83 protein-coding genes, 6 tRNA genes and 1 pseudogene are annotated in these 88,643 nt (G+C 35.6%); 37 read left to right on the forward strand and 53 right to left on the reverse strand.

Annotated elements, in window-relative coordinates:
• Positions 1 to 1,639 (reverse strand): tetratricopeptide repeat-containing sensor histidine kinase (locus BBH99_RS17180; protein ID WP_228390831.1); only part of this gene is annotated, 1,639 nt, incomplete at its 3' end.
• Between the two features lie 197 nt (positions 1,640 to 1,836).
• Here BBH99_RS17180 and BBH99_RS17185 point away from each other — a divergent pair.
• The 3 genes from BBH99_RS17185 (at position 1,837) to BBH99_RS17195 (ending at position 5,785) form a co-directional block, all read left to right on the forward strand.
• Positions 1,837 to 3,591, forward strand: a complete 1,755-nt coding sequence (locus BBH99_RS17185) for an amidohydrolase family protein (protein ID WP_066698539.1) — start codon at positions 1,837 to 1,839, stop codon at positions 3,589 to 3,591.
• A gap of 176 nt (positions 3,592 to 3,767) precedes the next feature.
• Positions 3,768 to 4,442 carry an SIMPL domain-containing protein gene (locus BBH99_RS17190; protein ID WP_066698548.1) on the forward strand — a complete coding sequence of 225 codons (675 nt, stop codon included), beginning with the start codon at positions 3,768 to 3,770 and terminating at the stop codon, positions 4,440 to 4,442.
• A gap of 155 nt (positions 4,443 to 4,597) precedes the next feature.
• On the forward strand, positions 4,598 to 5,785 hold the full coding sequence (locus BBH99_RS17195) for a VWA domain-containing protein (RefSeq protein ID WP_066698550.1): 1,188 nt from the start codon (positions 4,598 to 4,600) through the stop codon (positions 5,783 to 5,785).
• A gap of 146 nt (positions 5,786 to 5,931) precedes the next feature.
• On the opposite strand, the gene BBH99_RS17200 is transcribed toward BBH99_RS17195, so the two are convergent.
• Positions 5,932 to 7,137, reverse strand: coding sequence for an NAD(P)/FAD-dependent oxidoreductase (locus BBH99_RS17200; RefSeq protein ID WP_066698552.1), 1,206 nt, complete (start codon positions 7,135 to 7,137; stop codon positions 5,932 to 5,934).
• 114 nt (positions 7,138 to 7,251) lie between these two features.
• On the opposite strand from BBH99_RS17200, the gene BBH99_RS17205 reads away from it, so the two are divergent.
• Positions 7,252 to 7,632 carry a SpoIIAA family protein gene (locus BBH99_RS17205; protein ID WP_066698554.1) on the forward strand — a complete coding sequence of 127 codons (381 nt, stop codon included), beginning with the start codon at positions 7,252 to 7,254 and terminating at the stop codon, positions 7,630 to 7,632.
• Positions 7,633 to 7,808: 176 nt separating this feature from the next.
• Entirely contained in the window at positions 7,809 to 8,153 is a 345-nt protein-coding gene (locus tag BBH99_RS17210; protein ID WP_066698556.1) for a mannan-binding lectin, read from the forward strand.
• A 118-nt stretch (positions 8,154 to 8,271) separates the two neighbouring features.
• Here the strand turns inward: BBH99_RS17210 and BBH99_RS17215 are convergent, their stop codons facing one another.
• On the reverse strand, positions 8,272 to 9,474 hold the full coding sequence (locus BBH99_RS17215; protein ID WP_066698559.1) for an MFS transporter: 1,203 nt from the start codon (positions 9,472 to 9,474) through the stop codon (positions 8,272 to 8,274).
• Between the two features lie 175 nt (positions 9,475 to 9,649).
• Between BBH99_RS17215 and BBH99_RS17220 the strand changes: the two genes are divergently transcribed.
• Positions 9,650 to 10,555, forward strand: a complete 906-nt coding sequence (locus BBH99_RS17220; RefSeq protein WP_066698562.1) for an AraC family transcriptional regulator — start codon at positions 9,650 to 9,652, stop codon at positions 10,553 to 10,555.
• 306 nt (positions 10,556 to 10,861) lie between these two features.
• On the opposite strand, the gene lipA is transcribed toward BBH99_RS17220, so the two are convergent.
• Positions 10,862 to 11,728 (reverse strand): lipoyl synthase, encoded by an 867-nt coding sequence (gene lipA / locus BBH99_RS17225; protein WP_066698565.1) that lies wholly within the window; start codon positions 11,726 to 11,728, stop codon positions 10,862 to 10,864.
• A gap of 107 nt (positions 11,729 to 11,835) precedes the next feature.
• On the opposite strand from lipA, the gene BBH99_RS17230 reads away from it, so the two are divergent.
• A complete protein-coding gene (locus BBH99_RS17230; protein ID WP_066698568.1) occupies positions 11,836 to 12,465 on the forward strand; it encodes a hypothetical protein in 630 nt (209 codons plus the stop codon).
• Positions 12,466 to 12,589: 124 nt separating this feature from the next.
• On the opposite strand, the gene BBH99_RS17235 is transcribed toward BBH99_RS17230, so the two are convergent.
• Positions 12,590 to 13,150: an RNA polymerase sigma factor gene (locus BBH99_RS17235; RefSeq protein WP_066698570.1), complete on the reverse strand. Its 561-nt coding sequence runs from the start codon at positions 13,148 to 13,150 to the stop codon at positions 12,590 to 12,592.
• 209 nt (positions 13,151 to 13,359) lie between these two features.
• Between BBH99_RS17235 and tyrS the strand changes: the two genes are divergently transcribed.
• Positions 13,360 to 14,655 carry a tyrosine--tRNA ligase gene (gene tyrS, locus BBH99_RS17240; RefSeq protein ID WP_066698572.1) on the forward strand — a complete coding sequence of 432 codons (1,296 nt, stop codon included), beginning with the start codon at positions 13,360 to 13,362 and terminating at the stop codon, positions 14,653 to 14,655.
• A gap of 72 nt (positions 14,656 to 14,727) precedes the next feature.
• Here the strand turns inward: tyrS and BBH99_RS17245 are convergent, their stop codons facing one another.
• On the reverse strand, positions 14,728 to 15,777 hold the full coding sequence (locus BBH99_RS17245; protein WP_083188867.1) for a fatty acid desaturase: 1,050 nt from the start codon (positions 15,775 to 15,777) through the stop codon (positions 14,728 to 14,730).
• 170 nt (positions 15,778 to 15,947) lie between these two features.
• Positions 15,948 to 16,370: a hypothetical protein gene (locus tag BBH99_RS17250; protein ID WP_066698577.1), complete on the reverse strand. Its 423-nt coding sequence runs from the start codon at positions 16,368 to 16,370 to the stop codon at positions 15,948 to 15,950.
• A 203-nt stretch (positions 16,371 to 16,573) separates the two neighbouring features.
• Here BBH99_RS17250 and BBH99_RS17255 point away from each other — a divergent pair, with 203 nt between their 5' ends.
• Both BBH99_RS17255 and BBH99_RS17260 read left to right on the forward strand, forming a co-directional pair.
• Positions 16,574 to 18,547 carry a tetratricopeptide repeat-containing sensor histidine kinase gene (locus BBH99_RS17255; protein ID WP_066698579.1) on the forward strand — a complete coding sequence of 658 codons (1,974 nt, stop codon included), beginning with the start codon at positions 16,574 to 16,576 and terminating at the stop codon, positions 18,545 to 18,547.
• A complete protein-coding gene (locus BBH99_RS17260; RefSeq protein ID WP_066698581.1) occupies positions 18,537 to 19,175 on the forward strand; it encodes a response regulator transcription factor in 639 nt (212 codons plus the stop codon). The genes BBH99_RS17255 and BBH99_RS17260 overlap by 11 nt, the downstream gene beginning before the upstream one ends.
• Positions 19,176 to 19,229: 54 nt before the next feature.
• On the opposite strand, the gene BBH99_RS17265 is transcribed toward BBH99_RS17260, so the two are convergent.
• Positions 19,230 to 19,664, reverse strand: coding sequence for a hypothetical protein (locus tag BBH99_RS17265; protein WP_066698583.1), 435 nt, complete (start codon positions 19,662 to 19,664; stop codon positions 19,230 to 19,232).
• 352 nt (positions 19,665 to 20,016) lie between these two features.
• Here BBH99_RS17265 and BBH99_RS17270 point away from each other — a divergent pair, with 352 nt between their 5' ends.
• From BBH99_RS17270 to BBH99_RS17280, 3 genes are all read left to right on the forward strand, one after another.
• Positions 20,017 to 20,655 carry an alpha/beta hydrolase gene (locus tag BBH99_RS17270; protein ID WP_066698585.1) on the forward strand — a complete coding sequence of 213 codons (639 nt, stop codon included), beginning with the start codon at positions 20,017 to 20,019 and terminating at the stop codon, positions 20,653 to 20,655.
• Between the two features lie 121 nt (positions 20,656 to 20,776).
• Positions 20,777 to 22,102, forward strand: coding sequence for a PDZ domain-containing protein (locus BBH99_RS17275; RefSeq protein WP_066698588.1), 1,326 nt, complete (start codon positions 20,777 to 20,779; stop codon positions 22,100 to 22,102).
• Between the two features lie 4 nt (positions 22,103 to 22,106).
• Entirely contained in the window at positions 22,107 to 22,634 is a 528-nt protein-coding gene (locus BBH99_RS17280; RefSeq protein ID WP_066698591.1) for a hypothetical protein, read from the forward strand.
• Here BBH99_RS17280 and BBH99_RS17285 read toward each other — a convergent pair.
• From BBH99_RS17285 to BBH99_RS17295, 3 genes are all read right to left on the reverse strand, one after another.
• Positions 22,627 to 23,670 carry a L,D-transpeptidase gene (locus tag BBH99_RS17285; RefSeq protein ID WP_066698594.1) on the reverse strand — a complete coding sequence of 348 codons (1,044 nt, stop codon included), beginning with the start codon at positions 23,668 to 23,670 and terminating at the stop codon, positions 22,627 to 22,629. The two genes, BBH99_RS17280 and BBH99_RS17285, sit on opposite strands and share 8 nt — an antisense overlap.
• Before the next feature lie 111 nt (positions 23,671 to 23,781).
• The gene (locus BBH99_RS17290) at positions 23,782 to 24,540 is read right to left on the reverse strand and encodes a response regulator transcription factor (protein ID WP_066698597.1); all 759 of its coding nucleotides are present in this window, start codon (positions 24,538 to 24,540) and stop codon (positions 23,782 to 23,784) included.
• A 488-nt stretch (positions 24,541 to 25,028) separates the two neighbouring features.
• Complete coding sequence (locus tag BBH99_RS17295; protein WP_123873206.1) at positions 25,029 to 25,454, reverse strand: hypothetical protein; 426 nt, start codon at positions 25,452 to 25,454, stop codon at positions 25,029 to 25,031.
• Positions 25,455 to 25,597: 143 nt separating this feature from the next.
• On the opposite strand from BBH99_RS17295, the gene BBH99_RS17300 reads away from it, so the two are divergent.
• The 3 genes from BBH99_RS17300 to BBH99_RS17310 all read left to right on the forward strand — a co-directional run bounded on the left by BBH99_RS17300 (position 25,598) and on the right by BBH99_RS17310 (position 30,831).
• A complete protein-coding gene (locus tag BBH99_RS17300) occupies positions 25,598 to 26,647 on the forward strand; it encodes a helix-turn-helix transcriptional regulator (protein ID WP_066698601.1) in 1,050 nt (349 codons plus the stop codon).
• Positions 26,648 to 26,783: 136 nt separating this feature from the next.
• Entirely contained in the window at positions 26,784 to 29,630 is a 2,847-nt protein-coding gene (locus tag BBH99_RS17305) for a TonB-dependent receptor (RefSeq protein ID WP_066698603.1), read from the forward strand.
• 19 nt (positions 29,631 to 29,649) lie between these two features.
• Entirely contained in the window at positions 29,650 to 30,831 is a 1,182-nt protein-coding gene (locus BBH99_RS17310) for a phosphatidylinositol-specific phospholipase C domain-containing protein (protein ID WP_066698605.1), read from the forward strand.
• A gap of 54 nt (positions 30,832 to 30,885) precedes the next feature.
• On the opposite strand, the pseudogene BBH99_RS17315 reads toward BBH99_RS17310, so the two are convergent.
• The 5 genes and pseudogenes from BBH99_RS17315 to BBH99_RS17335 all read right to left on the reverse strand — a co-directional run.
• A pseudogene (locus BBH99_RS17315) lies at positions 30,886 to 31,617 on the reverse strand (amidohydrolase family protein); the annotation flags it as partial.
• A 327-nt stretch (positions 31,618 to 31,944) separates the two neighbouring features.
• Positions 31,945 to 32,277, reverse strand: coding sequence for a transposase (locus BBH99_RS17320; RefSeq protein WP_066698616.1), 333 nt, complete (start codon positions 32,275 to 32,277; stop codon positions 31,945 to 31,947).
• Positions 32,247 to 32,669, reverse strand: coding sequence for a transposase (locus BBH99_RS17325; protein ID WP_066698748.1), 423 nt, complete (start codon positions 32,667 to 32,669; stop codon positions 32,247 to 32,249). The genes BBH99_RS17320 and BBH99_RS17325 overlap by 31 nt, the downstream gene beginning before the upstream one ends.
• Positions 32,670 to 32,814: 145 nt before the next feature.
• Positions 32,815 to 34,257, reverse strand: a complete 1,443-nt coding sequence (locus tag BBH99_RS17330) for an autotransporter outer membrane beta-barrel domain-containing protein (RefSeq protein WP_066698618.1) — start codon at positions 34,255 to 34,257, stop codon at positions 32,815 to 32,817.
• A 79-nt stretch (positions 34,258 to 34,336) separates the two neighbouring features.
• On the reverse strand, positions 34,337 to 35,785 hold the full coding sequence (locus BBH99_RS17335) for a tetratricopeptide repeat protein (RefSeq protein WP_066698623.1): 1,449 nt from the start codon (positions 35,783 to 35,785) through the stop codon (positions 34,337 to 34,339).
• A 241-nt stretch (positions 35,786 to 36,026) separates the two neighbouring features.
• Here BBH99_RS17335 and BBH99_RS17340 point away from each other — a divergent pair, with 241 nt between their 5' ends.
• From BBH99_RS17340 to BBH99_RS17350, 3 genes are all read left to right on the forward strand, one after another.
• The gene (locus BBH99_RS17340) at positions 36,027 to 37,571 is read left to right on the forward strand and encodes an AraC family transcriptional regulator (RefSeq protein ID WP_066698626.1); all 1,545 of its coding nucleotides are present in this window, start codon (positions 36,027 to 36,029) and stop codon (positions 37,569 to 37,571) included.
• Positions 37,572 to 37,833: 262 nt separating this feature from the next.
• The gene (locus BBH99_RS17345) at positions 37,834 to 39,378 is read left to right on the forward strand and encodes a M20/M25/M40 family metallo-hydrolase (protein ID WP_066698750.1); all 1,545 of its coding nucleotides are present in this window, start codon (positions 37,834 to 37,836) and stop codon (positions 39,376 to 39,378) included.
• A 58-nt stretch (positions 39,379 to 39,436) separates the two neighbouring features.
• Positions 39,437 to 40,186 carry a carbonic anhydrase family protein gene (locus tag BBH99_RS17350; RefSeq protein ID WP_123873207.1) on the forward strand — a complete coding sequence of 250 codons (750 nt, stop codon included), beginning with the start codon at positions 39,437 to 39,439 and terminating at the stop codon, positions 40,184 to 40,186.
• Between the two features lie 200 nt (positions 40,187 to 40,386).
• Here BBH99_RS17350 and BBH99_RS17355 read toward each other — a convergent pair.
• The 21 genes from BBH99_RS17355 to BBH99_RS17460 form a co-directional block, all read right to left on the reverse strand.
• Positions 40,387 to 40,460 (reverse strand) — tRNA-Asp (locus BBH99_RS17355).
• Between the two features lie 33 nt (positions 40,461 to 40,493).
• Positions 40,494 to 40,567, reverse strand: a tRNA-Asp gene (locus tag BBH99_RS17360).
• Between the two features lie 30 nt (positions 40,568 to 40,597).
• Positions 40,598 to 40,671: transfer RNA gene (locus BBH99_RS17365), tRNA-Asp, on the reverse strand.
• 131 nt (positions 40,672 to 40,802) lie between these two features.
• Complete coding sequence (gene trxA, locus BBH99_RS17370; RefSeq protein WP_027374941.1) at positions 40,803 to 41,120, reverse strand: thioredoxin; 318 nt, start codon at positions 41,118 to 41,120, stop codon at positions 40,803 to 40,805.
• 84 nt (positions 41,121 to 41,204) lie between these two features.
• Complete coding sequence (locus BBH99_RS17375) at positions 41,205 to 42,380, reverse strand: cysteine desulfurase family protein (protein ID WP_066698629.1); 1,176 nt, start codon at positions 42,378 to 42,380, stop codon at positions 41,205 to 41,207.
• A gap of 2 nt (positions 42,381 to 42,382) precedes the next feature.
• Positions 42,383 to 42,856, reverse strand: a complete 474-nt coding sequence (locus tag BBH99_RS17380; RefSeq protein ID WP_066698632.1) for a hypothetical protein — start codon at positions 42,854 to 42,856, stop codon at positions 42,383 to 42,385.
• A gap of 24 nt (positions 42,857 to 42,880) precedes the next feature.
• Positions 42,881 to 43,468: an HAD-IB family hydrolase gene (locus tag BBH99_RS17385; protein WP_066698635.1), complete on the reverse strand. Its 588-nt coding sequence runs from the start codon at positions 43,466 to 43,468 to the stop codon at positions 42,881 to 42,883.
• Positions 43,469 to 43,471: 3 nt separating this feature from the next.
• Entirely contained in the window at positions 43,472 to 44,197 is a 726-nt protein-coding gene (locus BBH99_RS17390) for an SDR family NAD(P)-dependent oxidoreductase (RefSeq protein WP_066698637.1), read from the reverse strand.
• Positions 44,197 to 45,516: an FAD-binding oxidoreductase gene (locus tag BBH99_RS17395; RefSeq protein WP_066698639.1), complete on the reverse strand. Its 1,320-nt coding sequence runs from the start codon at positions 45,514 to 45,516 to the stop codon at positions 44,197 to 44,199. Before BBH99_RS17395 ends, BBH99_RS17390 begins: the two co-directional genes overlap by 1 nt.
• Positions 45,513 to 46,400 (reverse strand): decaprenyl-phosphate phosphoribosyltransferase, encoded by an 888-nt coding sequence (locus BBH99_RS17400; protein WP_066698642.1) that lies wholly within the window; start codon positions 46,398 to 46,400, stop codon positions 45,513 to 45,515. The genes BBH99_RS17395 and BBH99_RS17400 overlap by 4 nt, the downstream gene beginning before the upstream one ends.
• 108 nt (positions 46,401 to 46,508) lie before the next feature.
• The gene (locus tag BBH99_RS17405) at positions 46,509 to 47,198 is read right to left on the reverse strand and encodes an OmpA family protein (protein WP_066698645.1); all 690 of its coding nucleotides are present in this window, start codon (positions 47,196 to 47,198) and stop codon (positions 46,509 to 46,511) included.
• A gap of 25 nt (positions 47,199 to 47,223) precedes the next feature.
• The gene (locus BBH99_RS17410) at positions 47,224 to 47,715 is read right to left on the reverse strand and encodes a lipocalin family protein (protein ID WP_045494128.1); all 492 of its coding nucleotides are present in this window, start codon (positions 47,713 to 47,715) and stop codon (positions 47,224 to 47,226) included.
• Positions 47,716 to 47,940: 225 nt separating this feature from the next.
• The gene (locus BBH99_RS17415) at positions 47,941 to 49,626 is read right to left on the reverse strand and encodes a S8 family serine peptidase (RefSeq protein WP_066698648.1); all 1,686 of its coding nucleotides are present in this window, start codon (positions 49,624 to 49,626) and stop codon (positions 47,941 to 47,943) included.
• 76 nt (positions 49,627 to 49,702) lie between these two features.
• Entirely contained in the window at positions 49,703 to 50,323 is a 621-nt protein-coding gene (locus BBH99_RS17420; RefSeq protein WP_394333783.1) for a WbqC family protein, read from the reverse strand.
• Positions 50,324 to 50,380: 57 nt separating this feature from the next.
• Positions 50,381 to 52,030, reverse strand: coding sequence for a signal peptidase I (lepB, locus tag BBH99_RS17425; protein WP_066698650.1), 1,650 nt, complete (start codon positions 52,028 to 52,030; stop codon positions 50,381 to 50,383).
• Between the two features lie 131 nt (positions 52,031 to 52,161).
• Positions 52,162 to 52,863, reverse strand: coding sequence for a 4-hydroxy-tetrahydrodipicolinate reductase (gene dapB, locus BBH99_RS17430; RefSeq protein WP_066698651.1), 702 nt, complete (start codon positions 52,861 to 52,863; stop codon positions 52,162 to 52,164).
• 58 nt (positions 52,864 to 52,921) lie between these two features.
• Positions 52,922 to 53,560 (reverse strand): DUF5683 domain-containing protein, encoded by a 639-nt coding sequence (locus tag BBH99_RS17435; RefSeq protein ID WP_066698652.1) that lies wholly within the window; start codon positions 53,558 to 53,560, stop codon positions 52,922 to 52,924.
• Positions 53,561 to 54,451, reverse strand: a complete 891-nt coding sequence (locus BBH99_RS17440) for a ParB/RepB/Spo0J family partition protein (RefSeq protein WP_066698653.1) — start codon at positions 54,449 to 54,451, stop codon at positions 53,561 to 53,563.
• Between the two features lie 69 nt (positions 54,452 to 54,520).
• Complete coding sequence (locus BBH99_RS17445) at positions 54,521 to 55,294, reverse strand: ParA family protein (RefSeq protein WP_066698655.1); 774 nt, start codon at positions 55,292 to 55,294, stop codon at positions 54,521 to 54,523.
• 163 nt (positions 55,295 to 55,457) lie between these two features.
• Positions 55,458 to 56,306 carry a hypothetical protein gene (locus BBH99_RS17450; protein WP_083188868.1) on the reverse strand — a complete coding sequence of 283 codons (849 nt, stop codon included), beginning with the start codon at positions 56,304 to 56,306 and terminating at the stop codon, positions 55,458 to 55,460.
• A 622-nt stretch (positions 56,307 to 56,928) separates the two neighbouring features.
• On the reverse strand, positions 56,929 to 58,215 hold the full coding sequence (locus BBH99_RS17460; protein ID WP_066698662.1) for an adenylosuccinate synthase: 1,287 nt from the start codon (positions 58,213 to 58,215) through the stop codon (positions 56,929 to 56,931).
• 249 nt (positions 58,216 to 58,464) lie between these two features.
• Here BBH99_RS17460 and BBH99_RS17465 point away from each other — a divergent pair, with 249 nt between their 5' ends.
• The 5 genes from BBH99_RS17465 (at position 58,465) to BBH99_RS17485 (ending at position 61,840) form a co-directional block, all read left to right on the forward strand.
• On the forward strand, positions 58,465 to 58,983 hold the full coding sequence (locus BBH99_RS17465) for a hypothetical protein (protein WP_123873208.1): 519 nt from the start codon (positions 58,465 to 58,467) through the stop codon (positions 58,981 to 58,983).
• A 20-nt stretch (positions 58,984 to 59,003) separates the two neighbouring features.
• On the forward strand, positions 59,004 to 59,936 hold the full coding sequence (locus BBH99_RS17470) for an alpha/beta fold hydrolase (protein ID WP_066698667.1): 933 nt from the start codon (positions 59,004 to 59,006) through the stop codon (positions 59,934 to 59,936).
• Positions 59,937 to 60,169: 233 nt separating this feature from the next.
• Positions 60,170 to 60,850, forward strand: a complete 681-nt coding sequence (locus BBH99_RS17475) for a helix-turn-helix transcriptional regulator (protein ID WP_066698669.1) — start codon at positions 60,170 to 60,172, stop codon at positions 60,848 to 60,850.
• Between the two features lie 197 nt (positions 60,851 to 61,047).
• A complete protein-coding gene (locus BBH99_RS17480; RefSeq protein WP_066698671.1) occupies positions 61,048 to 61,311 on the forward strand; it encodes a zinc ribbon domain-containing protein in 264 nt (87 codons plus the stop codon).
• Between the two features lie 10 nt (positions 61,312 to 61,321).
• On the forward strand, positions 61,322 to 61,840 hold the full coding sequence (locus BBH99_RS17485) for a HEAT repeat domain-containing protein (RefSeq protein WP_066698673.1): 519 nt from the start codon (positions 61,322 to 61,324) through the stop codon (positions 61,838 to 61,840).
• A gap of 231 nt (positions 61,841 to 62,071) precedes the next feature.
• Here the strand turns inward: BBH99_RS17485 and BBH99_RS17490 are convergent, their stop codons facing one another.
• Positions 62,072 to 63,661, reverse strand: a complete 1,590-nt coding sequence (locus tag BBH99_RS17490) for an ABC-F family ATP-binding cassette domain-containing protein (RefSeq protein WP_066698675.1) — start codon at positions 63,659 to 63,661, stop codon at positions 62,072 to 62,074.
• 196 nt (positions 63,662 to 63,857) lie between these two features.
• Here BBH99_RS17490 and BBH99_RS17495 point away from each other — a divergent pair, with 196 nt between their 5' ends.
• The 5 genes from BBH99_RS17495 to BBH99_RS17515 all read left to right on the forward strand — a co-directional run bounded on the left by BBH99_RS17495 (position 63,858) and on the right by BBH99_RS17515 (position 68,608).
• The gene (locus BBH99_RS17495; RefSeq protein ID WP_066698683.1) at positions 63,858 to 64,412 is read left to right on the forward strand and encodes a phosphoribosyltransferase; all 555 of its coding nucleotides are present in this window, start codon (positions 63,858 to 63,860) and stop codon (positions 64,410 to 64,412) included.
• Between the two features lie 124 nt (positions 64,413 to 64,536).
• On the forward strand, positions 64,537 to 65,115 hold the full coding sequence (locus tag BBH99_RS17500) for an adenylate kinase (RefSeq protein WP_066698685.1): 579 nt from the start codon (positions 64,537 to 64,539) through the stop codon (positions 65,113 to 65,115).
• Between the two features lie 64 nt (positions 65,116 to 65,179).
• Positions 65,180 to 66,163, forward strand: coding sequence for a GTPase ObgE (gene obgE, locus BBH99_RS17505; protein ID WP_066698687.1), 984 nt, complete (start codon positions 65,180 to 65,182; stop codon positions 66,161 to 66,163).
• On the forward strand, positions 66,156 to 67,187 hold the full coding sequence (locus BBH99_RS17510) for a DUF6438 domain-containing protein (protein WP_066698689.1): 1,032 nt from the start codon (positions 66,156 to 66,158) through the stop codon (positions 67,185 to 67,187). The genes obgE and BBH99_RS17510 overlap by 8 nt, the downstream gene beginning before the upstream one ends.
• Positions 67,188 to 67,294: 107 nt before the next feature.
• Positions 67,295 to 68,608: a DEAD/DEAH box helicase gene (locus tag BBH99_RS17515; RefSeq protein ID WP_066698758.1), complete on the forward strand. Its 1,314-nt coding sequence runs from the start codon at positions 67,295 to 67,297 to the stop codon at positions 68,606 to 68,608.
• 31 nt (positions 68,609 to 68,639) lie between these two features.
• Here BBH99_RS17515 and BBH99_RS17520 read toward each other — a convergent pair whose 3' ends face one another.
• The 8 genes from BBH99_RS17520 to BBH99_RS17555 form a co-directional block, all read right to left on the reverse strand.
• Entirely contained in the window at positions 68,640 to 69,776 is a 1,137-nt protein-coding gene (locus BBH99_RS17520) for a hypothetical protein (protein ID WP_066698691.1), read from the reverse strand.
• 5 nt (positions 69,777 to 69,781) lie between these two features.
• Positions 69,782 to 70,549, reverse strand: coding sequence for a TatD family hydrolase (locus BBH99_RS17525; RefSeq protein ID WP_066698694.1), 768 nt, complete (start codon positions 70,547 to 70,549; stop codon positions 69,782 to 69,784).
• Positions 70,550 to 70,554: 5 nt separating this feature from the next.
• Complete coding sequence (locus tag BBH99_RS17530; RefSeq protein ID WP_066698697.1) at positions 70,555 to 71,076, reverse strand: DUF4269 domain-containing protein; 522 nt, start codon at positions 71,074 to 71,076, stop codon at positions 70,555 to 70,557.
• Entirely contained in the window at positions 71,073 to 72,026 is a 954-nt protein-coding gene (locus tag BBH99_RS17535) for a GSCFA domain-containing protein (protein ID WP_066698706.1), read from the reverse strand. Before BBH99_RS17535 ends, BBH99_RS17530 begins: the two co-directional genes overlap by 4 nt.
• A gap of 74 nt (positions 72,027 to 72,100) precedes the next feature.
• A complete protein-coding gene (locus BBH99_RS17540; protein ID WP_066698708.1) occupies positions 72,101 to 73,072 on the reverse strand; it encodes a polyprenyl synthetase family protein in 972 nt (323 codons plus the stop codon).
• 103 nt (positions 73,073 to 73,175) lie between these two features.
• The gene (locus tag BBH99_RS17545) at positions 73,176 to 74,318 is read right to left on the reverse strand and encodes an inorganic phosphate transporter (protein WP_066698710.1); all 1,143 of its coding nucleotides are present in this window, start codon (positions 74,316 to 74,318) and stop codon (positions 73,176 to 73,178) included.
• A gap of 23 nt (positions 74,319 to 74,341) precedes the next feature.
• Positions 74,342 to 74,980 (reverse strand): DUF47 domain-containing protein, encoded by a 639-nt coding sequence (locus BBH99_RS17550; protein ID WP_066698712.1) that lies wholly within the window; start codon positions 74,978 to 74,980, stop codon positions 74,342 to 74,344.
• Between the two features lie 151 nt (positions 74,981 to 75,131).
• Positions 75,132 to 76,820 (reverse strand): DEAD/DEAH box helicase, encoded by a 1,689-nt coding sequence (locus BBH99_RS17555; protein ID WP_066698713.1) that lies wholly within the window; start codon positions 76,818 to 76,820, stop codon positions 75,132 to 75,134.
• A gap of 355 nt (positions 76,821 to 77,175) precedes the next feature.
• Here BBH99_RS17555 and BBH99_RS17560 point away from each other — a divergent pair, with 355 nt between their 5' ends.
• The 3 genes from BBH99_RS17560 to BBH99_RS17570 all read left to right on the forward strand — a co-directional run bounded on the left by BBH99_RS17560 (position 77,176) and on the right by BBH99_RS17570 (position 80,446).
• Entirely contained in the window at positions 77,176 to 77,844 is a 669-nt protein-coding gene (locus tag BBH99_RS17560) for a DUF2461 domain-containing protein (RefSeq protein ID WP_066698715.1), read from the forward strand.
• Positions 77,845 to 78,163: 319 nt separating this feature from the next.
• On the forward strand, positions 78,164 to 78,958 hold the full coding sequence (locus tag BBH99_RS17565) for an FkbM family methyltransferase (RefSeq protein WP_066698717.1): 795 nt from the start codon (positions 78,164 to 78,166) through the stop codon (positions 78,956 to 78,958).
• 9 nt (positions 78,959 to 78,967) lie between these two features.
• Entirely contained in the window at positions 78,968 to 80,446 is a 1,479-nt protein-coding gene (locus BBH99_RS17570) for a lipopolysaccharide biosynthesis protein (RefSeq protein ID WP_066698720.1), read from the forward strand.
• A 25-nt stretch (positions 80,447 to 80,471) separates the two neighbouring features.
• On the opposite strand, the gene BBH99_RS17575 is transcribed toward BBH99_RS17570, so the two are convergent.
• From BBH99_RS17575 to BBH99_RS17590, 4 genes are all read right to left on the reverse strand, one after another.
• Positions 80,472 to 81,518, reverse strand: a complete 1,047-nt coding sequence (locus BBH99_RS17575) for a hypothetical protein (protein ID WP_066698723.1) — start codon at positions 81,516 to 81,518, stop codon at positions 80,472 to 80,474.
• A gap of 132 nt (positions 81,519 to 81,650) precedes the next feature.
• Complete coding sequence (locus BBH99_RS17580) at positions 81,651 to 82,505, reverse strand: glycosyltransferase (RefSeq protein ID WP_066698725.1); 855 nt, start codon at positions 82,503 to 82,505, stop codon at positions 81,651 to 81,653.
• A 71-nt stretch (positions 82,506 to 82,576) separates the two neighbouring features.
• Complete coding sequence (gene aspA, locus BBH99_RS17585) at positions 82,577 to 83,977, reverse strand: aspartate ammonia-lyase (RefSeq protein WP_066698727.1); 1,401 nt, start codon at positions 83,975 to 83,977, stop codon at positions 82,577 to 82,579.
• Between the two features lie 72 nt (positions 83,978 to 84,049).
• Positions 84,050 to 85,075 (reverse strand): N-acetylmuramoyl-L-alanine amidase, encoded by a 1,026-nt coding sequence (locus BBH99_RS17590; RefSeq protein ID WP_066698736.1) that lies wholly within the window; start codon positions 85,073 to 85,075, stop codon positions 84,050 to 84,052.
• Positions 85,076 to 85,210: 135 nt separating this feature from the next.
• Here BBH99_RS17590 and BBH99_RS17595 point away from each other — a divergent pair.
• The 5 genes from BBH99_RS17595 (at position 85,211) to BBH99_RS17615 (ending at position 86,201) form a co-directional block, all read left to right on the forward strand.
• Positions 85,211 to 85,295 (forward strand) — tRNA-Ser (locus BBH99_RS17595).
• 14 nt (positions 85,296 to 85,309) lie between these two features.
• A tRNA-Pro gene (locus BBH99_RS17600) sits at positions 85,310 to 85,384 on the forward strand.
• 42 nt (positions 85,385 to 85,426) lie between these two features.
• Positions 85,427 to 85,500 (forward strand) — tRNA-Arg (locus tag BBH99_RS17605).
• 50 nt (positions 85,501 to 85,550) lie between these two features.
• The gene (locus tag BBH99_RS17610) at positions 85,551 to 85,823 is read left to right on the forward strand and encodes a GIY-YIG nuclease family protein (protein WP_066698737.1); all 273 of its coding nucleotides are present in this window, start codon (positions 85,551 to 85,553) and stop codon (positions 85,821 to 85,823) included.
• 183 nt (positions 85,824 to 86,006) lie between these two features.
• Positions 86,007 to 86,201: a hypothetical protein gene (locus tag BBH99_RS17615; RefSeq protein ID WP_066698738.1), complete on the forward strand. Its 195-nt coding sequence runs from the start codon at positions 86,007 to 86,009 to the stop codon at positions 86,199 to 86,201.
• 119 nt (positions 86,202 to 86,320) lie between these two features.
• On the opposite strand, the gene BBH99_RS17620 is transcribed toward BBH99_RS17615, so the two are convergent.
• From BBH99_RS17620 to BBH99_RS22535, 3 genes are all read right to left on the reverse strand, one after another.
• On the reverse strand, positions 86,321 to 87,616 hold the full coding sequence (locus BBH99_RS17620) for a hypothetical protein (RefSeq protein WP_066698761.1): 1,296 nt from the start codon (positions 87,614 to 87,616) through the stop codon (positions 86,321 to 86,323).
• A 136-nt stretch (positions 87,617 to 87,752) separates the two neighbouring features.
• Entirely contained in the window at positions 87,753 to 88,259 is a 507-nt protein-coding gene (locus BBH99_RS17625) for a thermonuclease family protein (protein ID WP_228390832.1), read from the reverse strand.
• 154 nt (positions 88,260 to 88,413) lie between these two features.
• Positions 88,414 to 88,643, reverse strand: a 230-nt coding sequence (locus BBH99_RS22535) for a hypothetical protein (protein WP_165601957.1), incomplete at its 5' end; no start/stop codon positions are given.

The following is an 88,643-nucleotide window of genomic DNA, read 5'->3' on the forward strand; positions in this document are numbered from 1 at the left end:
TTTTCTGATGCTGGGTTTTCTGTTTTTTACTTTCTTCAATACCTATTCCGTTATCTTCAATAATGATATTCAGGTGCTGTTCACTTTTCTCAAAACTTAATTTTAAAAATCCTTTTTCTGTTCTATAGCGCAGTCCGTGCCAGATGGCATTTTCCAGGAAAGGCTGTACAAGCATGCCAGGAACCTGAAGACTTTGGAGATTCAGGCTTTCATCTACATCAATTTCGTAATCGAATTTATCTGCAAAACGTGTTTTTTCTAATGCCAGATAATTTTGAAGAAGATCTAATTCCTGTTGAAAAGGAATAAAATCATCGGTAGAGTTTTCCATCACACCTCGCATCAACTTGGAGAACTTGGTGAGATACTGGTTGGCTTCCAGTTCATTATTAGTCGCTATAAAATGATTGACACTATTTAAGCTATTGAAAATAAAATGTGGATTCATTTCTCTTCTGAGAGACTGAAGGACAATCTTTTTATTTTTGATCTGAACTTTCTTCAGCGTTCTGAAAATAAAAATAACCAAACCGATCAACACAATCAGAGCTCCGATCAATCCATAATTAAATACATTTTTTTTACGGATAAGCTCATCCTTTAATTCTTTTTCCTTTTCCAACTGAGAAATCCTCTGCTCGGTATCTTCCAGAATCTTATTGTCTACCAAACTTCTGTCTTTGGAAACCAGATTCGGAAGTTTCCCCAGAAAGTCTCTGTACAGCTGAACGGAAGCATCAACATTTCCTGAAATAGCATACAAACTATCCAGTTTTTTCACGCTTTTCTGAGCTTCCAGCGTGTGGCCTTTATCCAAAGCAATTCCGTAGGCATTTTTCAAAAGATCTACCGCTTCTTTAGGATCATTCTTTTTAATATAAATATCGGCCAGCTCCTGAATCTGATTAACTTTCTCCTGTGAATTTTCCTTTACAAAATCTTCCTTTAAAACCTTTTTCTTGGCTTCAATGGCTTTATCAAAGTTTTTATTTTCAACATACAGATTGGCCAGCTTCTGATTAATTTCCAGAGCCTGCTGAGGAGCTTCTTTTTTAGATATTCTATAGGCTGCATTGAGGTTTTCTTCAGCTTTGGCAACATCTTTCTGCTGAATATTGATATCTGCCAATTGACTGTAGCCCGCGGCAACATCAGCCTGCTCATTTTCCTTTTTGCTTAAATTGATATTATTCTGAATGGCTTCTGCCCTCACTTCAGGCGCAGGAGAAGAAAGCCTTGCCGCATCATTTGAATTAACGGCCCTGCTTTTTGTACTATAAGAAATCTCTGCGGCCATATTGTAATTGCTGATAGCCGGGGTAATTTTATTTTGTCTCTCCTGAGATTGAGCTAATCTTCGGGTAACTATTTCCAGATTTTTCTTATCATTAAGATTCTGATAAAGATTTTTAGCTTTGATAAGATACTCTTCGCTTTTAGCATAATTCCCCTGACTGTAATAATCATTAGCCATCCCAACATAAGCATCAGCAACCCCTTTATTATCATTTTTATCTACTGCTTTTTTCAGTTTAGCCACAGACTTAAGTGCCTGCGAGACCTTCGTAGTATCCTGTGCTGAGAAGTAATTTCCCACCATCAATATTGTAATAAACAGTATTTTAAAAACTAATTTCACGGATTTCAAATCTTTACTGCAAAGTAAGCAAAACTTTATTGATCAGCTTCTATCCTTCACCAAGTCAAAATACAATTTCACCAAGTTTGCCTTTCTCTATATTTACCTGGTAACCAACTGTATTTTAAAATCGTTTACAGTTTTTGGTTCGATCGAATAAGGCTTTATGTATATTTGTACTTCACTTAAAAGAGACCATGAAAAAATTTCACTTCCTATTGGCTTTGGTTTGTTGCTTTGGTGGGATCAAAGCACAGACTTATATTCAAAATGTTAACATAGCTGATGTTATCCATAAAAAAATGATTCCTAACCAAACTGTGATCATTACTAATGGTGTTATTACTGCTATTAAATCCAATAAACAGGTAAAAATCCCTCAAAACTCCCAAATTATCAATGGTGAAGGAAAATATCTCATTCCTGGAATGACTGATTCGCATATCCATTTTTTTCAGAGTGGTGGATTGTACACAAGACCCGATGCACTTAATCTGACAAAACATGTTCCCTATGAGCAGGAAATCAGCTGGGCACATCATCATATGGAGAATTTCCTTCAATATTATCTGCGGTCAGGAATTACTTCTGTAATTGATCCCGGAGCTACCTATAATTTTCTTACACTCCGGGATTCCTTAAAAAAGAAAGATGACCTTCCTTCTGTATATATGTCAGGCCCTCTTATCACGACATATGAACCGGAAGTCTTTAAAAATCTTGATAAAGACGAACCTTTTAAACTGGCACTAACTGTTGAAGATGCAAAAAAGTATGTTCAGGAACAGCTTCCATATAAGCCCGACTTTATCAAAATATGGTACATTATACTGGAAAAAGATCCTCAAAAAGCAAAAGAGCAGACTAAAAAGCTCGAGCCTGTGATTAAAACCATTATTGAGGAATCCCATAAGAACAATTTAAAAGTTGCCGTTCATGCCACACAACGTTTTACAGCCGAAACAGCAGTTCTGAACGGAGCGGATTATCTGGTTCATAATATCGAAGATGAAATAGTTTCTGATGATTTTATAAAACTTTTAAAATCCAGAAAAATAGTCCTTTGTCCTACCCTGACTGTATTTGACAACTATTATGATACCTATGGCCAAAAGAAGCATTACAACACCTATGAACTGGAAAACTCCAATCCGAAAAGTATTGGTTCAATCTACGATCTGAAGCATCTGGAAGAGACTGCTGATTCAACATGGATTAAAAAATATAAGGTAAGATTTAATTCACAACAGATCAAAACTTATGTTTCCAAAGTGGATTCTATCCGGGGGGTCAATTTAAAAAGGCTTGCAGATGGAGGGGTAACAATTGCAGCTGGTACAGATGCAGGAAATATAGGAACCCAGCATGCCTCTTCTTTTATGGATGAACTCAATGCGATGAAAAAAAGTGGACTGAGCAACTGGCAGATTCTGCAGTCAGCCACAATTAACCCGGCAAAAATCCTTAATAAAGAGGCGCAATATGGCAGTATTGAAGCTGGAAAAACCGCGGATCTTGTTCTTCTTAATGCCAATCCCATTGAAGATCTGAACCATTTAACCAAAATTGAAACTGTCATCAAGAACGGCAAGACGTTCGATCCTCATAAAATACTGAAGATTACCCCTGAGATACTTGTACAGCAGCAGGTAAATGGCTATAATGCACGAAATATAGATGCTTTTCTTGAACCCTATGCGGAAGATGTTGAAATCTATTCATTTCCCAATACTTTGATAAGTAAAGGTAAAGAAAGTATGAGAAAAACATATGAAGCACTATTTAAAAAGGTGCCGGACCTGCATTGTGAGATAAAGCAGAGAATCATTAATCATAATACGGTTATTGACAAGGAAAGTGTTTCCGGATTAAAATCTGGTCAGAAGATAGAAGCTACTGCGATTTATGAAATCAAAGACCATAAAATTTCAAAGGTATATTTCCTTTATTAACTATTATCTTTCCCGTTCACGAATATAAAATCTACTTTATAAAAGACAGTTTCTATACGAACTGTCTTTTTTTTACGTATCCACCAAGTGAAAGTCTTCTTTCACCAAGTCTCCCGGTTTTCAGTTTCAGATCAAACTAATTTTACATCAGAATTTAAAAGTAAAAACAAGAAATTATGAAATTGAAACATTTTTTATTAATCGGAATTGTAACGCTGGGAGGTTTTGTAAACGCTCAGGAAGTAAAGAAAAATGGAATTGAAGTAACAGGTGTTGCTGAAATGGAAGTAGAACCGGATGAAGTGACCTTCAGCATCGGAATAAAAGGAGATAACAAAAATGATCTGGCAGATAATGAAAAGAAGATGCTCGATATCCTTAAGAATGCAGGAGTAAAGAATGAAGATATCAAGTTTAAGTCTTCATACCAGAACATTTACGCCAAAAACGGAAAGTTTTCTAAGAATTATGTTTTTAAAGCGAATGCCAAATCAAACCTCAGCAAAATTTTTGAAGACCTGAACCAGAAATGGGTAAGCAGCCTGAGCATATCAGAGGTAAAGAACACCAAGATTGCAGATTTCAGAAAAGCAGTAAAGATCAATGCTTTAAAAGCGGCAAGAGAAAAGGCAGATTATCTGTTGGAGAGCATGGGTAAAAAAGTGGGTAATGTTCTTGAAATCGTAGAAATTGAAGATTATACCAGTGACATGGTGATGCCTGTTGCCTACAAAAGCAGAATGAGCAATGTACAGCTTGAAATGGCAGATGCTGCGGTAGATTTTTCTTTTGACAACATCGAAAATATCAAACTGAAATACAGTATCAAAACAAGATACGAGATCCTTTAAAAGACCAAAAGTGATTTATCAGCCTCCTTAGAGAAAGCCCTGATCAAAAACAGGACGCATTCTTTGAACAAAACATCAATTTCGGAGGCTGTGAAAAATATTAGAAAGATATGCAGATCCAATATCACAACAGATAACCTATAAAAAATAATAATATGACAACTTTAAAAATCTTAGCCGTTGCAGCAGCTTTTTTAAACTCAGGAACCAACCCGGCCATCAGCTGCTCAAAAAATGATCTTAAAAGTACAGAGTTAACGGTACAAAATGCTTCCATATCCCCTTTAAATAATATATCAAAGGATAATAAAATCCAGGTTGCTCTTTTACTTGATACTTCTAACAGTATGGATGGGTTAATTGAACAGGCAAAATCGAGACTCTGGAACATTGTCAATACACTAACCTCATTGAAGTATAACGGACAGACTCCGCAAGTTGAAATTGCTCTATATGAATATGGAAATGATGGCATCCGTGATGAAAACTACATCCGCCAGGTTACTCCGCTCACCCAGGATCTTGATCTCGTTTCTGAAAAACTATTTGCCTTAAGAACTAATGGAGGCAGTGAATATTGCGGGGCTGTTATCCGGGATGCTTCTGCCAATCTGAATTGGGATGGTAATGAAAAAAGTATGAAACTAATTTATATTGCAGGTAATGAACCGTTCAATCAGGGAAAAATTGACTATAAAGACGTTATCTCAAAAGCAAAGAATAAAAATATTTATACCAATACCATTTACTGCGGAAGCCGGGAAGAAGGAATTCAGGGATTATGGCAAAATGGGGCAACAACAGGAGGTGGGAAATATTTCAACATTGACAGTGATAAAAAAGTGATCTATATTGAAACGCCCTATGATATCAGGATTTCTGAGTGTAATTCCAAACTTAATGACACTTACATTTATTATGGAAACCATGGCTCTGAATATAAAATGAAGCAAATTACCCAGGATAAAAATGCAGAAGTACAATCGGTTTCCAATCTGGTAGAAAGAACGGTTTCCAAATCTAAGAAGAATGCTTACAAAAACGAGCATTGGGATCTGGTAGACAAAGCTGAAAAGGATGACAGTTTCATTACCAATATGAAACCAAGCGAACTTCCTGATGAACTGAAGGGAAAAAGCAAAGAGGAAATAAAAAAAGCGGTGTCTATGAAATCAGCAGAGCGGGAAAAGATCCAGAGAGAAATTGAAGAACTCTCTAAAAAGCGTCAGTCCTACATTGATGCTGAAATGAAAAAAAGAGGAAGTGATGATTCTGATGATCTTGGAAAAGCCATTGAAAGCTCTATACAGGAATTAGCTAAGAAAAATGGTTATAGCCTATAAAAGAGGTTAATAGTTAAATATTTTAAGCTGAAAATCTTGTGGTAATAAAGTACACTTAAGTTTGGGAATTATTTATTTTCCGGGCTTAAGTGTACTTATTTATATATTATCTTTTAAAACACTTACTTTTGTTAAAGGTCCCTCTCTTATCTTCCAAATTTAAAATACTGAGACAACAGATGCTTCTTCCCCTTCATAAACAAAGAAGACATTTCCATTCCGGTTACTGAAAAAGTAATCCCGTTTCCACCAAAACCTAATACAAAGTAAGAATTTCTGAATTTTGGATGCTCCCCAATATAGGGCAATCCATCTTTTGTTTCTCCAAAAGTTCCTGCCCAGACAAAATCAGGATAAAAATGATAATCAGATTTTATTTTCTTTAAGTTTTTTAAAATTTCCTTTTCTTTTTTGTTGAGAATCGCATCCCGTTTTTCGGCATCATAAAAATCTTCATCTCCACCGCCTATCAATAATCTGCCGTCATCAGTAGTCCTCATGTAGAGATAAGGATCATCTGTATTCCAGACTAAAGTGCTGGTGATATTTTTAAACTTATCTTTATCTACCTCAGAAACTACAGCATAAGTACTCTTCAGATTAACAAAATTTTCTTTCAGTAAAGTTTTACTTTCATAGCCAATGCAGTAGATTATTTTCTTTGCCCTGATCTGAAAACCGCTGTCAACTGTAACCCTATTAAAACCTTTATGATATTCTACTTCCGTCATTTCAGTTTTATCAAAAATTCTTAGCCCTTTTCTTATATTATGCTTAAACAGTTCATGAGCAAACTGAAAGGCGTCAATACTGGCTCCCTGCTTGGATAAAATGCCTCCATAGGTATTTTCTAATCCAAATTTCTCCAGAATCTGATCTGCACTGAGCCATTTAACTTCAAATCCGGCTTTTTTTCTGGCTTCATATTCTTTCTTTAGCCATTCTGCATCTTTCTTTTTTGAGGCAAAATACAATGATTTTTTACGTTTAAACCCCGCTTCGGAACGTATTTTTCCGGCAAGCTTTTCAATGGTATCAATGGCATCTGAACATGCCTTATAACTTGCTACAGCACCTTTTTCCCCTATTATTTCTATTAATTCATACAGAGGAACATCTATTTCGTACTGCAGCATTGAAGTGGTAGCAGAAGTACTTCCATTACAAAGCTCACGCTTATCAATGAGTATTGTTTCATAACCATCTTTTATCATTTGATGGGCAATAAGACTTCCTGTAATCCCACCTCCTATGATTAGGACATCGCAGTTTTCGTCTGATTTTAAAGAAGGATAAGTAGCAATAAGCCCGTTTTTTAAAAGCCAAAAAGGTTCATTTGATTTGAGATCCATATTAATATTTTACAATAAAAATAACAACATTTATACCTATTTTAACAATTTCAGATGAATTTATGGTTCAATTATTGTTACTTTATTAATTCCAATCACCATAAAATATTTACTATGATAACAATTATTCCAGAAGCTCCGGAGAATGTTGCGGCATTTAATGCCACCGGAGAAGTAACGAAAGAAGATTTTGAAAAACTGGTAATTCCGCGCGTAAAAGAGAAAGTAGACCAATTTGGTGAGCTGAATTACTTACTGTATTTGGATACTGATCTGGATGAATTTACCATGGGAGCATGGCTTGAAGACCTCTTGCTGGGATTAAAAAACCTTACAAAATGGAATCGGACAGCCATTGTTACAGATAAAAAGGGTGTGCAGAACTTTACAGATATTTTCAGTGTTCTGATGCCCGGGGAATTTAAATCTTTTCCAAAAGAAAATTTATATAATGCCCTTTACTGGTGTAAAAACGGTAATGAGGTAGAAGCTTAACCGAATTTACCAAATAATGAAAGACTGTCGTAAAGGCAGTCTTTTTTTGTTATATATCAATCAATATCAACTACATAAGTAAAAATACCTAATGGTAAATTTGGTATATTATACGGTAATTATATCCCAAAATGGTGAGTACATTTGTAATGTTAACCAACTAAATAATTTACACCATGTCAACATTCAAAACAAACATTATTGCAGGACCACTTTGGAGCAACGACGAAGCACAAAAACTAGGACCACGTATTGCTGCGGCACATCTAGGAAAATTTACCGGACAATGGAATACCATTGTACAAGGACAAATGAGCGTTATAGAAGTTGAATTAAATGCTGAACCAACCGGCAGTACGGAATATACTTTAAACGTTTTAGCAGGTCCGATCTGGAGCGATGAAGATGCTAAAGCAATATGCCCTTCGATCTGTGCTTCTTATGGAGGCACATGGAACGGACAATGGACAACAGTTGTAGAAGGCAAAATGAGCGTTTGCAGCTGTGTCTTTAAATTCTAGTCTGAATAAATTCGATGTATTAATTTAAAAAGCTGTCTCAAAAGTTAATTTTTGACTTGAGACAGCTTATTTTTTATTCTCACAGAGCTGAGAGATTGCGTAGATGTTCTATTTGCTCCTATTTATCACAAGAAACACATTCTGCCACTGTATTTTCTTCATTTGCTGTTTGTGAACCATACAGGTACATATATCTTACACTGATTGCGAATCCAATAAAGGTCATCCCCACTCCTACTAACGATGGATAGTTGAATGGTAATCCATATTCCAAAGGAATTCCTCCAAGGAAAGCCCCCATCGCATTGGCTATGTTAAATCCTGCCTGCATAAAAGCTGCTGCCATCATTTCACTTTTTGGGGCTGCTTTCATCATCATAATATTGATAGGTGCAGCAATTGACATTGATAAAGCTCCACACATAAAGGTTAATATGAAAGCAATATTCTGGTGTTCGGAAAGTAAAAATACTCCAACAAGAGAAATCATCATTAAGAAAATCAGGAGCGCACAGGTTTTTTCAGGTCCTAATTTATCTGAAACAATACCTCCAGCAAGGTTACCTACCACCATTCCGGCTCCTGCAAGAACCATTACATAAGCCATCTGACTGCTTTCAACTCCGGAAATTACAGTCATTAAAGGAGTGATGTAGCTCAACCAGGTAAAAAGGCCACCAAATCCTATGGCCGTAATAGCCAATACCAGCCACGATTGTTTCTTTTGCAGGAACTTCAGCTCCTCCAGGAAATGGGTATTTTGATTAGCCTCCATTGAGGGCAGCCATAGTTTTAAAAATAACAGGGCAAAAACTCCAATCAAAGCAACAATAGCAAAATATAATCTCCAATGAAAGGTATGTCCTATATAGGTTACTAAAGGAACCATCACCAGATTGGCTATGGTGAGTCCTGTAAACATCATTGATATATAAAAGGCTTCCTTCCCTTTTCCTGCCATTTTAGCTGCTACTACAGTTCCTACTCCAAAGAAAGCTCCGTGAGGAAGCCCGGACATAAATCTGATGATTAACATTGTTCCGTAATTGGGCGCAATGGCAGAAAGCCCGTTAAATAAAGTAAACAGGATCATAAAAGCAATCAGTACTTTTTTAGGTGGATATTTTACCGAGTATCCGATCAGGATGGGTGCTCCTATTACCACTCCCATTGCATAGGCAGAAATCAGATGTCCTGCTTGGGGAATACTGATTTCCAATGTTTTTGCGATGTCCGGCAATAGCCCCATTACGGTAAACTCTGTAGTTCCAATTCCCAAACCGCCAATCGCCAGCGGTATTATTCTTTTATCAATCTTCATTGTATTTTCTTTTCTGAATTAACCTATTGAATTAAAAATGGTTACCCATGTTTATTTTGAAAGTGCAAAATTCGAAAGAAAGATTGGATTTCACACCTCTTTGAATGATAAAAATTTGCTCCATATTAACCTTTTTGTTTAATTTTAATTCTACAAATAATCAAAACAGGACAATATGAAGATCCAGAAAGAAACAATAGAATTTGAAAAGGGGAAATCTTTCAAAATATTTGCTCCCAGCCTGAAAAATTGTTTCTTCTGGCATTATCATCCTGAAATAGAGCTGGTATATGTAGAAGCATCCAATGGAATCCGGCATGTGGGAAAGAATATTTCAGGTTTTACAGACAGTGAACTTCTATTGATTGGTGCGAATGTTCCCCATCTTAATTTTGATTATGGAATACAAACGGAATGTAAACAATTAGTCCTGCAAATGCGTGAAAATTTCCTTCAGGAGATCATTCTTCCTGTTCCTGAGTTTGAGAATATCAAAAGCCTTTTAGAGCGATCCTACCTCGGATTATCATTCTTTGGCGAAACCAAAAATACTGTTGTTGAAAAACTCAGGATCATCAAAGAAAAAAACTCTTTTGAATCCCTAATGGGACTTCTTGAGATCTTACAGATTCTTGCCAATTCTACAGAAGTGCATGAACTTAACAAAGAAGATACGAGGATCAAATGGTTCCTGAACGATAAGATCAGGATGGGGACCATCTACGATTACATCCACGAAAATCATGATAAAAAGCCTAATGTGAATGAAATTGCCCAGATTGTAAGTTTAAGTACTCCTGCTTTCTGCCGGTATTTTAAAAAGCAGACCAATATGACCTTCACAGATTTTGTAAATAACTACAGGATCAATCAGGCTAAAATATTTCTGCTAAAGGATTCTTCAGTTACAGAAGTTTGTTTCCAGGTGGGTTTTGAAAGTCTTTCCTACTTTAATAAACTGTTTAAACAGCATACAGGAGAAACGCCTTCGGAATTCAAGAAGAAACATTTCAAGCCTATTGAAATTAATGGGCGAATTGGGGTGATTAACAGGGAATCTTCCTGTAATAAATCGTTTTGATAATATCTCGCTGATTTTGCAGATAACGCAGATTTATTTTATGAGCTTAAATGGCTGCTTTTATTTACCCACAGATGACGCGGATTTTCACAGATGTTTTGGGGATAATTTTGATTTTGGATCTTTATAAACCACCCCGTCAAAAATCCTTTGAATTTTTGCCACCCCTCCAAAGAATGGGAATGATGGAAGCCATTCCTTATCAATTTGTTTAAGATGTTTAATTAACGTCCCCCTATACCTATTACCTATTACCTATTACCTATTACCTATAAAAAAACCGCCCATTGCTGAGCGGTCTGTATCTTAATGAATATGTTTTTCTGCGTGGTAAGAACTTCTTACAAGAGGTGAACTTTCAACGTGTCTGAAACCTAAGCTTCTTGCAAAGTCTCCAAGCTCATCGAATTCTTCCGGGGTAATAAATCTCTTTACGGGAAGATGTTTCTTAGTTGGCTGAAGATATTGTCCAAGAGTGATAACATCTACATTGGCATTTCTGATGTCTTCGATTGTCTGAAAAACCTCATCTTTAGTTTCTCCTAAACCAAGCATAACTCCGGTTTTGGTTCTTCTCTGGCCGGCTTCTTTTAAATATCTTAAAACTTCAAGGCTTCTTTCATATTTGGCCTGAATTCTCACTTCTCTGGTCAAACGTTTTACAGTTTCCATGTTGTGAGAGATCACTTCCGGAGCAACGTCTACCAATCTGTCAATATGTTTGGTGATTCCCTGGAAATCAGGAATCAGGGTCTCCATTGTTGTTCCCGGAGAAATTCTTCTTACAGCATTCACGGTTTCTGCCCAAAGGATAGATCCCATATCTTTCAGATCGTCACGGTCTACAGAAGTAAGAACAGCGTGTTTGATCTTCATTAATTTAATAGAGCGCGCTACTTTTTCAGGTTCATCCCAGTTTACATCAAGCGGTTTTCCTGTTTTTACGCCACAGAATCCACAGCTTCTTGTACATATATTTCCTAAAATCATGAACGTTGCCGTACCTTCTCCCCAGCACTCTCCCATATTCGGACAGCTTCCGCTTTGGCAAATGGTGTTTAATTTATATTTATCAACCAAAGTCCTTAATTCTCTGTAATTTTTCCCGGTAGGAAGTTTTACACGAATCCATTTTGGTTTCTGAACGGTAGTATCTTGAACTAAATTTTCCATTTATTTCTCAAATTGAGGTTCAAAGTTAGTGATTTTTTTATCGAAATAATCAAAGACAGACATTGATGAAACATATAATTTTGTAATTTCAGAACTCAAAATATTTTATGAAGACCATATTCTGCATCTTATCGCTTATTTCCAGTACCTTTTGTTGGGCTCAGAAAGAATTTCAGCCGGAAGGCTCTACCATTCTTCAAACCGTAGATGGAGACCTTGATGGAGATCAAATTCCGGAAAAAGTAATTGTCTATAATACAAAGGATCCCGGTGAACTTGGTGATCTCCGGGAGATTCAGATTCTGAAAAAGATAAATGACAAATGGAAAATTCTTGAAAAATCAACGAATGCCATTCTTGATAGCGAATCCGGAGGAATTATGGGAGATCCCTATTCAGGAACACGGATTGAAAAAGGGATCTTAATTATAGAACATTTCGGTGGCAGCAGCTGGAAATGGGGGTATACGGATAAATACAGATATCAGAACGGTCATTTTGAATTGATAGGACATACTTCAAGCTCCGGAAGGCCGGGAGATTATATCAAAACTGTAGACTTCAATCTTTCTACAGGACAGATTAATTTTAAAAATGAGGTTGACAATACTAAAGAATATGGACCTTCTCAAAAGGAAACCTACATTAAAAAAGGCATAAAAATCAATCTTCAGAACAGAAATGACAGGAGTGTGAAAATTATACTACCCAAAACAAAGCAGGAAATTTTTATATAATTGGCCACGAATAATCATAAAGCACCTTAATTCTATTTCAATTTTATCGGAGATAAAACCCTTGCGCCATAAAGACAGTATAATACTAAAACTTCTTACGCCTTTGCGTTTTCCAACAACATTCTCAGTTATCTTCAAACTCATTATTCTTAAGCAGCTCAGCAAGAACTTTTTTAGCCCGCATCACACGAACTTTTGTATTGGCAACAGAAATTCCCAGCTCTTCGGCTATTTCCTTGATGCTTTTTTCTTCAAAAAATCTCAATTTAATGATGTCCTGATAATTGGCATCCAGAGATTCAATAGTTTTAATGATTTTCTTTTGTTCTTCTTCAGAAATCAGAAGTTCTTCGGGAGATTTTGCATATTGGTTTTTAACCTCATCAAGGTTTTCAACAGCGTCTTCGTTTTCACGGCTCTTCTTTCTCCAAAAGTCGATAACAGTATTCTGAGCAATGGTTAGAATCCAGGTTTTAAACTGAAAATGAGGATCGAACATATCCAGTTTCGATAATACTTTGGAAAAAACATTCACGGTAATTTCATCGGCATCATTTTCATCTTTCACTTTTTTCATCACAAAAGAGAAAACATCCACCCAAAAAACATTGATGAGTTTAGTCTGGGCCTTCTGATCTTTATCTTTGGCCTTTTGAATGAGCAGAAATAGCTGTTCGTCGTTCATTAATAACAAATATAGAGTATTTGGGTTGAAAATGCAATGCTGAAATAGCTCTCAATAGTGAATTTTGCTTCGCAAGTGAATAGTCAATGATGAAAAATTGCAGTTTTATTTACTATTTCAATCCATTTACCATTTTACTCTCCTACGCTTTTGACTTTATACTTCTGAATTTATTATCTTTGCACGGTTAAATTTTAAAGAAAAAATCAATGAATTCCTTTATAGAAGAACTGAAATGGCGTGGTCTGTTTGCTGATATGATGCCTGGAACCGATGAACAACTTAATAAAGAGGTAACTACTGCATATATTGGTTTTGATCCAACGGCCGATTCTTTACATATCGGAAGTCTTATTCAGATAAAAATTTTAGCACACTTCCAGCAGCACGGTCACAAGCCGATTGCATTGGTTGGTGGCGCTACAGGAATGATCGGTGACCCATCCGGAAAATCGGCAGAGAGAAACCTATTGGACGAGGAAACACTTTTACACTATGTAGATTGTTTGAAAAGCCAACTTTCAAGATTCCTTGATTTTGCAGGGAATGAGCCTAATAAAGCAGAGTTGGTTAACAACTACGACTGGATGAAGAATATTTCTTTCCTTGATTTTGCTAAAAATATTGGGAAGAACATCACAGTGAACTATATGATGGCTAAAGATTCTGTAAAGAAAAGGTTTTCAGGAGAATCCGGTGCTGACGGTATGAGTTTTACTGAATTTACGTATCAGTTAATTCAAGGATATGATTTCCTTCACCTATACCAAAATAATAATGTGAAGCTTCAAATGGGTGGTTCTGACCAGTGGGGAAATATCACTACAGGAACAGAATTAATCCGTAGAAAAGCTCAGGGTGAAGCATTTGCTTTAACCGTTCCTTTGATTACAAAGGCAGATGGCTCTAAATTCGGGAAATCTGAAAGTGGGGAAAATTATTGGTTAGATAAAAAGAAAACGTCTCCATACAAATTCTACCAATTCTGGCTGAATGCTACCGATGAAGATGCTGAAAGATTCATTAAATTCTATACATTCCTTGGAAAAGAAGAAATTGAATCTTTAATTGAAGAACATAAGACAGCAGCCCATGAGAGAAAACTTCAGAAAAAATTAGCTGAAGAAGTAACGGTTTGGGTACACGGAAGAGAAGAATATGAAAAAGCGCTTAAAGCTTCTGAAATTCTTTTCGGACGTTCTACTGCTGAAGATCTGGTAAGCCTTGACGAAGAAACATTCCTTGAAGTGTTTGATGGTGTTCCACAAAAAGAAATTGCAAAAGCTGATGTATTAGGCATCAACATTGTAGATCTTCTTTCCGAGAAATCAGGATTCCTGAAATCTAAAAGTGAAGCCCAAAGAGAAATTAAAGGCAATGCAATCTCTATAAACAAGCAAAAAGTAAATGATACTTTTACAGCCAATGAAACTGATCTTATTGATGGCAAGTTCTTATTGCTTCAAAAAGGGAAGAAAAGCTATTTCATTGTAAAAGTTATCTAATTTTTAAACAATATTGAAAAGGGCGCCGAGATTCATCTCGGCGCCCTTTTTTCTATAATATTTTAGGAACTGTTACGGTTTCGAATATTCCCGATAGCGGTTGGCTCTTCTGAATGTTCCCAGATCATTAAAGCGGACGCCGTATTTCCTCAGTACTTCCCATGCCTGCTTTCTTCCGATATGGCGTACATAAAAGGTTTCATTCACAACAAAATGATGAATACTGTGCGTCCAGCCAAAAAAGAAACAGAATACCTGCATTGGAAAAGTCCACCAGACATTCAGTACCTGTGTTTGTTCCATAACATTTCCTTCTTCCACATCACCGAAATAATGCATATTGGAGGTTATAAAATGTAAGCAGAACTGTCGCAACAGATTCGGTAAAAGAATGGTATAAATCACTACATTTAAACTGTTCAAGGCATTTTCAATATAAAAAGGAAAACTAAAATCGGTCATAAACCTTGCATTAATCCAGTGCAGCAGTAAATCTGCAAAAAATAAATATAAAATCACATGAGCAGCAATTGTCAGGGGGATTAAGCCCAGAAATGTGATTCGTTTTAAGGTTGAAGATGTTTCATCTTTAAGATTTCCGTTCTTCACCTCCCTATCCATATCCTTAAACATTTGTTTTAGACGTAAAAGTCCGCCTAAAACAATATCGGCAGTAGTAAATAATCGTTTAACCGACCAGGGTTCACCATTCGTTACCCCACGTTCTTCCACATCATGCAATGTTCCTGAAAATTTATGATGATGGTAATGTAGTGTACGTCTGATCCATGGATTAATAGTTAATGGACGCAAAATCCATACGCTGAAAAGCATAAAATGATGTATCGGTTTTTGTTTTTTAAAATAGAGCCAATGAATAAGATCGTGTTCAATTTCATGGAGAATTCCCATAAAAAAAGCATTCATTATAATCATCAGCCATGTTGGAATAATTTCTTGATACCAACCTATAGATACAGTAATAATGATCATAATGGAAACTAAAAATATTGAAAAGCCAATACCGTCCTGCCTCTTCAAAAGAGGATACATTTCTTTAAGCTGCTGATAGGATTGATTAATTTCTTTCCTGATCTGTCTTGATTTTTCCTGATGTTTCACTATTTGGTGATTTTATTATCAAAAATAAGAAATTATACAATTTAACCACCCATAAACAGCAATAAATAAAATTAATATATTAATAAATCAATATGAATAGCATTATATTCAACAAACAAACGGACGTTGAGAAATCTCAACGCCCGTTATTATTTTGAAAGTATTAGTTTTTAAAATGTATAACTTGCAGAAGCTGATAAATACTGGCCACTGGAAGTTCCTTCTTTTTTCAGCTCACCATCTACCCAGATCTGAACCTTTAAAGTAGAAGAAGCATCCACCCCAATTGCATTTACCACCACATTAGCATTGTAAGCTCCTTTTTCTGAAGTCACTTCAGGGCTTGACCATGTAGTTCCACTAAGACTTGAAGCCGTTGTAGCATTACTATCAATTCCGTATACCGCTCCATCAATATTAGCTCCCGCAGAAGCTATTGCTTTAAAAACTACTTTATGACTCTTCCCTGCTCCATTTACGTTAGGAGTATCGTCATCATCTTTACTACAAGAAGCTACAAATCCCATTAACACGGTAGCAAGAAGCACTACAAATGCACCTTTCAACAGCTGGTTTATTCTTGTTTTTTTCATAATCTTTTTGTTTAAATTTTAGTTACTTTATTTGATATTCTATGATTAGTGATTTCGTACCTGCAAAGCTATTGGAGTCCTGAAACTTTATCAATCCTGAAAATTGTGTAATTTTTTCTACCTAAATTCAGGTATTTTTTATACTAAAATTTTTAATTAAATTGACCGTTTATAAAAAATATATTCTCCAGAACTGATACCTGATGAAGAGATTACTGATCCTATTCACCCTATTCCTGGCTTTTAGTGTACAATCGCAGCAACTGATTCCGCTTGATGAAAAACCCTACTTAGACAGTTTACAAAACATTCTTGGAAGTAATGGACCTATAAAAGCGAAAGCAAATACTAATTTCCTTTTGTCGAATTATTACAGGAATATAGATTCTGTTGTAAGTAAAAAATATCTGGAAAGTGGAAAAACATTTATTAAAAACGACCCTTTTCTCTCTGCCAAATATGATTTCTACGAAGCGCAATATGATCTGGACAGAAATAAAGCAAAAGCAGCTGTTTCATATCAAAAGGCTATTAAAGCACTCTCAAAATTCAAAAATGAAGAGTCGGACCTCCTGCAGGCAGCCGCATGGTACAGCTATGGAGTAACACAAAAAGATAAGGAAGGCTATCCTTTTTTAGTAAAGACTATTCTTGAAAAAAGTATCCCGTTGGCTAAAAAATATGAGAACAGCAAAAGCCTTGGCTTTTTATATACCCAACTGGCCGTTATCCTTATGTACAATGCAGAATTTAAGAAGTCCGAAGAGTATAATACCAAAGCCTTGAAAATTCTTGAAAAATACTATCCCAATTCTCCAGAACTGTTTTTTAATTATTTAAATTTATCCAATAATTTCTGTTATGAGGCTAAAAGTACTGAAGCTAAAAAATTTTTAGATAAAGCAGAAACACTCATCAGCCCCTATCCCAATTCTTCAGTAAATGCATTTTATTATTACAGCAAAACACTTTATTATATTACTACCCAAAGAAACTCAGAAGCAGTATCTGTGATTGATAAAGGTATTTCCTATGCCAAAAGGTTTAATCAGAGTCTACTTGCACAGATGTTTTATTTCAACAAATATGACATTTTAAGAAAATTAAAAAGGTATAACGAAGCCAAAGGTGTTTTAGAGGATATTTTAACCGAAAAATCCCTTGCCCTTGATCATAATAACAGAAAAACCATTTATAAGCAACTCTCTTCTTTACATGAAGAGATGGGAAATACCAAAGAGGCTTTGGCATGGGAACAGAAATATTCCAAGCTTAATGACAGTTTGAACACTGAAAACGTAAAGCTTGAGATCAATAAAATTGAGTCCAAGTACAACGCTGCGGAAAAAGAAAGAAAAATAGCCACATTAAACGCTGAAAAGAATCAAAAAGAACTGGAAGTTAATAAGAAAAACTCTTATTTATGGGGATTAAGCCTTATTTTGTTATTAGTTGTAAGCCTTCTGATCTTCTTATACATCATCTTTAGAAAAAATAAAAAGATCTCTGAACAGAAGATTAATGATATCAGACAAAAAGAAGAGCTGTCTTTAACCAAAGCTATTCTTGAAGGAGAAGAAAGAGAGAGAGAACGTATTGCAAGAGACCTTCATGACGGGTTAGGAGGAATGCTGGCTGGAGTAAAAATTAATTTTTCAACATGGTCTGCCAGTCATTTGGATCCTGAGAACAATCAGGAGTTTTATAAAATCCTGGGCCAGCTGGATAACTCTGTAGGTGAGCTTCGGCACGTAGCAAGAAACCTTATGCCTGAATCATTGCTTAATTTCGGACTGGAAACCGCCCTGAGTGATCTTTGTGAGTTCTACAACAGAAAAGATATCGAAATTGATTTCCAGGCAATCAACATTGAAAAGAATCTGCCGTTAAATATCCAGCTCAATATTTACAGGATTGCACAGGAATTATTGGCCAATGCCATCAAACATGCTGAGGCTACCAATATTTTATTACAATGTTCCCAATCTGAAAAAGATTTTTTCATCACCATTGAAGACAATGGAAAAGGATTTAAAAACAATAAAGAACAGAATACCAAAAGCATGGGACTTCTTAACCTAAAGAACAGAGTTGACTACCTGAAAGGAAGCATGGAGATCAACTCAGACCATCAAGGAACAACAATTAATATAGAACTCAATATAGATGGAGAATGAAAAAATAAATATTGTTATTGTAGACGATCACCCAATTGTCATTGAAGGACTGAAAATGATGCTGAAAAGTCAGCCTTCTTTCAATATTCCTGAAACGTTTATTTCAGGCTCGGAGATCATCCATTTTATTAAGAATAATAAGGTTGATATTATTCTTTTGGATATCACTTTACCTGATACCAATGGTTCTGAGCTTTGCAGGGAAATTAAAAAAAACTCTCCCGACACGGCAGTCATTATGTTCAGCAACCGCTCTGAAAGAAGCATCATCATGCAGTCTATTCAAAACGGAGCCAGTGGATACATTCTGAAAAATACATCCATTGAAGAATTGGTCATCTGCATCAAGGGAGCATTATCCGGAGACATTGTTTTTTGTAATGAAACCAAACAGATTATCAGCAAACCTTCTCATAATGAACTTCCAATTCCGAGACTGACTAAAAGAGAGAAACAGATTCTGCATCTTGTGGCACAGGGTAAAACAAGCAATATGATTGCAGAAGAGCTTTTTTTAAGTCCTCTTACTGTAGATACACACCGCAAAAATCTCCTTCAGAAATTTCAGGCTAAAAACTCCACGGAACTCGTCAATCAAGCCATAGAATACAATCTGATTGAAAAATAAAAAAACCGCTCTTGGAGCGGTTTTATATTTTATATTATAAAGTTTATTGATGACTTAGGGTTCAAGGAAACTGTAAGCAAGCTTTGCAACCTTGTTATCTCCTTTTCCTGTAACTTTAGCAGTTCTTACAACTTCTCCGTCTATCATCAGAGTAATTGTAAGTTCAGAATTATCTTGTGGCAACATTGCATTGGCAGCAAAATTAATCTGTGCCTGGCTGGAATTAACCCACATTTCTCCGCTCGTCCATCCTTCTTTTAAAGGAGTAGTAGGAGTACTGTATATAGTATTCTGAGCAGTTCCTACCTGAGTGACCACAGAAATGAGTTCTGATCCTGTAGTAGCTTTTGCTACAAATTGAACCACATGATCCTGAAATTCATCGTCATCATCTTTTTTACACGAGTTGACAACAGTAATCACTGAAAATAACAAAACGAATAAAGAAGAAAGTCTAAGTAAACTTTTTAAATTGTAAAATTGCTTCATTTCTCCAAATAGATTTTTTAATGTTCCAAATATAGGTTTTTTATTAATATAAAAATATCTTTAATAAAAATTTTACAACATTTTTTTATAAAAAATATCAAATCAGCAAAAACAAAATTCAAGTTAAAAAACCCAATAATACAACGTAATTATCTAATTATTAAACATCAAACATATTTATATCTAGAATTATTTTGATACTGATAAAAACCGACAATAACACAAATACAATTATAGTGTTTTATACAAATACCAACCCTCACTTTTGATCTTTTAAAATGATTTTCAAGCTCCTTTATATGAATCGTAAAAGTTAGAATTTACAATGTAATTTATTAATTATATTTGCTGTATGAATTTAGATTACATAGTAAGAGAGCCGGAAAATATTACCTCTACTACTCCTATACTTTTTATGCTTCACGGCTACGGCAGCAATGAGCAGGACCTTTTCAGTTTTAGAGAAACCCTTCCTAAAGACTGGATTATCATCAGTTTCAGAGCACCTAAAGATACTCAGTTTGAAGGGTATTCATGGTTTGATATCAATTTCAATGATCCTGAAAATTATATAGACATTCCCCAGGCTAAGGAATCTTTAAATGCAGTATTGGAAAGCATATTAAAAATAGTTAATAATTATGGTCTTACTGAAAGCAAAATACATTTATGCGGCTTCAGCCAGGGAGGAATATTATGCTATGCACTGGCATTAAAATACCCTGAATTATTTACAAATATTGCCTGTTTAAGTTCTTATGCAGAGGAGAAAATTCTGGACGGAATTGTGAAAGACAAGAAGAAACTGGAAAAATTAAGATTCTTTGTATCTCACGGTACAGATGATGCTGTGATCCCGATTGATTGGGGAAGAAAGGCAGCAGAACTTCTTTATGATCTTAACTGTTATTTTACCTTCAGAGAATATATGAGCGGACATGGTGTCAATCAGAAAAACTATATGGATTTAATGGATTTTTTCTCAAAATAAGTCAATTATTATTTTTAAATAAATTCAATAAAAACAATGACTATATTGTAGTTTACACAAACATTCCTGCATTTGGAATGTTTTTTTATTACAATAAAGATAAATTCAGTAAATTCAATAAATGAAAATAAAGCTACTTTTATTGGGTTTATTATTGGGCATTTTTGTTCATGCCCAGAATACTTTCCGCTTAGTGAGCACCCAAAAAGCGGTGATTCCTTTTCAGCTTATTAACAACTTAATCTTTATACCTATCAATATAAATGGTGCTGACCTTACCTTTATGGTGGATACCGGAGTTGCGGAAACCATTTTATTCAGCTTAGAAAATAAAGAACTAAAACTAAGCAATGTTGAAAAAATAAAATTTTCCGGGCTTGGAGGAAGTTTAAGTATAGACGGATTAAAATCGGATCGTAATATTGGCAGAATTGGAGATAATATCATCAATAACTCTATGTCTCTTTATGTGATCCTTGATGAGGAGTTCAATATTTCTTCTCATGTAGGAATCCCTGTGAACGGAGTTATTGGTTACCATTTTTTCAAAGATCATCCTATAGCTATTGATTATATTTCTAAAAAAATAACGGTCTATGAAAATAGAGATATCCTTAAAAGAAAGATCAGAAAGTTTGATGAAATGCCGATCAGTATAGAAAAAGACAAACCTTATCTTATTGCTGATGTAGAAATGACCCGTGAAAAAAAAGAATCAAAGCTTTTGATTGATCTCGGAAACAGTGATGCTATCTGGCTCTTCCCTACTCTTATCAAAGATTTTGTTTACAACAGACCCAATATTGATGATTTTCTTGGCCGTGGATTCAATGGGGATATTTATGGCAAAAGAAGCAGAATCCATAATTTTTACCTTGGGGATTTTAAATTTGAGAAACCCCTTACTGCAATGCCTGATGAATACTCTATTCAGCATGTGAACCTGGTAAAAGACAGAAAAGGCTCTGTAGGTGGTGAAATTATGAGACGGTTTACCCTCATTTTCGATTATCCTAACAATAAGCTATATTTGAAGAAAAACAGAAACTTTGATGATCCTTTTCACTTTAATATGAGCGGACTGGACTTCAAACAGGATGGATTGGAATGGCAACAGGATAAAGTTAAAATTGAAACTCAACCATTGTCCGGTACAACGAACTCAAATGAAGTATACAAAGATGCATTTCAATATAAATTTAGTCTGAAACCAATATTTTCGATTGCAGGAGTGAGAAAAGATTCACCGGCTTATGAAGCAGGTTTAAAAAAGGATGATAAAGTAATCAGTATCAATGGAGATAAAACATCTGATATGACCCTGGAGAAAATCCTTGAAATGATGAAGTCTGCCGAAGGACGAACAATTACCATGATCGTTCAAAGACAAGAGGAAAAACTCACTTTCCGTTTTAATCTGGAAGACCCTATTCCTTATCAAGAATAATAATATGACTACTGAAGAAACTACATTAGACAGAATAAGAACCCGGCCGAGATTTAAAATGTTTACTCATCTTACCAAGGAAGAGTATGCAGAAAATCTGAAAAAATATCTTGCTGAACATAAAAGCGAATTTTCAGGTAATATTAATAAAGAGGTTGCCACCATATGGGTGGAAACAGCATATGACAATTACTGGAAGCCCCGTCTTGCCTTACGTGTAGAAATAGAAGATGATGAAACGGTAATACGAGGTGTTTTTGGACCTAGTTCCGCAGTCTGGACATTCTTCATGTTCCTTTACTTTTCTTTTTCCATTCTTTGGATGACCTTTTTTACCATGTATTACGTAGAAAAGCAAATAAAAAGCGCTGAATACCCTTGGGCACTGAGCGCTTCTTTTGTAATGCTATTTTTTATTCTTCTCACCTACCTTGCTGCAAGATTCGGGCAGCATAAAGGAAAAGATGAAATGCTTAAGTTAAGACAGTTTGCAGAAGAATCTACTTTACAGTTTGAAAAAAAGATTATTTAGACAATGTATCAGTAGATTTTTCATTCTGAATAGGTGCTGCCATTGCTTTGGCAGTTTTAATAGAGTCAGCCACTTTTTCCCTGTTCGCTTGTTCTTTCAGCATTTTAGGAACATCCGGTTCTAATAGTTTCGTTAGTTCTTCTACAGAGATATTATTGGCATTAGGATCATCTAAAAGCTTTTTCCATGGCCTTCTTCCGCCCCAGTTATAATCACCAAATACCATTACCGCTGTACCTCTCGCCTTTGTAGTAGCACCACCAGGATTAAGAATCCAGGTATCCGCATAAGAGTACAGCCACTGGGCATCTTTTCTCAATAGTCTTAAACATGAGTGTGATGCGGGATATCCCGGAAGTGTATATTCATGCCATCCGATACCGCCTATATTATGAATATTAAAGTTGTAAGGAAGCTTCCATTCGCTGCTTACTGTGGAAATAGACAGTTTCTTTTTCCAGTTGGCAAAAGTAAGCCCTCTGGTAGTCTGTGCCGATTTTTTCCCCATACTCGTTGGTCCCCATTTAATAAGACTACCATTGGAATATACTGCATAAGCTTGAATAGGATATGAGAAGATCACAAATTTTTTCACACCACTCAATACATCAAGCTGCATAGGAAATGGTGAATATGCCATCAAAGTGGTGTCTATTTTGGCCGGAACCACCAAAGTATCAGCATTCCATTTGCTTTTAGAGTCTAGTCTGTTTAACGCTAAAATAGCAGTACGTTCCTGCTCGTTATATTTTTTACTAAATTCTGCATATACAGAATCCCGCAGTTTTTTATCTTTTGGAATAACGAATGCATTATAAAAGCCATTCTCCTGCATCATAGGCGGAACCGATTCTTTTTTTACCACAGGTACTGAATCTTTCTTTATAGAATCTTTTTCTGCCTCAGGGGTTTCGGAAGCAGAAACTGTATCTTTAAAAGTATCGCTGATCTTTTCTATTTCTTTCTTGCAGGAAACAAGGAATACCGCACATAAGCAGGCGTATAGAAATGATTTTTTCACAGATATGTTCTTCATAAATAAAATAGGTCATTTAGTTTGGCTACCCAGTACAAATATCAGACCTAAATTTGAATCTGAAAAGACATTCTGAAAAATACCGTAAAAAAACGGTAATTCAATATTTTTTTAAAGCAGTTTATTGGTTTTAGCGTAGGATAAAGCCTCTGCAATATTGCTAACTCCAATTTTCTCGAAAAGTTTTTTACGGTGGAATTTTACCGTATCAGCTGTAATGAAAAGTTTCTGAGCAATTTCACTGATAGTCAAGCCACTGGCATACAGACTCAGGATCTCATGTTCTCTGGAAGATAACTTTATTCTTTCGTCTTTTTCCCATTTGTCTGCAGTAAGATCATATCTCCAGATTTCATCGGAACCTTCCTTACTAAGCACCACATTTCCGGAAGAGGTATTATTGGATAATGAAACCGCACACAGGGCTTTCCACACCTGGCCATCTTCTGTAAGGAACATAGGAGTGAGTTTATGATTAACCAGAATCATATTCTTCTTCCCATTGATAAGATAAAAATCATAGGAAATATAGTATAGCTTTCTATCCTCTACCGGAATTTTCTCGTAAAATTTAAATCCTGCTTCATTAATCTTAATCAGCATTTCTACATCCTCCGGTTTCACATTCTGAAAATAAAATGCATATCCAAGATCTTTTACTTCGGCTGAGGTTTTCCCACATAAAAAAAGAGGATTTTCTGAGACATATTCAAATCCTTTAGTCTGATAATTTATAACATACAGACTCTGATATGTAGTTCTTGCAAGAGCTTTAACAGCCTCCAGATATTCTCCGTCCTGGCTGAAATCAATGTCAGCATCTTTACTGACCTCATTTTGTTCGTTAAAAAACCTTTTAATTTGTTCCATAGTTTTTAAAAGCGTTGCTCACCACTACACTAAAGTATAGTTTTTAGCTTTCATACCACAAATCTACACAAAAGTGTAGCAATTCTCAAAATGCTGTGATATAGATTTGCAAAGGATTTTCATGATTGTACCCTTTTCAGAAATACTCCTGTTAATACGAGTCTGAAAGATGTACTAAACAAGCAATTAGAAAAAGAAAACAATGTCATCAATAACCATGATATAGAAGTTGCAAAAATTCCGGTCCAAATAAGTTGATTCGTCAAGTTTTTATCGTAAAATAACTCAGACAATGACACCTAATTCAGACTAAATATTAAATAATTGACCGGATTTATAAGCAACATCACCGATCAGCCTTTTTAAACAGTATAAATCTCTGCTTACAAACTGATCACCCACCATATCACTGATTTTTACTATTACTGTCCTACAAGGCAGTAATTTTTTTATCCTTACGGCATTAACCTGAACTCACCAATTTCTTTTTATGAACCATTAGGCCTGATTTGTATCAACCTGTAATAGAAAAATGTCCAAAGAGCAAGCCAGGGAAAGTTGGCCATCAGGAAAAACAGAATATCCTCTCCATTAATCCCCTGCCCTTCCGTAATCATAAAAAAATAATAAATAATGAAAAGAATCGGAAACAAAAACCAGCAAAGGACTGTTTTCATTTTGCTTTGAAACTGCTTTAATAATAAAAGTAAACTACTGAACGAGGCAATGCTTAAAAGCATAATCCAAATCATCAGAAGACCATACGCCAAGCCACTCATATCACAATTTCTTGGATGTTCACTTACCGGTTCTCTGGTCCATCTCATAAATACAATGAGAAGGACGGTTGAAACAACGGTTGAGAAAAACCAGGTTTTCAGTATTGATAATAATATGAACTTCTTTTTTGACATCAGTTTCTGCTTTAAAAGCTAAAATAACCATAATTGCTCAATTTTACAAAAACACTCCTCATCTATCTCCTGAGTGATATTTAATAATTTGTTAAAGATACCCTACCCATATTATCTATAATTTTGAAAAAATATCAGTTATCATGTTATATATCATTATGGTAGTTGTACTACAGGCACTTATCACCCTTACATTACTACTCTACCTCATCAAAAACAGAGAATCTGTTCTGAATATGCTGTTATTGTATATTGGTGTGGTTGCATTGGATATGGGATATGAATATTTTATCATCCAAAGATTTGGGTACGAGTCTGTTTTATACGAAATTCCGGGAAGTCTTCGTGTTTTCAAAGGACTTATTTTCTTATACATTACCACTTATCTGATCCATGCAAAATGGAGAGATAAGCTTAAATATCTGATCGCACCGCTCACATTAGTAATTGTTCATCACGCCATCGCTCTGATCGCAAAAATCTTTGGCCTATCGTGGGCAGATATAGCTATCAGATCCTATCAAGCTTATTTTACCTATTATAGTTATTATTGGGTAGCCTGCCTTGTGGCCTGTATTTATTTTCTGACGAAATACCGTAAAAAGATCACCCATCCGGTGGCCGGTAATTTCCGCTATTTAGTTGGTTATGTATTACTGGGAGTATTGGTTTTTTGGACTGTTTATTACTTAGGCTGGAATACATTCATCTATCAGAAGATCTACAGCCTGCTGTTTCTTTTCCAGTTCGGGTGGATTTTGTACGTTTATATTTTAACGTACCAGTACAGACTCCTTGAACAGCAGAATACACTTCAATTTTCAGCTCCTAAGGAAACTTACCAATATAAAGATCTTTCAAAAATAGATTTTGATACAGTACAACATGCTATTGTTACTTTTTACCAGGAAAGCCATGTTTATCTGGATGAAGAATTTACATTAGATCAGCTTTCCAGCCATTTAAAGATCAGTAAAGCTGATTTAAGCATCACTTTTAATAAGCACCTCAACACCAATTTCCACGAATATACCAATAGAAACCGTATTCAGCATTTTAAGCAGATCTTATCAGAGGATCCTTCTGCCAGTGTCATTGATCTTGCTTTTCAATGTGGTTTTAAATCTAAATCTACTTTTTATAAATATTTCAAAAAGGAATTTGATTGTTTACCTTCCCAGCTTGTGCATTAAGTTACAATTATTTAACATTAGTAATTAATTGATTTACAACAGAGTTCGCCTCGAACTCAACAGAATCAGTAGTCTGAAATTTAAATGAACTAAAACTTTTTGATGACCTGACATCTTTGCAGAAAATTTCACTAAGATGTCACGAGAAAGTCTTTTTCTAACAAAAGCAGCATTTTTTCTTTTAGGCCCTTTGGCCTTTGCACAGACCTCAGTTCACGGAACTGTGGTAGACAGCCAGGGAAACCTACCTAATGCCCTGGTATATATTGAAAACAACGGGCAGAAGATCACCTCCAACACTGACGGATCCTTTGTTCTGAATAATGTTTATGATGGAAGTTACAAACTTGTTGTAGAATATAAAGGCTACGACACGGTTTACATCCCTTTCAACGTAACGGACAAAAAGGAAGTTGATCTTGGATTGGTGAAATTCGGGGCTAAACTGAAGGAGAACAGTATTCAGGAAGTGGTGGTAACCAGCGTCTACAAAGCCTCACAGGCCAGAGCTATTACCATGAAGAAAAACTCCAACACCATCACGGAAGTACTCTCTGCAGATGCCATTGGAAAACTTCCGGACCGTAATGCGGCAGATGCTGTACAGAGAATGCAGGGAGTTTCTATTGAACGCGACATGGGTGAAGGGCGTTTTGTGGCTGTACGAGGAACTCCTATACAATGGACTGCTTCTACTTTAAATGGCAACAGAATGCCTAGTGCTAGTGGTGATAATGCCAACCGTGGAGTTCAGATGGATATTTTCCCTTCCGAACTTATTCAGAATGTCCGTTTATCTAAAGCCTTAACTCCGGATCTGGATGGGGATGCTATTGGCGGAAATGTAGATTTCATTACCAAAACCTCTCCCAATAAAGAAACTTTAGCCATCAGTATGTCTTCCGGATATGTTAATATGTCGAAATCTCCAACGTATAATTCTTCTATTGTCTACGGAAACAAAATCACCGATAAACTGAAATTCATCTCTTCTGCTGTAATCTGGGAGCGCTCTACAGCCATAGATCAAATGAGAAATATTTTCAACTATGGAATGAAGGATAAGACAGCCTCCTACTCTATCAATCAGCTGCAGCTTCGTGATTATCTGGCCAACCGAAGAACCCTTGGGTTTAATTTAGGATTGGATTATGAGATCAACAGCAGGAATAAACTATATTTTAAAGGGTTATACAGCCAGTACAAGGATGGACAATCCGTAAAGGAAACCTATTTTAATTTTGACAATAAAAATGTAACGCTTCAGGCCCGTCATGCAGATTATCTTACAGATATGTATTCGATGCAGCTGGGTGGAAGTCATCAGGTGGGACAACGTCTGGAAGTAAACTGGTCAGCATCCAAAGCCCGTTCAGAATTTAAATTTGATTCTCCTAAAAATCTTGATCAAAATGAAAGAGGTTATCCTATAGTCAATTTTGTACAGCCCATGACCTACGGAAACCTATCTGCTGATGGCCGAAAATATATGGCAATGGATGCTCCGGACGGCATTGGGGATACCGGAAGTTATACCCTTCCTTATCACCAGCAGGCAATAGCAGCAGATCAATTAAAATTAAACCAAATCATCCTCAGCCAGAATCACAACACTGAAACAGATCTAAGAGGTCAACTGGATTTAAAATATAAAGTATCCGATAGTTTTGAACTTAAATTCGGGACAAAATACAACAATAAGAACAAAAATGTAGACAGTTCTGTACTCGTATGGATGCCTAAATCTTCTCTTGGAGTTCCCGGAGCACCGGTTACCTATCTGAACCAGCTTGAACGTGAAGCATTCCCTTACAGAGGGGGCTTTATGAATCCACTTGGAAATCCATATAACTCAGCGATCATTGATCAGATTACCAACGGGCAGATCGATCAGATGTACAATCCGGCTACACAGAATAATTTAGGCCTGATGCAGGTAAGCGGCAAAGACAGCAGTTCCAATATCACCAGTTCTTACCGCGGTACTGAAAATGTATGGGCAGCTTATATGATGGGAACCTGGAAAGTGACTGATCAGCTTCAGGTATTGGGTGGTTTCAGAAATGAATACAATGACATTACCTTCTGGGGTAAAAAAGTAATTTCAGATAAGGATAGTAAAACAGAAGACATTAAAGACAGAAAAACCTATAATGTTATACTTCCTATGGTTAATTTGAAATGGAATATCAGCAATGACCGTATTCTGAGGCTGGCTTACACCCGTTCTTTTGCAAGACCGGATTTCAATGACCTGAATCCTGGAACAATCGTAAATGATATCACCAACACCATTACGCAGGGAAATACGAAACTGGATCCTACATTTTCCAACAACTTTGACCTGATGTTTGAGAACTACTTCGGAAAGCTGGATCTGATTACAGCAGGAGTATTCTATAAAGATATCACCAATCTGATTTATAAAGATCAGTCAGTAAAAGATATCGGAGGCAGAACCTACACCTTCACGGCTCCTAAAAACCTGGAAGGAGCAAAATTATTTGGTTTTGAGTTTGGAATTTCCAAGCGTTTTGAAAACCTGCCCGGATTTTTGAAAAACTTAGGCTTTGAAGGAAACTATACCTACATCTCTTCCAAAATGAATATGCCCGTCTATGAAAATGGCAAACAGACAGGAACTATGCCTACTACCATTCCTAATCAGGCCAAACATATTTTCAATACGATCCTGTTTTATGAAACCAGTAAACTGATGCTTCGTGTTGCCGGGAACTACAAAGGAAACTATGTAAGCGAGATCAGAGCCGCTGCCGGGGCAGATCACTATCAGTATTTCGATAAAAACTTTACGGTGGATCTATCTACTTCTTACAGTATTTCAAAGAAAGTACGGCTGTTTTTAGAACTTAACAACATTTTTAATGAACCCAACCGCTACTATATGGGCGCAAAAGACCGTGTTGAAAACATTTCCTACTCAGGGATGCGCGGACAGGCGGGATTCACTTACAACTTTTAATTAAAAAATTTATTCATCAATGAAAAAGTATATATACGGGGCTGCATTTTGTATGACAGCATTAGTACAGGCACAGAATCAGTGTCAGAATCCAAAGATCAATCAGCTGCAGATTGTAGGCACCCATAATTCATACGCTCAGCCGGTAGATCCTAAAGTATTGGATATGGTAACTCCCATTATTAAAGGAATGATGCAGAAATACGACAGTATGATGTCCGAAGAACAGAAAGCCAAATTCAAAGAATATCACCCTAATGGTATGGATTTAAAAGAAGGATTAAGCTATAACCACCCTGATTTTACGGAACAGCTTAACGCCAATCTTCGAGGCCTGGAAATAGATGTTTATTATGATCCGGAAGGCAGCAGATTCAGCCGTCCTGCCACGTACGAAATTTTAAAAGCGAAAGGTATAACAGATCTGGCTCCTTTTAATACCAAAGGATTAGACCAGCCCGGATTTAAAGTATTACATATGGCTGATATTGATTTCAGAACGCATTATCCTACTTTGAAAGATGCCCTTACTTCCCTTAAAACATGGTCGGATCAACATCCTGATCATACTCCGATCTTTATGATGATCGAAGCCAAAGACTCTGGATTTCCAATTGTTGAAAACAGCACCAAAGTGTTACCCTTCGATAAAAAAGCTTATGATGACTTGGATGCGGAAATCGTAAAGTATTTAGGAAAAGATAAGATCATTACTCCAGAAGAAGTTCAGGGGAAATACAGCACATTAAAAGAAGCTGTAACCCACAATAACTGGCCAACACTAAATGACAGCAAAGGAAAGTTTATCTTTATGCTGTTACCCGGAAGTGCAGGAACTCTATCTTCTAAAAACAATCCTTATCTTATCAATAACTCCCTCAGAGAAAGAATAATGTTTCTGAACAGTGAATCTGATGATTCTTTTGCGGGATTCATTCTAAGGGATAATGCGATTGTAAGGCAAAAAGAAATTCAGGATCTGGTAAAACAGGGGTATATCGTAAGAACAAGATCAGACATTGAAACTTATGAAGCCAAAGTTAATGATCCTACCCGTTCCAAAGCAGCTTTCAGTAGTGGCGCGCAGGTTATTTCCACTGATTTTTTCCGCCCGGGAAACACTTACGGAACCCCTTACTTCGTACAGCCGCCTCAAGGAAAAGGTTATCTTAATAATCCTGTTAATACTTCATGTAAATAAATTTTAAAACCCGGTTCTGGAAACAGAACCGGGTTTTTACAATATGCTGATCTTTTACACTTTATTTTTATCGTAGATCACTTTTTCTTCCTTAATGGTTTGAAGTACTTTTATATCTTTAATTTTCATAGGATCTTCTTTCAGTGGATTCTTATCCAGTATAACCAAATCTGTAAGTTTATTTGGCTCTAAAGTTCCTTTAGATTTCTCTTCCATATACTGAATCGCCGGATGTATCGTCAGAGCCTGAAGTCCCTGATAAGGAGTAATACGCTGATCCGGTCCTATAGGCTTATCTTTACCATACGGAATCCTATTCACCGAAGACCAAAGCACCATCATCTGATTGAGCGGTAAAACAATAAAATCTGTATGATTGGTTGGTTTCAATCCCAGTCCTATAGCATCCTTCATCGGGCTCATATATTCAGCTTGCTTCTGACCTCTGTTAGCAACATGTGCATCAGCAAAATAATAAGTATGCAGGGTATAGAATGATGGCAGGATTTTATATTTCGGGTATTTCTGTAACTGATCGTTTCTCACAAACTGAGAGTGGATCATTGTAATATTTCTTTCTTTACCAAGATCATGTTTGGCTACAGTCTCGTGAACCTTCAGGAAAGCATCAATTGCAGCATCACCATTGGCATGCAGATTCAAAGGGACATTCATCCCATATACCATTGCAACCATAGCATTGAGTTCAGCTTGTGAAAAGATAAGTTCCCCTCTCCAATTTTTGTCATCTTTATTGCTAGGACTTCCGGTAAGATAAGGATCGTTAAAACAGGCTGTTTACCCTGAGGTGAGCCATCTATTGTGATTTTAACATCTCCGATCTTAAGTGATTATCATATTTCTTTCAATCTTTTAAAGGATAGTTTGCCAGAATAGGCTTTAAATCTGTAATAAAGGGAAATGCTACAATATACCATTCTGAGCTTAAACCAAAAGTCTGAAAATATTTTTCTGAATATATCAATGAAAAATCTTAATTTTTTACTTTAAAATCTTCCGGACAAGCTCAAAATGGCTTAAACCAAACAAATTGTCTGATCTTTTTCCAATTGTTGCCTTAGCACCTCTTTTAAAGAGCCTTTATATTTTCCATTAAACAAGAAACATCTTCTTCCATTTTGCAATAGAATTGCGGCTTAAATTAAAGTGATTGGCCAACTGAATATTATTTAGTTTGTGTTTTTTCTGATAATCAAGTATCTCCAATATATCTTTTTTAGTATAGGAACGATGCTTTCTGCTGACTTTATCGGAGTTACCAAAAATCTTTGTATCAAGTTCCAGAATATATAACGAAGACATATTATCTTTACTCAGTAAATCCCTGTACTCTGAGACTTTGTCAGGATATTGCTGATTGATAATATCAGAATAAATACGCTCATAATCGGGTATTATTTTTCTTCTTTGTATTTCATTATCCATTTGTAGAGTGTGGTTTTAGGTATTTTATATTCATTAATAACCTGACTTTTACTCATTACTCCCGACTCAACCTGTTTCAAAATAAAACTGATAATGTCTTTCGTATATATATTTTTCCGGAATCGCGGAAGGGTTGCGTTTGTACTGCCAGTTTTTTTAAATCCCGCTGGTGCATATAAAATTAAATGTTGAGAATAAAGTCTGAAAAAATCATACTCAAGTAACTTACACCATTTTAAAAGGACCTCTGTGGAAATATTTTTCTCCAGGTATATGTCTGTTATTTCCTGCTCTGTACATTTCATAAAGTTACATATTCGAGACATTGGAATTTCATACTCTGCAACTCTGTTTTTTATAAGCCGTCCGATATGTATTTCTTTAAAATTCATGGTATCAGTAATTATTTTATTCAACAATGATAAGATTGCTACAAATAGAACAGGCTTCCCTGCCTGTTAAACCAGACCTAACAAAGTTTATTATACCAGTTTACTTTACAATTCTGAAAGGTATAAACGTTTGTATATCCTTTAATTATCGCAAACGTTCTACAAGGATAACACTTCGGTATGACTGACCTGTTCCAGCAGCAACTCTGTCTATTACAGTCAAAGTCCCAAAACTCTCCGGAGCTATTGTAAAATCAAGATATTGAGCTGTATCCGTAATATTGATAAAATCCTCATAAAGGGCTGTAGTCACACTTGATGAACCTGTAACCCGTATCAAAGAATATTCACTGCCATTAACAATCGATTTTATAAAAAATGTAGAACCAATACCACTATACACTAATCTTACAGTTACTCTATATACCCCGATTGGCAATAAAATCCGGTCTGTTGTTCTTGCCGGAGCCCCCGTACCCGCAGGAACAGCAACTCCTGTAGAAATAGTAGAACCAATGATTTTATTGATGTAGTTGGGCGCCAGATTAGGTGCAGTTCCCATTTGAGTATCATTTGAATTTAAATTAAATCTTAATCCTGATTCCGAGTTGTACGACGTTGCGTTGATTCCCAATCTGATAATCTGTCCGGCAACAGACTGTATATTATTAGCATATACATCTCCGGTTGCAGGATTAATTACCAGCCCATAAGTGGATGTACCGTCAGGAAGGGTTGCCAGATTGGTTACTCTGATCGGAGCGGGACTGTTGGAAGTATCAGCTGCATTAACTTCCAGTTTTCTGTTGGGATTATTAGTTCCTATTCCTATATATCCGGCAGGAGCAGCTAAAGTACCGGACAGTCCTGTACCAAATATCGCATTTCCAATATTTAATTGATTATTGGAAGTATTGGATACCGCCTGGGTACCAGCACCAATAACAATATTATTGCTTCCCGTGGTAATACCTGAACCTGCATTCATTCCGAATGCTGTATTTTGTGTTCCTGTAACAGACGAAAAAGGAAGCGCACCTGTACCAAAAGCTGTATTCCCAAATTTTGACACAGATACTGATGGATTCCCCAGCCATCCTCCCTGGATACTATTTCTTTTAAAAATTAAATCTTGATCATCAGTTGTTCCTAAAAAATGGGTTCCGGAGACAGTCCCTGAATTTCCTGTCAAAGCCCAACCGCTTGATACTGCACCGGAACCGGTAGTTATTTTTATCCATTTATTAATCGTAGGATCTCCATTAAAGTAATAGTATCCGACTGTAGTGACATCCACAGTCTGTCCCGAAGGAGTTCCGGCAGCAGAAGTAACATATACCAGTGCTCCGGTTTGGGAAGATGTATAGGTTTTCAAACTTAAATTATCACCTGAAATTCTTGGTGCAATAATTCCATCCAAAGATGTGGCATCTATGGGCTTTCCTACAACGTCCAGAGTTGCATTAGGACTTTGAGTATTAATTCCAACTTGCCCGTTTATCATCGAAACAGAGCCTAAAACTAATGCTGTAAATATAGATTTTGCCTTCATGGTTTCAAATATTTCAGCAAATCTAAATAACTGCATTTATCGATATGAAATTATTGGTCTTTCAGTATCTAATACTACATCTCACAAAATCTCACATCTGTTTATAGTAACAGGATTACAGTGTATCAATCCATTTATATAAATTTATTTTTTCTGTAAGATTAAGTTTTTTTCTTAACCTGTATTTGCGATTATCAACAGCTCCTACAGTTGTTTTTTTATAAGTAGCGATTTCTTTTGTCTGAAGATTTAATTTCAGGAAAGCACATAACTCCAGATCTGAAGGGGTAAGTTCAGGAAATTCAAGTAATCTGTGATACAGTTCAGGAAAAGTCTGCTGAAATACAATAAAGAATTGTTTATCATTATTTTTTGCGAGATCCAATAACATAGTCAATTCTTCAGATTCCAATCCTCTGTTTCCTGTAAAATGGGATCTGTCTGATAGTCTTTTCCTTTTTTGCATAAAATAAAAACTTACTGCAACTCCTAAAAGAATAATCAAGCTACCTGCAATAAACCATTTCCATTCTGAATTCCGGGAAAGAGTTTCAGGTTTCTTATCAATTCTCTTCTGTGTAATTAATGCGTATTGATTAATTGTTGCCAGACTATCCTTGAGTGCACTGTTTTTTTCAGTGTAATAAAGTTGTTTTTCAGTGTTCCCCTGCTTTTTATAATATTCTATTAATATTGGGTACACATTGATCCCAACCATTGGAAGATTCTGTTTTTTTCCTATTTCCAGCGCTTTATTGAAATATTCCAACGCTTTGTCATAATTATTTTTTTTGAATTCATAATCACCCCGGAAAGCGTAAAGAGCAGCAATGTTTAGTGGATAGTAGGATTTCTTAAGTGCTGTTTCTGCTTCATCCAGCAACCTTTCACCTTTTTCCAGTTCTCCCAATGAAACATATGCGCTGCCAAGACACTGTGCAGCCTGTCCTATACATACATATTTATCAAAAGACTCGGCCTGTATTTTTTGGGATTCCTGATAGGCTTTATTTCCAAAATAGATAATAGAATCTTTGTATGCTTTCTTATCAAAAGCCTGATAAGCATACAGAGCATAATCTAACAATCCTGTATAGATTGAAACCTTTCTGAAATGGAGGGTGTCATTGGATTTTATAAAATCTGATCTTTGAAGTGCTGCAGAAAAATTCCCACGTGCTTCGTCAAAATCCTTTGAAAACGTTAACGCCCTGGCTTTTACCTCAATCAGAAAAGCATAATTGTTATTATCATTTAGTTCTTTGGCCAGGGGAAGTGTTTCTGCAATTAGCTTTAATGCTGAATTGGTATCCGCTTTTGCTATGTAAACCTGAATCTGTTTTATCCTTGAAATGAGTATTCCTTTTTTATAACCAGCCTCTTTTGAAAGATCATAAAGCTGCGTGGTCAGGAGCATTTTTTCTCCTTCACTCAACCTTACATAATTTGATTTATCATTAATCTGACTTAACAGATTATCAATTTTCTGCTTTTGAAAGTTCTGAGGGAAAGCAATTATTGGAAATAAAACCAATACAAAATTTAGTAATTTCTTTTTTTTCATCCTTCTCTAAAAATAATAAATAAAAATGAAAAAAAAACTTTTTTTTATATTAGATATAAGTAACTAAAAAAATCAAGCTTATTCTGTTAATTTCAAATCCATTTTCGTTCAGAATCATCAGACCAATAAGAGAGCTGTGCCTTTAGAATACATAAATATCATCATTTTTTTACTGTATGAAATAATATTAATATTTCTATCTGAAAAAAAATGATAAATTTAATAGTAAAACACAGCACAAATGAAAAAATATTTAACAATGTATTTTATTCTCAGTTCATTACTATTTTTCTCCCAAAATGAAACAGACCTTATTTTAGATGCGGGGGTTGCAAAGGATCAGGTTCAAGGTCCTCAAAAAGCAATATACAATGCAAACAATATTATTCAGAACAAAAATACTACTGACCAGCAGAAAATAAGAGCTTATCATTTGATGAATAATGCCTATCTTATTATGGGGCAAACCTCAGATGCCTTAAATTCAGCAATGAAGGCCAAAGAACTGTCTGATAAAATAAAGAGTCCCGAATATCTGGCTTTGTCTTTATCACTTATTGCCCAGAATTACCGACAGCTATGCCTAAATGATCAGGCTCTGGATTATTATAATCAAACCCTGAAACTCCTAACAAAGATTGATACCCATCAAGATGAAACGGCTTTTCTCGTTGCAGCAACAGCATATGAAATAGGAAATATAGAATATTCAAAAGAAAATGATCAGTCATCCTTAACGTATTACCGCAAATCCATTAATCTCCTCCAACACCTGCCTGATCAATACAAATTAGTTCCGAAATTCGATTATATACTGGCCAACAATTATATGGCAATGGGCAGAAGTTATATAGAATTAAAAAAAAATGACTCTACCCGGATCTGTTATGATAAAGCGCGGGATATTATTTATCCGGTAAAAGATAAGGTCTTACAGGTTTATCTTTTAAAAAGTTATGGAGAACTATATTATACTGAAGGGAATTACAAATCAGCAATAGATTCTGTGGGAAAGGCCGATAAAGTAATCTTTTTTGATGGTTTTGGACTTAAGGGAATTATCTATGAATTATTAGCTAAAAGCTATAATAAACAGGGCGATCATCTTAACTCGGAAAAGTATTACAATCTATTGGAGAATATACAAAAACAAAGAGATAATGAGCTTAACGGCGCCACTTCCTTCGCTTTTACAGGTTCTAAAAAAGAAATGCTGCATATTATTGATGATCAGGAAAAAAGAAAAAGAATTCTTATCGCTGCTCTTATCGTGATAGTATTCACTTCCGGCATTATGATTTTAATTTCCGGGCAAAAAGCTCAAAAAAATAAAAAACTTTACCTGGAAATTAAGGAAAGCATGGACAAGGAAAACAATCTGAAGAAAAGCAATCCTGAGTTTATAAGGTCTTCCTCTATTACGGAAGAAAAAGAAAAAGAGTTACTTATAAAGCTTTCGGAGTTTGAAAATTCAAAAAGAATTATCAGTAAGAACCTTACAATAGCCTCACTGGCCTCTCAGCTGGAAACGAATACTACCTATTTATCCGAGATCATTAACAGACATAAAAATAAAAATTTCAATTCTTATATTAATGGATTAAAGATAAAGTACATTATCAATAAAATACATACTGATTCTAAATATCACACCTACAAAATAACTTATCTGGCTGAAGAATGTGGGGTTCCTTACAGCAGCTTTGTATCAATTTTCAAAGAATATACAGGTATGACACCTTCTGCTTTTCTAAAACAAAGAGCTCAGGAAAACCAGTCTAAATAGAAGTTTAACTTACTGATTACATTACCATAACACTATTCAAAAGCACCTCTGATTTTAATAATCTCAGAGGTATACTATTTTGTTTTCATTTGGTTTCCGGTTTATTTTTAATCAGAAAATTACAGCTGATAAGGTTGCTGCAGCTTTTCGTTTTACTACAGATCATTTTATTATCAATATGAAACCTGCATCACTGCAATGTTCTGCAGACAATATAATTTTCTTTTTTAATGATAAAAAACATCAATCACCAATTCTACTTATGAAAAAAATTTTCCTTCCAGTTTTTGCTATTTTATTACTTCTTATTGGGCTGCTTTTAGCGCGTACTTTTACCTTTCCTTTTAAAAAAATAGCCGCCGCAACTGGCACCCCTGCCCAAATAACAATTAATGACTCTTCTATATCCAGACTTTCCGGAGGCCTAAAAATTCCTACTATTTCTTCAGGAGATTCTTTGAAATTTAATGATGTCCCTTTTGATACATTTAATGAATACATTAAAAAGAATTACCCTTTTATCTATCAACATGCAGAAAGTTACACGATTAACGGCCATGCCCTCGTATTTAAACTGAAGGGTACGGATCCTAATCTACAACCTTTACTTTTCTTATCCCACCTAGATGTTGTACCTCCGGGCGGTGCTGGAATTAAAAATACTGAAACAGATCTGTTCCAGCCAAAAGACAAACCTATTCCACCTGTAAGCAAAATTGCTAAGGAATGGGATTATGGGCCATTTTCAGGAGCTGTTGTCAATGGAAGAATATATGGCAGAGGAACTATGGATATGAAAAGTATGCTATTTGCATTGATGGAAGCACTACAGAACACCATGAAAAGCGGATATCAGCCCAAACGGGATATCTATCTGGCATTTGGTTTTGACGAAGAAGTGGGCGGTGAACTTGGAGCGGCCAGAATAGCAGATTATTTCGGCCGGCAAAGGCTACGGTTTGATGCAATTTATGATGAGGGAGGATTTATTCTCAGTAAAGGAAGTGTTGAAGGGATTGATGCCAATGTTGCACTGATTGGATGCGCCGAAAAAGGCTTTTTATCACTGAAAATTAAAGTGAAAGGTTTAGGCGGACATTCTTCTATGCCTCCATCGGAAACTGCTGTTGGAAAGGCTGCAGCTATTATGCAAAAATTGGAACAAAACCCGATGAAACCTACAATTACACCTTTGATACAAGATTTTTTCAAAAATGTAGGAGGTTCCATGTCTTTTCCTTCCAGGCTGGCCATTGCCAATGACTGGTTACTACAGCCACTTCTGATATCCCAACTTTCAAAAAATCATACTACCAATGCTCTGATTCGTACAACAACAGCATTAACAATGATGAAAGGAAGTGACGCTCCTAATGTCCTGTCTTCAGAAGTCGAGTTTGTTGCTAACTTTAGATTGCTGCCTGGAAATACAATTCAGGAAGTTAAAGAACATGTAGCAAAACTGGCACAGGGATATGATATCGAAATAAGTGAAGTAGACAATTCCCGGGAAGCATCTATCGTTTCACCATCAGATACCAAGGGATATAAAATTATGGAAACATCACTTAACAGAATCTATCCCAATCTGCTTATAACACCTTATTTAACAGTTGGGGGTACAGATGCCATTAAATATCAAGCCCTAAGCAATAATGTCTATCGATTTATGCCTATTAAAATTAATAATTCTGAACAGCAAAGCATGCATAGTATCAATGAATACATCAGTATTGAAAATTATACGAAAATGATCCGTTATTTTGAGTTTATTATGCAGAATTATGATAAAGATGGCGGCAAATAAATAATTGAAAAATGATCACCTACAATTTTCCATTAAGATCAATTAAAAATCATAAAACATGAAAACACATAATGATTTAATGAAGGGACTCATCGTCATTGTAATCAGTACAACGATGATTACCTGTACTAAAAAAAATGAAGAAGAGCAGCAAAACATTTCTAAAAAAGAGATTATTGACAAGCAGTTCTTAACTGAGAAAAAGCAGTCGAAACTAACTCCGGATACTGTTTTAGAAATTTTGAAAGCAAGAAATAAGGAATTCTCCAATGATAATCTAACCATCCGTAATACATCGAAAAGAATCAGAAAAAGTTCTTTAGGCCAGTTCCCCGGAGCCGTGATCCTATCCTGCCTGGATTCCAGGGTACCCGTAGAGGATATTTTTCATTCGGGTATTGGAGATCTTTTTGTAGCCAGAGTTGCCGGTAATATCAGTAACGAGGATATTCTCGGAAGCCTGGAGTTTGCCTGTAAAGTGTCGGGGGCAAAAGTTATTCTTGTGTTAGGACATGAACACTGCGGGGCTATAAAATCGGCTATTGATAATGTAGAATTAGGAAATATAACGGCCCTCTTATCTAAAATAAAACCTGCAATAGAAAAAACAAACGATTTTAAAGGTGAAAAGAGTTCTGTAAATCCTGGTTATCTGGAAGCTGTTACAAAGGCTAATGTTCTGCATACTATTTCCAATATAAGAAATAACAGTCCATTATTAAAAGAAATGGAAAGCAAAGGAAAGATAAAAATAGTAGGCGCAGAGTATCATATGGAAACAGGAAATGTAGAATTCCTTTCAGACTAGAAACAGAAAACCTGGATTTATTCAAAAAAACATTCAATGGTAAATTCTATAATCTAAAATGTTTAAAAAATCTGTTAGATTTAATTCTGTATTATCCGGATTAAAGAATAAAAATTAGATTGCGATAAAGCTTATAAACTATTATCAATTTTTCAGAAAGATATAAACAAAAAAGTCTTCTATTTCTAGAAGACTTTTTGCGATCCGGACGGGACTCGAACCCGCGACCTCCGCCGTGACAGGGCGGCATTCTAACCAGCTGAACTACCGGATCAATTTTTTTTAAAAGAAATTGAGAAAACTTCTGCGATCCGGACGGGACTCGAACCCGCGACCTCCGCCGTGACAGGGCGGCATTCTAACCAGCTGAACTACCGGATCAATTTTTTTAAAGTAATTGAAAAACTTCTGCGATCCGGACGGGACTCGAACCCGCGACCTCCGCCGTGACAGGGCGGCATTCTAACCAGCTGAACTACCGGATCATTGTTTTGTGTGAAAGAACTTCGTTTCTTTTTCGTGGTTGCAAAATTACACCTTTTTTTATTACCTGCAAATTATTTTCAAAAAAAAAGCCTCCCAATCGTGGAAGGCATTCATTATCAAACTTATTTTTTTATAAGTGTGCGCTTAATTTTTCAGCGATTACCTCTTTCGGAGCTACACCTACTAATTTGTCTACTACTTCTCCGTTCTTAAAGATAAGAACTGTAGGGATATTTCTAATACCATACTGCATTGAAATCTCCTGGTTATTGTCAACATCTACCTTTCCTACTACTGCTTTCCCTTCAAAATCTGAAGCTACTTCTTCAATAATTGGTCCCAATGTTCTGCAAGGTCCACACCATACTGCCCAGAAGTCAACTAAAACTGGTTTATCTGATTTTAAAACCGTATCCTGGAATGAGCTGTCTGTAATTTCTAAAGCCATTTTTGTTTCTTTTATTTTAATTAATATTATTTTATTGTTTCAAATCTATTGAGTGTTCAAAATTACGACTTTTACATCATAAGACTATCTATGCTCAACATTAGTTTTTTCTATAGCATAATCCTTTGAAATCTCTTTTAAGGCATTTACTAATGCGTCTATATCAGCTTTTGTTGTTAAGTGGCTGAAAGAGATACGTAACGGTGTACAATGATCCATTTCATCTTCAGAAAGAACCATCATCATAACCATAGATGGCTTGGATGCTCCGGAAGAGCATGCACTTCCCTGAGAAATAGCGATCCCTTTCATATCCAGCTGAAGACCGATTAACGGATTTTTATAAGGCAATAAAGCACTTAAAACGGTATAAAGGCTGTTTTCCTTCTCAGCACTTCTTCCGTTGAATTTTATGCCTTCAATTTCAGCTGATAATCTTTCGATAGCATAGTCTTTGATTTCCTGCATATGCTGAGTGTATTCATTCATATGAGCAAGAGAAAGTTCTAATGCTTTACCTAGCCCTACAATACCGCAAACATTCTCAGTTCCTGCTCTCAGGCTTCTTTCCTGAGGGCCTCCGGTGATAATTCCTTTCAGTCCGGTTGATTTTCTGATATAAGCAAAGCCTGATCCTTTTGGCCCATGAAACTTATGAGCACTGCATGAAGCGAAATCTACAGGAATGTCTGAGAAATCAAGGTTCATGTGAGCCATCGTTTGTACTGTATCAGAATGGAATAGAGCATTATGTGCCTTGCAAAGTTCAGCTACTTTTTTAAGGTCCATCAGGTTTCCGATCTCATTATTGGCATGCATTAAACTTACCAACGTTTTTTTATCTGAGGCTTTTAATAATTCTTCTAATTTATTAAGGTCAATATCTCCTTTTTCATTAGGACGGATATAATTTACTTCTACTCCCTTTCTTGCCTTCATATCCAGGATACTTTCAGAAACACATTTATGTTCCAAAGGCGAGCTGATGATTCTTTCTACTCCAAGGTGTTCTACCGAGGATTTGATAATCATATTATTGGATTCTGTTCCACAGGAAGTGAAAATGATCTCAGCAGGAGTTACATGAAGATAGTCTGCAACCTGTCTTCTTACATTTTCAATAAGGATTTTGGCTTCCTGTCCAAAGCTATGAGTTGAAGACGGGTTTCCGAAGTTCATCTTCATCGTACCAACCATTGCATCTATAACTTCTTCTGCAAGCGGAGTGGTTGCGGCATTATCTAAATATATTTTATCCATTATTATTTTGAATATTTTAATTCTACGGAAGTAAACTGGTAATCTGCAGGAACAGCAAAAACGAACCAGGGATTAGAAAGCACCTGAATTTCCATTCCGCCGGAAGGTTCTCCAGCCGGAACTTCTACATACAGAACATTATTCTTGACAGATACCCCTTTAATCTCATTGATAGTATGGCTTCCTGATCTGAAGCCTCCCAGATTGTATACAATAACTTTCTTGTCTTTCGGAAATTTCGGATAATTGGATGCAGGATCTTTCCCTTCTTCCACAAGCTGAAAACCACTTTTGCTCAAAGCAAGGTATTCTTTTTCATCTTTAAGGATCCTGAAACCTGGCTGTTCGGTACCTCCTTGAGATTGGGTTACAAGAAGTTCTGCTTTCTGCTGCATATCAGACAATTTTTGTTGAGATGTTGTTGTACTTGCACAGCTCATCAGGATGGCTGTAAATGCAATTAACAGACTTTTCATTTTTTACACTTTTATCACCCAAAATTAGTGAAAAAATTGGTAATGTCCCTCATTTGCCCATTTCAACATTGGCTTATCCCCGGAAGTATCACCAAATGCAATAATTTTGTCATACTTGGAATCGTGAATTTCTTCCTTTATTCGTACCAGTTTTTCTTTACCGTTACAGTTTTTCCCAATAAAGTTTCCTGTGAATACACCGTTCTTGAACTCTGCCCTCGTAGAAACAAGCTGCATTTTCAATACCTCAGCAAAAGGCTTCACCCAGATGTCCAGAGAAGCAGTTACCAATAAACTTTGTGTATTATTCCTATCGATATTTTGAATAAAATCCAGTGCATTTTCCCTTACAATTTTAGGGTAATGTGCTTCAAAAAACTGTTTGGATTTCAGTTCTATTTTTTCTTGAGTCTGACCTTTTAAAATAGATCCGATAAAGCTTTTCTTCACTTTTTCAGTTTCTGCCAATTTAAGCTTCAACAGGATAAAAAGCGGTACATGTTTTAAAAATTGTATTCTATATTTTGTAGAATCGTAGAATTTAAGATACATAAACATGGTATCTTTATACGTCAGGGTTCCGTCAAAATCAAAACAATACAATTTTTTCATTTTTTAAAGCTTTAACTTTTTAAATATAAATTCAGGGATATTCCTGATAATCATCATAATAATACTCCAAACCGGCAAAACATAGGCCACGTTCTTTTGTCTTTTGAACGCTTTATAAATACAAGCTGCTGCCTGCTTAGGAGTTGCTGTTAATTTAGGATTTAAAGGCAGACCTTCTGTCATTTTAGTGGCCATAAATCCTGGTTTTACAGTTAGGACATGTACTTTTTTACTGAAAAGATAGTTTCTAAGTCCGCTTAAATAGGCGGTAAAAGCCGCTTTTGCACTTCCGTAAATAAAATTACTCTGTCTACCTCTGTCTCCTGCCACTGATGAAAGTCCGATGATCGTCCCTGATCTTCTGCTTTCAAATTTATGGGCAAAATAATTCATTACCGGAATCAGTTTAGCGTAATTGATATTGATAATACGTTCTGTATTTTTATTATCATACAGCCCTTCTTCGGTTCCTTCCCCTAAATATCCTACGGCACAAAATAATACATTTGAATTGACATAATCAAATTTGTTATAATCAATTTCTTTCATCAGATCCAGTTCTATCACTTCAGACTGCTGTAGAAATTTCACATCAATATGCCTTGCAAACCTTTCTGTAGTTTCTTTATTTGAGGTAAAAAGATAGATTTTTTCAAACTTTTCTCCTTCCTGAAGTGTTTTTTCCACAAATGCCTGTGCCACTTCAGATGTACTTCCCAGAACTATCATTATGAATTGTTATTTAAGATTCTTTTGTGCTGTAAAGACACAAATTTAGGACTTCTAATATTTTTCAGGTAATTGGTTAATGAAGATTTGCTCATACTGTCTTTGGTAAGATAAATCCTTCCTCCAAATTCCTGAACAATACTATCCAGCTCCTCTACCAGTTTTTTAAGCTTTGAATTTACTTTAAAATCCAATGCCAGCGTATACCCTTCTACTGGAAAAGAATTATATGCTTCCGGATTATTCTTCCCGAAAAGCTTTAACACGGCTAAGAATGAACCATTTCCACTGTTAGCAATTGTTTCAAGGATTCTTTTCATTCCTTCCTTTCCGGATTCTTTTGGAATCACCATCTGATATTGTATAAATCCGGATTTCCCGTAGATCTTATTCCATTCATTAATGGCATCCAAAGGATAGAAAAATGTTTCGTAGTCGATAAAGTTCTTGACTTCTTTTTTGGATTGTTTTTTATAATAGAGCCAATTGAAAATCTTTACTGTAAGAGCATTTAATACAAACCCCGGAAAGTAAAAAGGAACAGTAGGCTGTAATTTTTTCTTCAGTCTTAAAGGTGTTTTTGCCATAGCCTGAGGTAATTCATGCTGGAAAGCATGTTCTCCTCTCATCAGAATACTTCTCCCGATATTTTTTCCTTTCTGAAGACAGTCAATCCAGGCTACTGTATAGGTCCAGCTTTCACTCTCATCAAATAATTTGAAAATCTCGTCAAGATTATCTGCTTTGATGCTTTCCTGACGGATATAGGCAGATTCAATATTTTTAAGCTTAAATTTTGCGGTCAGAATAATTCCTGTAAGTCCCATTCCTCCAATAGTAGCCCAGAACTTTTCTGAATTTTCTTCTCTTGAACAGGTAATGATTTCCCCATTCTCCACCATCAGTTTAAATTCAATTACATATTCTGAGAAACAGCCTTCTGCGTGGTGATTCTTTCCATGCACATCGGAAGCAATAGCTCCACCCACAGAAACAAATTTTGTTCCAGGAGTTACATACAGAAAGTATCCCTGCGGCACTGATATTTCAAGTACGTCTGAAAGCAGTACTCCGGACTCACATTCTATGATCCCGTTCAGGCGGTCAAAACTGATGAACTTATTTAATTTTTTGGTAGAAAATATGCTTTCTCCCAATGAAGCATCCCCATAACATCTTCCGTTTCCTCTGGCAATAACTTCATTGTGGCTGAGTACGAATTCTTTTATGTTTTTGAAGCTGTCCTCAGATCTCATTTCTTTTTCCACTACCGGGAAATTACCCCAGTTTGTAACTCTCTGTGTGAAATTCGGCTTCATTTCTTAAAGTAAATTTGAATTAAAAATGTGGCCACCCAAAGTAATAAAGTAACCTGTATATAACGGTCTCTGTACACAATTTTTGTAGGAGATTCTGTTCTGTTGTACACCAATGTCTGCTGCAAATATCTTAAAAGAGCAAATACAACGAAAACTACAGTATAAAATACTCTTTCATGGAATCTCGCCTGTACTTCCGGTGAGAGGGTAAACATCAGATAGCAAACAATTGCCAGGGTGATGGAGATAGACAATGCAATATCTGCAAACTGTACATTATAACCATCCAAAGCTTTTCTTGTTTTTCCTGAAACCTGAGCATTGATAAGCTCTCCTCTTCTTTTTCCAATAGCTAGTACCAATGCCAGAACAAAAGTTAATAAGATTGCCCATTGGGAAATACTGATCCCGGTAATGTAACCGCCTGCAAGAACCCGCAGTACAAATCCTATAGCAATGATAAAAATATCTATGATTGGAACATGTTTTAGTCTGAATGTGTACGCAAGATTCATCATCACATAAAAAGCAATAATGGTTGCAAATTTCCATAAGGGCTGTTGAAAATACAGCTGGGCAAACCCTACAAAAGCAATATCCGCAATCACAAGACTAATAAGGATTGCTATTGCAGTAGATTTTGATATAGCCCCACTCGCCAGCGGGCGTCTTCTTTTCTCAGGATGTTTTCTGTCTGCTTCAATATCATTATAATCATTAAGAATATAAACAACACTGGCAGCAAATGAAAAGATGATAAAAGCAAAGATACTTTTGGTAAGTAAATCAAGGTTGGTAATATTACCGGAGAAGAATAGAGGAACAAATACAAAAAGGTTTTTCACCCATTGCTCTACACGGAGCAGTTTTAAATATTTTTTCATTTATGTTATTTCAATTACAAAAATAATAAATTAAAAATTGACAGGCATAAAAATACAAAAAAAACCGCCGGGGCGGTCTTTTACGAAAATATTTATATGTTAAATTAATTACTGCCCTTGCTTGGCATCGTTAATCATTTTTTCATTTGCAGTAATCGCGAATTCAACTCTTCTGTTTTTAGCTCTTCCTTCATCTGTATCATTGCTTGCAACCGGCATATTTTTACCTTCACCTTTAGTGAACATTCTGCTTCCTGCAATTCCGCTTTTCACTAAATATGCTTTTACAGCATCGGCTCTTCTTTGAGAAAGTGCCATGTTATAAGCATCTTTACCAACGCTGTCTGTGTGACCATAGATATTGATATTGGTATCCGGATTATCAACCAATACTTTAGCTAATTTATCTAAGTTACCCTGAGCAACAGAAGTTAGATTTGAAGAGTCGAAAGCAAAGTTTACGATACTTTCATTCATCGTAACTTTAATACCATCTCCTACTCTTTCTACCTGAGCACCTGGTAAAGTTTCTTTAATATCTCTTGCCTGCTTATCCATTTTGTTACCGATCACGTTACCTGCAACACCACCGATAATCCCACCAAGCACAGCACCAATAGCACCGTTTCCTCCTTTTCCTACATTGTTTCCAAGGATACCACCTATTACAGCTCCTGATGCAGCTCCTACAGCAGTACCTCTTTGTTGGTGATTTGAATTCTGAACTGCTTCACAACTTGTCAATAATAATGCTGATGACAAGAAAAGAGCTCCTACGTATGTTTTAGTAAATTTCATTTTTTTAATCTTTTATGTTATTTAATTATTTCATTCCGGTTCTTTCGAAATTGTAAACTACTTTTACACTTCCTCCTTCAAACGGAACGTCTTGCTGAAGAGAAAACTGATCTGTGCTTTGGTTGATTACTGATAAAGTATAACCTGCAACATTTTGTTTTGCTTTTGTACCTGCAAGAACTTTTTTAAACATAAATGTATCACCATTTTTGATTTCAAACTTGATTGGCTGTGTAATGGCCGGGCAGCTTCCACCTCCATTCAGAGTATAAGCTCCTGTCCAGTTGTTAGGAATTAATCTCCAGTGGCTTCCGACGAAACACTGCGCATCTGCTCCCTCATCAAAAGGTTTAATTTTATACCCTTTATCGTAGTCTATGCTCACAATCTGCCAATCTCCTTTTAATTTTAGAAAATCTGCTCTTTGATTCTGAGATGTAGCTGCGTTATTCACAGAGGAACAAGACACTGCAAAAAGTGATGTTCCTAACATCCCTGCAAGTAGTAACTTTTTCATTTTGTTGTTTATTATTTTGTTACAATAAAGTTACAAAAAACCGTGCCAAAATTGTATTTAAAAAATAAAAAAGTCCGAAAAATTTCGGACTTTTTTATTAGATATTTAAAAATGAATATTTTAACAGTTTTTTGAAAAATAATAAAATAGCCTTGTATTGCAGCTTATCCCTTATATTTCCAAGTTATTCACTATAAAATAGACATTATAGCTATTTATAAATAATTATTTTTTAACAGCTTTGGTTGCTTTTTTAACAACAGGTTTAGCTACAGAGGTCTTACTTCCGTTATAGAAGTTATTGTAAGCATATTCAGCTGCTTTTTTCACATCTATAACTCCTCCTGCTGCAGAAAAATCTGTAAAACCATTCGCTGTGCTTAAATTGCTTGATTTTTTCAGTGACTCAATAATCTGGTCCGGTTTAAGATTCGGCATATAAGCCAATAGAACTGCAGCAGCTCCAGATACTACCGGAGAAGCCATGGATGTTCCGTCTAAATACTCATATTTACTTCCTTTAACCGTTGAATAGATTCTTTCTCCGGGTGCAAAAACATCCACCATTTTCTTATTGAAATTAGAGAAACTGGCTCTAAGAGCATTATTATCATTGGTGCTTGCTCCTACTACAATCACATTATTGACAAATGGTTTTTCATCGTTAACATTTTTATAGTTGGTAGGATATGCTAAATGCTCTGCTACATCTTCATTTTCATTACCTGCGGCTTTTACTAAAAGTACTCCTTTATCTTCAGCATATTTGAAAGCATCCCAAACCACATTTTTACCTGGAGAAACTGGTTTACCAAAACTCATATTAAGGATTTTAGCTCCATTATCTACAGCATATCTGATGGCATTGGCAACGTCTTTATCTCTTTCATCTCCATCAGGCACTGCTCTTACTGTCATAATTTTAGCAACTTTTGAAGCAATACCGTATTGAATTTCTTTTCCCTGAGGAAGCCCGGCAATAATTCCTGCTACGTGAGTTCCGTGTTGTGCATCAGGCCCTTCGTAGTGATTGTTTCCGTAATTTTTTTCAGAATAATCATCATAATTATCACCTACAATTTCTTTTCTAGGATCATATGAAAGATCATATTGTTTTGCTGCCGGTGCATAATGATCAATGGCTTCCTTCATATCCTTCTTCATTCTCTCTTCAAATTCTGCAGAAGATTTCCCTTTAAAATCCGGGCTTTGAGAAACCTGACTTAAAACTTCCAATGCAATGGCATCTTTCTGATCTGCAGGCTTCTTAATGGCTGATATATTTTCTGCTGTTACCGGTTTACCACCTAATAGCTTTACCATATTCGGGATGAGCTCATTGATCATAGAATATGTTCTGAAGCTTTGCTGAGCCTCAATACTTTTCTTTGTGAAAAGATCTTTAGCTTTCATATACATTGCAAAGTCTTCGGGCATTTTAGCCTGATTGGCTTTGTTCTTTACAGAGTCATCTCCTTCAAAAAGAGGTTTATATTTAGCAACAACTCTTGTTACTTCCATATTATCGACATCAATATCCCCATTTTTTCCTCCTAAGAAGTTCCATCCGTGAATATCATCGATATATCCGTTTCCATCATCATCCTTACCATTTCCAGGTATTTCATTAGGATTCGTCCACATATTTTTCACCAAACCCGGGTGATCTACCTGTACTCCACTATCTAAAACTCCTACGATTACCGTCTTGGGCTTCAATCCTTTTGATTCCAGATATTTATATGCATTTTCTGTATTAACACCATACACTTTTGAAGTACTAAAATCTTTGTGATACCATGTCATCAGACTTTTATCTTCATTGGGATCAGTACTTTTCGTTTTTGCCTCCTGTGCAAAGGAGAATCCAAAACCTGTTAAAAAAACTGCTGCTAATAATACCTTTTTCATATATTGATATTTGTTTTAAAGTCATATAAAGCCGTCAACTGTTATACTTATAGTGAACTTCGATAGTGACGGCCTTCTATTTATGTTTTATATTTTTTATGTAAACAAGCGATTCCGGGCCTTTGTTACAGATAAGATCCAGAACCGATAAATCTTCTAAAAATCCTAATTTGTCTGAAAACGTCTGATAATAACTTTCCATTTCAAATTCTGAAGGCTGCTTTGCGGAGAATTTTTCTCTGAAACTGATTCCTTCGGGATTTTTGATATATTCTTCATTCAAAGAGTGTGCCTTTTCTGTTTTCAATATCTGTTGGATGATTTCTAACCCTTTAAGGTTAAAATCCAGAAGAAACTTTTCTTTCAGGTCAAAAATCTTTCTGAACTTATCTTCATAATATTCGAAGTAAGGCGAACTCTGATATGCGGTTTGAATGGATTTCCAGTGTAAAGTTCTCCAATCTTCCCTGTAAGAGATCTCAATATCTTTAAATTCTCTTTTCCCGTTATGATTGATAGGAATAATAAGAGATAATTTTCCGTTAGCCCCATAGATATTAGCTCTGTTTCTATAGGTTTGCTTAGGAAAGTTTTCAAACTGTTCCAATACTACTTCATTTTCAGCATCTAAAAACACTGAAAACCATGAAACCGGCGGCATATAAAATACCGGTAATAAAACATTCTTCATATTCATAATGCAAAAATGAAGTATTTTTTCAAATACTTCATTCTATTTTAAGTTTAATTTTATTTATAGATCGTCTTCTGTCTTTTTCTTTCTGAATAATTTCACAAAATACTCCCAACCGAAGAATAGTATTAAAATCATAGCAGCAATCCACCAGTATGAGGTTTTATTGGCTTCTCCTGTATTGGTTGCTTTAAACATTCTGTCCCAACGGATTTTGAATGGCGCCTGGTATGTAGAGCTGCTATCCGGAAAAGCTCCCTGAAGACTCATCCATGTGAACATTGGCTTACCAACAATATTTTCTTCCGGAACGAAACCAAAGAATCTCGCATCTAATGAAGCATCTCTGTTATCCCCTACCATCATGTAATAATCCTGTTGGATGGTATATTGATTAGCCTCTTTTCCGTTGATAAAGATTTTTCCGTTTTTCTTTTCCAAGCTGTTATGCTCATATTCTGAAATAATCCACTGGAACATTGGAAGGGTTTCATTATTAATAGCTACCACATCTCCTTTTTTAGGAATTCTTACCGGCCCGTACCAATCCTGATTCCAAGGCTTGTTGACAGGAAAAATAGACTGCGTTGTATCAATCTTTGTTTTTGCTTCGTCTCTGTAAGCTATGGCAGCTTCTCCTTTCACAGAAACATCTTCTTTCATGTCCACTACATGAGGAAGTTCTTTAATGTCTTTAGCAATCTTATCGGTTAATCCTTGAAAGCCATAAATAAAACCTCCATTATTCTGCTGTATTTCCTGTACTGGTAAGAAACCATAAGCTTTATATAATGTAGGAATATCTAATTGACTATCCGTTGTCACAATATATCTGTGCTGTACTTCCTGATCTCCTAAAACGGTTTCCGGTTTTCCGTTCACGAAAAGTCTTCCGGCTCTCATTTCAAAGGTATCTCCTGCTGTAGCCACACATCTTTTTACATAAGGATCTTTTCTGTCGATTGCTGTATGAACTGAATCCTGCGGATAGTTGAAAACAACGACATCATTTTTCTGTGGCTTATTGAACTGTAAGATTCTTGTATAAGGTAGTTTAACTCCGTCTACATAAGATTTAGGATCATCTTTTGGATTACCTTTCTCTCCTGTATCCATAATGGTTCCCTGCAGGAATGGTATTGCTAAAGGACGCATTGGAAGTCTGTATCCATAGCTCCATTTATTTACGAAAAGGAAATCTCCCACTAATAAGGTTCTCTCCATAGATCCTGTAGGAATTCCGAACGGCTGTGTTACAAAAACGTGAATAATGGTTGCAAAAACTACTGCGAAAGTAATAGAGCCCAAAAATGTATCTTTCTTTTTTGCTTCTTTCTCTTCATCGGTAAGAAACAGGTCATTTGCATTTTCATCTTCCAGCTCTACATCTTTGGAATAGTTGATGGTTGCCATATAGATAAACGGAAGAATCACCGTAAGGATCTGATCCTTGAAAAGTGTTTTTCCAAATTTCTTCACTAAATAAAGATGAAAAACAGACATCATGATTGGTCCTACAATCGGAAGATAGGAAAGGACTGCCCACCATTTCGGATGTTTTGTTTCTTTCAGGATAATGAAATAGTTATAGAAAGGTATAAATGCAAATAAAGGGCTATACCCCATTTTCTTAAACAACTTCCATGTTGAAATCCCCATTAATACGGATAAAATGAGGACATACACTGTATACGTTAAAAAATAATTCATAATTTTTTTGTGCCTGTTCTTATGATATACATGATAAATGATGAGTAATAAATGATAACAGCTTTTCCGCTATTGACAATTCACTATTCATCATTTTCATATTGGTCTGCAATTTACAGAATTTGTTACAATTAAAGTCCTAAAACGTCCTTCATTCCGAAGTTTCCTTTTTTATCTTTGATCCATTCGGCAGCTACTACTGCTCCCAATGCAAAGCCATTTCGGTTGAATGCAGTATGCTTGATCTCAATTTCATCTACTTCGCTTCTGTAGAAAACACTGTGCGTTCCAGGAACTTCATCTTCACGAACTGCAAAAATTCCCAGTTGCTTACCTTCTGTCTCTTCCAATTTCCAGGCATCGAATTTCGGGTTGTTATTGATGATTCCTTCTGCTATAGAGATTGCAGTTCCGCTTGGGGCATCTTTTTTATGGATATGGTGAATTTCTTCCAGCTGACATGAATATTCATCTACATTCTTCATCAGATCAGCCAGCTTCTCGTTGAGAGCAAAGAATAAATTAACGCCTAAACTAAAGTTTGAACCATATAAAAATGCTGTATTATTGTCTACAGCCAGTTTTTCTACTTCAGCTTTTTTCTCCAGCCATCCTGTTGTTCCACAGATTACAGGAATTTTATTTTCAAGACAGGCTTTGATATTGTCATAAGCAACTTCCGGCAGGGAAAACTCAATAACAACATCCGGATTGTTAAGATTTTCAGCAGTTGGGGTTTCCTTCAGGCGGGCCACTACTTCGTGACCTCTTTTCTGTGCGATCTCATCAATGATCTTACCCATTTTACCGTAACCAACTAATGCTATTTTCATGTACTCTTTTTTATGTTTATTGTTACATTCACCTTTCGGTTTATGTATGTATTGTATATTAAAATCTATAACTTAAAGCGAATCCTGTTTTTGGGGTATCAAATCCATACTGATCCTGGATCAGTGATGGCTTAAAGGTCAAATCAGGATCATGGCGACTTTCATAAAGATGTGCATCCACTACTGCGTCTACAATATTCAATATATAGATCAGCCCTGTAATGGCTATGGCATAATCTCTTTGCCTTTTTGCCCTATCCTGAGCATTTCCTAATGCTTTTTTATCTAACCACGGACGTGCATCTACAAATTCATTAGGTGTACCGTTTAATTTTGCAATATAGTATTCGCGATATTTCTTATATTGATTATCATTCCATATGGCAATCCCTACTCCGGCTCCGACTGCTCCCCAAACGATTGGAATTTTCCAGTATTTTTTATTGTAGAACTGTCCTAAACCAGGCAATACTGCTGAATATAAACCGGCCCTGGTTGGATTCAGTTTTACTGTAACCTTTGTTGGGCCATTAGCTTTTTCAAGATCTTCAATGATTTTGGCTTCTGTTTTGGTTGGTTTTACCGCAGGAAGTTCCTCTTTCGGAGGGGTCTGTATCCGAACTGTATCGATAGGTGCAACTTGTGAATAAGCCCATGCAGTAATACACAAGAAAAATGCGAAAAATATTTTCTTCATTTATTTAATATGGGATAAAATATATTCCAGCTCTTCTTCATTCTTGAAGTCCAAAACAATTTTACCTTTTTTACCATTTCCAGAAGCTTTGATTTCTACTTTTACATCCAGGATGTCAGCGATAGTCTTCTGGGCTCTTTTATAGTTATTGGAAAGCTCTGCTTTTGCTTTTTTAGCTGCTGCAGACTTTGGATTTTTTAATGCTGCCGCAGCCTGTTCAGCCTGACGTACATTTAATTTCTCTTTAATGATGAGATCGAATAAAACCTGTTGGTCTTCTTCACTTTCAACACTGATTATGGCTCTACCGTGTCCTGCAGAAATCTCACCGCTTCTGATGGCATTCTGAATATCCGGATTCAGTCTTAACAGCCTTATTGAATTGGTAATGGTACTTCTGTCCTTTCCTATTCTCTGGCTCAGGTTTTCCTGAGTAAGACCAATTTCTTCCAAAAGTCTGTGATAAGTAAGGGCAATTTCGATAGCATCAAGATCTTCTCTCTGGATATTTTCTACAAGAGCCATTTCAAGAAGCTCCTGATCATTTACCAAACGAATATACGCCGGAACCGTTGTTAAACCTGCAATTTTACTTGCTCTGTAACGTCTTTCCCCGGATATGATCTCGAATTTTTCACCATCTTTTCTTAAGGTAATCGGTTGAATGATCCCTAAGTTTTTAATAGACTGTGCTAATTCTTCTAATGCTTTTTCATCAAAATAAGTTCTCGGCTGCGTTGGGTTCGGATATATATCTTCAAGCGCAACTTCCACAATATTTCCCACAAACTTATCTGCTCCCTCATCTGTAGCGGAATTGACAGTTGCTTTGGATTCTGCACTTAAAATGGCGCCCAAGCCGCGTCCCATAGCTCTTTTTTTGTCCTTCATAGATATAATTGATAAATGATGTTTGTTAAGTGATGGCTAGCATTCACTCAGTGGCCATTTATTATTAATTTAATTCTTTACTAAGTTTTCGTTCTTTAAAAGAACTTCTTCAGCTAACTGAATGTACTGAACTGCTCCTTTACTTTCTGCATCATAGTTCAGGATACTTTCTCCGAAGCTTGGCGCTTCACTCAATCTTACATTTCTGCTGATGATGGTTTCAAAAACCATTTCAGGGAAATGAAGATTTACTTCTTCCACTACCTGATTAGATAGTCTTAATCTGCTGTCATACATGGTAAGAAGAAGACCTTCTATCCCAAGATCTTTATTATGGATCTTCTGAACATTTTTAACGGTATTCAAAAGTTTTCCAAGTCCTTCTAATGCAAAATACTCACACTGGATCGGAATAATCACAGAGTCTGCAGCCGTAAGGGCATTTACGGTAATTAAACCTAAACTCGGTGCACAATCGATGATGATATAGTCATAATCATCCCTTACACTGACCAAAGCTTTTTTCAGCATATATTCACGATCTTCTTTGTCTACCAATTCGATCTCTGCCGCTACCAGGTCAATATGTGATGGAATGATATCCAGGTTCGGCGTTGCCGTTCTTTTGATACAAGCTCTTGTATCTGCACTATGTTCCAGTAGATTATATGTGGAATACTGAACATCTTCTACTCCCAAACCAGATGTAGCATTGGCCTGAGGGTCAGCGTCAATGATCAATATTTTTTTTTCCAATACTCCTAATGCTGCTGCCAAGTTTACGGCAGTGGTAGTTTTTCCTACCCCACCTTTTTGATTAGCAATACCTATGATTTTTGCCATTATTAGAACTTTAAGTTTCAAAAATACACTTTTTTCTTTGCTCCCGATAGATGGGGAAAATCAAAATTGAGTTAAAATATTGTTAATAAGCAATTTAACTATAAAAAAAATTATCCACAAAAAAAAATCTTTGTGGATAACTATTAAAAATTGATTTTTGATATTAATTATCAAACTTCATGGAGATTGGAAACTTGAAGTAACTTCTTACAAATTCACCTTTTTTATTTTTGGCAGGAATCCAGGTTCCTTTGCTTGAAATTGCCTTCACTGTTCTGATAGCCTCATTGTTAAAATCGGCGTTGGTTCCGTTAGCTTTTACCCCTGAAATTGTTCCATCCATTTCTACAATGAATGTAACCATAGTTTTTACGACATCTTCTGATTCAACTCCTGAACCATCGAAGTTGTTCATTACTTTATTTCTGAAAGAATCTATTCCGCCTTTAAAATTGGCTTCTACACCAAGCTCTCCTGCTTCTGCAATTTTATTCTTATCAACAGGTTCCTGAATTGTTGGTGGTGGCGTATTGATTACGGGTCCAGAACTTACAGGCAGCGTTGTTGGAACATGGGTATTAGGTTCTACCACATTTCCTTTAAAATGATCTTTAAAACCTGCAACAGCATCATCCGGAACGGGATCTTTTTTTACATTATCCTGAGCATTCCTTGATGGTGTTGGAACTGTGCTGTCAAATGTCTTTGTATCTGGAGCAGTTGCTGGTTTTACAGGAGTAATTGTCACAGGTGGGTTATTAACAGGTTCATCAGGGATCACCATTGGAGGTGGAAGTTCCCATCCCTTTTCTACGACATCCGGAGTTTTAAAAGCAGAAATTACAGCTGGTGTAATGGAAACTGCTGCCATTAGGCTTACTCCTATAAAAAGTGCTTTGGTTAGTATTCTATCTGATTCGTTTCTTAATACATAGGCACCGTATTCTTTATTGCGGTGCTCAAAAAGAACTTCGTTGAAACGAAATTCCTGGTTTTGATTCTGGTGTTTCATCACTATTACTATTTAAACTGTTAAAAAATGTGATTATTAATTTTATTAGTTCTTATCGATAAGCAATGTTTCAATATCAAAAGTTCTGCCATAATTTTACCAAAACAACATAATATTATAAAATTTTATGAAAATGTTTAAATTTTAACATTTCAAATATTAAAAATATACACTTAAAACCCACCAAAGTATTGAATTATGTAAAAATCATCAACAGCATTATCAATGGTATTAATAGTCCCAATACATTAATCACAATGAGAATCACTGAACTGACCTTTACATCCTTATAACTTTTGCCAGCAAAATAAATAGCAGCCATACTCAATAACAAGCTACAAACAATAAATAGTATCAGCAGAAAATTACTGTGAATATTTATGGGTAGCCCTAAGTAAACAAACAATAAAACAGCATAGGCAATGGTAAAATATAAGCTGATTATAATATTGCTCATACTATCCTGAGGTAATTTATTGTTTTCCATTTGATTATATATAAGATTTAAATATAAGAATTTTCAATAAGCCCATATCAAAGTTTAAAACCTTGATATGGATAACAAACAAAAAAAAGAGACTATCAAATGATAGCCTCTCTGTTCTTATATAGTTTAAGAATATTAGAATAATTCTTTTCTGATGATGTTCTGACTTCTTTCAGGACCTACAGAAACCAGATATACATTGATTCCTAAATATTTTTCGATAAACTCAATGTACTTCTGAGCGTTATCCGGAAGTTCATCATAGCTTCTAGCTTTTGTAATATCTTCCTCCCAACCTGGTAAATCCTGGTAGATTGGTTCATAATCATACAGCTTTGTAGTTGAAGAAGTGAAATAATCAATGATCTTTCCGTCTTCTGTTTTGTAATGAGTAACGATTTTCAGATTTTCAATTCCTGTAAGAACGTCAAGTTTTGTAATTACAAGGTTATTGATTCCGTTGATCATACAAGCGTGCTTTAAAGAAACAAGGTCTAACCAACCTGTTCTTCTTGGCCTTCCTGTTGTCGCTCCGAATTCACCACCGATTTGTCTGATCTTCTCACCTAACTCGTTGTCTAACTCAGAAGGGAAAGGGCCGTTTCCTACTCTTGTACAGTATGCTTTTGCAACCCCGATAAGGTTCTGAAGTGAAGTTGGTGGTACTCCTGCTCCTGTACAAACTCCTCCTGTAGACGGAGAAGATGAAGTAACGTATGGATAAGTACCGAAGTCGATGTCAAGCATTAAGGCCTGCGCTCCTTCAAACAACACGTTCTTTCCTTCGTGAATAGCTTCATTCAGTTCAAGTTCCGTATCCACGATTCTATCCTGAAGCTGTTTTCCGATCTCTAAGAATTCATTGTAGATTTCTTCAACATCTAAAGCTGGTTTTCCGTAATATTTTTCAAAAAGAGAATTCTTAACTTTTAAGTTCTTCTCAATTTTTTCTCTTAAAATCTCAGGGTTTAATAGGTCAACCATTCTGATTCCGACTCTTGCGATCTTATCTTCATAGCAAGGTCCGATTCCTTTTTTGGTTGTTCCGATCTGAGTTCCTCCGTGCTCCTCTTCACGGTAAGTATCCAAAAGGATGTGGTAAGGCATGATCACATGCGCTCTTCTGCTGATAAAAATATGGTCTGTTTTCAAGCCTTTGCTTTCAATCTGACCAACTTCTTTAATAAAAGATTTAGGGTTTACCACTACTCCGTTTGCAATGATACATTTCCCTTTGCATTGAAGAACTCCTGAAGGAAGAAGGTGTAGAACGAATTTTTCATCACCAACATATACTGTATGACCTGCGTTGTCTCCACCCTGGAAGCGTACTACATAGTCCGATTTTGCTGATAAAACATCCGTGATTTTTCCTTTGCCTTCATCTCCGTACTGAAGACCTACAACTACATAAGTTGACATATTTTACATTTGTTTTTAGATTCATGCAAAATTACTTTTAAAAAAAATGACAGCCAAATTATAGGGGAATTTATTTTTGGATTGGGTGAAAATCATAAGAATAAAACATTGTTTCGGAAGATAAGTTTTGCTTTTATGTTTATTCCAAATAACCTATATTTACTATAACATAAACTTACAAAGATGAAATTTAAAATACTGTTTTTATTTCTCATAATTCCCATATTTTGTTTAAAAGCCCAAAATAAAGTGGAAGACTATTTAGGCATATCAGGTCCTATCAACTTAGGACAAAAAGTTTATAATCTGGCCTGGAGTTCACATCCCAATGATATGTACTTTAAACAAGAATATATAGAGTCTAAGGAAAACATTAATAAGTACAACAGTATGGTCCTGATTGATTTTGTAAAAGGGGATTTTAATCTTAAGGAAGTTATTGACCGTAAAATAGCTGAACTTGAAGCAATGAAAAAAATCAATCCGGTTGTTAATTACCAAATTCTTGAAAATAATGGGGAATACATTTTAGACTTCCTTATTAGTGAAAATTCAAAAGATGGAAAAGAAATCTTAATTGCAGAAAGAAATGTGTACCGCTACAAGCTCATTACCAATAGTACAAACAATGGACTTTTACTTTTTGCAATAAGCCAGAGGGGATATAAAGAAAATATCGATCAATTTTTCAAAGCCCTGAAAACTAATACTGCTAAACTGATTGAAACTGTAAGAACCTATAAACTTCCTGACATCAAAATAAAATAGCATAACATTTAAACGATCCTATGACTACTTCTCAAAAATCTTTATACATTTCCTCTAAATTTAACAACAACTCAAAGCTATTCTACACTTTATTTGCCCCACAAACAGCAAAAGCCACTCTTCTCATCGTTCACGGCATGCAGGAACACAGTGGAAGATATGCAGAAATAGCAGAATATTTTGCCAATCATGGAATTGCTGTTATAACCTATGACCATTTAGGACATGGGAAGTCTGTAAAAAATAAAAACGATATTGGGTTCTTCCAGCTTGATAAACCGGATGAGAGATTGATTGCTGATGCTGAAATGATGGCAGATCATCTTGCAGCGCAATATCCGGATGTTCCGCATTTTATTTTGGGGCATTCAATGGGATCATTTATTACCCGCTGCCTTCTTCAAAAAGCAAGTAAAAAATTTGCAGGAGCTATTATCACCGGAACTGGCGGACCTTTACCGGGAATTGATGTATTAAGAGGTTACTTATCATTAGCTAATATGATCGCACCTCATCATCGTACTTTTCTAAATTCTGTTTTTACTAAGGTTAACAATAAGAAATTTAAAAAGGATAAAGACTTTGGGGATACAAGTTGGCTCAGCGTTAATCCTAAGAATAGAAGAGCTTTTGAACAGGATGAGCTGTGCGGAATTCCTTTCACTCATAATGCCTTTTATACTTTGTTTACGGTTTATAAAAGAGCAACTTCAAGGAATTGGGCCGTTTCTATTCCGCCAACATTTCCTTTTCTGTTTGTAAACGGGCAGAATGATCCGATTGGTGATTTCAGTAAAGGGGTTACACTTACCATCAATAATTTAAAAAGTGATGGATTTCAGAATGTGGATGCAAAAATCTATCCGGAAATGCGCCATGAGATTTTAAATGAGGAGATAAGGGGGCAGGTTCTTAGTGAGATTTATGATTGGATGTTGAAATATTGTAAATGAACTCTCGCAGATTTTGCTGACTAAGCAGATTTTTATGGATACTTTTTCTTTCACATTATCTGTACTTTTCTATGTTGAGATTCTTCATTACGCGTTGCTTCATTCAGGAATGACAGAAGCTAATTGAGCAGATAAATATCCAAACAGGACTGTTCAATATATTAGAGATTGCTTTGCTCGCAATGACCTATTCAATAATTTTATATTTTTGGAACTCATGTTTTAAAATAATAATGAACAGAATTGACCGACTGATTTCCGTGCTTACCACCTTACAATCTAAAAAGTTTGTAACGGCTGATTATATTGCTGATAAATATGAGATCAGTATCAGAACGGTTTACAGAGATATTAAAGCATTAGGAGAAATTGGGGTTCCCATTGATTATGAACCTCAGAAAGGATATACAGTTTTGCAGGGATTTTTTCTTCCTCCTGTTCTTTTGACCTCAGATGAAGCCAATGCCCTTATCATGATTGCTAAGCTTTCGGAACGTTATACGGATAGAACCGCACAAAAGAATGTTTCTAATGCAATAGACAAAATAAAATCTGTTCTGAGATATTCCGAAAAAGAAAAAGCTGATCTCTTACAGAAAAAAATTGGCATCTATGTTTCTCCCGAAACTAATCATAGTAAAGATTACCTTACCATCATACAAAATGCTATTGTTGATAAGCAGATTTTAAAAATAAGTTATCTCAACAATTCCAATGAAGCCAGCGAAAGGGAAATTGAACCTATCGGGATGAGCTTTTATACCAACCAGTGGCATCTGATTGCCTGGTGCTGGAAAAGAAATGAGTACCGGGATTTTAAGGTTTTACAAATTCAGGATTTGAGGAATACGGGCTTATCATTCAAAAAAGAGGTGCATTTTACCCTTGAAGAGTATATTAATTCTTTGACATAGAAGGAGGGAAACAGGAAGAAGGATACTGGAAGCTTCCATTAGACAGATAACTTCTGGAGATCCTTTTAGTTACTAGATTTTTTATTTCTCTATCCTTAATCTTCCCTCTCACAGCTTCCTAACTTTTAAATAAAAAAAACAGACTGACATAAGGTTGACAGTTGCCCCATTTACCTTTGTCCAAAATATAATACAATATGGACAAAGTATACAAAAATTGCCAGAGCTGCGGAATGCCTCTGAAAAAATCGCCTAACGGCGGTGGAACCAATACTGACGGCTCTATCAGTACAATGTATTGTGGCTATTGCTATGAAAAAGGACAGTTTAAACAGCCAGATATCACAGCAAAAGATATGCAGGAGTTTGTAAAAGGTAAAATGAAAGATATGGGCTTTCCAGGATTTCTGGCCGGTTTATTTTCAAAAGGAATTCCTAAATTAGAACGCTGGAAAAATTAAAATCAACACCATGACTATAGAAGAACTTTTTAAAGACAAGGCTACCAAAGCAAAGGAAAAAACAGAGATCATCAGCCAATGGATCATTGATACTTCCCTACCAACAGACGAACTGATCGCCTTTGCTGAAAAAGCAAAAGATCCGATAAAAGGAACCTGCATAGAAGCTATCGAATATGCAACCAAGCAAAATCCTAATCTGGCAGACGAAACGGTGTTCACATTCGTTACCAATACCCTTACAGAGAAGGCTCCCAGAATAAAATGGGAAAGTGCCAAAGTGATTGGTAATACCGCTCAGCTATTTCCGGAAAATCTGGAGCTGGCCATCACTAACCTGATCGCAAACACGGAACACGAAGGAACCGTTGTTCGTTGGAGTGCTGCTTTTGCATTGGGAGAAATTCTGAAACTGAAAACACCACATAATAACACTCTTCTTCCTGCGCTTGAAAATATCAGTGAGAAAGAAGAAAAGAACAGCATCAAGAAGATTTACCTGGATGCAATTAAAAAAACAAAGAAATAGCCTTTGAATATATAAGCATAGCAAATCCTGAAAGTAATTTTCAGGATTTGTTTTTTAGGTTTGGGCTAAAGCCCATGGAATTTCATTATCTATTTCAAAGCGGGCTAAAGCCCACTCCTATTGAATTTCTAAATCCAAATCCAATATTATCTCCCGCAGATTTTACAGATCAAGCAGATAAAAAATCATACTTAAGCATCTGTGAAATCCGCGTAATCTGCGGGAAATAAATTATTGCAGTATCACTTCTCTGCCAATTCCTACTTCTTCAAGAAAAACTTCATCATGTGAGATCACCAACAGTGTTCCTTTATAATCTTTGATAGAATTAGTAAGAATTTCCACATTCTGCAAATCCAGATTATTGGTTGGTTCATCAAGGATTATCATATCCGGAGCTTTATTGCTGATAGAAAGTCCACATAGCAGTAATCTCAGTCTTTCCCCACCACTTAAAACTTCACATTTTTTATCCCAGGTATCCTTACTGAATAAAAAACGTGCAAGCAATGTCTTCACTTCTGACTCCTGTAATGCATTATCATTAAATGTTTGTACAAAGTCATAAAGCGTCAGTTCATTATTAATTAATGAATACTCCTGGTCTATATAAATGCTGTTGAATTCAGCACGGGTGATGTCTCCAACAGAAGGTTTTATGCTATCCAACAGAAGTTTGATAAGAGTTGTCTTTCCTGACCCATTGCCCCCTTTAATAGAAATTCTCTCTCCACTTCTTATTTCAAGATCGAGATTATCCTTCCAAAGCTTTTCTTCTCCGTAACTAAAGTTAATATTCTCTGCGGTAATTAAAATCTTCCCGGAATGTAACCCTGAATCGTTGAAATTAACCTTCATCTGATCAGAATTCCTTACAGAAGATCGTAAGTTTCTTAAATCTCCTGAAATTCCACTGATCTTTTCAGCATGTACACTTTTCAGCTTTGAGGTATTTTTTTCGGCATTATTCCGAAGGGTATTCATCATAATTCTGGCTACTCCGGATTTTTCCTGTTTCTGTTTCCCTCTGGCATCAAGCTTCTGTTTACGTTCTATGGTTTCCCGTTCTTTCTCTTTTGCTTTTTTCAAAGCCCGTTCCTTGGCATGGATATCATTCTGTAAGGCTTCCTCTTCTATCTCTTTCTGTTCTGCATAGAAATCATAGTTTCCACCGTATGTGGTAATTCCCTGGTTGCTTAATTCAAAAATTGTATCTACAAGATTAAGCAGTGTCCTGTCGTGACTTACGATCACAACGGTAGCATTAACCTTTTCAATAAGGTCGTACAGTAGTTTTCTTCCTTCCACATCCAGATGATTGGTAGGTTCGTCCAAAATAATAACATCAGGCTGGTTGATCTGAATTCCCGCAAGAAAAACTTTGGTCTTTTGACCGCCACTTAAGCCTTCAAGCTTTTGGTTTAAATCAAAATCCTGAAGATTCCAGTATTGTAATGCATTCTGACAGCGTTCTTCAATATCCCAGTCGTCATTGAGTGTTTCAAAATAGTGTTCATCCACTTCTCCACTGGTAATTTTTTCGAGGGCTAAAAGCTTTTGCTCTATGTTCAGGCACTCTGCAATGGTTAGATGATTAAAATTTCCGAACATTTGGGGAACATAGAAAATTTCACCTTGGATATTTACAGTTCCTTCCAGTGGTTGTATTTCGTTTGCTATAATTTTCAGCAGGGTTGATTTCCCCATGCCATTGCTTCCTACTAAAGCTGATTGGGTACCCGATTGTATTGTTAAGTTGAGATGATTAAAAAGGAGATCTCCTCCCGGAAACCCAAAGGATATATTTTGCAGTAAAATCATGATTTCTTTCTTAATAAAGGTTAAACACCGGCAACTCGTTGGCTACCGTTTCATTGAATCTGAAAGAAATTATATCCTACATGTCTGTATTTATGGGTTTTGAAAGAACAAATATAGGATAAATCCATGATTAAACACAAAAAGATTTTAATGAAAAATCAAAAATCCGTAACTTTGCCTCCTACTAAAATTTTTTATGGAAAGTATTAAAGTTCACGACAAAACTTTCGTTCCTTATTTAAAGGATGCCGAAATTCAGGAAATTGTAAAAGAGACAGCATTAAGAATTTATGAAGATTACAAAGACGAAGTTCCTGTTTTCATTGGTGTTTTGAATGGGGTTATCATGTTCTTCTCAGATCTTTTAAAATATTATCCTGGGGAATGCGAAATCGCTTTCCTTCAAATGAGTTCTTACGTAGGAACTGAGTCTACAGGGATTGTTTACCAGAAAATGGAACTTACAAAAGATGTGAAAGACCGTCACATCATTCTTGTAGAAGACATCGTTGATACAGGAAATACGGTTGAAAGCCTTTTCAAATATTTCCAGGAAACACAACGTCCTAAATCTGTAAAATTAGCAAGTTTCTTATTAAAACCTGAGGTTTACAAGAAGGACTTCAAACTGGATTATATTGGAAAAGAAATTCCAAATAAATTTGTTCTTGGGTATGGATTGGATTATGATGAATTGGGAAGAAACCTACCTAATTTGTACCAATTAGCAGAAGGACAAATTAATCATTAGAATGCCTATAGCTATTAGCTACTGGCTTTTAGCTTTAAATATTAAATCGAAATAAAGTAAAATATTAACTAAATAAAGCTAAAAGCAAGAAGCAGCTGCCAATTGCCGGAAGCGAAACAACATTATGATAAACATTGTTCTGTTCGGCCCTCCAGGAAGTGGAAAAGGAACACAAGCTCAGAATCTAATCGAGAAATTCAATCTAAAGCAGATTTCAACAGGTGATCTTTTCAGATACAACATGAAAAACGACACTGAACTTGGAAAACTGGCTAAGTCTTACATCGATAAGGGAGAATTGGTTCCGGATCAGGTAACAACAGATATGCTGATTGATGAGATCAGAAAACCTACCGATACCAATGGTTTTATCTTTGATGGATATCCAAGAACTACTGCACAAACAGAAGCTTTGGAAAAAATCGTTAAAGAAGAGCTTAATGATGAGATAGACATCTGTCTTTCATTAATTGTAGAGGATAAAATTTTGGTGGAAAGACTTCTTAAAAGAGGAGAAACCAGCGGTAGATCAGACGACAGCAATGTAGAGATCATCGAAAACAGAATTAAAGAATATTATACTAAAACAGCAGAAGTAGCCGAACTTTACAAACAACAGGGTAAATATGTTGAAGTAAACGGTGTAGGAGAAATTGATGAGATTGCTCAAAAACTTTTTGCTGAGGTAGAGAAAATTAAATAATCGAGGTTCGGGATACGGGATTCGTATTTTCGTCCCGTAACTCGCAACTCGTAACAAATACTATATGTCTAACTTTGTAGATTACGTAAAGATCCATTGTAAAAGCGGACACGGAGGTGCTGGTTCTGCCCACCTTCGCCGTGAAAAGTATATTCCTAAAGGTGGTCCTGATGGAGGTGACGGAGGTCGCGGTGGCCACGTTATTATGAGGGGAAATGCCCAGGAATGGACTTTACTTCCGCTTCGATACACCCGCCACATTAAAGCTGAGCGTGGTGAAAACGGAGCAAAAAACCAGCTTACCGGTGCTGATGGTTCTGATATTTATATTGATGTTCCCATCGGAACGATCGCTAAAAATGAAGAAGGAGAAATTATCGGTGAGATCCTTGAAGACAAGCAGGAAGTTATTTTGATGGAAGGTGGAAAAGGAGGAAGAGGAAACGAATTCTTCAAATCTTCTACCAATCAGACTCCAAGATATGCTCAACCCGGAATGGATGGCCAGGAAGGCTATGTGGTCTTCGAGCTTAAAATTTTAGCCGATGTAGGATTGGTTGGATTTCCAAATGCTGGAAAATCTACACTTCTTGCTTCTGTTTCTGCGGCAAAACCTAAAATTGCCAACTATGCCTTTACCACCCTGACTCCTAACCTTGGTATCGTGGATTACAGAAATTACAAATCATTTGTAATGGCTGATATTCCAGGGATTATTGAAGGAGCAGCAGAAGGAAAAGGATTAGGACACAGATTCCTGAGACATATTGAAAGAAACTCTATCCTGTTATTTTTAATTCCTGCAGATTCTGAAGATCACTATCAGGAATTTAAAATTCTGGAAAATGAATTAAAGGAATATAATCCTGAGCTTTTAGATAAAGATTTCATTATTTCCGTTTCAAAATCCGATCTTTTGGATGATGAACTGAAAAAGGAAATTTCCGCTGAATTCCCGGAGAACAAACAGCCTTTATTCTTTTCAGGAGTTACCGGAGAAGGTCTTGTAGAGCTGAAGGACGCTATCTGGAAACAATTGCATGGATAGAAAAATAATTACAGTTTTACTTTTTGTAATTCATCAATATTACTTCTCACAAAGTAATATTTCAAAAATAGACAGCCTCGGGACAATCCCCGAGGTTGAGTCTTTTATAAGGTCTTGTTCCAAAAGTAAAGATGATTTTCTTTCTAAATTTACCTTGAAAACCATCAAGGATTTTGATAACACGATCATTTCTCCAAAAATTAAGAAAAAAGCAAAAGCCTTAGGTGTTAATAAAAGTTTTTACAAAGGTGATTTTAACCATGATGGCAAAACTGATCTTCTTTTTGTAGGTGATGATAAAAGCTGTGTACAAACTTCTATGGACTCAAAAAAAGAGACTTCCTGTAATACCAGTGTTAAGGTAATTTTCGACTTACCATCGGGATATGTGCTTAAAGATCTGATGCGCCGTCATCGTGATTTTACCATTCCAAAAGTCATCAAAATTGATGGAATGGATTATATCAAAGTCTACTATGAAGATAACAGTATGTTTTCTAATACACCTGAAAAAATGTTATCTAAAATTCTGGCATATAAATTTGATGATTTCATAGAATACAATCCCCTGCCCAAAAAATATTCTATTAAACAGATTTTTTATGAAGCAGGACCGTGCTATGGAACCTGCCCAATGTTTAAATTAGAACTCAATAAAAATAAGGTTTCTAAATTTACCGCACTTGCTTTTAATTTCATAGATGATACTAATCCAGAAGCAGCAGCTCAAGCAATTGGAAATTTAAATAAGGGTAAAAATGAGGGTGTTTTTGAAAGCCGGATACCCCCCCCAGACTTTTCTGTCATTGAAGAGAGATTGAATTATATTGACTTTCCAAAACTCAATAACAGCTATTCAATATCCGCAACTGATAATCCGTCCTCTATTCTTAAGATTGTCTACAATACTGGAAAGATAAAAAAGATTTATGATTACGGGTTGGCAGGAACTTATGGGCTTAAAAACCTTTATAAGATCTTGTTTAATCTAAGATTTAATCAGGACTGGAAAAAGGTAGAATGATACTTTGAAATTCCTTGATAAAATTCTTAAAAATATTTAGAGTACCTTTGCAGGATGTAATTCTTTCAAACAGAGGGAATTTTTATTTAAATTTTAAAATAATTCATTTGAATTTTACAGACTTAAACTTAATAGAACCTATTGCCAAGGCAATCCAGGAACAGGGATATACAACACCAACTCCCATTCAGGAAAGATCTATTCCTGAAATTTTACAAGGCAGAGACTTTTTAGGTTGCGCCCAGACAGGAACAGGAAAAACAGCCGCTTTTGCTATACCTATTCTACAGAATCTATCTAAAAATAAAATACCGAATAAAAATATTAAAGCCTTAATCCTTACACCTACCAGAGAACTGGCTATCCAGATTGAGGAAAATATTCATGCTTACGGTAAATATCTTCCGCTAAAAGAACTTGTTATTTTCGGTGGAGTTAAACAAGGAAATCAGGAAGCTGCTCTAAAAAAAGGGGTTGATATTTTGGTGGCTACTCCAGGAAGACTTTTAGACTTCATTGCGCAGGGCATTATCAGCTTAAAAAATCTTGAAATATTCGTCCTAGATGAAGCAGACAGAATGCTGGATATGGGATTTGTACATGATGTTAAAAGAATCATTAAGCTTTTACCACAGAAAAGACAAACTTTATTCTTCTCTGCAACAATGCCGGGAGAAATTCAAAAGTTAGCTAATTCAATTCTGAACAATCCTGTAAAGGTAGAAGTTACCCCAGTATCTTCTACTGCTGACACCATTAAACAATCTGTTTATTTTGTAGAAAAGGAGAATAAACTGAATCTTTTATCTCACATTCTTCAAAATGACATTTCGGATTCTGTATTGGTATTTGCCAGAACAAAACACGGTGCCGATAAAATTGCCAGAAAGCTTCAGAAAGACAATATCTCTGCAGAAGCCATTCATGGAAACAAATCTCAAAATGCGAGGCAAAATGCCCTTAATAATTTCAAATCCGGAAAAACAAGAGTTCTGGTAGCAACCGATATTGCAGCAAGAGGAATTGATATTGATGAACTCAAATTTGTCATCAATTTTGAATTGTCTGATGTTTCTGAAACCTATGTCCACAGAATCGGGAGAACCGGAAGAGCCGGAGCGGAAGGAACTTCTATTTCTTTTGTAGATGGCTTAGATCTTCTTAATCTGAAAAATACAGAAAAGCTGATTGGAAAAAAGATTCCTGTAATCAAAAATCACCCTTTCCATACAGATGATCTTGTAGCCCAGAAAAGAGATTCTAATAATAAACCAGTTCCTGCAGGTGCTGAAAGGCCTAATAAACCAAATAATAATTCCAGGCCCAACAATAATAGAAATAAAAAGAAGCCAAAACCTTCTGAAACAGCTTCTACTGGATTTAAAAAGCCTAAGAATAAAAACTTCACCAGAAAGAAATAAAAAATACCTCTCAAAAATGAGAGGTATTTTTTTACTGTATACTTTTTTGTTTTGTATAGCAAAATCCTATGATACAAAATGGAAGAGCTGTAGCAAGATAAGAAACATTCATATAATCAAATGTCCAGCCCCGCATAATTGTTTCAACAATATAGGCACCCATCATAGCGAAAATAATCACAGATGAAAAATAAAATACCTGTTCTACCCTCTTTACATAGAAAGCCAGTATAACAGTAGCTAAGAGGAAAAATAAGGTAACATATTTATTCGCCTGCCCCTGTAACTGTAATGGATTATACTTTAAAATATAATCAAGATCTTTTGCAGGAAGCAATACAGTAGCAAGCAGTATAGAAAAAGTGATAATAAAACCTGTACCTACTTTCACTTTATCGCTCATTTTACTAGCTAAAAAAGGCTTCATTAGAAATAAGATCAGGGGAATAATAACCACGCTTCTTGTAAGACATATAAAGCCTAATAAAAGTCCTAATAAAAAAGGATTTTTAAAATAATCTCTCTCAAACTTCCTATGCCAATAGAGAATGAACACAGAAACAATAATAAATGAAGAAATAAGATCGCTTTTGCAGACTACTTCATAAATATAAGATAATGAAATGGCAAAAAGAAATATCCCTGTCCATTTCACTTCTCCATTTTTAAATTCCTTGATAATGGCATAACAAAACAAAAGAAATGCTGCAACCTGAAGATACCCGACATTTCCTAAGAAAAAGAAAATTACAGCTACAAGAAGCTGCCCCGGAAGATAAGAAGGATAATTACCTACAAAGTTTTTCGTATCATAGATGTATTTACCATGAAGCCAATGCCTGAGCGAATACTCCATGGTCTGCCAACGGTCGATATTGAGCTTATAAGGATCTTTAAGGATATGCGCCAAACCAATATAGACCAATGCAATAACTACAATAAAAACCTTTAACATAAAAGGCTTTTCTGCAAGTTTTGAAAATACCTTACTGCTGTATTTAAAAATTAAAAAATGAACAATAATAAATACTGCTACCAACACATAAATCGGTATGACAGACTGCCTTACTCCATATTTTATAAGAAATGAAAGATTGATCGCTGTATAGAGGATAAATAAAATAACTGAAATTGGTTTATTCAGTTTTGTGGTTAATAGTCTTTCCATATATCTCAACTGTTGACGAACATTTTCCTTGCATTTTCAGTGGTAATCCTGTCTATTTCAGAAAAATCTTTACCATAAATATCCACCAGCTTTCCGGCTACAAGATCAAGATATGAGCTTTCATTTCTTTTTCCTCTGTGCGGAACTGGAGCCAGGTAAGGAGAATCTGTTTCCAAAACAATTTTCTCTAAAGGAACTTCGCTCAAAAACTGATCTATTTTGCCATTTTTAAAGGTTACTACCCCACCAATTCCTAAAATAAAATTCAGATCAATAGCATGCTGAGCCTGTTCCAGGTTTCCGGAAAAACAATGGAAGATCCCTCTTAATTTTGGGTGTTTCTTTCTTTCTAACACTTCAAAAGTTTCATCAAAGCTTTCTCTCGTATGGATAACAATCGGAAGGTCTTTTTCTATAGCCCAATCAATCTGCTGCTCGAAAGCTTTTACCTGAATATCTAAAGTTGTTTTATCCCAATACAGGTCAATTCCAATCTCTCCTATTGCAGGAAAATGTCTTTGGTCAAGATAATTCTTAACAAGCTCCAGCTCTTTTTCCCAGGATTCCGGTTTCACATAGCAAGGGTGAAGCCCCATCATTGAAAAAACCTGTCCCGGATATTCTTTTTCCAGTTGCAGCATTTTTTCATGGGATTCCGAATCAATAGCAGGAAGATAAAATTCCGAGATTCCTTTATCTAAAGCTCTTTGGATCGCTTCTTTTCTATCTTCATCAAATTCTTCTGCGTATAAATGGGTATGTGTATCAATCATTTTATTTACAATTTCAATAGATCTTCGTAGGGATTTTCAAGCCCCAGCAGCATTCCGAAAGCCGGTTCTGTTTTGATACCCTGTTTTTTAAGCTCTATTATTTTCTGTTTAAATTCTTCTCCTTTCTCCTGTAATATTTTGTGTTCAGCAATCATGTGAAGGTAAGCATTCTGCTGAGTTGTGGGCTTATTCTGTCCGAAAATTTCAATAGGAAATCCTTCGAGCATAAAATTTAACGTAATGCATTTTTCTCCGTTTACGATGGGATATTCCACTTCTACATCGTATGGGATAAACTTACTAAACATTAAATCATCTAAAAAATCTTCTTCAAATTTTAAGTCTACCTCAAAAATAAGGTCAAGGTCACTTCCTTCTATATCAATTTCAATAGGAATAGTTCCTGCTAAAATTGGTGAATAATATTCCAGCTTTTCAAAAATACGATGTTTTGTAAGAATTTCGTATGCCCTTCTTTGTCTTTCATTTCCTTGTTTCAGGTAGTCAATCTTTGTAAAATCAATCATTTGAAGATGCTGTGCTTTACTTTTTTCCGTTGATTTTCTATTCTCTGATCCAGCTTTTCCCTGAACTCAATAAACTTAGGATCTTTTACATCGTTGGTTTTATGTTCCAGCGCTCTCATGATCTTAAAATTCTCTTTGATAAATTCTTTGGTTTCATCTGAAAAATAAGAATCTCCAAACTTATCAAAAATATAATTAACAGCCTGAGTGCTTGGATGAATCATATCTTCTTTGTAGAAACGGTAATCTCTAAGATCATCCATTAAAATCTCATAAACCGGCAGATAATGACAGTCTTCAAATAAAGAAATAGATTCGTGAATAGCTGTAATTAACTTAGACTTGCTTAGCTGATTCTCAACCATTCCATCTTTGGTATGCCTTACCGGAGAAACAGAAAATAAGATCTGAACTCCTTCCTTACAGATATCCTTAAGCTCTAAAATAGTATTGTAAATAGAACCTGTAAGTTCCTGATGTGATAACAGCCTCTTTTCAAAGAATTTTTGTGGAATCTTGTGACAGTTGGCCACCAATTTTTTCTTTGGAAGAAACTCATAAATGAAAGAAGATCCATAAGTAATAATAATCCAGTCTGCTTCCTGAAGAAAGGCATTTCCGACTTCTATTTTATCATTGATCTTATCTAATGTCTGGTGAATATACCTTGTATCAAAGCTTGTGTGATGATCTAATGAGATATATTCTTCATTATAAGTAATGAGTTCGTCTTCTATATAAAACTCCGAATCATGAAGCCTTTTTACCGCATTATTGATAGAAAAAGGATTAAAGATCGTCCCAAAAGGATTATTAAGGGTCTGAAGCTGGCCATCTTTCAGCAATTCGGTCATTTCAGAGGCAAAACAGGAGCCGATTGAAAATATTCGGTCTTCAATTTCTATTTTTTTCTCTGATTTTGGAATATCAACTTCTGTTCTGAACTTCATTGTGTAGATTTTAGGTGACAGGTAATAGGTGGCAGGCAATTCTGCTACCTACGACCTATCATCTGCAACCTTATTTAGCTTTCTCTTCTTAATAAATAATTAGCCAGCTCAATGAATGGCTTTTTCTTCTCCTCAGGAATATCAATTTTCTGAAGATAGCTTTGTCCAATTTCGTTATGCTTTTCGATCAGACGAAGTGCTTTTTCATCTACTTTGGTTCTTCTGAAGATCTTTTCAACCCCGTAGATTTTATCGATATTGTCTGTCTTTTTAGAATACCAGTAATCCAGTTCTTTTCTCTCTTCCTCTGTAGCATGTTCTCTTGCTAACAAATAAAGAACTGTTTTTTTATTTTCATAAATATCTCCAGCATGTTTTTTACCAAACTGGGCCTGATCTCCGAATACGTCAAGATAGTCATCCATAATCTGGAATGCGATTCCAATGTGTTTTCCGAAGTTAAAGATTGCTTTTGCGTCTTTAAAATCAGCTCTTGCAATCAAAGCTCCGATCTCAAAAGAAGAAGCACTCAATACTCCGGTTTTATAGGTAATCATTCTGATGTAATCATCAAAAGTTACATTTTCCTGAGTCTCAAAATTGATATCATACTGTTGTCCTTCGCATAAAAGAAGACCTGTATGGGTAAAAATCCTGATACAAGCCTTAAAGATTTCAGGTTCAAGATCTTCAAAGAATTTATAGGCTTTAAGCATTAATCCGTCTCCGGAAAGAATTCCCACATTAATTCCATGTAAAGTGTGGATCGTAGGCTTGTTTCTTCTTAAAGGCGCCTCATCCATAATATCATCATGGATCAGGGTGAAGTTATGGAAAAATTCGATTGCCAAAGCCGGTTTTATAGCCTGCTTCAGATCTCCTCCAAACAGATCACAAGCCATCAGCACCATAATGGGACGAAGACGTTTTCCACCGTGGGAAATAATATAGTTCATCGGCTCATACAGCTCCGTAGGCTTATCTTTAAAAGTGTACTTATTGATGGCGTCCCCAACAATCTGCTGGTATCTGTCTAAAAATTCCATAAAATCTTATAATTTGAACAAAAATACGATTTTTCGGGGCTTTATAAAACAAAAAACTTTGCCCAAACGGACAAAGTTTATATGATAATTGTGATTTTTTATCTTAAGAAAAGAAAGTTACAATCAGGTAAGTGATACCAGCTACTAAAGCTGAGATTGGAATGGTTAATACCCAAGCCCAAAGTAAGCTTACTGTAATACCCCATCTTACCGCTGAAATTCTTTTTGTTAATCCTACCCCGATAATAGAACCTGTAATCGTGTGTGTCGTAGATACAGGAATACCGAAATGGTCTGTTATAAATAAAGTAATCGCTCCTGCAGTTTCTGCACTTACTCCTTCCAATGAGGTTACTTTAGTGATCTTAGTTCCCATTGTTTTAATGATCTTCCAACCGCCACTCATTGTTCCTAATGCAATCGCAATAAAGGATACTAAAGGAACCCAGATATAATGCTGTGCAAAGTAATCAAAACGTTCAGCAGAAGGAACTTCTAAATACTGTACATCCTGAAGCATATTAACGTGATAGTAGATTACTGCTGCTCCAATGATCCCCATTACTTTCTGAGCATCATTCAAACCATGCCCTAAGCTGAATAAAGCTGAAGAAGCCAGCTGAAGTCTTTTGAAAGACTGGTCTGCTTTGTGTGGATTTGATCTTTTATAAAGGTGTATAATAATCAGTGTAATGATAACCGAGATAATCATCCCTATGATCGGGGCCATGAAAATGAACAGGAAAATAGGAATTACTTTATCAAACTTTACAACACTCTGGTGGGTAACCTGGTTTAAAGCTTCTTTAGCCGTTCCCCAGAACCCAAGTCCTGGCTGTGCTGCTGCCACATCATGGTAATCCATCATAAAAGCGTGCATTAAAGCAGCTCCCAGGAATCCTCCAATCAGGGTATGTGATGATGAGGAAGGAATTCCAAACCACCATGTTAACAGGTTCCAGGCAATGGCTGCCACCAAACCGGAAAATATAACTTCAAGCGTGATAAAATTCTCGTTAACTGTTTTGGCAATTGTATTACCAATTTTGAATTCTCCAATAATATAAGCAGCAATAAAGAAAGCTGCAAAGTTCCAAAGTGCTGCCCAAAGTACAGCCTGGAATGGAGTTAAAACTTTTGTAGATACGATAGTTGCAATCGAGTTGGCCGCATCATGGAAACCATTGATATAATCAAAGATTAACGCCAACGCAATAATAACTACAAGTAAAATCGGAAATTCCATTTTTTGCTATGTATTATTATCTTTTAGGCGTATTTAATCATGATGTTCTCAATTGTATTGGCAACATCTTCTGCTTTATCTGTTACGATTTCAAGATAGTTCAATACCGATGAAACTTTAATAATGTTAATCGCATCATTAGTTTCAAATAAATCTACCATTGAGTTAGAAAGCAGATCATCTGCAATATTCTCAATAGAGTTTACTTTAATACAAGCTTCTTTCACCTGCTCCATGTTCTTGAACCCTTTAAGGTTTTTCATGGCATTCTGGATTTCAAGACATGCTTTGTGAATCAATAGAGAGAAATCTGAATAAGCTTTCATCTCAGGAGATTTATATAAGAAGATATATTTTGTAGAAGCGTAGATATAGTCAGCGATATCATCTAATCCTGTTGCTAATGTGTGAATATCCTCACGGTCAAAAGGAGTAATGAAGTTTTTCCCTAGTTCTACGAAGATTTCGTGAGTAAGCTCGTCATTCTTATGTTCGAAATCACTCATTTTTTTCAGCATTGAATCGTCATTAAGATCGAAATCCTTGATTCCAGCGTTGAATTCTTCAGACATTGCAACTAGGTTTTCAGTTACCTTCTCAAAAAGTACAAAGAAGATTTTATCTTTTGGTTGAAAAGCGTGGAAAATATTACCAATTCCCATTTTTTAGTATTTATAATTCGTGTGCAAATTTCTTAAAAAAGGATTGTACCTGAAACTATATAACATTAAGTTTTGTTAACATTCGCTTACATACTGATTACCAAATAAAAAAACCGACATTACTGTCGGTTTTATATGGTATAAAAAGAGATTAGTTAGCTACTTCAGCTCTCATATCTTTTCCTTTAAATTTCATCGATTGAATGTTACTTAAAACATTGTCTTTGAAAGATTTTTCAACTTCAAAGAAAGAGAATTTCTCAAGAATCTCAATATCTCCGATTTCAGCTCTTTTTTTGGTCTTTCCACCAGCAGTAGCTTTGTTGATAATATCTAAAACATCAAGTTTCTTCAAGTGGTCTTTTTTACCAAGGTTGAAGAAGAATCTTACCATGTTTTCATCTTTTCTTCTTGGTTTTCCACCACGGTCTCTGTCTCTTCCGCGGTCTCTGTCACGTCCTCTGTCTCTATCTCTGTCACGTCCACGGTCTCTTCTTGAGTAATCATCATCTCTGCTGCTTAATTTCTGCTCAACAAGATCGTGTTTGTCTTTGTAATATAAAGCAAGATCTTTCAACTGGAACTGTAACAACTGGTGTACCAATTCTTCTTTTGTGAAGTTGCTTAAATCCGGGATTAAGCTGTCATCAAATTCAAAAAGATCTTCGTGCTCTGTGAATAGTTTTTCGAAAACACCTCCAACCTGAGCTTTGATAATCTGGTCACCTGTAGGAATGGTTCTTTCGTGGATTTCAATTTTAGTAGCAGATTTGATTTGCTTCAACTTTCTGCTTTCTTCAGGCTTAATTAAAGCCATAGAAATACCATCTTTACCAGCTCTACCTGTTCTTCCACTTCTGTGAACGAATACTTCAGGATCATCAGGTAAAGAGAAGTGAATAACGTGAGTCAGAGAGTTTACATCCAGTCCTCTTGCTGCAACGTCTGTTGCTACAAGGATATCAATGTTTTTCAATCTGAATTTCTTCATTACCGTATCTCTCTGCGCCTGAGAAAGGTCTCCGTGAAGGGCATCAGCTGCATAACCGTTCTGCATTAAGAAATCTGCAACCTCCTGAGTTTCCATTCTTGTTCTGCAGAAAATGATGGAATACTGGTTAGGGTTAGCATCAATTAATCTTTTTAATGCTTCTTTTTTCTGACGATATCCTACCACATAATATTCGTGAGTAATGTTCTTCTTCACTTCGTTGATAGAACCTACTGAAATACGGTGTGGCTTTGTAAGATAGTTTTTGGAAATTCTTTCCACTTCTTTATTCATCGTAGCCGAGAATAGGAAAGTTTGTTTAGTTTCCGGAGTTTCGCTTAGAATGGTTTCCAATTCATCCTTGAATCCCATTGAAAGCATTTCATCAGCCTCGTCTAGTACTAACCAATGAATCGCAGAAAAATCTAATGCTTTTCTGTTGATAAGGTCAATAACCCTACCTGGCGTTCCCACAATAATCTGTGGTTTCTCTTTTAAAGATCTCATTTGCTCTACAATACTACTTCCACCATAAACCGCAGTAGTTTTGATGTTCATGTATTTAGAGTAATTCTTTATGTCTTTAGAAATCTGAAGACATAATTCCCGTGTCGGACAAAGCACCAATAATTGGATTTTGCGACTCGTATCGTCAATCATATCCAAAATCGGAAGCGAAAATGCTGCTGTTTTGCCTGTCCCTGTCTGCGCAAGTGCGATCAAATCGCGAATATCTGAAAGAATAAAAGGGATAGTCTGTTTTTGGATTTCTGTTGGGCTTTCGTAGCCCAGTTCGCCAATTGCCTTAAGAATATCAGGACTTAAACTGGTTTCCGTAAATAAATTCATTAACTATTTTAAAATTTTTGCAAAGATACAATAAATATTTGACTTGTTTTTGAACAAAGTTTTAAATATGCAATCTTAAATTCAGAATCTTGTAATACTTTTTTAATATTTGAAAAATTTAATCTAAAAAAAAGTGCCATAAATTAAAGACTTATCAACCATTACTTTTGTTTATTAAATTGGATTAATTTTTTATGCATTATTTATAAATTTTCAAAAACAAAACAATAAAACATGTTTTTTATGTAAATTTGAATATCGTTGCAGAGAATAAAGCTACAAATTTCGGGGCGGTGAAATATAAGATAAGTGATAAAATACCTGCAACAGATAAAAATAAAACACCAAGTACAATATGTCAGCAAATATTTCTTCCAAAACATTTGATTTTCTAAAAAAATTAAATAAAAATAACAACCGCGAGTGGTTCAACGAGAATAAAAGCCTTTATACTGAAGCCCAGGGAAATGTTATTGATTTTTTAGATGATCTCATCAAAGAGATGTCTGGTTTTGATGAAGAGCTTATTAAAATTGACAGTAAAAAGGCATTATTCAGAATTTACCGCGACACCCGGTTTTCAAAAGATAAATCACCTTACAAAACCAACTTTGGAGCTTCTCTGGGAATGGGAAAAGGAAACCAACAAGGTGGGTATTATCTTCATATAGAACCCGGTAAATCTTTTCTGGCAGGTGGAATTTACATGCCTGAATCTTCTGTTTTAAAAGAAGTACGAAAAGAAATATCTTTATATGGCGAAGATTTCCTTAAAATATTGAATCAAAAAGACTTTAAAAAACATTTTCCGGAACTGGATCAGGATGATAAACTGAAAAAGATTCCTCAGGGTTTTGATAAGGAAGATCCTATGGCCGAATATTTAAAGTATAAAAATTTCATTGTATTGTATCATTTGAAAGACGAAGAAGTTCTGGATAAAAATGCAGTAAAAAACATGAGTAAAATATTTAAACTGATGAAGCCGTTTAATGATTTTCTGAATACCCCTTTTCAAGACTAAATATTGTAGGAGTTTCATTATTTAATCGCAGATAACACGGATCTTCACAGATGATTCTGCATATTTCTTGGTACATAATTCAAAAAATATCCGGGAAAAACAGTGTAAATCTCCAGTTGATATTTTTATAAAACCTCTTACTATTCAAGAATGATTCTTATAGAGCGCGTCTTTGTGACAAACAAAATATATTACAGTTCAGGTTATTACAAAACCAGCCACTCATATTATCACTTGAAAATCAAATTATTATATTTAACATTTTTTAAGATAAGTTTTACTTTTTTGCTTATCTTTGCTGTTCGTCAAAAAGCTAAGGATGTCTTTATACCAAAAAATTGCAGAAAAACTACAATATATAAGTCCGGATTTTTATAAAAAAAGATACTTTAAGACCTTAAACAATCTTAATAAAGATAATTTTTCGGAGCGCAATGTAGAACCGGAACTGGTATGGATCAAAGAATACCTTCCAAAAAGTGCTGTAATACTGGATATTGGTGCCAATGTAGGAACTTTCCTTTATCAATTGGAAAACAAGCTGGATCATGAACATATTTATGCTTTTGAACCTAACAAAAAGCTTTATACCAGGCTGAAAAGGCTGTTCCCAAGCATGAGAATACTTCCTTTGGCTCTTTCTGATGAAAATACAATTGCGGAATTCAAAGTTCCTATCATCAACGGAAAAACTATTGCTTCCCGTGGAACCTTAAACACTGCTTACAAAGAAAAAGGCGAAGAGAAAAGCTATACTGAGAAAGTAAAGGTTATTAAGCTGGACGAATGGGCTGCTCTGGAACACTTCAACAGACTGGATTTTATCAAAATAGATGTTGAAGGTAATGAAATAAAGACTCTTTCAGGAGCTAAAGAAACCATTAAACAGTTTATGCCAACTTTAATGGTTGAAATGGAGCAAAGGCATCACCAAACACCAATCTGGAATGAAATTTCTGAAGTTCAAAGCTGGGGATATGAAGTAAAGTATCTGAACAGAAACAGCTTTACGCTGGAAACGCTTACGGAAAACATTCTTTTACAAAATACAAACGACGAAAAAAATAAAACTCAGTACATCAACAATATTATTTTTATACCTAAAAACCCTTAAAAAAACTTTATGAGTGTAGTAGCGAGACAAGGCTTCAAATATTCCATTATCGGTTATATTGGTTTTTTGCTGGGCACAGTTTCTGCAATATTCATCTTTCCAAACGACTTTGAATTTTACGGGAAACTCCGCTATAGTATGCAAACCGCAGAAATGCTTGTTCCTTTCGTTGTTTTTGGAATTTCCTATGCAAACGTAAAGTTTTTTCATTCTTTACAAAAAGAGGGTAAAAATCAGAACATGCTTTCACTATCGCTTGTTACTGTTTTGATTAACTTTCTCATATTTTCCGTTGTATTTTTTGTTCTTCCTTACTTTTACCCCAAGTTCATCCGTTCAGAAGCCTGGAAAATCAAAGGAATTATTTTACCCCTTATTTTAGTTTTATCGCTTTGTGCTATTTTCAATAAATACACTTCTAATTATAAAAGAATTGTTGTTTCTAATATTTTCGACAATCTGTTTCCCAAAATAGCCAATTTAGGAGCATTCTGCCTGTTTTTTTACTTTTCCCTGTCTCAGAATATTGCATTGGCATTCTTCTTTGGAATGTTTGCACTGATGCTTTTCGGGTATATTTATTACACCAATAAGCTTGAGAAAATTCACTTTGACATCAGTACAGATTATTTTAAGAAGGATAATTTCTGGAAAGAATTTTTAAACTATAGTTTTTTTGGATTTCTTGGAACGTTTGGAAATTATCTGGCAATCAACAGCTTTATGATCGGGGAATTTATGGGAATGGAAGAAAACGGGATCTATTCTGTACTTTATGCTCTTATTTCTCTGATTTCAATTCCTCAACTGGGTTTATTCAATATTTCAGCGCCTATCATCAGTAAACACCTTGCTGACGGTGATATGGAAGGTCTGGATAAATTTCATAAAAAGACTTCACTAACCTTATATTTTCTGGGTGCAGTATTATTTTCCTGCATCATGGTTGGATTTCCTTATTTAACTCAGTTTATGCCTAAAAACGGAGTCATGCTCAGAGAATATGAGCCGGTTGTCTGGATCTGGGGATCTGCTGTTTTAATTGATCTTGCCACAGGATTCAACGGAAACATCATCTCTCTTTCAAAATATTACAGATTCAACATTCTGGTAATGCTTTTATTAGCAGGATTAACAATTGGGCTTAACTTTTACTTCATTAAAAACACAGACCTGAAACTGATCGGAATTGCTTTATCCACTGCAATTTCCCTTACAATTTATAATGTTGTTAAAATTTTATTCAACTACATCGTTTTCAAGGTTTCACCATTAACCATTGAGATGATCTTCATTTCAATTATCTGTACTTTAGCGATTACGGTAGCGATTGTTCTTCCTAATTTCGACAGCAACTTCATCAACCTGATCTACAAACCTGCTGTAGTACTTATATTGATCTACATCGGAAATTATTTTACAAAAATTTTCCCGATAGAAGATTATCTGAATGTGAAGTTTATCAAGAGTATTTTTAAGTTTAAATAAGAAGAAAGGAATAAAAACAGTAGTTTTAACCAACCATAAGATTGCTTAACACCTGTTCTAATCTTTTTTGAACCTCTACCCTGCTGTAGCTTTCTTGAAAATCGAAATGGGTGTCGGTCAGCTCATTCAGCTGTTCAAAAATATTTTCTTTTTCAGGTAAGATGAAATTCAGTTTTGATGGATAATTTTTTGGGAAAACAGCCAGTTTCCCAAAGGCAATGGAATCTCCCAGGTTTCCCGTCATCTTGGTTTTCCCATATATCTCCTTGATACTGAAAAACTCGGTTTCCTGCTGAATAGGACACCAAAGCACATCTGCCTTCTGCATCCATGTTTCAAAATCTTCCGCAGATACCCTATCAGAAAAATAGGTTATAGAAATATTCTCTGGTCTGTTTGAAGATAATTGTTCCAGTTGTCTCAATTCTTTATCCTTAGCTTTTCCAAGGAAAATAAATTCACACTTTCTATCCGTCCTGATCTTCTGAATGGTTGTAAAAATATGATTATAATCTCTCCTCTTCTGCGAAACACCGCCAGGAATAACAATCATCAGGCTTTTATTTTCAGACGGAACAAAAGATCTGGTAAAAAAAAGAGGCAGGAACCGATGTCTGTCTGAAATTAAAGCTTCATCCAACACTAACAGAGATTTTGATGTTTGATACACCTTACCAGCGTACAGCAATCCTTCTTTCAACCACAGCTTTAACCTGTAAATAATATCACCTTTGAAGACGCTTTTTAATAAATCAACCCTTGAAGCTTTAGTAAAATTGAGATTATGGGTAATAACAGCGGTATTATATCTCTTCGTTATCGCTAAAAACGTATTGAAATAACGATGAACAGTTCCAATAATCACCAAATCATATTCTTTAGTCTTCAGCTGGTCTAAAATCATAGAACTATCAGACAGAAAAACGTTTGATCCTGTTTCAGTGACCTGATCCTTAATTCTTTTTGAAAAATAATAATCTACACTAAAATGTTGAGATCCTTCCATGATATTCATGAAGGCCTGTGCAATTTCTGCGTGGGTGTCTATTTCTATGTAAGCTATTTTTTTCACTGACTGATTAGGGGTATTTTTAAGGTTTTGACTAAAGCCAATTGAATTTTTATTTTTTTATTAAACGGGCTCCCTTCGACTAAGCTCAGGATTATAGCCCGTTCCTATTGATATTCATTCAGGTTTATATTATTACATTTTCAGCCATTTTTTCTTCAGCATTTTCCAACGCTGGTCATTAACTGCTCTTTGTTCTTCTTCTGTTATTTTAAGCTCTAGTTTTTTAGACTTACAGCTTTCATAAGACTTCACAATATCAAAGAAAAATGATGGAGACTTACTTTTCATTGCTTCTTTTGAGGCTGCAATATAGGCCAGAAACCTGCTTAATCCTAGAAAATAGAAATAACGCCCATAATAATCAGCTGGCCTTATGGTATAATCGGCACCTTTTACTTTAATAAGCTTTACATGAAGCTCCGGTAATACCATTTCTTTCCAGCCCAGATGCTCCAATAAAATAGAATCAATATTATCCCAGCCTAATGTTTCTCTTAAGCCTCCTATCTGAACAAAACACTCTTTCCGATAGGCTTTCATAGGTCCTCTTACATGATGCTTATTGGAATTTCCTTCATATACCCAACCACCTTCTTTTTCTACATAGAGTAAACCGCCTACCAATCCATATTCCGGATGATTGATAAAAGCTTTTTCTACCGTTTCCAGATAGTTTTCAGGAAGAATAATATCTGCATCAAATTTACAGATGATATCAAATTCATCTATAGATTGGGTCTTCAAACCATTTTTAAAGGCATGTACTACTTTTGAACCGGGCTGATGTTCTGATTTCTGAAGATTAATAGTTTCAAAGCGGGAATCAGCCTCTGTATATTTCCTGATCACATCAGGAGTACGATCTGTGGAACCGTCATTAACGACTACCACTTTAAAATCCTTACTACTTTGCTGCTGTAAAGAATCCAGAGTGAATGAGAGGTTCTGCTCTTCGTTATGGGCAGGAATAATAATTAAAAACCTCACGGAGTATTGTATAAATGATGAATAATAAGTGATACATGATGAAAACACCACGTATCACTTATTGTTAAATTTTATTTATTGTGCGGCTTCAGCATATTTTTCGGATCAAGGATTTCATCCAGTTTTTCCTGGGAAAGAATTCCTTTCTCTAAAACAAGATTGTAAACACTTTTTCCTGTTTCTAAAGCTTCTTTTGCAATCTGTGTAGATTGTTTGTAGCCGATATAAGGATTTAGTGCCGTTACAATTCCGATGCTGTGTTTTACCATATTCAGACAAACTTCTTTGTTGGCAGTAATTCCTACTACACATTTATCACGAAGAGTATCCAATGCATTGCAAAGGAAATTAATATTTTCCATGATGGCGTGGGAAAGCACCGGCTCCATTACGTTAAGCTGTAATTGGCCTGCTTCTGCAGCAAAAGTTACTGTTAAATCGTTCCCGATTACTTTAAAGCAAACCTGGTTTACTACTTCCGGAATAACAGGGTTTACTTTACCCGGCATAATAGATGATCCCGGCTGCATTGGCGGAAGATTGATTTCGAAAAGTCCCGCTCTTGGTCCTGATGAAAGTAATCTTAAATCGTTACAGATCTTTGATAATTTCACGGCAAGACGTTTCATTGCTGAAGAATAGATCACATAAGATCCTGTATCGGGTGTAGCTTCTACCAGGTCAGGTGCTGAAACAATCGGGAATCCTGTAATCTGGGCTAAATTTTTAGCACAAAGAGCTGCATATCCAACCGGAGCATTCAATCCTGTTCCGATAGCTGTTGCTCCCATATTTACTTCTACAAAAAGGCTTGCATTATTGTTCAGTTTAGAGATATCTTCTTCCAATGTTGCTGCATATGCCTCAAATTCCTGGCCTAATGTCATTGGAACAGCATCCTGAAGCTGCGTACGTCCCATTTTGATTACATCCTGGAACTCCTGACCTTTTGCACGGAAAGCTGCTATAATTTTTTCTAATCTTTCTACCAAGCCGATGTTCATCTGAAGCAGTCCCATTTTGATGGCTGTAGGATAAGCATCGTTAGTTGATTGTGAAAGGTTAATATGGTCGTTAGGGGAACAAAACTCGTATTCTCCTTTGTTTTTTCCTAATTTTTCCAATACTACATTGGCAATTACTTCATTCGCATTCATATTGATAGAAGTTCCTGCTCCTCCCTGGATCATATCTACCGGAAACTGGTCATGATATTTTCCTGCTACAATCTCATCACAAGCTTCTGCGATTTTAAAATATAGGCTTTCATCAAGAAGTCCTAATTCATAGTTGGTTTTTGCGGCTGCTTTTTTTACGAAAGCAAGACCTTTGATAAAATCCGGATATGAAGACAAAAGCTGTCCCGAGATTTTGAAATTGTTGATTGCTCTTTGCGTCTGCACTCCATAATAAGCGTCTAAAGGCACATTCAATTCACCTAATAGATCACTTTCTTTTCTGAAATTTTCCATTACAGATATTTTACTGTTTTTGATCGTTTAAAGATAGCAAAAACGCATCGATCCGATGCGTTTTAATTTGAATTATTTTACTGAATATTTTACATTTAAAGCTTGCAATATTGCCCATGTTTCAGCATCCATAATTCCGTCATAATTCTGAGGACGGAAATGATACTGGAAGGCTTCAATGGTTTTCTTAGTAGCATCATCCCATGTTCCACTCAATTCTATTCCATAGCCAAATTTCTGCAATGCAGTCTGAACTGAGAAAATAAAGGTTGTATCATTATACTTTGCTGGAAGCTCTGTTTGTGCAAGGTCAAAATAATTTTGTTTTGTTGCCTCATCATACCACATTCCTATCTGATACTCGTCATAAAGTCTTTTCCAAGGGAACATTGGTCCCGGATCCTGTTTTCTTGTAGGAGCAATATCCGCATGTCCAATCACGTTAGTTGCCGGAATCTGATATCTTGTAACAATATCTTTTGCCAATGCAGCTACTTTTCTTATCTGAGCGTCACTAAAAGGAACGAAAACTCTTTTACCTGAAGCATCAGTAGTGAAACCAGGGTTTACAATTTCAATTCCTATAGAGGTATCATTAAGATTCTTGTCAGCCCTCCATGAGCTTACTCCGGCATGATATGCTCTTTTGTTTTCATCTACCAACTGATAGATTTCATTATCTCCTGTATTGTTTACCAAATAGTGGGCACTTACTCCCGGTTGGGTAAGAACGGTAATAGACTTGTCATCAGGAAGCACTGTATAGTGCATGATCAGATAACGCTGTCTGAAATTTTGTGCCATAGCAGGAAAATAGGTTTTTACTACTTTATATCCTGCAGGTTTTGCAGATACAATAGAACCATAACTTGCCGTATTATCATTTTTTGTTGGGTCTGCTATATTAGTAGTAAAAAAATCTACTCCATGATCGCTTACAATTTTTGGTTTTGGAGCTTCCGGAGTTGGAGTTTTCACCACTGGTTTTGGCTGTGCCACGGGGGTTTTCGGTTGGTACGTATTTTTTTTCACATTTTTCTGAGAAGTACATGAAAAAACTAAAGTGCTTAATCCGATGATATATAATGTCTTACGCATCAGTTTGGTTTTTTATCAAATTATTACCTCAAAAATACACAAAAATTTCTTGAATTTTATTTGGTAAATAAAGAAATCTGTTCTATATTTGCACTCGCAATAACAGAACAACGATCATTAAAAAATAAACAAAAAGGAGGGTTGCCGGAGTGGTTAACGGAGCAGTTTGCTAAACTGTCGACGCGAAAGTGTCGCAAGGGTTCGAATCCCTTACCCTCCGCTCTCTTATATATTCGGGGCGTAGCGTAGTCCGGTCATCGCGCCTGGTTTGGGACCAGGAGGTCGCAGGTTCGAATCCTGCCGCCCCGACTTTTTTAATGTGCTTATTACTAAGCGGGAATCAACTTCTAAGGGTGCGTAGCTCAGCTGGATAGAGCATCTGCCTTCTAAGCAGACGGTCAAAGGTTCGAATCCTTTCGCGCTCACAAAAAACCTCATCATTTTATGGTGAGGTTTTTTGTTTTATATTAGTCTCATGTGTTACTGCTATATTCTTTATTCTGAATCTCTTGATAAATATTATATTGGACATTCCTGTGAAAACCTACAAGAAAGACTCAGAAAACATCTTGCAAATCATAAAGGCTTCACCTCAAAAACTAAAGATTGGATTATTGTTTATTATGAAGGCTTTAATGCTAAAGTTGAGGCCTATAAAAGAGAACGTGAAATAAAAGGTTGGAAAAGTAAAATTAAAATCCAGGAACTCATTAGTAGTCTTAACAAGATAGAGCATCCCGATTTGTAATCGGGACGGTCAAAGGTTCGAATCCTTTCGCGCTCACAAAAAACCTCATCATTTTTATGGTGAGGTTTTTGTTTTCAGTATTCATATAATTAAACCTGAAAAGGAGACCTATCTAAATAAATAATTTCTCACCAGTAAAGGATATTTTTATATATTTGAGTCGCTAACATAAAAAAAATTAACATGAAAACATTCAAAAAACAAAACAGTGCTCTAAAGAGAAATGAATTGAAAACTATTTTAGGAGGGATTATACCCAATCAATGCCTTCCACGACTTTGCAGAGAAATATGCAAAGACCAAGGTTTTGAACAGGGAGGTTGTGACGCTAACGGGCTATGTTTATGCGGACCTTTCCCAAATCCAAATGACTTGTAAAATATAAATCTCAATATTTATAAACAACAAAAGCCTTATCGTTTGAATGGTAAGGCTTTTCTTTTTCTGCCACAATACCGCTTGATTATTATATTTTATTTTACGCTTATGATGTCTGTTTATTTTTTAACCAATACATAATTTCCATTAGTTTCATTTTTCTTTATTTCATATCCATCAGCCAATTCAAGAAACCAACCATCACCAGATACATATTTATCTTCTGTTTTCAAGGGAACGGATATTGAAATCTTATCCCAATTTTGACTCATTAATGCTCCTTTTTCAACTGTTAAAATTCCCCATTGATCTGTAACCCTGATATTAGGATATACCGTTCCTTTATCTTCAATTGGTATAATATTTCTTGGATCGAAAGAAATATTCATCTTTTCGAATTTTATTTCAAAATGAGACTTATCAATAAATTTGGATTTATATTCTGCAATAAGACGTTTTGTTTTCTCTTCTCTTTTAGTTTCTTCTTCAATTATTACTGAACCATTGTAATAACCAGTTACTTTTTTAATAGCATTATTGAAATAAGTTGGTATCTTCACATTAAATGCATTAATAAAATAATTGGACAGGTCTGTTTTTGCTGTAATTTTCTTATTCCAGCTTTTATCTTTATTATACAGCAGGTATCCATAGACAGGAACAGTATGGTAAGCAAATGAACGAACAAATGTAGGATTATTCAAAAAATCATCAATTCCATTAATTAAAGACGATAGGGTTTGTTCTTTAGTTCTCCCACTCATTATGACTCCTGTAAATTCAGCTATCCCTTCATTGAGTTCCAACAGATTTTCACTTGCATCAGAGCCTTTGTAAAGGCTATGTCTGTATTTTCGGAAAGTGAGAGCATTGATAAGATGCTTCTGCAATTCTTTTTCTGAAACCGCTCTTAAAGCTTTCTTTAAAGCCTCTAGCTCTAAACGAAGATAAATCCTACCTTCTTTCTGATCTAAATGATTATTTTCAGCATTGTTTAATTCAAAGCCCAACAATGGTTGTATACGATGAAAAGACTCATGAGCCAATAAACCTATTCTATCATATTTATTTTCAGGAAGTGGAAGCATCATCATTGCCCATCTTTTTCCATTCCAGTTTACTGCAGTATTTGCAATATTTATTTTGTCCGGCAAAACCCCTGTATATAAATTCCCTTCACTTTTCAAAATATTATTTTCATCAGCTTCATTTGCAAAAATTTCCCGTGTTTTTGGATCAATTAAAAGAATCGGGCCATAGAGATCCTTATTCCAAAGTTCGATATTCTTTTTGGACTCGGTTTTAAATTCATTATATAAAAAGGAAATACTATCTATGGAAATCGTCTTTATTTGTCCTGTTACAGATTGTCCAAATAAAGAAAATAATATTAGAAAAATAATCGACTGTTTCATGGTTAAGTTTTCAATTACACAGCTTATTATCATGATAAAGCTGAATCACAAATATAATAAATTACTATTCTTATTTCATTCCAGTTATTTTACAGATTAAAAAAGCCTCAGAATGACTTCTAAGGCTCTTTCTATTCTAAACGGTTTCTTTTGTTTTCAATTGTACTTTAGCGGCTTCAATTTTCTTATTTTTCGATTGCTCACGTTTCATTTTTCTATAGTCCCAGGGAGCTACAGCATGAACATCCTGCCAGAGACCAATTTTGTTCTGTTGGGCTTTTTCCTGGAGTTTTCCTAAAGAATCATCTTTGGAATAGGGATAGTACCACCACCCCATTCCGGCTTTAATCAACTCTTTGGAAAGATATTTATCATTATCATAATAAATCTTGGCAATAGAACGCCCGTAACGGTCTGTAGAGGTTTCTTTGAATGTAACCTTTTTCCCAAACACCTGTGAAGAGGTAAATTGCTTAGCATTTTTTCCAAAAGCCTGTCCGTTTTCGGGACAATCTACTTCTGCCAATCTGAGTTTCTTTTGTGTATTGCCTTTTAAAAGTACTGTAATTGTATCTCCATCTGATACTTTGATTACTTTTCCGCTCGTTTGCGAAAATAAGATTACAGGGAAAAGTAAACTCATCAACATTAATCGTTTCATGAGGCAAATATAGGGATTAAAGCTGATGAATAAAGGGAAAATAAATATAAGGAGTTAACGTTCTTTGGAATAAAAGCTAGTATTCCTTAAAGCCAGATAACTTTGATTAAGATGATAGACAATGCACACGGTTCTATCAGGGAGTACCCAGACCAAATTTATCTTCATAATTAAACCTTTGAACTTTATCTGAACTTTTCACGATCAATTCTAAAGACCCTTTAGCTTTTACAATGGAATCTCCTAATGAAATTTTATCCCACCAATCTCTGTACACCACTAAACTATCCGTTATGTTCTTTTTATCATAAACAAGAAATGGAATATTGTGATTGTTATCATTGATATATTTTTTGATAACTAAAG

The sequence above is a fragment of the Chryseobacterium contaminans genome, assembly GCF_001684955.1.
In the GTDB taxonomy this organism is placed as follows: Bacteria; Bacteroidota; Bacteroidia; order Flavobacteriales; family Weeksellaceae; genus Chryseobacterium; species Chryseobacterium contaminans.

Excerpts from the sequence above, each read along its gene's own strand:
- BBH99_RS17260 (WP_066698581.1), top strand. The coding sequence starts at position 18,537 with ATGGAGAATGAAAAAATAAATATTGTTATTGTAGACGATCACCCAATT.
- BBH99_RS17400 (WP_066698642.1), bottom strand. The coding sequence starts at position 46,400 with ATGAAAAAATATTTAAAACTGCTCCGTGTAGAGCAATGGGTGAAAAAC.
- BBH99_RS17440 (WP_066698653.1), bottom strand. The coding sequence starts at position 54,451 with ATGAAGGACAAAAAAAGAGCTATGGGACGCGGCTTGGGCGCCATTTTA.
- BBH99_RS17520 (WP_066698691.1), bottom strand. The coding sequence starts at position 69,776 with ATGGAAAGACTATTAACCACAAAACTGAATAAACCAATTTCAGTTATT.
- BBH99_RS17230 (WP_066698568.1), top strand. The coding sequence starts at position 11,836 with ATGAAGACCATATTCTGCATCTTATCGCTTATTTCCAGTACCTTTTGT.
- BBH99_RS17500 (WP_066698685.1), top strand. The coding sequence starts at position 64,537 with ATGATAAACATTGTTCTGTTCGGCCCTCCAGGAAGTGGAAAAGGAACA.
- BBH99_RS17545 (WP_066698710.1), bottom strand. The coding sequence starts at position 74,318 with ATGGAATTTCCGATTTTACTTGTAGTTATTATTGCGTTGGCGTTAATC.
- BBH99_RS17345 (WP_066698750.1), top strand. The coding sequence starts at position 37,834 with ATGAAAAAAATTTTCCTTCCAGTTTTTGCTATTTTATTACTTCTTATT.
- obgE (WP_066698687.1), top strand. The coding sequence starts at position 65,180 with ATGTCTAACTTTGTAGATTACGTAAAGATCCATTGTAAAAGCGGACAC.
- BBH99_RS17330 (WP_066698618.1), bottom strand. The coding sequence starts at position 34,257 with ATGCAGTTATTTAGATTTGCTGAAATATTTGAAACCATGAAGGCAAAA.
- BBH99_RS17335 (WP_066698623.1), bottom strand. The coding sequence starts at position 35,785 with ATGAAAAAAAAGAAATTACTAAATTTTGTATTGGTTTTATTTCCAATA.
- BBH99_RS17380 (WP_066698632.1), bottom strand. The coding sequence starts at position 42,856 with ATGAAAAGTCTGTTAATTGCATTTACAGCCATCCTGATGAGCTGTGCA.
- BBH99_RS17200 (WP_066698552.1), bottom strand. The coding sequence starts at position 7,137 with ATGGATCTCAAATCAAATGAACCTTTTTGGCTTTTAAAAAACGGGCTT.
- BBH99_RS17485 (WP_066698673.1), top strand. The coding sequence starts at position 61,322 with ATGACTATAGAAGAACTTTTTAAAGACAAGGCTACCAAAGCAAAGGAA.
- BBH99_RS17235 (WP_066698570.1), bottom strand. The coding sequence starts at position 13,150 with ATGAACGACGAACAGCTATTTCTGCTCATTCAAAAGGCCAAAGATAAA.
- trxA (WP_027374941.1), bottom strand. The coding sequence starts at position 41,120 with ATGGCTTTAGAAATTACAGACAGCTCATTCCAGGATACGGTTTTAAAA.
- BBH99_RS17195 (WP_066698550.1), top strand. The coding sequence starts at position 4,598 with ATGACAACTTTAAAAATCTTAGCCGTTGCAGCAGCTTTTTTAAACTCA.
- BBH99_RS17320 (WP_066698616.1), bottom strand. The coding sequence starts at position 32,277 with ATGGATAATGAAATACAAAGAAGAAAAATAATACCCGATTATGAGCGT.
- BBH99_RS17460 (WP_066698662.1), bottom strand. The coding sequence starts at position 58,215 with ATGTCAACTTATGTAGTTGTAGGTCTTCAGTACGGAGATGAAGGCAAA.
- BBH99_RS17540 (WP_066698708.1), bottom strand. The coding sequence starts at position 73,072 with ATGGAATTTTTAGACAGATACCAGCAGATTGTTGGGGACGCCATCAAT.
- BBH99_RS17415 (WP_066698648.1), bottom strand. The coding sequence starts at position 49,626 with ATGAAAAAGGTATTATTAGCAGCAGTTTTTTTAACAGGTTTTGGATTC.
- BBH99_RS17495 (WP_066698683.1), top strand. The coding sequence starts at position 63,858 with ATGGAAAGTATTAAAGTTCACGACAAAACTTTCGTTCCTTATTTAAAG.
- BBH99_RS17270 (WP_066698585.1), top strand. The coding sequence starts at position 20,017 with ATGAATTTAGATTACATAGTAAGAGAGCCGGAAAATATTACCTCTACT.
- BBH99_RS17445 (WP_066698655.1), bottom strand. The coding sequence starts at position 55,294 with ATGGCAAAAATCATAGGTATTGCTAATCAAAAAGGTGGGGTAGGAAAA.
- BBH99_RS17395 (WP_066698639.1), bottom strand. The coding sequence starts at position 45,516 with ATGAAGCCGAATTTCACACAGAGAGTTACAAACTGGGGTAATTTCCCG.
- BBH99_RS17325 (WP_066698748.1), bottom strand. The coding sequence starts at position 32,669 with ATGAATTTTAAAGAAATACATATCGGACGGCTTATAAAAAACAGAGTT.
- BBH99_RS17555 (WP_066698713.1), bottom strand. The coding sequence starts at position 76,820 with ATGAATTTATTTACGGAAACCAGTTTAAGTCCTGATATTCTTAAGGCA.
- BBH99_RS17420 (WP_394333783.1), bottom strand. The coding sequence starts at position 50,323 with ATGAATATGAAGAATGTTTTATTACCGGTATTTTATATGCCGCCGGTT.
- BBH99_RS17475 (WP_066698669.1), top strand. The coding sequence starts at position 60,170 with ATGAACAGAATTGACCGACTGATTTCCGTGCTTACCACCTTACAATCT.
- BBH99_RS17480 (WP_066698671.1), top strand. The coding sequence starts at position 61,048 with ATGGACAAAGTATACAAAAATTGCCAGAGCTGCGGAATGCCTCTGAAA.
- BBH99_RS17385 (WP_066698635.1), bottom strand. The coding sequence starts at position 43,468 with ATGAAAAAATTGTATTGTTTTGATTTTGACGGAACCCTGACGTATAAA.
- BBH99_RS17190 (WP_066698548.1), top strand. The coding sequence starts at position 3,768 with ATGAAATTGAAACATTTTTTATTAATCGGAATTGTAACGCTGGGAGGT.
- BBH99_RS17210 (WP_066698556.1), top strand. The coding sequence starts at position 7,809 with ATGTCAACATTCAAAACAAACATTATTGCAGGACCACTTTGGAGCAAC.
- BBH99_RS17470 (WP_066698667.1), top strand. The coding sequence starts at position 59,004 with ATGACTACTTCTCAAAAATCTTTATACATTTCCTCTAAATTTAACAAC.
- BBH99_RS17405 (WP_066698645.1), bottom strand. The coding sequence starts at position 47,198 with ATGAAATTTACTAAAACATACGTAGGAGCTCTTTTCTTGTCATCAGCA.
- BBH99_RS17375 (WP_066698629.1), bottom strand. The coding sequence starts at position 42,380 with ATGGATAAAATATATTTAGATAATGCCGCAACCACTCCGCTTGCAGAA.
- BBH99_RS17525 (WP_066698694.1), bottom strand. The coding sequence starts at position 70,549 with ATGATTGATACACATACCCATTTATACGCAGAAGAATTTGATGAAGAT.
- BBH99_RS17615 (WP_066698738.1), top strand. The coding sequence starts at position 86,007 with ATGAAAACATTCAAAAAACAAAACAGTGCTCTAAAGAGAAATGAATTG.
- BBH99_RS17185 (WP_066698539.1), top strand. The coding sequence starts at position 1,837 with ATGAAAAAATTTCACTTCCTATTGGCTTTGGTTTGTTGCTTTGGTGGG.
- BBH99_RS17300 (WP_066698601.1), top strand. The coding sequence starts at position 25,598 with ATGTTATATATCATTATGGTAGTTGTACTACAGGCACTTATCACCCTT.
- BBH99_RS17295 (WP_123873206.1), bottom strand. The coding sequence starts at position 25,454 with ATGTCAAAAAAGAAGTTCATATTATTATCAATACTGAAAACCTGGTTT.
- BBH99_RS17410 (WP_045494128.1), bottom strand. The coding sequence starts at position 47,715 with ATGAAAAAGTTACTACTTGCAGGGATGTTAGGAACATCACTTTTTGCA.
- BBH99_RS17450 (WP_083188868.1), bottom strand. The coding sequence starts at position 56,306 with ATGAAACACCAGAATCAAAACCAGGAATTTCGTTTCAACGAAGTTCTT.
- BBH99_RS17435 (WP_066698652.1), bottom strand. The coding sequence starts at position 53,560 with ATGAAGAAAATATTTTTCGCATTTTTCTTGTGTATTACTGCATGGGCT.
- BBH99_RS17550 (WP_066698712.1), bottom strand. The coding sequence starts at position 74,980 with ATGGGAATTGGTAATATTTTCCACGCTTTTCAACCAAAAGATAAAATC.
- BBH99_RS17490 (WP_066698675.1), bottom strand. The coding sequence starts at position 63,661 with ATGATTTTACTGCAAAATATATCCTTTGGGTTTCCGGGAGGAGATCTC.
- dapB (WP_066698651.1), bottom strand. The coding sequence starts at position 52,863 with ATGAAAATAGCATTAGTTGGTTACGGTAAAATGGGTAAGATCATTGAT.
- BBH99_RS17205 (WP_066698554.1), top strand. The coding sequence starts at position 7,252 with ATGATAACAATTATTCCAGAAGCTCCGGAGAATGTTGCGGCATTTAAT.
- lipA (WP_066698565.1), bottom strand. The coding sequence starts at position 11,728 with ATGGAAAATTTAGTTCAAGATACTACCGTTCAGAAACCAAAATGGATT.
- BBH99_RS17275 (WP_066698588.1), top strand. The coding sequence starts at position 20,777 with ATGAAAATAAAGCTACTTTTATTGGGTTTATTATTGGGCATTTTTGTT.
- aspA (WP_066698727.1), bottom strand. The coding sequence starts at position 83,977 with ATGGAAAATTTCAGAAAAGAAAGTGATCTATTAGGTGAATTGAATGTG.
- BBH99_RS17560 (WP_066698715.1), top strand. The coding sequence starts at position 77,176 with ATGTCAGCAAATATTTCTTCCAAAACATTTGATTTTCTAAAAAAATTA.
- BBH99_RS17215 (WP_066698559.1), bottom strand. The coding sequence starts at position 9,474 with ATGAAGATTGATAAAAGAATAATACCGCTGGCGATTGGCGGTTTGGGA.
- BBH99_RS17250 (WP_066698577.1), bottom strand. The coding sequence starts at position 16,370 with ATGAAAAAAACAAGAATAAACCAGCTGTTGAAAGGTGCATTTGTAGTG.
- BBH99_RS17570 (WP_066698720.1), top strand. The coding sequence starts at position 78,968 with ATGAGTGTAGTAGCGAGACAAGGCTTCAAATATTCCATTATCGGTTAT.
- BBH99_RS17285 (WP_066698594.1), bottom strand. The coding sequence starts at position 23,670 with ATGAAGAACATATCTGTGAAAAAATCATTTCTATACGCCTGCTTATGT.
- tyrS (WP_066698572.1), top strand. The coding sequence starts at position 13,360 with ATGAATTCCTTTATAGAAGAACTGAAATGGCGTGGTCTGTTTGCTGAT.
- BBH99_RS17280 (WP_066698591.1), top strand. The coding sequence starts at position 22,107 with ATGACTACTGAAGAAACTACATTAGACAGAATAAGAACCCGGCCGAGA.
- BBH99_RS17305 (WP_066698603.1), top strand. The coding sequence starts at position 26,784 with ATGTCACGAGAAAGTCTTTTTCTAACAAAAGCAGCATTTTTTCTTTTA.
- BBH99_RS17625 (WP_228390832.1), bottom strand. The coding sequence starts at position 88,259 with ATGAGTTTACTTTTCCCTGTAATCTTATTTTCGCAAACGAGCGGAAAA.
- BBH99_RS17535 (WP_066698706.1), bottom strand. The coding sequence starts at position 72,026 with ATGAAGTTCAGAACAGAAGTTGATATTCCAAAATCAGAGAAAAAAATA.
- BBH99_RS17310 (WP_066698605.1), top strand. The coding sequence starts at position 29,650 with ATGAAAAAGTATATATACGGGGCTGCATTTTGTATGACAGCATTAGTA.
- BBH99_RS17340 (WP_066698626.1), top strand. The coding sequence starts at position 36,027 with ATGAAAAAATATTTAACAATGTATTTTATTCTCAGTTCATTACTATTT.
- BBH99_RS17610 (WP_066698737.1), top strand. The coding sequence starts at position 85,551 with ATGTGTTACTGCTATATTCTTTATTCTGAATCTCTTGATAAATATTAT.
- BBH99_RS17350 (WP_123873207.1), top strand. The coding sequence starts at position 39,437 with ATGAAAACACATAATGATTTAATGAAGGGACTCATCGTCATTGTAATC.
- BBH99_RS17510 (WP_066698689.1), top strand. The coding sequence starts at position 66,156 with ATGGATAGAAAAATAATTACAGTTTTACTTTTTGTAATTCATCAATAT.
- BBH99_RS17220 (WP_066698562.1), top strand. The coding sequence starts at position 9,650 with ATGAAGATCCAGAAAGAAACAATAGAATTTGAAAAGGGGAAATCTTTC.
- lepB (WP_066698650.1), bottom strand. The coding sequence starts at position 52,030 with ATGAATTATTTTTTAACGTATACAGTGTATGTCCTCATTTTATCCGTA.
- BBH99_RS17255 (WP_066698579.1), top strand. The coding sequence starts at position 16,574 with ATGAAGAGATTACTGATCCTATTCACCCTATTCCTGGCTTTTAGTGTA.
- BBH99_RS17530 (WP_066698697.1), bottom strand. The coding sequence starts at position 71,076 with ATGATTGATTTTACAAAGATTGACTACCTGAAACAAGGAAATGAAAGA.
- BBH99_RS17390 (WP_066698637.1), bottom strand. The coding sequence starts at position 44,197 with ATGATAGTTCTGGGAAGTACATCTGAAGTGGCACAGGCATTTGTGGAA.
- BBH99_RS17565 (WP_066698717.1), top strand. The coding sequence starts at position 78,164 with ATGTCTTTATACCAAAAAATTGCAGAAAAACTACAATATATAAGTCCG.
- BBH99_RS17590 (WP_066698736.1), bottom strand. The coding sequence starts at position 85,075 with ATGCGTAAGACATTATATATCATCGGATTAAGCACTTTAGTTTTTTCA.
- BBH99_RS17620 (WP_066698761.1), bottom strand. The coding sequence starts at position 87,616 with ATGAAACAGTCGATTATTTTTCTAATATTATTTTCTTTATTTGGACAA.
- BBH99_RS17290 (WP_066698597.1), bottom strand. The coding sequence starts at position 24,540 with ATGGAACAAATTAAAAGGTTTTTTAACGAACAAAATGAGGTCAGTAAA.
- BBH99_RS17265 (WP_066698583.1), bottom strand. The coding sequence starts at position 19,664 with ATGAAGCAATTTTACAATTTAAAAAGTTTACTTAGACTTTCTTCTTTA.